This window comes from Empedobacter tilapiae (assembly GCF_004785645.1).
Classification (GTDB): domain Bacteria; phylum Bacteroidota; class Bacteroidia; order Flavobacteriales; family Weeksellaceae; genus Empedobacter; species Empedobacter tilapiae.
In genome coordinates, this window is sequence record NZ_SRPE01000009.1 from 1 (window position 1) to 115,343 (window position 115,343).

At 30.1% G+C, this 115,343-nt stretch carries 96 protein-coding genes; 52 read left to right on the top strand and 44 right to left on the bottom strand.

Annotated features, from left to right (window positions below):
- Positions 1 to 563: 563 nt before the first annotated feature.
- Entirely contained in the window at positions 564 to 1,058 is a 495-nt protein-coding gene (locus tag E4J94_RS12575; protein ID WP_135836152.1) for a hypothetical protein, read from the top strand.
- Positions 1,059 to 1,565: 507 nt separating this feature from the next.
- On the opposite strand, the gene E4J94_RS12580 is transcribed toward E4J94_RS12575, so the two are convergent.
- From E4J94_RS12580 to E4J94_RS12620, 9 genes are all read right to left on the bottom strand, one after another.
- Positions 1,566 to 2,672, bottom strand: coding sequence for an efflux RND transporter periplasmic adaptor subunit (locus tag E4J94_RS12580; protein ID WP_135836153.1), 1,107 nt, complete (start codon positions 2,670 to 2,672; stop codon positions 1,566 to 1,568).
- A 4-nt stretch (positions 2,673 to 2,676) separates the two neighbouring features.
- Positions 2,677 to 5,835, bottom strand: a complete 3,159-nt coding sequence (locus E4J94_RS12585; RefSeq protein ID WP_135836154.1) for an efflux RND transporter permease subunit — start codon at positions 5,833 to 5,835, stop codon at positions 2,677 to 2,679.
- A 19-nt stretch (positions 5,836 to 5,854) separates the two neighbouring features.
- Positions 5,855 to 7,237, bottom strand: coding sequence for a TolC family protein (locus tag E4J94_RS12590; protein WP_135836155.1), 1,383 nt, complete (start codon positions 7,235 to 7,237; stop codon positions 5,855 to 5,857).
- An 88-nt stretch (positions 7,238 to 7,325) separates the two neighbouring features.
- The gene (locus E4J94_RS12595; protein ID WP_135836156.1) at positions 7,326 to 7,754 is read right to left on the bottom strand and encodes an HYC_CC_PP family protein; all 429 of its coding nucleotides are present in this window, start codon (positions 7,752 to 7,754) and stop codon (positions 7,326 to 7,328) included.
- A 153-nt stretch (positions 7,755 to 7,907) separates the two neighbouring features.
- Complete coding sequence (locus tag E4J94_RS12600; protein ID WP_135836157.1) at positions 7,908 to 9,278, bottom strand: tetratricopeptide repeat protein; 1,371 nt, start codon at positions 9,276 to 9,278, stop codon at positions 7,908 to 7,910.
- A gap of 119 nt (positions 9,279 to 9,397) precedes the next feature.
- Complete coding sequence (locus E4J94_RS12605) at positions 9,398 to 10,726, bottom strand: DUF11 domain-containing protein (RefSeq protein ID WP_135836158.1); 1,329 nt, start codon at positions 10,724 to 10,726, stop codon at positions 9,398 to 9,400.
- Positions 10,727 to 10,732: 6 nt separating this feature from the next.
- Entirely contained in the window at positions 10,733 to 11,302 is a 570-nt protein-coding gene (locus E4J94_RS12610; protein WP_135836159.1) for a hypothetical protein, read from the bottom strand.
- Between the two features lie 380 nt (positions 11,303 to 11,682).
- Complete coding sequence (gene murB / locus E4J94_RS12615; RefSeq protein WP_262710484.1) at positions 11,683 to 12,738, bottom strand: UDP-N-acetylmuramate dehydrogenase; 1,056 nt, start codon at positions 12,736 to 12,738, stop codon at positions 11,683 to 11,685.
- Entirely contained in the window at positions 12,716 to 13,918 is a 1,203-nt protein-coding gene (locus E4J94_RS12620) for a pyridoxal phosphate-dependent aminotransferase (RefSeq protein WP_135836161.1), read from the bottom strand. The genes murB and E4J94_RS12620 overlap by 23 nt, the downstream gene beginning before the upstream one ends.
- Positions 13,919 to 14,018: 100 nt before the next feature.
- Between E4J94_RS12620 and E4J94_RS12625 the strand changes: the two genes are divergently transcribed.
- From E4J94_RS12625 to E4J94_RS12635, 3 genes are all read left to right on the top strand, one after another.
- Positions 14,019 to 14,378: a YtxH domain-containing protein gene (locus E4J94_RS12625; RefSeq protein ID WP_019974497.1), complete on the top strand. Its 360-nt coding sequence runs from the start codon at positions 14,019 to 14,021 to the stop codon at positions 14,376 to 14,378.
- Between the two features lie 63 nt (positions 14,379 to 14,441).
- Positions 14,442 to 14,792, top strand: a complete 351-nt coding sequence (locus tag E4J94_RS12630) for a phage holin family protein (RefSeq protein WP_135836162.1) — start codon at positions 14,442 to 14,444, stop codon at positions 14,790 to 14,792.
- A complete protein-coding gene (locus E4J94_RS12635) occupies positions 14,782 to 15,108 on the top strand; it encodes a hypothetical protein (RefSeq protein ID WP_135836163.1) in 327 nt (108 codons plus the stop codon). The genes E4J94_RS12630 and E4J94_RS12635 overlap by 11 nt, the downstream gene beginning before the upstream one ends.
- Positions 15,109 to 15,166: 58 nt before the next feature.
- On the opposite strand, the gene E4J94_RS12640 is transcribed toward E4J94_RS12635, so the two are convergent.
- Genes E4J94_RS12640 through E4J94_RS12650 form a run of 3 tightly spaced genes read right to left on the bottom strand, consistent with a single transcriptional unit; the run spans position 15,167 to position 19,117 of the window.
- Positions 15,167 to 16,729, bottom strand: coding sequence for an efflux MFS transporter permease (locus E4J94_RS12640; RefSeq protein WP_135836164.1), 1,563 nt, complete (start codon positions 16,727 to 16,729; stop codon positions 15,167 to 15,169).
- Between the two features lie 4 nt (positions 16,730 to 16,733).
- The gene (locus E4J94_RS12645) at positions 16,734 to 17,780 is read right to left on the bottom strand and encodes an HlyD family secretion protein (protein WP_135836165.1); all 1,047 of its coding nucleotides are present in this window, start codon (positions 17,778 to 17,780) and stop codon (positions 16,734 to 16,736) included.
- A 2-nt stretch (positions 17,781 to 17,782) separates the two neighbouring features.
- Positions 17,783 to 19,117, bottom strand: a complete 1,335-nt coding sequence (locus E4J94_RS12650; protein ID WP_246034329.1) for a TolC family protein — start codon at positions 19,115 to 19,117, stop codon at positions 17,783 to 17,785.
- Positions 19,118 to 19,236: 119 nt separating this feature from the next.
- Here E4J94_RS12650 and E4J94_RS12655 point away from each other — a divergent pair, with 119 nt between their 5' ends.
- The 3 genes from E4J94_RS12655 to E4J94_RS12665 all read left to right on the top strand — a co-directional run bounded on the left by E4J94_RS12655 (position 19,237) and on the right by E4J94_RS12665 (position 21,269).
- The gene (locus E4J94_RS12655; protein ID WP_246034330.1) at positions 19,237 to 20,091 is read left to right on the top strand and encodes an AraC family transcriptional regulator; all 855 of its coding nucleotides are present in this window, start codon (positions 19,237 to 19,239) and stop codon (positions 20,089 to 20,091) included.
- Between the two features lie 15 nt (positions 20,092 to 20,106).
- Positions 20,107 to 20,634 carry an NADPH-dependent FMN reductase gene (locus tag E4J94_RS12660; protein WP_135836166.1) on the top strand — a complete coding sequence of 176 codons (528 nt, stop codon included), beginning with the start codon at positions 20,107 to 20,109 and terminating at the stop codon, positions 20,632 to 20,634.
- Between the two features lie 89 nt (positions 20,635 to 20,723).
- Positions 20,724 to 21,269 carry an NADPH-dependent FMN reductase gene (locus E4J94_RS12665; RefSeq protein WP_135836167.1) on the top strand — a complete coding sequence of 182 codons (546 nt, stop codon included), beginning with the start codon at positions 20,724 to 20,726 and terminating at the stop codon, positions 21,267 to 21,269.
- Positions 21,270 to 21,326: 57 nt separating this feature from the next.
- On the opposite strand, the gene E4J94_RS12670 is transcribed toward E4J94_RS12665, so the two are convergent.
- Entirely contained in the window at positions 21,327 to 21,743 is a 417-nt protein-coding gene (locus E4J94_RS12670) for an OsmC family protein (protein ID WP_135836168.1), read from the bottom strand.
- A gap of 125 nt (positions 21,744 to 21,868) precedes the next feature.
- Between E4J94_RS12670 and E4J94_RS12675 the strand changes: the two genes are divergently transcribed.
- Both E4J94_RS12675 and E4J94_RS12680 read left to right on the top strand, forming a co-directional pair.
- Entirely contained in the window at positions 21,869 to 22,246 is a 378-nt protein-coding gene (locus tag E4J94_RS12675; protein ID WP_135836169.1) for a VOC family protein, read from the top strand.
- A gap of 11 nt (positions 22,247 to 22,257) precedes the next feature.
- Positions 22,258 to 22,725: a DUF6265 family protein gene (locus E4J94_RS12680; RefSeq protein WP_135836170.1), complete on the top strand. Its 468-nt coding sequence runs from the start codon at positions 22,258 to 22,260 to the stop codon at positions 22,723 to 22,725.
- On the opposite strand, the gene E4J94_RS12685 is transcribed toward E4J94_RS12680, so the two are convergent.
- The gene (locus E4J94_RS12685; protein ID WP_135836171.1) at positions 22,726 to 23,919 is read right to left on the bottom strand and encodes a Pycsar system effector family protein; all 1,194 of its coding nucleotides are present in this window, start codon (positions 23,917 to 23,919) and stop codon (positions 22,726 to 22,728) included. It lies immediately after the preceding gene.
- A gap of 24 nt (positions 23,920 to 23,943) precedes the next feature.
- Here E4J94_RS12685 and E4J94_RS12690 point away from each other — a divergent pair, with 24 nt between their 5' ends.
- Positions 23,944 to 27,666: a metallophosphoesterase gene (locus tag E4J94_RS12690; RefSeq protein WP_135836172.1), complete on the top strand. Its 3,723-nt coding sequence runs from the start codon at positions 23,944 to 23,946 to the stop codon at positions 27,664 to 27,666.
- A gap of 30 nt (positions 27,667 to 27,696) precedes the next feature.
- Here the strand turns inward: E4J94_RS12690 and E4J94_RS12695 are convergent, their stop codons facing one another.
- The 4 genes from E4J94_RS12695 to E4J94_RS12710 all read right to left on the bottom strand — a co-directional run bounded on the left by E4J94_RS12695 (position 27,697) and on the right by E4J94_RS12710 (position 31,893).
- A complete protein-coding gene (locus tag E4J94_RS12695; protein WP_135836173.1) occupies positions 27,697 to 28,107 on the bottom strand; it encodes an SRPBCC domain-containing protein in 411 nt (136 codons plus the stop codon).
- 3 nt (positions 28,108 to 28,110) lie between these two features.
- Positions 28,111 to 30,429 (bottom strand): hypothetical protein, encoded by a 2,319-nt coding sequence (locus E4J94_RS12700; RefSeq protein ID WP_135836174.1) that lies wholly within the window; start codon positions 30,427 to 30,429, stop codon positions 28,111 to 28,113.
- Positions 30,430 to 30,495: 66 nt separating this feature from the next.
- Complete coding sequence (yaaA, locus tag E4J94_RS12705; RefSeq protein WP_135836175.1) at positions 30,496 to 31,251, bottom strand: peroxide stress protein YaaA; 756 nt, start codon at positions 31,249 to 31,251, stop codon at positions 30,496 to 30,498.
- Between the two features lie 21 nt (positions 31,252 to 31,272).
- Positions 31,273 to 31,893 (bottom strand): L-threonylcarbamoyladenylate synthase, encoded by a 621-nt coding sequence (locus tag E4J94_RS12710; protein ID WP_135836176.1) that lies wholly within the window; start codon positions 31,891 to 31,893, stop codon positions 31,273 to 31,275.
- Positions 31,894 to 32,186: 293 nt separating this feature from the next.
- Between E4J94_RS12710 and E4J94_RS12715 the strand changes: the two genes are divergently transcribed.
- On the top strand, positions 32,187 to 33,485 hold the full coding sequence (locus E4J94_RS12715; protein WP_135836177.1) for a T9SS type A sorting domain-containing protein: 1,299 nt from the start codon (positions 32,187 to 32,189) through the stop codon (positions 33,483 to 33,485).
- 75 nt (positions 33,486 to 33,560) lie between these two features.
- On the opposite strand, the gene E4J94_RS12720 is transcribed toward E4J94_RS12715, so the two are convergent.
- Positions 33,561 to 34,532 (bottom strand): N-acetylornithine carbamoyltransferase, encoded by a 972-nt coding sequence (locus tag E4J94_RS12720; protein WP_135836178.1) that lies wholly within the window; start codon positions 34,530 to 34,532, stop codon positions 33,561 to 33,563.
- Between the two features lie 118 nt (positions 34,533 to 34,650).
- On the opposite strand from E4J94_RS12720, the gene E4J94_RS12725 reads away from it, so the two are divergent.
- Positions 34,651 to 35,910, top strand: a complete 1,260-nt coding sequence (locus tag E4J94_RS12725) for a M48 family metalloprotease (protein WP_135836179.1) — start codon at positions 34,651 to 34,653, stop codon at positions 35,908 to 35,910.
- Positions 35,911 to 35,926: 16 nt separating this feature from the next.
- On the opposite strand, the gene E4J94_RS12730 is transcribed toward E4J94_RS12725, so the two are convergent.
- Positions 35,927 to 37,423, bottom strand: coding sequence for a DUF6770 family protein (locus E4J94_RS12730; RefSeq protein ID WP_135836180.1), 1,497 nt, complete (start codon positions 37,421 to 37,423; stop codon positions 35,927 to 35,929).
- Positions 37,424 to 37,460: 37 nt separating this feature from the next.
- The gene (locus E4J94_RS12735; protein ID WP_135836181.1) at positions 37,461 to 38,342 is read right to left on the bottom strand and encodes a DUF72 domain-containing protein; all 882 of its coding nucleotides are present in this window, start codon (positions 38,340 to 38,342) and stop codon (positions 37,461 to 37,463) included.
- A gap of 180 nt (positions 38,343 to 38,522) precedes the next feature.
- Between E4J94_RS12735 and htpG the strand changes: the two genes are divergently transcribed.
- On the top strand, positions 38,523 to 40,400 hold the full coding sequence (htpG, locus tag E4J94_RS12740) for a molecular chaperone HtpG (RefSeq protein ID WP_135836182.1): 1,878 nt from the start codon (positions 38,523 to 38,525) through the stop codon (positions 40,398 to 40,400).
- 641 nt (positions 40,401 to 41,041) lie between these two features.
- Here htpG and E4J94_RS12745 read toward each other — a convergent pair.
- Genes E4J94_RS12745 through E4J94_RS12760 form a run of 4 tightly spaced genes read right to left on the bottom strand, consistent with a single transcriptional unit; the run spans position 41,042 to position 45,146 of the window.
- A complete protein-coding gene (locus tag E4J94_RS12745; RefSeq protein ID WP_038337216.1) occupies positions 41,042 to 41,812 on the bottom strand; it encodes a succinate dehydrogenase/fumarate reductase iron-sulfur subunit in 771 nt (256 codons plus the stop codon).
- Positions 41,813 to 41,832: 20 nt separating this feature from the next.
- Positions 41,833 to 42,411: a hypothetical protein gene (locus tag E4J94_RS12750; RefSeq protein WP_135836183.1), complete on the bottom strand. Its 579-nt coding sequence runs from the start codon at positions 42,409 to 42,411 to the stop codon at positions 41,833 to 41,835.
- Between the two features lie 12 nt (positions 42,412 to 42,423).
- Positions 42,424 to 44,436, bottom strand: coding sequence for a fumarate reductase/succinate dehydrogenase flavoprotein subunit (locus E4J94_RS12755; protein WP_135836184.1), 2,013 nt, complete (start codon positions 44,434 to 44,436; stop codon positions 42,424 to 42,426).
- A gap of 17 nt (positions 44,437 to 44,453) precedes the next feature.
- Entirely contained in the window at positions 44,454 to 45,146 is a 693-nt protein-coding gene (locus tag E4J94_RS12760) for a succinate dehydrogenase cytochrome b subunit (RefSeq protein WP_135836185.1), read from the bottom strand.
- Between the two features lie 322 nt (positions 45,147 to 45,468).
- Here E4J94_RS12760 and E4J94_RS12765 point away from each other — a divergent pair, with 322 nt between their 5' ends.
- The 8 genes from E4J94_RS12765 to E4J94_RS12800 all read left to right on the top strand — a co-directional run bounded on the left by E4J94_RS12765 (position 45,469) and on the right by E4J94_RS12800 (position 51,865).
- Positions 45,469 to 45,969 carry an RNA polymerase sigma factor gene (locus tag E4J94_RS12765; protein WP_135836186.1) on the top strand — a complete coding sequence of 167 codons (501 nt, stop codon included), beginning with the start codon at positions 45,469 to 45,471 and terminating at the stop codon, positions 45,967 to 45,969.
- Positions 45,969 to 46,610 carry a hypothetical protein gene (locus E4J94_RS12770; RefSeq protein ID WP_135836187.1) on the top strand — a complete coding sequence of 214 codons (642 nt, stop codon included), beginning with the start codon at positions 45,969 to 45,971 and terminating at the stop codon, positions 46,608 to 46,610. The genes E4J94_RS12765 and E4J94_RS12770 overlap by 1 nt, the downstream gene beginning before the upstream one ends.
- A gap of 22 nt (positions 46,611 to 46,632) precedes the next feature.
- A complete protein-coding gene (locus tag E4J94_RS12775; protein ID WP_135836188.1) occupies positions 46,633 to 46,944 on the top strand; it encodes a hypothetical protein in 312 nt (103 codons plus the stop codon).
- 50 nt (positions 46,945 to 46,994) lie between these two features.
- Entirely contained in the window at positions 46,995 to 49,373 is a 2,379-nt protein-coding gene (locus E4J94_RS12780; protein WP_135836189.1) for a TonB-dependent receptor, read from the top strand.
- A gap of 13 nt (positions 49,374 to 49,386) precedes the next feature.
- Positions 49,387 to 49,704 (top strand): hypothetical protein, encoded by a 318-nt coding sequence (locus E4J94_RS12785; protein ID WP_135836190.1) that lies wholly within the window; start codon positions 49,387 to 49,389, stop codon positions 49,702 to 49,704.
- Between the two features lie 50 nt (positions 49,705 to 49,754).
- Positions 49,755 to 50,207, top strand: coding sequence for a DUF4625 domain-containing protein (locus E4J94_RS12790; RefSeq protein ID WP_135836191.1), 453 nt, complete (start codon positions 49,755 to 49,757; stop codon positions 50,205 to 50,207).
- Positions 50,208 to 50,306: 99 nt separating this feature from the next.
- The gene (locus tag E4J94_RS12795; RefSeq protein ID WP_135836192.1) at positions 50,307 to 51,161 is read left to right on the top strand and encodes an ATPase; all 855 of its coding nucleotides are present in this window, start codon (positions 50,307 to 50,309) and stop codon (positions 51,159 to 51,161) included.
- Positions 51,161 to 51,865, top strand: a complete 705-nt coding sequence (locus tag E4J94_RS12800) for a formyltransferase family protein (RefSeq protein WP_135836193.1) — start codon at positions 51,161 to 51,163, stop codon at positions 51,863 to 51,865. Before E4J94_RS12795 ends, E4J94_RS12800 begins: the two co-directional genes overlap by 1 nt.
- Before the next feature lie 55 nt (positions 51,866 to 51,920).
- Here E4J94_RS12800 and E4J94_RS12805 read toward each other — a convergent pair whose 3' ends face one another.
- A complete protein-coding gene (locus tag E4J94_RS12805) occupies positions 51,921 to 52,526 on the bottom strand; it encodes a DUF4126 domain-containing protein (RefSeq protein WP_135836194.1) in 606 nt (201 codons plus the stop codon).
- Between the two features lie 340 nt (positions 52,527 to 52,866).
- On the opposite strand from E4J94_RS12805, the gene udk reads away from it, so the two are divergent.
- The 14 genes from udk to E4J94_RS12870 all read left to right on the top strand — a co-directional run bounded on the left by udk (position 52,867) and on the right by E4J94_RS12870 (position 67,909).
- Positions 52,867 to 53,535 carry a uridine kinase gene (udk, locus tag E4J94_RS12810; RefSeq protein WP_135836195.1) on the top strand — a complete coding sequence of 223 codons (669 nt, stop codon included), beginning with the start codon at positions 52,867 to 52,869 and terminating at the stop codon, positions 53,533 to 53,535.
- Complete coding sequence (locus E4J94_RS12815) at positions 53,535 to 53,924, top strand: FtsB family cell division protein (protein WP_135836196.1); 390 nt, start codon at positions 53,535 to 53,537, stop codon at positions 53,922 to 53,924. The genes udk and E4J94_RS12815 overlap by 1 nt, the downstream gene beginning before the upstream one ends.
- A complete protein-coding gene (locus tag E4J94_RS12820) occupies positions 53,917 to 55,191 on the top strand; it encodes a methylmalonyl-CoA mutase family protein (protein WP_135836197.1) in 1,275 nt (424 codons plus the stop codon). Before E4J94_RS12815 ends, E4J94_RS12820 begins: the two co-directional genes overlap by 8 nt.
- 187 nt (positions 55,192 to 55,378) lie before the next feature.
- Positions 55,379 to 55,516, top strand: a complete 138-nt coding sequence (locus tag E4J94_RS17625) for a hypothetical protein (protein ID WP_168801877.1) — start codon at positions 55,379 to 55,381, stop codon at positions 55,514 to 55,516.
- On the top strand, positions 55,506 to 55,919 hold the full coding sequence (locus tag E4J94_RS12825) for an RDD family protein (RefSeq protein ID WP_135836198.1): 414 nt from the start codon (positions 55,506 to 55,508) through the stop codon (positions 55,917 to 55,919). The genes E4J94_RS17625 and E4J94_RS12825 overlap by 11 nt, the downstream gene beginning before the upstream one ends.
- A gap of 4 nt (positions 55,920 to 55,923) precedes the next feature.
- Complete coding sequence (locus E4J94_RS12830) at positions 55,924 to 57,090, top strand: THUMP-like domain-containing protein (protein WP_135836199.1); 1,167 nt, start codon at positions 55,924 to 55,926, stop codon at positions 57,088 to 57,090.
- A gap of 64 nt (positions 57,091 to 57,154) precedes the next feature.
- On the top strand, positions 57,155 to 59,332 hold the full coding sequence (locus tag E4J94_RS12835; RefSeq protein ID WP_135836200.1) for an FUSC family membrane protein: 2,178 nt from the start codon (positions 57,155 to 57,157) through the stop codon (positions 59,330 to 59,332).
- Between the two features lie 4 nt (positions 59,333 to 59,336).
- Positions 59,337 to 61,136 (top strand): ABC transporter ATP-binding protein, encoded by a 1,800-nt coding sequence (locus E4J94_RS12840; protein ID WP_135836201.1) that lies wholly within the window; start codon positions 59,337 to 59,339, stop codon positions 61,134 to 61,136.
- A gap of 59 nt (positions 61,137 to 61,195) precedes the next feature.
- Positions 61,196 to 61,870, top strand: coding sequence for a hypothetical protein (locus tag E4J94_RS12845; RefSeq protein WP_135836202.1), 675 nt, complete (start codon positions 61,196 to 61,198; stop codon positions 61,868 to 61,870).
- 147 nt (positions 61,871 to 62,017) lie between these two features.
- Positions 62,018 to 63,400, top strand: coding sequence for a TolC family protein (locus E4J94_RS12850; protein ID WP_135836203.1), 1,383 nt, complete (start codon positions 62,018 to 62,020; stop codon positions 63,398 to 63,400).
- 4 nt (positions 63,401 to 63,404) lie between these two features.
- Positions 63,405 to 64,397 carry an HlyD family secretion protein gene (locus E4J94_RS12855; protein WP_135836204.1) on the top strand — a complete coding sequence of 331 codons (993 nt, stop codon included), beginning with the start codon at positions 63,405 to 63,407 and terminating at the stop codon, positions 64,395 to 64,397.
- Between the two features lie 6 nt (positions 64,398 to 64,403).
- The gene (locus E4J94_RS12860; RefSeq protein ID WP_135836205.1) at positions 64,404 to 65,585 is read left to right on the top strand and encodes an ABC transporter permease; all 1,182 of its coding nucleotides are present in this window, start codon (positions 64,404 to 64,406) and stop codon (positions 65,583 to 65,585) included.
- Positions 65,586 to 65,619: 34 nt separating this feature from the next.
- Positions 65,620 to 67,509, top strand: a complete 1,890-nt coding sequence (locus E4J94_RS12865; RefSeq protein ID WP_135836206.1) for an ABC-F family ATP-binding cassette domain-containing protein — start codon at positions 65,620 to 65,622, stop codon at positions 67,507 to 67,509.
- A gap of 46 nt (positions 67,510 to 67,555) precedes the next feature.
- Positions 67,556 to 67,909 (top strand): hypothetical protein, encoded by a 354-nt coding sequence (locus E4J94_RS12870; RefSeq protein WP_135836207.1) that lies wholly within the window; start codon positions 67,556 to 67,558, stop codon positions 67,907 to 67,909.
- A gap of 49 nt (positions 67,910 to 67,958) precedes the next feature.
- Here E4J94_RS12870 and E4J94_RS12875 read toward each other — a convergent pair whose 3' ends face one another.
- Complete coding sequence (locus E4J94_RS12875; protein WP_135836208.1) at positions 67,959 to 69,578, bottom strand: glycoside hydrolase family 10 protein; 1,620 nt, start codon at positions 69,576 to 69,578, stop codon at positions 67,959 to 67,961.
- 127 nt (positions 69,579 to 69,705) lie between these two features.
- Entirely contained in the window at positions 69,706 to 70,506 is an 801-nt protein-coding gene (locus tag E4J94_RS12880) for a T9SS-dependent choice-of-anchor J family protein (RefSeq protein ID WP_135836209.1), read from the bottom strand.
- Between the two features lie 160 nt (positions 70,507 to 70,666).
- On the opposite strand from E4J94_RS12880, the gene E4J94_RS12885 reads away from it, so the two are divergent.
- Positions 70,667 to 71,101 (top strand): potassium channel family protein, encoded by a 435-nt coding sequence (locus E4J94_RS12885; protein ID WP_135836210.1) that lies wholly within the window; start codon positions 70,667 to 70,669, stop codon positions 71,099 to 71,101.
- Positions 71,102 to 71,135: 34 nt separating this feature from the next.
- On the opposite strand, the gene E4J94_RS12890 is transcribed toward E4J94_RS12885, so the two are convergent.
- Both E4J94_RS12890 and E4J94_RS17630 read right to left on the bottom strand, forming a co-directional pair.
- The gene (locus E4J94_RS12890; protein WP_135836211.1) at positions 71,136 to 71,870 is read right to left on the bottom strand and encodes a DUF2911 domain-containing protein; all 735 of its coding nucleotides are present in this window, start codon (positions 71,868 to 71,870) and stop codon (positions 71,136 to 71,138) included.
- Between the two features lie 4 nt (positions 71,871 to 71,874).
- Entirely contained in the window at positions 71,875 to 72,036 is a 162-nt protein-coding gene (locus E4J94_RS17630) for a DUF5522 domain-containing protein (RefSeq protein WP_168801878.1), read from the bottom strand.
- Positions 72,037 to 72,198: 162 nt separating this feature from the next.
- Here E4J94_RS17630 and E4J94_RS12895 point away from each other — a divergent pair, with 162 nt between their 5' ends.
- From E4J94_RS12895 to E4J94_RS12905, 3 genes are read left to right on the top strand one after another with little or no spacing between them, the layout of a single operon-like run.
- Positions 72,199 to 72,525 carry a hypothetical protein gene (locus E4J94_RS12895; protein WP_135836212.1) on the top strand — a complete coding sequence of 109 codons (327 nt, stop codon included), beginning with the start codon at positions 72,199 to 72,201 and terminating at the stop codon, positions 72,523 to 72,525.
- The gene (locus tag E4J94_RS12900) at positions 72,526 to 73,443 is read left to right on the top strand and encodes a 1-aminocyclopropane-1-carboxylate deaminase/D-cysteine desulfhydrase (protein WP_135836213.1); all 918 of its coding nucleotides are present in this window, start codon (positions 72,526 to 72,528) and stop codon (positions 73,441 to 73,443) included.
- The gene (locus tag E4J94_RS12905; RefSeq protein ID WP_135836214.1) at positions 73,440 to 74,519 is read left to right on the top strand and encodes a glucosaminidase domain-containing protein; all 1,080 of its coding nucleotides are present in this window, start codon (positions 73,440 to 73,442) and stop codon (positions 74,517 to 74,519) included. The genes E4J94_RS12900 and E4J94_RS12905 overlap by 4 nt, the downstream gene beginning before the upstream one ends.
- Positions 74,520 to 74,932: 413 nt before the next feature.
- Here E4J94_RS12905 and E4J94_RS12910 read toward each other — a convergent pair whose 3' ends face one another.
- Entirely contained in the window at positions 74,933 to 77,755 is a 2,823-nt protein-coding gene (locus tag E4J94_RS12910; protein WP_135836215.1) for a GEVED domain-containing protein, read from the bottom strand.
- 227 nt (positions 77,756 to 77,982) lie between these two features.
- On the bottom strand, positions 77,983 to 78,567 hold the full coding sequence (locus E4J94_RS12915; protein ID WP_135836216.1) for a TlpA family protein disulfide reductase: 585 nt from the start codon (positions 78,565 to 78,567) through the stop codon (positions 77,983 to 77,985).
- A 157-nt stretch (positions 78,568 to 78,724) separates the two neighbouring features.
- Here E4J94_RS12915 and queA point away from each other — a divergent pair, with 157 nt between their 5' ends.
- The 5 genes from queA to E4J94_RS12940 all read left to right on the top strand — a co-directional run bounded on the left by queA (position 78,725) and on the right by E4J94_RS12940 (position 83,157).
- Positions 78,725 to 79,774 carry a tRNA preQ1(34) S-adenosylmethionine ribosyltransferase-isomerase QueA gene (gene queA, locus E4J94_RS12920; RefSeq protein WP_135836295.1) on the top strand — a complete coding sequence of 350 codons (1,050 nt, stop codon included), beginning with the start codon at positions 78,725 to 78,727 and terminating at the stop codon, positions 79,772 to 79,774.
- 7 nt (positions 79,775 to 79,781) lie between these two features.
- Positions 79,782 to 80,831 carry a 23S rRNA (adenine(2503)-C(2))-methyltransferase RlmN gene (gene rlmN / locus E4J94_RS12925; RefSeq protein ID WP_135836217.1) on the top strand — a complete coding sequence of 350 codons (1,050 nt, stop codon included), beginning with the start codon at positions 79,782 to 79,784 and terminating at the stop codon, positions 80,829 to 80,831.
- 11 nt (positions 80,832 to 80,842) lie between these two features.
- Positions 80,843 to 81,796, top strand: coding sequence for a hypothetical protein (locus E4J94_RS12930; protein ID WP_135836218.1), 954 nt, complete (start codon positions 80,843 to 80,845; stop codon positions 81,794 to 81,796).
- A gap of 56 nt (positions 81,797 to 81,852) precedes the next feature.
- Entirely contained in the window at positions 81,853 to 82,785 is a 933-nt protein-coding gene (locus E4J94_RS12935; protein ID WP_135836296.1) for a polyprenyl synthetase family protein, read from the top strand.
- A gap of 165 nt (positions 82,786 to 82,950) precedes the next feature.
- On the top strand, positions 82,951 to 83,157 hold the full coding sequence (locus E4J94_RS12940) for a hypothetical protein (protein ID WP_135836219.1): 207 nt from the start codon (positions 82,951 to 82,953) through the stop codon (positions 83,155 to 83,157).
- Between the two features lie 97 nt (positions 83,158 to 83,254).
- Here E4J94_RS12940 and E4J94_RS12945 read toward each other — a convergent pair whose 3' ends face one another.
- Positions 83,255 to 84,118, bottom strand: coding sequence for a GNAT family N-acetyltransferase (locus tag E4J94_RS12945; RefSeq protein WP_246034331.1), 864 nt, complete (start codon positions 84,116 to 84,118; stop codon positions 83,255 to 83,257).
- Between the two features lie 92 nt (positions 84,119 to 84,210).
- Between E4J94_RS12945 and kbl the strand changes: the two genes are divergently transcribed.
- The 3 genes from kbl to E4J94_RS12960 all read left to right on the top strand — a co-directional run bounded on the left by kbl (position 84,211) and on the right by E4J94_RS12960 (position 89,932).
- Positions 84,211 to 85,410: a glycine C-acetyltransferase gene (kbl, locus tag E4J94_RS12950; RefSeq protein ID WP_135836220.1), complete on the top strand. Its 1,200-nt coding sequence runs from the start codon at positions 84,211 to 84,213 to the stop codon at positions 85,408 to 85,410.
- 146 nt (positions 85,411 to 85,556) lie between these two features.
- Positions 85,557 to 88,244 carry a PD-(D/E)XK nuclease family protein gene (locus E4J94_RS12955; protein ID WP_135836221.1) on the top strand — a complete coding sequence of 896 codons (2,688 nt, stop codon included), beginning with the start codon at positions 85,557 to 85,559 and terminating at the stop codon, positions 88,242 to 88,244.
- Positions 88,245 to 88,381: 137 nt separating this feature from the next.
- Positions 88,382 to 89,932, top strand: coding sequence for a dicarboxylate/amino acid:cation symporter (locus E4J94_RS12960; protein WP_135836222.1), 1,551 nt, complete (start codon positions 88,382 to 88,384; stop codon positions 89,930 to 89,932).
- Between the two features lie 68 nt (positions 89,933 to 90,000).
- Here E4J94_RS12960 and E4J94_RS12965 read toward each other — a convergent pair whose 3' ends face one another.
- Positions 90,001 to 90,318 (bottom strand): GNAT family N-acetyltransferase, encoded by a 318-nt coding sequence (locus E4J94_RS12965; RefSeq protein WP_135836223.1) that lies wholly within the window; start codon positions 90,316 to 90,318, stop codon positions 90,001 to 90,003.
- Positions 90,319 to 90,424: 106 nt separating this feature from the next.
- The gene (locus E4J94_RS12970) at positions 90,425 to 91,657 is read right to left on the bottom strand and encodes a metallophosphoesterase (protein ID WP_135836224.1); all 1,233 of its coding nucleotides are present in this window, start codon (positions 91,655 to 91,657) and stop codon (positions 90,425 to 90,427) included.
- Between the two features lie 155 nt (positions 91,658 to 91,812).
- Here E4J94_RS12970 and E4J94_RS12975 point away from each other — a divergent pair, with 155 nt between their 5' ends.
- Positions 91,813 to 93,057: a GTP-binding protein gene (locus E4J94_RS12975; RefSeq protein WP_135836225.1), complete on the top strand. Its 1,245-nt coding sequence runs from the start codon at positions 91,813 to 91,815 to the stop codon at positions 93,055 to 93,057.
- A 438-nt stretch (positions 93,058 to 93,495) separates the two neighbouring features.
- Here the strand turns inward: E4J94_RS12975 and E4J94_RS12980 are convergent, their stop codons facing one another.
- The 5 genes from E4J94_RS12980 to E4J94_RS13000 all read right to left on the bottom strand — a co-directional run bounded on the left by E4J94_RS12980 (position 93,496) and on the right by E4J94_RS13000 (position 103,337).
- A complete protein-coding gene (locus E4J94_RS12980; RefSeq protein ID WP_135836226.1) occupies positions 93,496 to 94,350 on the bottom strand; it encodes a hypothetical protein in 855 nt (284 codons plus the stop codon).
- 232 nt (positions 94,351 to 94,582) lie between these two features.
- Entirely contained in the window at positions 94,583 to 95,680 is a 1,098-nt protein-coding gene (locus E4J94_RS12985; protein WP_135836227.1) for a hypothetical protein, read from the bottom strand.
- Positions 95,670 to 97,178: a hypothetical protein gene (locus tag E4J94_RS12990; RefSeq protein WP_135836228.1), complete on the bottom strand. Its 1,509-nt coding sequence runs from the start codon at positions 97,176 to 97,178 to the stop codon at positions 95,670 to 95,672. Before E4J94_RS12990 ends, E4J94_RS12985 begins: the two co-directional genes overlap by 11 nt.
- A 2-nt stretch (positions 97,179 to 97,180) precedes the next feature.
- A complete protein-coding gene (locus tag E4J94_RS12995; protein WP_135836229.1) occupies positions 97,181 to 99,109 on the bottom strand; it encodes a type VI secretion system Vgr family protein in 1,929 nt (642 codons plus the stop codon).
- 766 nt (positions 99,110 to 99,875) lie between these two features.
- Positions 99,876 to 103,337, bottom strand: coding sequence for a methylmalonyl-CoA mutase family protein (locus E4J94_RS13000; protein ID WP_246034332.1), 3,462 nt, complete (start codon positions 103,335 to 103,337; stop codon positions 99,876 to 99,878).
- Between the two features lie 184 nt (positions 103,338 to 103,521).
- Here E4J94_RS13000 and E4J94_RS13005 point away from each other — a divergent pair, with 184 nt between their 5' ends.
- Positions 103,522 to 104,424, top strand: a complete 903-nt coding sequence (locus E4J94_RS13005; protein WP_135836230.1) for a hypothetical protein — start codon at positions 103,522 to 103,524, stop codon at positions 104,422 to 104,424.
- A 1-nt stretch (position 104,425) separates the two neighbouring features.
- Here the strand turns inward: E4J94_RS13005 and E4J94_RS13010 are convergent, their stop codons facing one another.
- A complete protein-coding gene (locus E4J94_RS13010; protein ID WP_135836231.1) occupies positions 104,426 to 105,094 on the bottom strand; it encodes a uracil-DNA glycosylase in 669 nt (222 codons plus the stop codon).
- A gap of 46 nt (positions 105,095 to 105,140) precedes the next feature.
- Here E4J94_RS13010 and E4J94_RS13015 point away from each other — a divergent pair, with 46 nt between their 5' ends.
- A complete protein-coding gene (locus E4J94_RS13015; RefSeq protein ID WP_135836232.1) occupies positions 105,141 to 106,211 on the top strand; it encodes a hypothetical protein in 1,071 nt (356 codons plus the stop codon).
- A 66-nt stretch (positions 106,212 to 106,277) separates the two neighbouring features.
- Entirely contained in the window at positions 106,278 to 108,425 is a 2,148-nt protein-coding gene (locus E4J94_RS13020; protein WP_135836233.1) for an endonuclease MutS2, read from the top strand.
- A 35-nt stretch (positions 108,426 to 108,460) separates the two neighbouring features.
- Here E4J94_RS13020 and E4J94_RS13025 read toward each other — a convergent pair whose 3' ends face one another.
- The 3 genes from E4J94_RS13025 to E4J94_RS13035 form a co-directional block, all read right to left on the bottom strand.
- Positions 108,461 to 109,951: a RagB/SusD family nutrient uptake outer membrane protein gene (locus tag E4J94_RS13025; protein ID WP_135836234.1), complete on the bottom strand. Its 1,491-nt coding sequence runs from the start codon at positions 109,949 to 109,951 to the stop codon at positions 108,461 to 108,463.
- A 6-nt stretch (positions 109,952 to 109,957) separates the two neighbouring features.
- Positions 109,958 to 112,987 carry a SusC/RagA family TonB-linked outer membrane protein gene (locus E4J94_RS13030; RefSeq protein ID WP_135836235.1) on the bottom strand — a complete coding sequence of 1,010 codons (3,030 nt, stop codon included), beginning with the start codon at positions 112,985 to 112,987 and terminating at the stop codon, positions 109,958 to 109,960.
- A gap of 606 nt (positions 112,988 to 113,593) precedes the next feature.
- The gene (locus E4J94_RS13035; protein WP_135836236.1) at positions 113,594 to 114,316 is read right to left on the bottom strand and encodes a GLPGLI family protein; all 723 of its coding nucleotides are present in this window, start codon (positions 114,314 to 114,316) and stop codon (positions 113,594 to 113,596) included.
- Between the two features lie 341 nt (positions 114,317 to 114,657).
- Here E4J94_RS13035 and E4J94_RS13040 point away from each other — a divergent pair, with 341 nt between their 5' ends.
- On the top strand, positions 114,658 to 115,284 hold the full coding sequence (locus E4J94_RS13040) for a peroxiredoxin (RefSeq protein ID WP_135836237.1): 627 nt from the start codon (positions 114,658 to 114,660) through the stop codon (positions 115,282 to 115,284).
- Positions 115,285 to 115,343: the final 59 nt, after the last annotated feature.

Here is a 115,343-nt window from a genome sequence, read left to right on the forward strand (position 1 = left end):
TTAACCTGCTCGGGATGTAATTCCGTAGGAAGAATTCCAAAATGCAACGCCATTGCCGCCACATGCCGAGAATAATTCTCGAAAGTACGCTGGCTTCTGCCTAAAATGGAAATATTTCGCTGAAAACGTTGCAGAAGTTCAGAAAAACCCGTAATTTCACTACAAGCGCGATTAATGTATTTGTTCGCTCTTAATTCCTCCGGAGATTTTTTTTAGTTACCATAGTATCAATTGTTTAATATTAATATACTAAGGTACGAAATCATCGCAGCGAAAGCTACCGGAGGTTTAGTTCAACAAAGGTTTGTAAAATGGTAGGGTTTCGTATAACTTGAAATATTGTGCTGTTAACTAACAGGAGAAACTGTTTCACAAATAAAAGATTATATAACAATCCTCATTTATTTTTTTATAATAGTTTTTTGTGTAAAACTATAATTTATTGTGAGATAGTTTTGGATATTTTGAGCATAGCTATACAATAGAGTATTTTATGAAAGTTTTGTATATTAGTTTTTGTAAAATAATGTTAGATATAAGCTTTTAAAAATATTATTACTTATATGTTTGAATTAATTTGGACTTTTATAAATATAGCTATATTTATATACCTCCTGTTTATATGTTTTGAATTATTAAAATTGATCAAAACAAAAATTGGTTTTGTTAAAACAATAGTCTTAACAATAGGCTTCATTTCAATAATATCAAAAAATACCAATAATGAAAATGACTCAATAGAATTGTTAAATGAAACATCCATAAATTCAGAAAAGTATAAAATTGAAGAAACAATTGAAAGTAACATTATATCTAAAATTAAACTTTCATTATTTTATTCAAATAATAAAAATGAAGTAGAATTTACAAGTGCTAAAACTGAGAAATTCGGATTAACAAGTGGTACTGAATTGAAAATTCATTCAATAGCTATAAACAAAGCTGAAATTAATAAAAAATACAATTATAATATTTTAGGTTCTAAAGAATGGAAATTACTTGGAATTGGGATTTATACAGAAAATAAAGAATACGAAGGAGAATTTAAAGTAAAATGATAAAAATCCAACAATTAACATAGGAAACTGTTGTACAACTCTATATTTTGATAGACTCAATAATCGATTTTATAGCGTTTTTTTATTTTTATACAACAAGGTATACCTCTTATTTTGTCTTCTATTTTTTTGAAAGACAAAATAGACTATTTCTTCGAAATTCTTTAGCACTTTCTACTTAGTTACTTCCCTTCGACTCTACTGGAAAATTAATTGCAATAAAATTATTGATATTTATTATTTATTTCATTCGTTTGAAGCAATATTTTATATCATTAGTAAAGAGCAATCCAAACAATAGAAACATTCAATTACACCATTATATTATCATTCATACAATGTTTTATTTTATGAATATGTACTTTCTTTTAAAATGAGTTACCTCATCATAATTTTCGATCTCACTTTTTTAAATAGAAAATATTTTATAGCCTTTTAGTTTTTATAAAAAATTACCGTAGCATTAACTACGGTAATTATATTCTTAAAAAAGAATTTCTTGCTAAATTACTTTTTTGCAACTTTAGTTGAAGTTGGAACTTTTGTTCCTTCAACAATTTCTTCAGAAGCCATTTTCAGAATCTTACTTCCTTCTGTTAATTCTCCAAAAACCTCAATTTTATCATCCATCATACGTCCTTTACTAATTACAATATTTCTTGTTTTACCATTTTCTACAGCAATAACATAAATTCCCATACCACTTTCTACAACGGACATTTTTGGCACAAAAAAAGTAGGTAGTGTATTTTGTAAAGGAATATTTGCTTCTGCTACCATATATGGTTTTAGCATATTGTTTTGATTGATAAAATCTGCTTCAATTTTTTCTGAACGAAGCTTTACATTCAAACTTCCAGACTTTCTACTCACAAGAGCCATATGTTTTACTTGCGGTTGCGAACGTACATAAAAACGGATAGTATCTCCTAACTTTACATAAGGCGTGCTCGCTTCTGGAATAGAAAGATTTAGCCTCAACTTTTGATTATTTTCAATCACCAAAAGTGGCTCTTTACTCATTGGACCAACATAAGCCCCTAAATCAATTGTTCTATTCGTAATTGTTCCACTAAATGGTGCTCTAATCACCAAATAATCATTAATATTTCTGATTTCATTATAGGCTGAATGTGCAGCTGCCAATTGAGATTCGTCTGATAATTTTCTGGCTTTTATCTGATCTATTGCATCTTTTGCTACAGCTCCTTTTGTCTCATCAGCCTTTAGCATTCGGTCATAAGTTGCTTTTGTTGCTAAATAAATAGCTTCTTGCGCTTGAACTTTTGCTTTCGCATTTGCGATTTGCGAAACAATTTCTGGTGCTTCTAATATAACCAAAATTTGTCCTCGAGTTACTTTATCACCAATATCTACACGAATTTGCTTGACATAACTATTCACTTTTGCAAACAAATCTGTCTGTTCATATGGTTTTAACTCACCTGCTAATTTTAAAGGAACCAATGGATTTGATTTCGAAATCTCAATCGTTTCCATCATATTCATCATTTCCATTCCTTTTGCTTCAGGTTTGGCTTCTTTATTTTCGTTTTTGTTACAAGCTGATAAAAGAATCAAAGCCGCAACTGGTATTATATGTTTGAATTGCATTTTTTTATTGATTTGATTGTACAAAATGGGTACTATTTTCGTCTTCAGGATCTAAAGAAGGAGAGATTATACTTGCTTTTTTCTGCATCCATCCAAATACTAATGGAAGAATAATTAGAACAGAAAAAGTTGAGAACAACAAACCTCCAATAACAGCTCTACCTAATGGTGCAATATGATCTCCTCCTTCACCAAAACCAATTGCCATAGGTAACATACCAGCAATCATGGCTAAAGTTGTCATTATAATTGGACGAATACGAAGCTTTGCTGCTTCAATTCCTGATAAAATAGAATCATTATTTAGTTTTCTTAACGTTTCAGCATTACTGATTAACAATACTGCATTTGCAATAGAAACACCAACCGACATAATTAATCCCATATACGATTGAAGATTTAATGTAGATCCAGTTATTTTTAACATTAGTAGAGCTCCAACAACTACAAACGGAACTGTTGATAATATGACAAGAGAGACTCTAAACGACTGAAATGTTGCTGAAAGCATCAAGAAAATTACAATTACAGCGATTAATAACCCTGTGGCTAAACTAGACAATGTTTCTTCTAAAACTGGTGTCATTCCTGCTACTTCAATATTAATTCCTTTCGGAAGTTCTCCTAACGAAGCTATAGCAGCATTAACATCTTGTGAAGCTTGTTCTAAATCTGTTTTATACAAATTTGCTGTAACAGTTGTATAACCCATTGTTCCTAAATTGTAACTTTCTCCCAATTCTTTTGTAGGCGTAATCGTTGCAACATCACCCAAAACAGGTCGATCTGAGTTTTTAGTCAGAGGTAAATTCGCTAGCTCCTCTTTACTATTCAAAATATTTTGTGGTGTTTGAACCTGAACGTCGTAAGCGATTCCCATCATACCTCCTACCCAAAAGTTTTTGTTTGTATAACGAGTAGAAGCAGTTGCTGCAACTAATGATTTCGCAATATCTTGTGCATCTAATCCTAATTGTGCAGCCCTTGTACGGTCTATATTAATCTGCATTGCAGGATAATCCATCGATTGAGGAATTTGTTGATCGCGTAGATAATCAATCTCTTTTAACTTTGCTAAAAGTTTATTTGCATACATACGATTCATCTTCTTCATCATTCCAGAAACACGAATTTCAATCGGCGTATTTGTTCCTTGACTTAAAATTTTCTCTGTTAACTCAATTGGTTCAAATGAAATAGATAATTCAGGCATTTTTTCTTTGAAATAGACTCTTAATTCATCTTTCAATTCATCTGAATTTCCTTTAAATTCTTTCAAAGCAACTTGCATCAAGGCTTCGTGTGGCCCTGCATTATATAAATACACGGGACTTACAGCAAATGTAGATGGATGTTGACCAATAAATACCGAAGAAATTGCGATGTTATCTTCTCCTACATTATTTTTAAGATGAGTTAAAAATTGCTTCACTTTTGCTTCTGTAACCTCTATTCTAGTTCCTTCTATAGCTTTTATGCGAACTTGAAATTGTCTTGAATTAGATGTTGGTAATACATCTTTTCCTGTAATTTGATACAATGCAAAACCACCAATCAAAACCAATAATAAACTTATACTGACAATGATTTTTTTCTGTTTTGTTAGTCGAGTTAAAAAGTTTACAAAACGATTTCTGAACTTAGAAAACCAATCCTCTTTGTGAGCTAGATTTTCACAATGATCCTTCTTGTGTTTCATCATCCAGTTTGCCATAACTGGTACAAAAGTTTGTGATAATAAAAACGAAACAATCATCGAGAAACCAATCGCTAAGGCAAGTGGCATAAACAACGATCCTGGAATTCCAGTCATCATAAATGCTGGTGCAAAAACAGCCAAAATACACAACATAATTAATAATTTAGGGAAGGCTATCTCCTTACACGCATCCCAAATAGCTTGGGCTTTTGATTTTCCCATTGCAAAATGTTGATGAATATTTTCGATTGTAACCGTACTTTCATCAACTAAAATACCAATTGCCAAGGCTAAACCTGAAAGCGACATGATGTTAATTGTTTGTCCAAATAATTTCAAAAACAATACGCCAGAAATAATGGAAATCGGAATCGTCATAATTACAATCAATGCAGCACGACGATCATTTAAGAATAACATTACCATCACCCCAGTTAACAATGCACCTAAGACTCCTTCTATAACTAAACTTTTCAACGCATTAGTAATATAAATAGATTGATCAAATTCATAAGAGATCTGAACATCATCTGGCATATTTCGTTGAATGTTAGGTAATTCTTTTTTCAACGTATTGACAACATCTAATGTAGAAGCATTACCTGCTTTTGCTATATTGATATAAACAGAACGTTTACCATCAATCAGCGCATAACCAGTCGCTATATCAGCACCATCTTTTATCGTTGCTACATCTCGGATATAAACATTATCTACTGATCCTTTGAAAATTGGAATATCTCCTAATTCTTCTACTTCTTTAACCGTATTATTAGTTGGAGTTAAATAGTTTTTATCTCCAATATATATGTTCCCAGAAGGAGATGTTATATTATTTCGGCTTATTGCTTCTACAATTTGCTCAGGTGAAATATTATGTGAACGCAATTTATAAGGATCAATATTTACCTCTATTGTACGTGGGCTTCCTCCAAAAGGTGGTGCAGTCATTAAACCTGGAATTTTAATCAAGAAAGGACGTGCATTAAAATTGGCAATATCTTGTAATTGATTATTCGTTTTTGTATTGCTGCGAAATACCAACTGTCCAACTGGCTGAGATGATGCATCAAATCGAATAATAAATGGAGGTGGCGCGCCGGGAGGTAAAAATACTTGAGAACGATTAGACAAAGCATTTATTGTAGCTATAGCTTCTCCCATTTCTGTACCTTCATAAAAGGTAACTTTCATTAAAGTTAACCCTTGCGTATTTTTAGATTCAATACTTTTTACTCCATTTGTAAAAAGCATCATGTTAACATACATTTTGGTAAAATAACCTTCCATTTGTTGTGGCGTATAACCATTAAATGAATGTGCAATGTAAACTACGGGTAAATCCATTTCTGGAAGAATATCCACTTTAATTTCTTTGGTTGCTTTAATACCAAAGAATAATAACCCCAACACCAAAACCATAATTGCTATAGGTTTTCGAAGTGCAATTTTTATTATATTCATATCTAAATTTCTTGATAAATTATGGCGTAATAACCTTTATATCACCTTCAGCAGATGCTAACAACAACAAGGCTTGCCAAACGTTATTTTGAGCTATTTCATAATCAATCTCTGCTCTATTCAAACTATATAAAGCTTGAGTAAAATCGACTAAAGTTGTTAAACCATTCTGATACAAAGCTGTTTGCTGTTTATATGCCATTTCAGCTGCTTGTAATTGAACTTTTGTTTCTTCGAAATTATCGTATGCATTATCCAATTTTGCATTTGCTTGATGAAACAAGATTTTCAATTCTTTTTGTTGTGAATCAAATACATATTGCAATGAGTGTGAAATGTATTTTTGTTCTTTTACTTTGGTATTGTATTTAAAAAAATTAGTGATATTCCAAGTAAGTGAGAAACCTAACAGATAATTACCACGGTCTATTCCAACACCTTTAAAATAACTTGTAGAATAAGCTGAATTATCTTGAGCATAATTAGCATCAAATCCTGATCCTCTACCTTGAATAACACCAAATGCTGATAGATTGGGCATCTTATTTGATTTCAGTAATTCGATATGTTGCTCATTTTCATCAATTTTACTTTGTTGAAATTGTAAATAAGGATGTTCTTTCAAATTTTCTTCAGTAGGTTTTTCTAATTTATTTGGTAAAGATGTACTATACAAACTATCTAGTTCATACACTTTAAAATCATCATTCATCAAAACTGCCAAATGCCTTGACCATTCTAATTCTTTGTCAAATGCCTTTATTTGTAATGATTTTGCATTAGACCATTCCGCTTTAGCTAATTGCGAATCAACTTCTGGAATTAAGCCACTTTTTGCGCGTGCATTCGTCATTTCGTAAAAAATTTGAGCACGCTCAGCATTTTTCTCTTGAACAAATTTCATTCTCTGGCTAGCTAATAAATTAAGGTAAGCAGCTCCAACTCTTATTTGCTGTTGAAAAATTTCTTGTTGTAAATCTGCTTTTGCTTTAGACTCTTTTTTTATTCCTAATTCTACCTGATTTTTATTTCGACCGAAAGTGAATAAATTCCAATTAACATTGGCAAAATAAAGAGATCCGAAAGCGGCATTCCAGTTTTGATCTGCTAACGGCATAGAAGTTGCCGCAGAAGCTAAACCACCATAAGCATACATTGGTCCATGTTGTACGTTAATCGTTCCAAAACTTTGTTGGGCAGAGACAGTAAAATCTGGTAAATAATGTTGCTTTTGAAAAGCTGTATTTTGTTGAGCAGCATCAACTAATAATTGTTTTGATTTAATTTTATCGTATTGATTTTCTGATCGAAAAAGAGCTTCTTCTAAAGTTAAAACTTGTCCGTAACTACTAATACTACAAACAAATGTAAAGCTTACTAAGGCAATGAATTTTAGTTTCATTGTACTTTATAATTTTAAAAATTAGACATAAAAATGTGTAGCAGTATCATAAAAAAATGAAGCTGCTAAATAAATTTTAGTCTAAAAATCAAATTCTATAAACGCAATGTAAAATATGTAAAGGGTTTCCTTTGAAAGGAATTTTTGAAGAAGTAAATGTATTGTTTTTCTGTATTGCTAATGCTAATACATCAGTATCGTAAACTGTTCCTAAAGTTTTGTTTGAGAAGAAATAATCTGAAAATTTTATAGAAAAATCAAAACTATTTTTCTTTTTTATACTATCATTTACCTTTACAAGCTTAGATAAATGCTTACAACAATTTTTCTTCTGATTTTTTAAATCTTTCTCTTTAGAAGAGCAAATAGGACAAGGTGTATCCTTATTCTGATTCTTTGTATCAGTAAAACTATAGATTATTTTTGTTGATCCTTTACACAAATGTGTGTATTGGGTAAAGCCTGAAGCCAATACCAAATAAAAAAGCGTAAAGAATATGACAAAAAGTTTTTTCATTATTAATTAAACACTTCAAAAGTAAGCTCTAAAAAATGAAGGAAACTTATATTATTCTACTTAATTTTTGTAAAATTTCTAAATAAATCTATAAAAAATCTTCATTAAAAAATGAACAACTTTATACAAAGGAAATTAAAAGTTGTTTATAACCTAAACATTTTGAATCCACTTATAAAAATCAATACTTGAATCTAAATTGAGTTTCTTTCTTAATCTATTTTTTCTAACTTGAATTGCTCTATTTGTTACAAATGTGTATTCTGCTATCTCTTTAGTAGAAAAACCTAAATAAATGTATGCACAAAAAACAAGGTCTTTTAATGTTAAATCAGGAAATTGATTTGTTAGGTTTTGAATAAAATTTGGATATAATTGTTTGAAATGTATGTAGAAGTTAGGATCGTTAGTTGTTGCTAGATTAATTACAAATGAAATATCATCTTGTGAAGTAGTTACAAATTGATTTCTATTTTCTTTTTTAGAATGCTTAAAAAATCTAACAAAAAGAATAATTATTAAAATAAATACAATAATGTATATTATATAATAATAAGTATTAGCAGATTTTTTAACAGAAACGGGAACTTCTTTATTCTTTGTCTCTTTATTAAATTTAGCTGTTTTAAAAAAAGATAGATACTTTTTACCATTTTCCTCATCATTTAGAATAAAATAAACTGCACTTAATTTTTTATATAATTCTAATCGATCATTATCTCCATTCGCATTTACTTGATTTGAATAATTGATGGCTAATTTGTAATTATCGATTGCTAATTGATATTTATTTAAACTAAAATAATAGTCTCCTTTTATTTTATAAAGACTATAAACATATGGATCATCATTACTTTTTAAAAATCGTTCTTCTGATTTATTAATATAATATAACGCTTCATCATAACGTTTTAATTTCAAATACAAAGAAGCATAATCGCTATATAAATAACCATATTCTCTATCTAGAAGTTTATCATCTAGCTTATTTAATTCGATACTTTTCTGATTGATATATTTCCAAATAGAATCTGTTTTGAATTGATAACCATATACAGATATTAAATTATCATAAGCCCAAATTCTTTGAAACTTATCAATATTATCCTTTTTATCAACTCTATATGAATACTTTAATTGATTATAATAGTTTTCTAAGGCTAAATCATATGAATTTATGTTTTCATAAATATTTCCATTAACTCTATACAATTCACAAACAATATAATAATCATCTTTGTCTAAATATTCTTTTTTTAGAGTGTCTATACTTGCTAAAGCTCTTTTATGATATCCTAAACTATTTAGAACTTTAGCCTTGTTTAAATAACTTTTTTGTATTCCATATGTATAATTTATTTTTTTAGAACTTTCTAGGTTTTTATCCATTAATTTTAAAGCCTCTATCCATTCATAATTATTATAATAATGATAAGCAGCTACAAAATTATCATCAATCTCTTTTTGGGTTTGGCCATAAATAAAGGTGGTAGCAAAGCTGAAAAATAATAAAATAAATTTCATTCTTATAATCTAAAAAAATATACAATTAGAAAAAACTTATCAAAAAAGGATTTGATAAGTTTTGCGTGCAAAAGTATATATAAAATGTATATATATACTATAACAGTAAAATAAACATTTTATTTAATGAATATCATTGGATTAGATATCATTCTATTTTTTTTTGCACCTTTTATTTCTGGTAAAACTGTAGCTGTATTATTGCTTAAATCTGGATCGAACTTGCTTGATTTTATAATCGCTGTATTTTTATATTCTCCAGAAGGTAATACTTTTGCTTTTACAATAAGTTCTGGCTCATCTACAGCTACTTTTAGTGTTCCTATTGTCCATTTACCATTTATATAATTTCCAAAATTTGGTGTTATAGTATGAGAAATATACTCATAACCAGAAGGAAGAATATCTTCTACAACTGCATCTGTATTGATATAAGGTCCAAGGTTTTTTGATTTAATTTTAAATTCAATCAAATCTCCAGGAATGTATGCTTTATCTTCTACTAAATTTTTCTCAACTGCTAGATCACTTCCATCAACACCTTGAAGTTTTTCAATAATAACTCCAGATTCCATTGTTGTATCAGAAACATCTGCTATAGCCATTTTAAAAGTATATTTTTCACCTGGAATTAAATTCTTTAAATCATACGTTATTAATTTTGTTAATCCATTCCATTCTATATAAATATCTCGTTTATAATTTTTTAAATCTGCATCATTTATATTTGCCATTAACATATTTGGATAACTATTACTATAAATTTTAGTTGTATGTCCATTGTTAATATATAAATCATTTTGCGACAAATCTGTTGGTTTTAAAGGAGAACTCCAAGCTCCTGAATTTCCTCCGTATTTACCATAATTAATATTATTAATTGTAATTGGTTTATTATTAGAAGGTAATCTTGCCATATTTTTAGTCCCTGAAATACCAGGTCCTTTTACAAAAAAACCAAAAACATCATTATATTGTCCTCCAACATAATCAGGGTATTCTTCTGAACCAAATTGAAAAGCAACTCTCAATGCTGTTAACCCTGGATCCAAAACAACATCAAATTCTAAAACAAACGTATTATAAATAGCTTGGTTGTCAATATTAGTTAAGTCACTATCATTATACCAGCCTGTATTTGGACTTGATTTACTTGGAGATAAATTACGGCTTAATACGTCTTCTTTTGCATTTCCAGTAGAGATTACTAACCCTTTATCAATTTCAAAATTAGCATTATAACCATTTTCAAATGTTAATACTTGTTTATCAATATTACCACTTAACAATCTTGGATTAGATAATTTTACACCTTTTGCTTGAATATGATTTAATATTTGATCTAATGTAGGTTTCTCTTTAACAATATTCACTGGAGTTACTTGAGCAAAAGAAAAGCTATTCAAAAATAGAGCAACTATAAGTGTTAAATATAAAAAAAATCTCATTTTCAACTATTTAACTACGAAAACTACATTCATAAAAGAAACATCTGTAGGACTACCTTTTACAGAATATTTCATTACACCATCCTCACTAATTGTTATATTATCAATGACACTATTATCATAATATGTAATGTAATAATACAATTTTTTAGAATCTGAATAATATGGAATAGATGGTTTAGCATTTATACTTTTTACCATCGGGTTTTCAAACTGATTTTTATAAACATTAAATAAATCAATTTGTTTTTGGCTTCCAATAATATTTGTATCAACAATCATAGAAGGCATATAAAAAGAACGAACAGAAGTTCCTAAACAAACCCATTCTGGTGTTGTTTCATTTCCTATGTTTTGACTTATACAATTATTCTCTTTATCAAAAATTAACAAACCATTGGCTGGTTTATTGATTAAACTTCGCTCTTGAATAGTTAATCTTGGTATTAAAACTCCTTTATCATTTGCTGATACATCTAGTAAAGAACTTGAATGTGGATTTTCAATATTAATTCCTACTTGTGCAAGACTTAAAATACTAGTAAAAGTTAATGCTAATGTAATTCTCTTTTTCATATTTTTTTTAAAATAAAAAATAAAAGCTCTGATTAAAATATCACCAAAGCTTTTATCATTAAAATGCTATAGATTTAAGCTAGTTAAAACTCTGAGCAAAATTATTTAGACAAAATATATAAACAACATTTATCCTATATCACATAAATAACAAAAAAGATATATTATTATTAATCAATACTCAAGTCTTTGTAAAAACAGAATAAATAAAACATAAAACATGATTGAGATAATTTTGTAGTATGTTTTTACTTTATATAAAATTCAATTTTAGTATTGTATATGATTGCTGAATAAAAAAATTAATTTACTTTTCGAAAAAAAATCAGATTCAAACATTTTTGAATCTGATTTTCATAATTAAAAAACAATAGTTTATTCTACTGTATAATATTGACTTCTCTAACCAATGTTACGCCATATTTGACTTTCACATCTTCTATAATTTTTTCAGATAAATCATAAATTTCACGTCCAGTTGCATTTCCATAATTCACTAAAACTAAAGCTTGTTTATCATGAACTCCTGCATCACCAAAACGTTTTCCTTTCCAACCTGCATGTTCTATTAACCAACCTGCGGCTAACTTAACACCTGAATCAGTTTTGTAATGAGAAATTTCTGGATGAAGTTTTTCTATTTCAGCAAATTCTTCATTCGAGATGACAGGATTTTTAAAGAAACTTCCTGAATTTCCAATCTGCGAAGGATCTGGTAATTTACTTTGACGAATTTTGATTACAGCTGCACTAATCTCTTGAATTGTTGGATCAAAAATTTGCTCCTTTTCTAATTCAGATTTTATTGCACCATAGTCCACATGAAGTTTGTGATTTTTCTTCGTCAATTTAAACGTAACCGCAACCAAAACATATTGTCCTCTCAACTCATTTTTGAAAACAGATTCGCGATAACCAAAATGACATTCTTCATTTGTAAAAGTACGCTCATCTCCTGTCTCCAAAACTAATGTTTGAACTTCTTCGATATAATCCTTGACTTCAACGCCATACGCACCAATATTTTGCATCGGCGCAGTACCAACATTTCCAGGAATCAATGAAAGATTTTCTAATCCACCAAAATCATTTTGCAGTGTCCATTCAACAAAATTGTGCCAATTCTCGCTTCCTTGAGCTTTTACATATACAAAATCATCATCTTCATTGATAATTTCGATTCCTTTCAAATTTAATTTTAACACAATTCCTGGAAAATCGTCTACAAAAAGCATATTACTTCCTCCACCAATAAATAAGATCGGTAAATCTTTTTGACGACGAAAAACCAAAACTTTTCGTAAATCTTGGATAGTAGCAACATCTGCAAAATATTTTGCCTTTGCCTCTATTCCAAATGTGTTATATAATTTTAATGAATAATTTTCGATGATTTCCATCTTCGTATTTTTCTTAAGATCTAATTGTTCCTGGATATTGTTCTAAAGCTTCTTTCAAAATTTCGACAGAACGAACCAAATCTTCTTCTTTCAAAACATAAGCCAAACGAACTTCTTGAATTCCTGAATTTGGAGTTGAATAAAATCCTGCTCCTGGCGCCAACATTACTGTTTCTCCGTTTGACGAGAAAGATTCTAATAACCAAATAGCAAATTTCTCTGCGCTATCAACTGGTAACTGAATCATACAATAGAAAGCTCCTTTTGGATTTGGACAAACCACACCCGGAATTTGCTGTAAACCTGCAACTAATGTATTGCGACGTTTTAAATATTCTGTACGACAATCTTCGAAATAAGTTCCAACATTTCTGTGGGCTAAAGTTGCAATGTATTGAGAAATTTCAACAGGACTTAAACGCGCTTGTGCATATAACATTGCAGCTTTTAAGAATTTCTCGTTACGAGTAATCAAAGCTCCAGAACGCGCTCCACATAAAGAAAAACGTTTCGATTCTGAATCAATTACAATTGCATTATCTTTCAGTTCTGGGAAACTTAAAACAGATGTAAATTCTTCTTCAGTATATAAATATTCTGCATAAACCTCATCCGCAATTAAATAGATATCATGCTCTAAAACTAAATCTTTCAATTGATTTAACTCTTCTTTAGAATAAACATATCCAGTTGGATTTCCAGGATTACAAATTAAAATTGCACGTGTTTTATCCGTAATTTTTTTCGCAAATTCTTCTATTGCAGGTAAAGCAAAATTATTTTCTATTGAAGATGGAACAGGAACAATATTTACATCATTTTCACATGTAAATCCATTGTAATTTGCATAAAAAGGTTCTGGAATAATGATTTCGTCACCTGGATTTCCAATAATTCCGAAAATAAATAATAAAGCTTCTGAACCTCCTAAAGTTGCAATAAAATTTTCTGGCGTTAAATCAATTCCACGATTTGTAAAATAATCTGCCAATGCCTGGCGATATTCCAACGTTCCTTCTGAGTGCGTATAAGAAATAATGTTTGAAGGGAAATTTTTCAATCCTTCTAAAACAGCTTTTGGCGACTCAATATCTGGTTGACCAATATTTAAATGATATACTTTAGTTCCTCTTTTTTTCGCTGCATCTGCGTAAGGCACCAACTTTCTAATTGGAGAAGCTGGCATATTTTGGGATTTTTCAGATAATATTAACATTTATTGTAATTTTTTAAATTTGATTTGAATTCTTTGGTATTGTTTTTGTAATTTTAAAGTGTAAATATAAAAAACGTTTAATCTCAAAAAAAACTTTATTATGAGTAAATTAAATAATGCAACTAAATTATTGGCAGGTTTAGCAATCGGAACAGCAATCGGAGCAGTAGTAGGTTTATTATATGCACCAGAATCAGGAAAAGACACGCGTAAAAAATTAAAAAAAGAAGCTGACAAATACAAAAAAGAGTTAGATAAATATGCGAACGATTTTTCTGATAAAGCAAAAAAAACTAAAAAAGAATTAGAAGCTAAATTAGAAGAAGTTAAAGCTAAATTAGCTGAACAAAAAGATGAATTTGTAGCAAAAGCAAAAGAAGCTGGAAAAGATTTAAAATCTAAAGCAAACCAAACTAAAGAAGATTTAAAAGACGAATTTCAAGAAAACGTAGGAGTTTAATTTCTTCAAAACACAATATTCCTTAAAATTTATAATTAACTTTGTCTGAAATAAATCATTTTTATGTTTAATGAACTAAAAGTTTATATTAATAATAGAATAACCTTAGCTAAATACGATCTTGTAGATTCACTGAGTAATATGTTAGCGAGTGGAATTTATGTATTAATTATTGCCGTATTTTCATTATTTCTATTATTATTAGGAAGTTTAGCATTAGGATTTATTTTAGGAGGTTATTTTAATGATACAGGATTAGGGTTTCTTACAGTTACTGGAATTTATTTCTTGGTAATGGTTCTTTGTATATTATTTAGAAAGAAGTTAAAATTACTTCTTGTAAATCTAACAATAGAAAATGCTATGGAAGCTATGTCTAACCATGATGATGACGAAGACGACGATGAAGAATAAAGAACAAATGTCTGCAATAAAAAATTTAGACGATTTGCGAATGGCAAAACGTAAACTAAAACTACAAATGAAAGTTGCTGAAAATAAGCATGAAAATTCATTTGTAAATAAAGCAGTTAATCTTGTAACAAACTTAAAATCTGATACAAGCTTCACTTCTTCTAAAGTTGAAAACGCGTTAAATTGGGTTGGAGATAAAGCCTCTAATAAGTATCCAATGAAAGGAGTTACAAAAATTGTAATTTCTGGATTGATTATGATAGCAGTTCCAATTATTACCAGTAAAATTCAAGAATACATAGAAGAAAAACTATAAAAATACTAATGAAAAGCCTTACATAAGTAAGGCTTTTTTATTTTAACAAATTTTAAACCTAGCGATGTAAAAGTCTATTTTTTACTGGTTGATAAAGAATCACAATTAATGCTGCAACAATTCCTATTACAAATAATGTTCGGAAAATTTCAATATTACTAACCAACAAAGCTTGGTTATACGATTTCGCTTTCAATGCAGTAGCAGTTATACTTTCTGCTTCGTTTGGGAGATGATTTGCAATATTTTTATTGAACAAATTATTCCACTGTTGTTGGAAAATTGGATTCGTTTTATCTAAATTTTTTGTCATCAAAAATTGATGTTTAGTCGTTAAAAATAGTATCGCATTTTGCATAATCGAAAATCCAATTGTCGTAGTCCAAAAACGAATTGCTGTTCCAATTTGTGCCGCACTACCCGTCATTGTTGGATGCACGGAACCTGTAATATACAATACCAAAGGTGTAAAAATAACACCTTGCGCAATTCCTTCTAACATCAGCGTTGGCGCTATTGCTTCGACTTTTGTATCTGGATAAAACAAGTAACTAAACCACAACATACTCATGGCTAAAAGTATAAATCCAAGAAAAAATATTTTTCTAAAATCGACTTTATTTTTAACCATAAAAAACGAAAACACAACACCGATAATAGAACCTGCTACATTAAAATATTGAATTTCTAAAACATATTCCCATTGCCATTTCCAAACTGTTGACATGACTTGGTAAATATTACTCATTCCGGCACGTAAAACATAGAAAATAAAAAACATTAATATTCCTAAAACAACTCGTTCTGATTTGAAAATATCAAAATGAAACAAAGGTCGTTTTGCTGTTTTTTGGTGCAATAAAAATAAACCACTAAAAATAAGCGTCGATGCAAATGCTATGACAATAATTGGAGATTCGAACCAATAATATTTTTTTCCATAAATCAAGAAAAATGCACCAGAAATTAAAGAAATAATCATCAAGAAAATCCCTCCTAAATTTAATTGATACAATGGTTTTTTAGGAAACATTCTGTTATGATTAAAGAAAAACACATAAATGATTAATGCAACAACGTGAAAACTCATTATCGTATACACCATCATATTGTGGTTATAGTTCTCTATCGCAAACTTAACAATAGAAGTCGTGAATTTATCACCTGTTAACATTACGCCGTACAAAAATGAATAAGCAATCAATTTTGAATGTTCACTTTTAATATTCGACATAATGATTGGCAACAAAATACAACCTTCGAAAAGCGATAAAGGTCCTTGAATAAAACGCAGAATCAAAATCAATTCTGTATTTGTTGTCAATGTCATTCCAAACAATACCAAAATGTTAAGCATGGTCATTGTTAGTAAATAACTTCTGATATTGAAAAAGTGAAAAAATCGAACGTGAATAAATAAACCACAAACAATAGTGGCATACGCCATCGAAAAAAGGAACTGCAAATCGTCGACTTCCAAATCCAAAAATGATGCTGTAAACGTACTATTCATGTTGAATATCGTCAAAATCATCAAGTGTGGAAATAGCGCAAGTATAAAAATTGGCACAACCAATTTTTGCGGAACCCATTTATTGAATATTGAATTTTGTTGTGACATTTATTTAATTTACTTTTTCTGCAGAAACATTTACATTCATTCCGGTACGCAATTTTTCGATATTTTTAGACTCTTTCAGAATTATTTTCACAGGAAAACGTTGTTCAATTTTCACAAAATTCCCTGTTGCATTATCAGGTTTTATCAAAGCAAACTCAGACCCCGAAGCTGGCGAAAGTGATTCAATTTTTCCTTCAAACTCAATATTTTTATAGGCATCAGCTTTTATAATAACTGGCTGATCCAAATCGATTTCTCCAATTTGCGTTTCTTTAAAATTCGCAACAATCCATTTCTCTTTCGAAACCACTTGCACCAAGGCTTGTCCTTCTTTTATTAACTGACCTTCTTGTATATTTTTTGTTCCAATCCAACCATCGTAAGGTGCTACAACATAAGTATATGAGAGAGTAAGTTTGGCATCGTTCAATTGGGCTTTTCGTTGTAAAATTTGAGTTTTTGCAGGTGCAACTTTTGTTTGTTCAGCAGACGCACTAACATTCACTGCATTACGTTGTTGTTCCAAAGCGCTCAAACTTGCTTTTGCTTGTTTATACTTTGCTTCAACTTCTTCAAATTGCTGTACGGTTGCTGCATCTTCTTGAACTAAATTTTTGAAACGATTATAATCTTTTTCCGTTCTCCAAACCTCTATTTTAGCAGCTTCTATATTTGCATTAACAATATTAACATCACTCGATTTTGTATCTACTGCTTTTTCATACGTTAAAACAGATTGCGAAGTCGATTCTAAATTAGCTTCTGCAATATCAATCTGATTCTGAAACTCTCTATTGTCAATCACAACAAGCGTATCACCTTTGTGTACAAATTGATTTTCTTCGAAATTTACTTTTTTGATAAAACCAGAAACTTTACTCGAAACTGGCGTAATATATTGTCGCACTTGCGCGTCATTTGTATTGACATGTGAACTCGAAAAGAAATAAAACCAAGCCACTGCAGAGATTCCTATGATAATAAAAATCCAAGCAATAGCCGAAAGTATTCTATTCATTCGTTTTTCTCCTTTTGTCTGTTGTTTTCCCATTTTTATAAGTTTCCTAAAACGTATTGTAATTGATAGTATTTTAATTGTTTGTTGATTTGTAATGAAATCAAATTCGATTGAGCCTCTAAATAAGCGTTATCCGCATCGATAAGTTCTGTAATCAAACTCAATTTATTGACATATTTTGTTCTCACAATTCGATAATTTTCTTTGGCTTGGCCAATTGCTTCTTCCGCTATTTTTATTTTTTCGATCGATTCTTCTAATCGTTTATTCGCAGCAAAAACATCGTGTCGAATTTGTTCTTCCTCCTCTTCTATTTCTAATTTTGCAATCGAAATGTTACGATCTGCGATTTGCATTTTTTGTTTATTCTTAAAAAAATTACTCAACGGAATCGAAACATTGACACCAATCATTCCGTTTCTGTTCAAATATTCTTCTGGCGGAAAAAACATAAAATTTGGATAATTGTACCCATATTCCGCTCCAGCAGTTATTTTTGGTAATGTATTGGCTCTGGTATTTTTCTTATCAATTTCTTTTAAATTCAAATCATCTTTCGCAATTTTCAAACTTTCATTTTGATCCATTGCTTCCAAAATCATTTCATCAACCAATCCTAAATATTCTTCATTTGTAAACAAATCATTGGTGTCAATATGCATTTCTTGATTTTCTGGTAATGCCAAAATTGTTTTGATTTGATGTTCTATAATTGAAATCTCGTTTTCCAATTCAGTAAAAGACATTTTATGATTTGACAATTGCAATTCTGTTCTCAAAACTTCGTTATACGTAACCAAACCATTTTTTTTCAAGGATTCTGTTTGTTTTATTACAACCGAATCTTCTCTCATTTTATCTGAAATCAACATTTGTTGTTCCTGTAAATGCAACGCTTGCAAATAAGCTGTGATAATTTGCATTCTCAATTCTCGCTCATCTTTTCGAACTTGTAGTTTCGAAATATTGGTTTCTATTTCAGATTTTTTCTCATCATTTTTTAATTTACCTCCTAAATAAATTGGAATTTCAGCCGAAAGTGTAAAATCGTATTTCATACGAGGAACAACATATTTAGTTGAAGGTTTTAGAAAACCACCATCTTCGTATTGGCGTAAATTACTCAAAACATGAAAACCAGTGTGGAAATCTACATCTGGCAATTTTTCATTTTTAAGATCTTTCTCTTTTAATTCTGCAATATTAGTTTTTAAAGCACTAATTTGTAATTTTTTATTATTTTGAAATCCAATTTCAATTGCTTTGCTTAATTTCAGTTGGTTATAGTCTATTTTATTTTGAGCATAACTCAACCCACTCAGCATTAACAACAATGTAAGCAACTGATATTTAACGAATTTAAATATCATTTTGTATTATTTATAAGTCTGTTATTGATTTTTAGTGCTGCAAATTTACGTTCAAAACACCTCTACCCTCTTGATAAAAAAAGAAAATAATTTGCTCATTTACGCCAAAATAAAGTAATTTGCAAAAGCAAAACATTTTACCTTTAAAAAAGCATAAAACAATGTTGTTTGACCAGTTTTTTTTTGACGAAGTTGATAAATCTAAAGTTCATTTTTATATACAACATGCTCATTTAGATACGATAGGAACGCGCATACATCAGCACAAAAAAGCACAATTATTGTATGCTGAAGGTGGAATTGTACATGTTTTTGTTAACGACAAACATTGGTATTTACCTGCGCGATGTTTTATGTGGATTCCTGCAAATACACCACATTCTATCTTAACTAACAGTAAAACAGGCGATTTATATAACTTTTATTTTAAGACCGAAAAAGAAGAAAACGATTTTTATTCGATTACAAATATTTATTACACGAATGAATTGTTAAGGGAAATGATTCTATACACCAAAAATTGGAGCGGATCTATTTCAGAAAAAGATCCTGCTAAATATGATTTTGTAAAAGCCATACGATCTATTTTACCTGAAATGGAATCGAACAAATTACCAGCTTTCATTCAACATCCATTTCCAAAAGATCAGAAATTAATTGATATTGCCCAATTTCTGATGAAAAATATCGAAAAAAATTATTCTATAGATGAAATTGCCCAACAATTTGGGTTGAGTACTCGAACATTATCTCGAAAATTTAAAGATAATATGGGAATGAATTATGTAAGATTTTTGCGTTCACTTCGTATTACAAAATCATTGGAATTGATTGCTGAAAATAAATATAATATGTACGAAATCGCAATGTTAGTTGGTTATAATTCGTTGTCATCTTTCAGTAATATTTTTCAGAAAGTTTCAGGAATTCGACCTACAGAATATGCACAATTATTACATACAAAAAAACAATAACTAAAAATAAAAACTATGATTATTAAAGCTTTTGCCGGAAGTAATAGTTCTACTTCTATCAATAAACAACTCGTAACTTATGCCTCTTCTTTATTAAACAAAGATCAAATTGAGATTTTAGATTTAGATGACTTTGATATCCCTACTTTTGATATTGATATAGAAAAAGAACAAGGTTTTTCTGATGACGTAAAACGATTTTATCAAAAACTTGTTGATTCTGATATTTTACTTATTTCATTAGCAGAACATAATGCTTGCATTACAGCAGTTTTTAAAAGCTATATGGATTGGTGCTCAAGAATTAATTATAAATTTCTTGAAGGAAAAAAGGTTTTCGTTATGAGTACATCTCCTGGTGGTTATGGAGCAAAAAACTCTTTAGAAATAGGTTCTAAATTAATTACAAAATTAGGAGGTGACATTTTAGTCGATTTCTCTTTGCCTAAATTCAACGAAAATTTTGCTGAAGGTAAAATTACTAATGAAGAATTAAACAGAGAATTGATTCTCAAAATAGATGAATTTAGAAAAAAAATCTAATTTTTTCGCATTTCATATCATATGTCAATATATTTTACCTGATGCTGCAATAAATTTGCTTCATCAAAATAAAATAACTCAATAAGAATATGAAAATTCTAGCTTTCGCTGGTAGTAACAGCAAAAATTCAATTAATAAACAATTATTAAATTATACTTTAGATCAAATCGAAAATGTAGAAATCGATTTAGTTGATATCAATGACTATGAAATGCATATATATTCTATTGATCGTCAATTAGAAAATGGATTTCCACAAGAAGCACAAGATTTTTACAATAAAATCAAAGATGCAGAAGGTATTGTAATTTCTTTGGCTGAACACAATGGAAACTTTTCTGTTGCTTTGAAAAATATTTTGGATTGGGTTTCTCGCATCGAAATGCCTTATTTGAAAGATAAAAAAGTGCTGTTATTAAGTACATCTCCAGGTGCCTATGGTGGAGGAAATGTAATGGAAGTTGCGACAAAATATTTTGGAATGTTTGCAAGTGGAGAAATTGTAGCAAGTACAACTTTCCCTTCGTTCAATGATAATTTCCAAAATAACGAAATTGTAAATGAAGAATTAAAAAATAAAGTATTAACACAAATTAATATCTTTCAAGATGCTTTAGTTACTGTTGAAGCTTAATTAAAAGCATATGTATAAAAAAGGTCTTTCGAATGAAAGACCTTTTTTATTATCAATTTAATTTACGTTTATCTCGTAGGTGATATCAATCCCTCCATTTGCAAGCATATCATGTACACTACAATACTTCTTAACCGCTAATTCAGCAGCTTTATTTGCTTTATCTAAATCAATATTTCCTTTTAAGAAAAATTTGATATGAATATTCGTGAAAATATTTGGAATCTCATCCCTACGTTGACCTTCAACCTCAACTTTAATATCATCAATTTCTTGGCGTTGTTTCTTCAAAATCTCATTCAAATCAAAAACACTACAACTTCCCAAAGCTATTAATACCAATTCCATTGGACGAACACCTTTTCCTTCTCCTCCTATCGATTCTGGCCCATCAATATTTACTTTTACTGATGAACTTGGCGCTGTCGCTTCATAGTGAGAAGCCTTGTTTACTCTATTTAATTCAATTTTCATCTTATTCCTTTTAATGTATAAAAATAATGATTCTCAAAAGATTTCTTCCAAAAATTAATTGAATAATCAGTTATGAACCAATTTTTATCTTAAATTTAAATACTAAAATATAAATATAACGGAAAATGAATAGTATTGTATATTTTGAAATTCAGGCAAATGATCCGAAAAAGTGTATCAAGTTTTATGAAAATATTTTCGGATGGAATTTTGTAAAACAAGAAGGTCTACCGATTGAATATTTTCGTATCAATACTTCTGGTATGGAAGGTGGAATGTTTAAACGTCCTGCTGAAATACCTCCTCTAAATTGTGGCACAAATGCATTTACATGTACAATTCAAGTAGAAAATTTTGATAAAATTGAGCAAAAAATAATTGAAAATGGAGGAATTGTAGCTATGCCTAAGTTTGCAATTCCTGGTATGTCTTGGCAAGGTTATTTTTTGGATACAGATAATAATGTATTCGGAATCTTCGAAGTTGATCGAAATGCAAAATAAAACATACCAATATGAAACTATTTACTTTTCTTCTTTTATTTAGTTTTTCACTGAATTCTTGTCAAACAAATAAAACTTCGCCAAACAAAACAAGTTTTGATTTTTTGGTTGGAGAATGGATTCGAACAAATGAAAAATCGGATCGGAAGACTTATGAAAATTGGAAAAAAGTTGATAAAAACACTTTTTTAGGTTGTGGTTTTACAATCAAAAATAACGATACAATTTCACAAAAACATCTTACTATATCTAAGATTGATGATAAATGGATACTGAAAGTCAACTTGGATAAAACTAAAAACGAAACAACTGATTTTAAACTTATAAATTCTGATAAAAATTCTTTTATACTAGAAAACCAAGAAAATGATTTTCCAAAAATTATTAAATATTGGAAGGTTGGTAATCAATTAAAAGCAGAAATTAGTAATGATGAATCAAGTAAAATTGATTTTGTTTTTGAAAAAATAAAGAAATAATTAAGCAACATTTGTTATCATCGCATAAGCAAAAGTAAGAACTGATAATATAGTTCCAATCATAAAAATGGTATATGTAATGCTTAATAATCGATATTTTCTTTCAAGAACTTTTCCTAAATAATACAAATCTCTTGTCATAGAATTATATAAATAATCTCTATCTTTCATTAATTCTTGCATAGCTTCTTCATAAGCATCAAGCGACATTTGATAAAAATTTCCAAAGAAAAGTAGATTTACTTTTTTGTTCTTGACATCTTCTTCATTAAAACTTTCGTATGTTACATTTGGTTTTGTTGCTAGAATTGCAAAAACAATAGAAACAACACTAGATAAAAGCATTACGATAGAAGGAAGTAATAAATATTCGTTCTTTGGGCTTCCTAATTTTGGAACCAAAGTAGAAAGCGCAATAGAAATTACAATTGCATTTACAGATAGTAAAATATTTGCTTTACTATCTGCAATATCGCTTAAACGAGTATGATTATTCAATGTTACACGAAAAAGAGTATCCACTCCTCGTTCTGGTTGTTGAATTTTATCATTTTTCTTTTTCTTTAATTCATATTTATTTGGGATATCACCAATAAGTTCAATTTCTTTAATCTTATTTTGAGTATAAATTAAATTCTCTTCTTTTCCTTTTTGCCAAAGCTTTTTAGCTGAATCAGTATAAAAATGATGAACTTTCAAGAAGAAATTTCTATTTTCTAAATGCCATTCATAATCGGAAAATTCTTTCTTACATATTTTAGAAATCTCATCTCGTAATAATTCGGAAATTTTCGGATATTCAACTTGTCCTAAATGATAATTGTCTGCATCCTTTACAATTGCCTCTCCAATATTTTTAGGAGCTCTATTTATTGTTGTAATTAAAATATAATCTTGAATCTCATTAATATAATTTTCATCAAAACTATGTTCAGTTAAATATTGTTTCGCAATATTCGCACTTTCGTTTTCATGACCTTGCACGATTTTTGTGTATCCTGTATCATGAAACCAACCAGCAATTAGTAATTTTTCTTGTAAATCTGTAGAAATTTCCTCTTCTGCACACAAAGTTTTTATAGCTTCCACAACTTTTACTGTATGCATAAAATTATGATACGTAAAATCTAAAGAAAGATTATCTTTGAACAGATTGAAAACATAGTTTTCTATATTTAATAACAATTGGTTCATTACAAGTTTTTAACGCTTAAATGTATGAAATTATTACCAACACTGAACAACAAAAAATTGAATTATCCATTTTTGGCTTTAGTAGGTTCGTGTCTTTATATGACATCTTGCGCCACGCAACATCCTCAATATGGAAAAAATATTAAGACAGAAAAAGTACAAGAAGTTGAAGGAAAAAAAATTCAATCTATTTATTTAATTGGTGATGCTGGAGATTTAGATCAACCAAAAAATAAGCAAAATTTAGAGATTCTTAAAAATCAGTTAGCAAAGGCTGATTCTTCATCTTTTCTTTTCTTTTTAGGTGATAATGTTTATGAAAACGGAATTGTAGTTGATTCTACAAAAAAGGAATATGCCTTAAGTCGAGAAAAACTTCAATTTCAGATTGATTTAGCGAAAGAATTTAAAGGAAAATCTCTTTTTATTCCTGGTAATCATGATTGGAGAAATGGTGTAAAAGGACTAAAAGAACAAGAGAAATTAGTAAAAAAACAATTAGGTAATAAAAAAGCATTCTTACCTAAAGATGCTTGTCCAATTGATAAAATAAATGTAAATGATAGCATTGGAATTATTGCAATAGATTCTGAATGGTATTTACAAGATTGGGACAAACATCCTGGTTTGAACGAGAAATGTGATATAAAATCTCGTGAAGCTTTCTTCGAAGAATTAGAATCACAATTAAATAAATACCAAAACAGAACAACTGTTATCACAATGCATCATCCGTTGTATTCTAATGGAACACATGGCGGACAATTTGATTTCAAAAAACAATTTTATCCTTTTGGAGAGGATTTCAAAATTCCTTTACCTGTTATTGGATCTTTTATTAATTTATTGAGAAGTACAACAGGTTTGAGCCCTCAAGATGTTAATAATTTCAAATATAGAGAAATGGCTTCTCGTATTGCAACTCTTATCGAAAATAGAAATAATGTAATTGTTGTTTCTGGGCATGATCACAACTTGCAATATATTCAACAAAATAATGTAAAACAGATTATCAGTGGTTCCGGTTCAAAAAAAGAATCCGCTAAAGCTGTGGGTAAAAACGATTTCTCTTACGGAGATAATGGTTTTGTTATCTTAGATTTATATGATAATGGAGCTTCTAAGGCAAACTTCTACGGTTTTAAAAATAATGGTGTCGAATTATTATTAGCAAAGCAAATAACAGAAAAGAAAAAGCAATATTTGGCACAAGTTTATGATGACAAAAAAATGCCAAAAACAAAAGAAACAAGTGTATATGAATTAGATGTTACAAGAAAATCTGATCCATATAAATTCTTTTTCGGTCGTCATTATCGCCGAACTTATGGACAAACAATCACTGCAAACACAGTCAATTTAAATCAACTAAATGGAGGTTTAACTCCTATCCGAATGGGTGGCGGACATCAAACTCAAAGTTTGCGATTGGTTAATAATAAAGGTGAAGAATACAATATGCGTTCTGTTAAGAAAAGCGCAACTCAATTCATTCAGCAAGTGGCATTCAAAAATAAATATGTAGCAGATGAGTTTGAAGATTCTTTTACAGAAAAATTTTTAATGGATTTCTACACAACAAATCATCCTTATTATCCTTTGGCTGTTGCTAATTTGATGAAACCAATCAACATTATGCATGCAACTCCAAAATTATATTATGTTCCGAAACAAGAAGCCTTAAAGGAATATAACGAAAATTTTGGTGATGAACTATATATGATAGAAGAACGTCCTATGTCTGGATATCAAGATGGTGTTTTTGGAAAACCAACAGATATTGTAAGTACAGATGATATGTTAGCAGCAATCCATAAAAATAAAGATATTGTTGTAGATAAACAAGCTTATATTCGTGCTCGACTTTTTGATATGTTAGTTGGTGATTGGGATAGACACTCTGATCAATGGCGTTGGGGAATTTACAAAGAAAATAATCAAACTATCTACAAACCAATTCCACGCGATAGAGATCAAGCATTTCCTCGCTACGATGGGCTTTTCTTTCATTTAATTATGAAAATTCCTCCTTTAAGACATATGCAAGATTATAAAGATGATATTAAAAATGTAAAATGGTTTAATAAAGAACCTTATCCATTAGATTTAGCTATTTTACAATCTTCTGATATTGAATTATGGAAAAAAGAAGCAAAATATATTCAAGATAATTTAAGTGATGATTATATTAAAGAATCATTTGAATTAATTCCTCAAGAAACAAAACAAGATTATGATCAAGAAGTTATTAATAAACTAATTACTCGTAAAGCTAAATTAGAAAAGTTTGCGGAAGAATATGATAAAGTACTTCGTAGATTAATAATTTTAAAAGGAACTGACGAAAATGATGAATTTGTTGTAACTCGTTTACCGAAGGGAAAAACAAATATTAAAATTTATTCTGGAAAGGATCATACATTAATACTTGATGAAAATTTTGATAAAAAAGAAACAAAAGAAATTCGTTTATATGGATTAAACGGAAAAGATAAATTTAAAGTTGAAGGAAAACCTAATAATGCTATTTTAGTTCGTGTCATAGGAGGAATTGACGACGATATGTACGAAGTTAAACGTTCTGCAAAAGTAAAAGTATATGATTATGCAAACGGAAGCGATGCATCTGAATCCACTTTCTTAACATCGAAAAACTTTGTAAATGATTATGACGTTAATACATACGATTATAAACAACCAATGTATAACTTCTTTACAATGTTGCCTAACATTGGCTATAATCCTGATGATGGAGTAAAAATTGGTCTTTCCCCAACTTATACTGTAAATGGATTTGATCGCAAACCTTATTCTCAACGTCATAATTTGCAATTAAGTTATTATTTTGCAACAAATGGTTGGGATGCAAAATATAAAGGTACATTTACAAAAGCTATAGGTAAATGGAATTTAGATTTGAATGCTGCTTATACAAGTCCGACCTATAGTACAAACTTTTTTGGATTAGGAAACGAAACAGTTAATAATCAGAAAGAAATTGGGATGGACTATAACCGTGTTCGATTAGAGAGTTACAGTATTGGTCCATCTATTTTCAAAATAATGAATAATAATGGACGTCTAGATTTTTCTACAATATACAGTTACAAAAAAATCGAAGAGAACAAAGATCGTATTGTTGAAGATTTACCATTCATCAATAGAGATGTATTTAAAGGACAACATTTTGGAGAAATTGGAGCTAAATATTTATTCAAAAATTATGATAACGAATCGCTGCCAAAATTAGGAATGACATTTTTAGCAAATGCAAAATGGATTTCTAATTTAACAGACTTCGAAAGAAATCATTTTTATACAGAACTTAATCTAGGTTTTACACATAAAATTTCTGCTAATGGACGACTAACAATTGCATCAATGTTAAAAGGAAAAGCTGTTTGGGGAAATTTTATAGAATTCTATCAAATGGCTAATTTAGGTGGAGATCAAGATTTAAGAGGATACCGCTTAGGACGTTTTACAGGAGACAAAGTTTTCTTACAAACTTCAGATCTACGATTTGATGCTTTACGTTTTAAAGCAGTTGTTCCATTGCGTTTAGGTCTATTTATAGGCGCCGATTATGGACGAGTTTGGTTAAATGGAGAAGATTCTAACAAATGGCATTCGTCAATGGGAGGTGGACTTTGGATAAATGGAGCGCAATCTATTACAGCAACTGTGTCTTATTTTAAAGGAGAGGATCCTGGTCGAATTGTTTTCGGTTTGAACTTCGGATTTTAAATAAAAAAATAACCTTCAATAAATTGAAGGTTATTTTTTTTGAACATATTTTTTAATCGCTTGCATCATATTTATCCAAGTATTTTCTGAATGAAAACGTTCAAATTCATTTATAAACCCCTTTCCTTCAACTGTCAAATAAGTAAAATTTCCTGAAGGTTTCAAACTAAATGTAACCTCTATTTCGTGATTTGTATTCTCTTTTTTATAGCTATATCGTAATCTTTCGTTATTATATATAGATGTTATAATAGCTTCATCAATCAATATTTGATTATTCTTATCAGATTCAAATTTTATAACCTCTCCTACTTTCCATTCATTGCAAGTCATTTTTACATTTTCAAAACATTCATTAAAAGCTTGCTCATCAACCAAAATTTGCCAAATATTTTCTACAGAACTATCTATTGATATATTCAGCGATACATTATTCTCCATAATTTAATCTTCTAATTTATTATATTTTTCAAGTTTTTTTCTATAATTAACGGAAACTCTAATAGCAAACAAGCCACTTATCCCTTGTAAATCATCTATTTCTAAAAACTCAATATCATTTTTTAAAAATTTATTATTAATCAATAAATTAATATAATTTGTATATTCTTCCCTTAAAATATCTTCTGTATAAACTATACATATTTTTTTAGGTTGATTTATCCTTTCATTTGTTCCTTTTACAAAAGCTTTACTCAACCTTTTCTTTATAATTTCATATTTCGCATTGTTATAACCATTTACATCAAAACGTTTTTCGTCTAATTTAAACAGAATATCTAATGTTGTATTTGTTGCAAAAAGAAGAGATGCTATTTCTAGTTTTAAAGGAGTTTTTTTCTGAATTTCTTTATAAGATTGTTCCAATGTTATCATTGACTGCAATTGCCAATATCTAATCTCTCTAATATTTTGATAAGAGAACTTCTTAAAAGGAGCTATACTTCTTCCTACAAAAAGATTATAATCTATTCCATCTGTTTTGAAACGCTCGTAATAATGTGGAAATATTTCTTGCGCATCTTTCTGAAAAGCATCCAATTCACTTGATAACAATGAATTAGTCATTACAATCGATTGATCGAATTTTTTACGTTCTACATAAAACAATCCTGTTGTTGAATCTAATTTTTTCAGATATTCTTCTATTATCGACTTTTCATTATCTTTTACATACTTAGGAATCTCAGGATGAATATGAAGTGCTATATAATCAAATAATTCACTCTCAAAATAAATTTTATCAACATTATCAATTCTATATAAGAAGTCATTCAAATCATCAATATAATTTAAAAATTTATCTTTTTTTGTTCTATTATACAATTCATTACAAATCAATATTAGGTAATCGATTTGACTACTATAATCTTTTTTAAGACATTCATTACGTATAACTGATGAATTCCTAACATCTAATTCTCCATAAATTGGATAAACATTTTGAAAAGAAATCTGAGATTTTTGTTTTGTATTTCCTGGATGTAACAAATGTTCGCGAGCTTTTTCTCTGAATTTCCAATCTACACTTGGATGCAACGAAGTATATTCTGTTTGAATATAAGCATTAATTTGATTCTCAAATTCTACCGTATATCGATAAATGGATTCTTCTAGAAGTGGTGTTATTTCGCGTAAAAGATTTGCATTAATACGATTGAAAACTCCTGCTTCCTTCGAACCAATTTCCAAAATTCCAAGACAAGAGTTCCCATTTTTTAATGGATAAAGAATTAAACTTTTTATTCCAGAATTATTCACTACTCTCAGCATTTTATCTTCTGGAAATTTCAACAAAGCTGATTCGACATTAGAAACAACATAATAATCTGACTTTGCTATCTTATTTTGTAAATCTGCACAAGCAATATCAATCAATTTTAAACTCTTACTATCTTCTACCAATAAACTATCATTTAATTGTAAAAGATGATTAACTTCTAATTGATTCTTATTCGAATTATAAGCAGAAAAACCAACCTCTAAATTATTAATTCTAAAAATAGATTTTAAAGCAGAAATAATATCATTTCTAACGATATTGAATGGCTCTCCATACGATAAAAGTTTAGATTTTAAGTTTGATAGCGCAATTTCAGTTGTGTTATCAAAAAATGAGACAAGATTAAATCCTTTTGCAATCCATGAACCAACAGGAATTTTTTTAAACCATAATTCCGTATTTTCATAATTATTCAATAAATCCTCAATCTCATCTTCTCTTAATTCAAACTTTTTATCAGAAGGAAAAATCTTAAAATAATCATGATTAATATCTGTTCCTAAATAAGTTTTATAACCATTTTTATTTTCTATCACCAATTGATTTGATAGATTAAAATCTAAATTTTTATGGTAATATTTTGATAAAATAAAACAACAACAAATTTTATAAAGTGTGACATAATCAAAATTTTCATAATTAAATTTTAATCGAGATTCCTTCTCACCAATTAGCTCTTTAAGTCTATCTGTTGCAAAAATAAATTTATTAGAAAAAGGGAATGTTATTGCTTTTAAATTATATTTTACCAAAGGTTTTGGAATAATTTTTTCAATTATTGGCTCAACATTTTTAATTAATTTCTCAAAATCCTCAAATGTTTCTACTCCTTCTATCAATTCTGGTCGTGTAACTTTTAAATATTCTAAAAAAGCATTAAATTCTCCAAAATTATATTCAGAATGTTCTAACTCTTGTATTAAAGATTCAAATGAATAAATAATTTTAATTGGCAATATATCGATAAATTGTTCTTCCATATTTATAATTAAAATAACGAAAGACTACTTATAAAGCAGTCTTTATGTTATTGATTTAATTTTTTACTATCTTGTAAAAACTAATGTCTTTTCTGAAGAAAGAGTTTCATCAAAACGATAACCATCTACATCAAATGATTTTACTTGATCTAATGTTTCTACATTATTTTCTGCACAATAACGTGCCATTGCACCACGAGCATGTTTAAAATACATCATTATTTTCTTCAGCTCTCCATTTTTATAGTCCTGAAATTCGACATCAATCATTGGAGCTTTCAATATTTTCTTATCTAACACTTTTGCGTATTCGTTACTCGCTAGGTTCAAGATAAATTCTCCTTTTTTTAATTTAGAATTTAGATAAGGAGTCAAAATATCTTTCCAGAAACCATATAGATTTTTAGAGCCATTTACATCCAATTTTGAACCCATTTCTAAACGATACAACATCACCTTATCCGAAGGACGTAAAATTCCGTACAAACCAGATAACAAAAAAGTATGTTTATTAAAATAATCTAACGCTTTTTCATCTAAAGTTTCAGCATTCAAACCTCTATAAACTTCACCTTTGAAAGCTAAAGCTGCTGAAATAGCTTGTTTCGTAGTAGGTTTAACATTCCAAACCTGATTACGCTCTACATTCATTTCAGCTATATCTTTCGAAATTTTCATTAATTTTTCAAGATCTGTTGTACTCATTTCTTTCATAACATTCATAATATCTTGTGAATGTTCTAAGAATTGAGGTGTCGTTGCTCTCCATTTTGCATTTGTATCAAGACTCATCATTTTAGCTGGAGATAATAATATTTTCATGTATTCTTTTCTTAAAATAATTTATAAATAATCTTCAATATCTCCTTTACCCTCACGTAACACCTCTACTCCATCTGTCATATCAACTACTGTAGATGCAATATTATCTCCATAACCACTATCAATCACAGCATCTACAAGCTTCTCCCATTTTTCAAAAATTAATTCAGGGTCAGTTGTATATTCTACAATTTCATCTTCATCATAAATAGAAGTTGACGCAATAGGATTTCCTAGTTTTTCAACAATCATTTGCGGAACAGCATGATCAGGTACACGAATACCTACTGTTTTTTTCCCTTTATATGCTATAGGTAAACTTCTAGAAGCATTCATAACAAAAGTAAATGGTCCTGGTAAAGCTCTTTTCAAGATTTTAAAAGTGCTATTATCAATTGGCAAAGTGTATTGAGATAAATGGCTTAAATCATTACATACAATAGAAAATTGGGATTTCTCGAGTTTAACACCTTTTATTCTCGCCAATTTCTCCATTGCTTTGATATTTGTAATATCACATCCTAATCCATACACTGTATCAGAAGGATAAATAATCAAACCTCCATTTTTTAAAATTTTAACCACTTGATCAATTGCTTTCTCTTGTGGATTTTCAGGGTGAATTCTGATATAATCTGCCATTTGTAAATCTTTATTCAAAGATACAAAATTGATAGTAGATTTCTCCTTCTAAAAATCTTAGTTTTTTATAATGCAATTGATATAACTTATTGGATTTAGATAAAAATCTTAAGCATTTCTGATAAAAACATATTCAATTTTCTTGAATTCAAAATCAGATTAAAACTTAATCAAAACATTCATTTAAAATAAATTAATCTTTAATATTTAAGAAAAAACAATAAGTAATTTACAAAATGTCTCTTCATATAAACAATTAGCTAATTTTAAAACAAAAATTAATACTAAAAATTATGAAGAAATTTTATTTCAATTTATTAAAGGTATCTTTTGCTTTTTCTCTATTATTATTCTCATCAAACTCGAAAGCACAAGTATATTTAATAGGAAATGGAGAAATAGCTAAAAATGTTTCAAATGAAGGTAAAGTCGTTGTATTAAATTCTAGTACAGCTAATTTCTTTTGGACACCTGAAAATGGATTACAATTATTAGGAGATATGCCTGATAACGTTACTCATGCAGGAAACCCTTCTGTTTCTGCTGATGGAAAAACTATTGCTACTACTACAACTAATCCTAGTACAAATATCACTGAAATGGGTATTTATGATATTGATAGTAAAAAGTGGACTTATTTAGGAAATTTAGGAGTCTCTGAAGATGGAAAATCAAGTTCTGTTTGGAATATGACACCAGATGCAAATATTGTTGTTGGGTCCGCAAATGCTGAAAATAAAGAAGTTCATGCTATTTATTGGGAAAAAGAAAAAGGATTAATCGATTTAGGTACCTCATTTCCTAATAGATACGCAAGAATAAATGACGTTAGTAATAATGGTGATGTTTTTGTAGGATGGCAAGATGATAATTTTGGAACTCGTACTGGATGCTTTTGGGAAAATGGTGTTCAAACTTTGATAACTAATCCTGATGGAACTTTGGTTAATGAAATATCAAGAATTTCTGGTGATGGAAAATGGATGATCGGTGCAAGTGGTTTCTACGCAACAAGATGGAGTAAAGAAACTGGATTAATTAAAATTGAACACCCATACGCAAGTAGCTTTTTTTCAGGAGCAGCTACAATTATCAACAATGATGGAAGTGTAATTTTAGGATATTACAGAGGTCCGGGTCCAGCAATATATGGTGAAGGATTTATATGGACAGAGGATACTGGATTAGTAAATCTTAATACATATGTAAAAGATGTATTAAAATATGATGATTTAGGAATTACATTTGCACTTCCTCTAGGAATGTCTGCAGACGGAAAACAAATTGTTGGTTATGGAAAATCAAGTAGCAACAATGCTGTTTCTTTTTTAATTAGTCTACCAAAAGATGATTTATCTACAAATGAAGTAAACAAGGTTAACTTTGACATTTTTCCAAATCCAACAACAGAGATCATAACAATTAATTCAAATGGAAAAATATCTTCATCTATTCTTTATAATACAAATGGAGAAGTAGTTTTGAGATCAAACAACAAACAAATAAATATATCTTCTCTACCAAAAGGTATTTATATCATAAAAACAATAATCGACGGAAAAGATTACACAAAAAAGGTTATTAAAAAATAATCAATAAACCTCTACTTACCAACAAAAAATGCTGAATAAATATTCAGCATTTTTTTTATTACCTTGAAAACAATTTTATTTATTTTTTAAGATTTCATGAAATACTGTTTGTGCTGAGTAAATACGATTTGTAGCCTCATCAATTACAATAGAACGATCAGAATCTAACACTTCATCTGAAACAACTACGTTACGACGAACTGGTAAACAGTGCATAAATTTTCCATTATTTGTCAAATTCATTTTGTCCATTGTTACTTCCCAATCTTTATCACCATCATTTGCTTGACCATAATTTTCATAAGAAGACCAGTTTTTTGCATAGACAAAATCAGCATCTTTCAACGCTTCATCTTGATCATAAGAAATTGTTGCTCCATCAGTAAATTTTGGATCTAATTCCAAACCTTTAGGCTGAACAACGGTAAAATCAACCCAATCAACTTTAGAAAACCATTGCGCGAAAGAATTCGGAACAGCTTGTGGCAAACGACGTGGATGCGGCGCCCAAGTCATCACAACTTTCACTTTCTTTTCAGGTTTTGTCCCAGGCGTATAACCCGTTTTTTCTGCAATTGTAATTAAATCCGCAAAAGATTGTAAAGGATGTAATGTTGCACTTTCTAAAGACACAACAGGAACAGAAGATAACTCTTTTACTTTATTGAACATGATTTCGTTATAATCCTCATCACGATCTACTAATTTCGGAAAAGTACGAACCCCTAAAACATCACAATACGCACTCATTACCTGAATTGCTTCTTTGATATGTTCTTGCGAATCTCCGTTCATCACAGTTCCATCAGCCATTTCTAATGTCCAAGAATCTGCACCCGCATTCAAAACCCAAGCATTAGCCCCAAGATTATAGGCCGCTTTAATAGAGCTTAGACGTGTGCGTAAACTTGGATTAAAAAAAATTAAACCAACTGTTTTATTTTTACCAACTTCTTGTTGAGCAAAAGGATTTGCTTTAATTTCTAAGGCTGTTTTTAGTAATTCGTCGATGTTTTCTACATCATAAACCGAAGTAAATTGTTTCATAATTGAGAAGAATCTTTTGTTTTATTTGTTTTGCAAAATTAGTGGAAACAATCGAGGTTTAAAGAATTATTTGTATATTTTTGCGAGAATTATATACTAATCTTTTTCAAAAAATAGAATGAAATACTTTATACTTTTCGTCTCTTATTTATTATTAATACAATCTGTTTATCCACAAACAAAAGAATTAGATTCTAAGTATATTAAAAATATAAAATCAACTCTTAGTAATTTCAAATCAAAAGAAGAGAGGAAGGAATATGACAATTATTTTGAATTTTTAGAGCATCAAATTTCTCTTAATTATACCAAAAATAATTACGTCCTAGATAGCGATTATCAAAAAATAATTCAGAATACATTTCAGTTAATAAACTCTAAAAACACTGATTTACAAATAAACAAAAATAAATTTTATATCATAAAATCTAATATTCCAAATGCTTCTTCACTTGGTTTTAATGTATATTTTATAGAATCTGGTTTGTTTAATTTGTTAGATAATCAATTTCAATTTGCAGCAGTAATCTGTCATGAGATTGCTCACAATCAGTTAAATCACACAAGATTAGCAATAGAACAAGATGCTGAATTTGAGAAAGATTTTAAACGTAAAATTAAGTCAATCAAGCGACAAGATTTTTTAAAATTGATTAAATCTCAAAATGAAGTTATTCAAAAAAAATATGATTTAGCAGTACAATCACGCAAGAAAGAGATTTCTGCTGATAGTTTGGGATACATTTTATATAAAAATCTTAATTATCCTAAAAGCGAATATTTTCATCTTTTAAAGAAAATTGAAGAATTTGATCAAAGCGATAAATTTATACTTGATGATTCTATCTACGCTTATTTATTTGATTTGCCTGAACAAAAATTCAATCCTAAATCGATTAAAATAGAAAAAAACTCATTGTTCGAAGGATTAAATTTTACTGAATATATTGATAAAGATTCTATTCGTACACATCCTAATTTGAATGATCGATTAAATTGGATTCAGAAAAATTTTCAAGAAGATTTTACGAAACAAAATGTAACTCTTTCGGCAGAATTTGAAAATGTTAAAGCAAAAGAAATCAAAAATTATTACGATAATTATATTCACAATGAAGAATATACAACAGCGCTTTTGGAGTTGATGTATGAGAAGCAAAATCATTCGAACAGAACAGATTTAGATAAGTATATTGGAATGATTTTTAGTAAACTATATGAAAGTCGAAAATCCTTAAAATTTAATAAATATGTTGCTCAAGTTGATGCAAATGACAAAAATATTAATCAGCAAAAGTTACTGAGTTTCTTATGGAGTTTAACAAATGACGAATTAAAAAATATTGGTGAACATTATACAAAAAAAGCAACTAATTAGTTGCTTTTTTTACTTTTTATAAATTTAATTTTTCTATTCGAACTGAGCTTTCTTTCTCGTCTTTATTATATTCGCTAATAAAAATATAACCATATTTAGCTTTACCAAAACGCATACTTGTTTCCTTTGTTTTGAAAGGCATTTTATCTTGAGTTAATACTCCATTTTTAAGTTTATTGATAATTAAATTCCAACTTTTTTTATCGTCTTTATCTTGTTCAGCATAGAAAAATAACACTTCATTTTCATCTTTATTTTCCTGAGAAAAAAGATAACTATCAAACATTTTTTGTTTCGATTTTTCTAAAACAATATGATTTTTAAAGATTCCATTACTATCAAAATTAGCGATAATATAATCAGTAGATCTAACAACAGTAAGGCTGTTATCTCCTTTTTGCTTTTCTAATAAAACCGTAAACGAATTATCATTATAATTAAAAAATTCTTTCAAAGCATAACGATAACCATCTTTATCTCTTAATGTTTTAAAACCGATATCAGAAAATATTTCGTTATAATTAATTCTTTTTTCTAACAATTGCTTTCCTACACTATCATAAATTGTTCGCATCAACCCAATACTTGGTCCAAATCTAGAAAATGGAATTGCATATTCAGAAGATTCTTTTATTTCACCTATTACAAATAGTTTATCATTTTGTATTTCCAACTCAGGGAAAACATAAATTCCATCTCTATTAATTCTTGAGCTATATACAATATTTGATGTATTTTTCCCGTCAGCCAAATCATACGTTAACAATCTTTCCACTCCTATTTTATTAAATCCAGAAGATTCGTCATTCTTTTTTTGCAATAAAACTAATTGATCATTTTTAAAAGTTCCTAACTCAAATTTATATCCATCTTTTCTCATCTTTTTATCAATTACATAAGAAAAAGTATTCTCAAATTTTTCATTATACGCATATATACTTTCCAATAAATTACCATTCCCAACTTTAAAATCGACATAATATAATTTATTTTGGTTTCGATAACTCGTCAAAACATTTGCAGAATATATTGAATTCAAAACTTTCATTTTATCAAATCCATCAATTTCAGAAAATGGAGTAAAAATACCATTTCTAAAAAATTCTACATTTTCAGTGTTGTTGGATTTCAAATCAAGTTTAACTAAAACATTTCCATATTCACCAAAATTTTTAACATGATATAGTTTTGAATTAATATATAATTTTTGTTTTAAAAACTCAATCCCTATAAATCTGTAGCTCAATTTTAAAATGTTACGTAATTCAAAATCACCATTTGTAATTTTGTTTAAATTGTTATCTAACAATATGTATTCATATTGAACAAATTTATCTTCTTTTATTAATCCTTTGTTGAAAATAAACGCGTATCCAATCACATTTCCGTCGGTATCATTAAGTCGAGAAGATTGCTCTAAAACTCCAGTAGACAATTCTTTCAAATTCTGAACTTGAGCAAAAGAAAAAGCTAGATTAATAAATGTAAGTAGTACAAATAAAAGTTTTTTCATATAGTTTTTAAAATAATTTCTAATAATATTAAAACGTCTAAAACAACGTCAATTCATCTTGCGGACCACGAATGTCTAAATCTAAATCATCGTTTAATTTTTTGATGAAATATTTGGCTAACATTGGCGATTCTAACTCTAAATTTTGATGAATAAAAAAGTACAATTTATGTAAACCTTCTGCTTTCCAAAGTTTAATTGTTTCAATCCATTCATCTAAACGTTCATAATCGGATGGAATATTTGCTCCAACAAAACGCACAAAAGCTTCATTCGAAGTCAATCGCATATGCACCATATCTCTCCTACCCGCTGTATCTACAATAATATTCGAAATGTTATGCTTTTCTAATAACGAAACTAATTGATTAAAATTTTCTTCATTCGAAAACCAATCTTCATGACGAAGTTCTACAGCTAACGGATAACCTTTCGGAAAATTTTGAATGAAATTTTCTAATTTTTCAAAATCTTTTGGCGCAAAATTTTCGTGCATTTGCAAGAAAATCATTCCTAATTTTTCTTCAAACAACGCAACTGCATCCAAATATTGATTCAATTTATCTGTCACATTTTGCAATCGACCATAATGACTAATACTTTGTGGAATTTTTGGGAAAAATTTAAAATCTTTTGGCGTTTTATTCGCCCAAGTTTCTACATTTTCTTTACTTGGCGAACGATAATATGTCGCATTTAACTCGATACTATTAAATTGTGTTGAATAATAACTCAGTTCATCTTTTGTTTTAGGCGGATAAAAATTCTTTAAATCTTGTTTATTCCACTTTGCACAACCTACATATACTTCGAAGTTATCTGATTTATCAGCTTTATTCAACAAATCAATCGTTTCTTTTGGCGTTTTTGGCAATGTAAAATCAACCAATTCTGGGTTTTCTACTTTTCCGAATTTCATCTTTCTAAATTTGAACGAAAATTAAGCAATTATAAGCAGTTCTCATGATCTATTTTACGACAAAATGTCAGAAAAATTTCATTTGGAATATCTTTTGAAATTTAGAATTCATCAATAAATCTCATGATTTAGACTATTTATAAGAAAAACTAATTATTAAATAATAAAAATACAATAACGATGAATAAAGGAAATATTAATGTTTCGGTAGAGAATATCTTTCCATTAATTAAGAAGTTTTTATACAGCGATCACGAAATCTTTTTACGTGAATTAATTTCGAATGCTTCTGATGCAACATTAAAATTAAAGCATTTAACGAGTATTGGAGATGCAAAAGTAGAATACGGAAATCCAAAAATTGAGGTAAAAATCAATAAAGACGATAATACTTTACACATTATTGATCAAGGTTTGGGAATGACAGCTGATGAAGTTGAAAAATACATCAATCAAGTGGCGTTTTCTGGAGCCGAAGAATTTATCAATCAGCACCAAGATGCGGACGGAATTATCGGACATTTTGGTTTAGGTTTTTATTCTGCGTTTATGGTTGCGGATAAAGTAGAAATCATTACAAAATCATATAAAGACGAGCCTGCAGTTCATTGGACATGTGATGGTTCACCTGAATTTACATTAGAAAATTCGGATAAAACTGAGCGTGGAACTGAAATCATTTTACATATTGCTGAAGATTCGAAAGAGTTTTTAGACGAATGGAAAATCCGTGAATTATTGAATAAATACAATAAATTCATGCCAATTCCGATCAAATTTGGAACGAAAAAAGAAACACTTCCATTACCAGAAGGTGCTGCTGAAGATGCAAAACCAGAGGAAATCGAAGTTGATGATATTATCAATAATACAAATCCGGCTTGGACAAAAGTGCCATCTGAATTATCTGACGAAGATTATCTAAATTTCTACAGAGAATTGTATCCAATGCAATTCGAAGAGCCTTTATTTCACATTCACTTAAATGTTGATTATCCATTTAATTTGACTGGAATTTTGTTCTTTCCAAAATTAGGAAACAACATCAATATTGATAAAGATCGTATTCAATTGTACCAAAATCAAGTGTTTGTAACAGACGAAGTAAAAGGAATTGTACCTGATTTCTTGATGTTATTACGCGGTGTGATTGATTCTCCAGATATTCCATTGAATGTTTCGCGTTCGTACTTACAAGCTGATGGAGCAGTGAAGAAAATTTCTGCACATATTACGAAAAAAGTGGCGGATAAAATGTCTTCATTAATGAATCAAAATCGTGAAGATTACGAGCAAAAATGGAACGATATTAAAGTTGTAATTGAATACGGAATGATTTCGGAAGATAAATTCTTCGAAAAATCTGACAAATTTGCATTGTATCCAACAGTTGATGGTAAATATTTTACGTGGGACGAATTGAATGCTTCAATCAAAGACAATCAAACCAACAAAGACGGAAAATTAGTTATTCTTTATGCTTCTGATGTTGATGGACAAGATCAATACATTCAAATTGCGAAAGGGAAAGGTTACGAAGTTATTTTATTAGATTCTCCTATTTCTTCTCACTTGATTCAGAAATTAGAATCTACGAAAGAAAATGTAACATTTGTTCGTGTTGATGCAGATCATATCAATAATTTGATTGAAAAAGATGAAGTTAAAATTTCTAAATTATCTGATGATGATAAAGAAAAATTGAAAACTGAAATTACAGAATCAATCAACAACAAATCATATACAATTCAATTAGAAGATTTATCTGGAACAGACGCGCCTTTCATTATTACACAATCAGAATTTATGCGTCGTATGAAAGATATGCAGGCTTCTGGCGGAGCAGGAATGTTTGGAATGGGTAATTTCCCTGAAATATATAATGTTGTTGTGAATACGAACTCGGATTTAGCAACAGAAATTTTAGCTAAAGATTCGAAAGAAGAAAAAGAAGCGTTGATTAATCAAGCATTAGATTTAGCAAAATTATCACAAGGTTTGTTAAAAGGTAAAGAGTTAACGAATTTTATCAATAGAAGTTTTAAGAACATTAAATAATCTCAGAACACTATATTTTAGTAGTCTTAAACTTAAAATCCAGCACATAATGTGCTGGATTTTTTATTTCTCAATAGATTTATTGATGTGTTAAACTTTTAAAGTTAGTTTGAAACAATTTGCATGACATGATTTTTATCATTAATTTTACATCAAGGAATTAATAATTATTCGTTCAGGACTTCAAAATACTTTAGTTGTTTTGAAACAGAACATTAAATTAATAGTTGTTTTTCCACAAAATAACGAAATTTTTAAGCCGACAGAGAATTTTCATAATAAGGTGAAAATTAATTCAAATCATTATCAAAAATTTCGGGAAGGATTTCAAGAAATTGAAATCCTTTTTTATCCAGACGTTCTTTTTAAATCGATTTTGCTCATAGTTTTTGCATTTTTACATATGATTAATAATCAAACATGAGTACATTTCATTTATTATTTACAATAGATATTTGTTCTATTTATAAAAATTCTTTTTTTATAATCATTTAAAAAGAACAAGTTACAATGGACTTATTCAGAAGAAAGAATTTGACATTGGGAAGGATTTCAAGAGATTGAAATCCTTTTTTTATGCAATTATTATAACAAAAAAGAGCGACAAATATGTCGCTCTTTCAATATATATCAGAATGTGATTATTCTTGTGATACAATTTTTGCAGATAAATACTCACGGTTCATACGTGCGATGTTATCTAAAGAAATTCCTTTTGGACATTCGATTTCACAAGCCCCTGTATTTGTACAGTTACCAAAACCTTCTAAATCCATTTGTGCAACCATTTTTTGAGCACGACGAGCAGCTTCTACTTGTCCTTGTGGTAACAATGCGAATTGAGAAACTTTAGCTCCTACGAATAACATTGCAGATCCATTTTTACAAGTTGCAACACAAGCTCCACAACCAATACATGTTGCAGCGTCAAACGCTTCATCTGCATGCATTTTGTTTACTGGAATGTTGTTTGCATCTACTGTACGTCCAGATGTGTTTACAGAAATGTAACCACCAGCTTGTTGGATACGGTCGAAAGATGAACGGTCTACAATTAAATCTTTGATTACTGGGAACGCAGCTGATCTCCATGGCTCGATGTAAATCGTTTCACCATCTTTGAACATACGCATATGTAATTGACAAGTTGTAACACCTCTATCTGGTCCGTGTGCTTCACCATTGATGAATAAAGAACACATACCACAAATACCTTCACGACAGTCGTGGTCGAATGCAACTGGCTCTTTTCCTTCCTCTATTAATTGCTCGTTTAATAAATCAAGCATTTCTAAGAAAGAAGAATCAGTAGAAACATCTTTTAAGGAATATGTTTCCATTTTTCCTTGAGCATTAGCGTTTTTTTGACGCCAAATTTTCAGCGTGATGCTGATTGTTTTTGATGATGCCATTTCTAATTTTTTTAAATTATTTATTTCTGCGGCTTATTTGCATTCTCAAAATTTTGACTTGCTGATAATGTTTTAATTTTACTGCTATTTTTCGCCGCTAATTCATTATATTTAGACATAGCTTTTGCAACATTTTCTGCTTTCTCTTCACTATCAACTGAATTTGATTCGTAAGCCAATTCTGAGTTATTTTTTATTGCTCTATAAAACTTCGTTTGATCTTTCTTATTCGTTGGATCTAATGGATTTAAATTAACCGCAGCTAATACTAATCCCATTTTTCCTTCAATATCAATTACATATGTTTTTCCTGCTTCAAGATTAGCTTTTACATAATCTCTATTTTCTGAAGCAGCCCAGAAGATATGTTCTCCAGGTTCTGTTTCATAAATAACATAATTTCCTGATGGAATTTTAGAAATAAACTTTTCACCATCATAAACTCTGAAATTTAATAAAACACCAGCTCCTGATCTAGTTATGTAAACATTCGATTTACCTTCACTTGGCATCTTAATCTCCTGATTAATCACTTTTTGACCAAATGCTGTAGATGATATTGTTATAAGAATAACAATCAAATAATTTAGTAGTTTCATAAAGCTTATATGTTATTTATAACTACGAGTTTTAAGCTCGATATATTTGTAATTTAATTCCTCTTTGTGTAAAACCTCAGTGTTGATGTCATCACCTTTATATTCCCAAGCGGCAACATAAGTATAGTTTGCATCATCACGCATTGCTTCACCTTCTTCTGTTTGGTATTCCTCACGGAAGTGACCACCACAAGACTCATTACGGTTAAGTGCATCAATTGCCATTAACTGTCCTAATTCTAAGAAGTCAGCTACACGTCCAGCTTTTTCTAACTCAGTATTCATTTCGTTAGCATCACCAGGAACTTTTACATCGCGGTAGAATTCTTCACGTAAAGCAGCAATTTCAGCAATCGCTTCTTTTAAACCTTCAGCGTTACGAGCCATACCTACTTTATTCCACATGATGATTCCTAAACGTTTGTGGAAACTATCTACAGTTTTAGTTCCTTTGTTGCTTAAGAAATGTTGAATTTGATCTTTAACAGCTTTTTCAGCTTCGTCAAATTCTGGCGTATTTGTAGGAATTTTACCTGTACGAATATCTGCTGATAAATAATCTGCAATTGTATAAGGTAATACGAAATAACCATCAGCTAAACCTTGCATTAATGCAGAAGCTCCTAAACGGTTAGCTCCGTGATCAGAGAAGTTAGCTTCTCCAGCTACGAAACATCCAGGAATTGTTGATTGTAAGTTGTAATCAACCCAAACACCACCCATTGTATAGTGAATTGCAGGATAAATACGCATTGGATTTTCGTACGGATTCTCATCTGTAATTTTCCAATACATTTGGAACAAGTTTCCATATTTCTCCTCAATCCATTTTTTACCTAATTTCTCGATTTCAGCATCTGATGGATTTTGATCTCCATTTGCGAAAGCAACCTCACGACCTTTTTTCTTGATCTCATCTGTAAAATCTAAGTATACTCCTTCTCCAGTTTCGTTAGCTTCGATACCATAACCAGCATCACAACGCTCTTTTGCAGCACGAGATGCAACGTCACGAGGAACTAAGTTACCGAATGCAGGATAACGTCTTTCTAAGTAGTAATCTCTGTCTTCTTCTTTGATATCAACTGCTTTTTTCTTACCTGCACGGATTGCTTCAGCGTCTTCTTTCTTTTTAGGAACCCAGATACGACCAGAGTTACGTAAAGATTCAGACATTAAAGTCAATTTAGATTGATTTGTTCCGTGGATTGGAATACAAGTTGGGTGAATTTGTACATAACAAGGGTTAGCAAAATAAGCACCTTTTTTGTGAATTTTCCATGCAGAAGTTACGTTAGAACCCATTGCATTAGAAGATAAGAAATATACGTTTCCGTAACCTCCAGTAGCAATAACTACTGCGTGAGCAGAATGTCTTTCAATTTCACCTGTAATTAAATTACGAGCGATAATACCACGAGCTTTACCATCTACAAGTACAATGTCTAACATTTCGTGACGATTGTACATTTGGATGTGCCCTAAGTGGATTTGCTGATTCATTGCTGAATAAGCTCCTAATAATAATTGTTGTCCTGTTTGACCTTTCGCATAGAAAGTACGAGATACTTGTACCCCACCAAAAGAACGGTTATCTAATAACCCACCGTAGTCACGTGCAAAAGGAACCCCTTGCATTACACATTGGTCGATAATATTACCTGAAACCTCAGCTAAACGATAAACGTTAGACTCACGAGCGCGGTAATCACCACCTTTGATTGTATCGTAAAATAAACGGTAGATAGAGTCGTTATCTCCTTTATAATTTTTAGCAGCATTAATCCCCCCTTGTGCAGCAATAGAGTGCGCACGACGTGGAGAGTCTTGGTAACAGAAAGCTTTTACTTTGTATCCTAACTCTGCTAAAGTAGCAGCTGCAGAACCACCAGCTAAACCTGTACCTACAACAATAACATCAATTTTATCACGGTTATTTGGAGCCACTAAGTTTAAGTGTGCTTTGTGTTCGCTCCATTGTTGTGCGATATCTCCTTGTGGAGATTTTGAATCTAATATACTCATTTCTTGATATTATTTAATTATTTAACAAAAAAATGGTAAACAGCAATGATTATGAAACCTGCTGGAATTAAAATTGAATACCATTTCCCGAAAGCAACAATTACTGGTGTGTATTTGTTGTGTCTTGCACCAATAGATTGGAATGCAGATGCAAATCCATGTTGTAAGTGTAATGATAAAAATACAAATGCAACAATGTAAATTACTAATCTTATAAATCCTAAAGCACCTTCTAATGAGAAAATGTGATTTAAATGATCCATAAAGTAATTACCTTGAGCAAACTCTGGATTTGGAGAAATGTAATGATCTGTGATTGTTGGAACCCAAAAATCATATAAGTGTAATAATAAGAAAACTAAAATTACAGATCCAGAAATAATCATATTTCTTGACATCCAAGAAGCATTTGCAGCACCATTATACTTTTGATAAGCAACTGGCCCACGTGCTTTTTTGTTTTGAGCTTCTAACACAAACCCCATTACAAAGTGGTAAACTACACCAATTAGTAAGATAGGTTGCATTAAGTACTGAATAAAAGGGTTATCACTCATGAAAGCCGAAACTTCATTGAACCCATTCGGATTAATAACAGATAATGCATTAATCACGAAATGCTGTAACAAGAACACGATCAAAAATAACGCTGAAAGCGCCATCGCGAACTTCCTACCAATCGACGATTTTAGTAATGATTCATTTGCCATAAAGCAATTCGTTTAATTTTTTAGATATTTCCACAAATTTAATCATCCCTATACTCTAAACACAATGAATTATATCATTTCATTAACATAATTAGGTAGTTTAGAATCATTCTTAGTTAATTGGGAAAATTTTAACAATTTTGAAAAAAATTAATTGTTTTATAAAAATTAATTACTATACTTGCATACGAAAAGTAGAACAACTTTTCATAGGTTTAAGTTAGTTAGGTTAATCCTCTTATAGAGATATAAGAGGGTTTTTTTTATTTTTGTTGTAACATTTTTCTATTTAATACTACATATAAATCAACAAAATAATAATTTGGATACTAAAGCAAAAATATTTACTGAATTAGTCGAAAAAAATCAGGGGATAATACATAAAGTTTGTCGTATATATACAGACGAAAAGGAATCTCACGATGATTTATTTCAGGAAATTGTATTACAGCTCTGGCGTTCTTATGATTCTTTTAAAGGAGATTCTAAATTTAGCACTTGGATGTATCGAGTAAGTCTTAATACAGCTATTACTTTAATTAGGAAAAAGACTAAATCAAAAGAAACTGATTTTAATGAAGCACAATTTATAAATTTAAAATCTGAAGATAAAGATGAATTTTTAGAAGAACGTATTACACTTTTATATGCTGCTATCAGGTTATTAAATGATGTAGAACGAGCCTTAGTATTACTTTTTTTAGAAGACTTACCTTATAAAGATATTGCTGAAACATTAGGAATTTCAGAAGTAAATGCTCGAGTGAAAATGAACAGAGTGAAAATTAAGTTAAAAGAAATAATGTCTAAAATGGAACAATAATGGAGTTAGATGACTTAAAATCAATTTGGAGTTCCATAAAGGAAGAAGAAAAATTTGATCAAAATCAAATTTTTCAAATGTTAAAAAAGAAATCGTCAACAACAATTAAATGGTTATTCATATTTACTTTTTGTGAATTTATCCTTTTTCTTGTCTATAATATATATATACTAATCTCTGGTAAAAACTTCTTTAACAATCAAGTTAAAACATTAGTTGAACAAAAAACCATCAACAATTACGAAATCACCTCAGTGTTTAGTATTGTCATTACATTTGGTTTTCTTGTTATGGCATACCGTTATTTTAAGAAAATAGATCTTAATCAATCTGTCGTAGATTTGATGAAAAACATTATTTCTTTTCGTCGTTTAGTTAATTTATTTATTCTCTTTACAGTATTAAGTTTAATTGTTTCTTCTGCCCCATTTTATTACGAATTAGGACAATCAATCTATTTAGCAAAACATGCTAATGATATAGAACCTTTTGCTAATAATGCTGCTGTTTATGGTTGGATTGCTATCATCACAGCTGTTGCATTTATCATAATTATTGGAACAGTCTATTATGGAATTATCTATTTCTTATTTTTAAGAAAACTTCAACAAAATCTAAAAGAGTTGAAAGAAATGAAATAAAAATATTATTTTTGCAGTTGAAATGAAAAGATTTATCCAATATATTATGCTTACGATATCGCTGTTTATGACAGTCTATCAATCTGCGCATATATTGGATCATGCTCTAAATAAAGAACATAAAGAATCAAAAGACAAATTTTCTAATGTACACGATCATAGTTGTACAATTTGTCATTTCAATCAACATTTTATTGAAAATGATCCAAAAATCGAATTATTCGAATGGACACAATCATTTATTCAAAAAGATAAAACACTTTACACTACACGTGTAAAACAATCTGTATTACTTACTCAGAAAAGTCTTCGAGCACCTCCTTATACAATTTAATTTCAGTAAAAAAACCACCTATTTTTTAACGTTATTAAATTATTGTATTTATGTCAATCAACATAAAATGTAGTATTGTTGCTACATTATTGTGCGGAACTATGTTTGCGCAAAATATTTTCGAAGGCCAAGTTATTGGTAAAAATCAAAAACCAATTCCTTTTGCAACCATATACTTCAATAACGAAGAATATCATTCGAATGCGGAAGGAAAATTTAGAATAGAAAATTTAAAAAAAGGAGATTATCAAGTTCAGATTGATGAACAAGGCTATGAACCTTTTTATCAAACTATTACTTTTGATACGCAACAAAATTTTGTTTTTACACTTATATTTCACAATGCCTACAATTTAGATGAAGTAACTGTTTTAGGACATCATCACGATTTTTCTACTGCAAATATAGAGCGCGTAGATCAATCTTATATTCAAGAAAACTATGCTGGCTCATTTGCTAAATCTTTAGAAAATATTGCAGGAGTTAATGCATCAGGAATTGGATCTTCGGCTTCAAAACCTATTATTCGTGGACTTGGTTTTAACAGATTAATCGTTGCTGAAAATGGTGTAAAACAAGAAGGACAACAATGGGGAGCTGATCATGGTCTAGAAATTGATGCACTTAATGTAGAAGATATCGAAATTATAAAAGGACCAGCAGCTTTAGAATATGGTAATGAAGCTATAGCAGGTGTCATCAAAATAAATAATAATAATTTACCTGCAAAAAATTCTTTATCTGGAGAAGCAAAAGCTTTATACCAATCGATAAATGATAATTACGGAATTGGATTTAATTTAAAATCTCGTAACAATCATTTTTTCTATAAAATAAAGGGTTCATATTCTGATTATGCAGATTATAGAACAACTACCGATCGCATTTATTACTTGAATCGCTATTTACCAATTTACAATAAACGTGTAAAAAATACGGCTGGACAAGATATTAATGCAGAGGTACAAACAGGTTATATTGGCGAAAAATTTCGATCAATTTTAACCATTTCTAATGTTAACCAAAAGATTGGTTTCTTTCCTGGCTCGCACGGAATACCTTCTGTAGATCGTTTACAACATGATGGAAACTACAGAAACATTGATTTTCCGTATCAAAAAGTAAATCATTTTAAAGTAATTTCTGAAAATGAATTTCGTTTAAACTCAAAAGATGTTTTAAAATTTTTAGCTAGTTATCAAAATAATCGTCGACAAGAAGTTAGTTCATTCCATACACATTATGCAAACCAACCTGCACCGACAAAAAATCCTGATTTAGAATTAGATTTTAATCTTTCTACTTACGATTCTCAATTAAAATTTGAACATAATCACAGTAAAAATTTCAAAACAATAATTGGTACACAAGCTCAATTGCAAACAAATAATATTTCAGGTTTCAATTACTTGTTACCAAAATATGATCGAAATATTTTTAGTGGATTTTTGATTGAAGAATTCAAAAAAGGAAATCATTTAAAAATAACAGCTGGTTTACGATACGATTATTCAACTTTCAAATCTGAAGGATATTTTGATGAATTATTGTATAATTATTTAATAGAAAAAGGGAATTCGACAGGTATTGCTGATTATTATGCAAATCGAAGCAAATCTATTAATCGTAACTTTAGTAATTTGAATGGTATGATTGGTGCAACTTTTCAACCAAACGATTTATGGGATTTCAATTTGAATGTTGGAACTAATTTCCGTTTACCAACAGCTATAGAGCTAGGTTCGAATGGAATACATCACGGAAGTTTTAGACACGAACGTGGTGACGAAAATTTAGATACCGAAAAGGGAATTGCTGTTGATTTAAAATCTGTTTTTCATAAAAATGATTGGAATATTTCGTTTAGTCCTTATTTATATTATTTCAGTAATTATATTTTCTTAAAACCTTCTGGTCAATTTTCTATTCTTCCTCATGGTGGACAGATTTATCAATACACACAAAGTAAAGCTCTATTAACTGGTTTTGAGTTTGAAATTCGTAAAAAAATTAACGAAAATTTTGATGCAAATATCATTTATGAATACTTGTATAACCGACAAATTACAGAAAATAATAAGTTAGGAAACTATCTTCCCTTTACTCCTGCTAACAATTTGTTTATGCAAGTTAATTACAAAGTAAACAAAAGCTTAGTTTTTTTTGATGGACTGAACTTTTTTGCAAATGGAAAATATACATTTGAACAAGATAAAATTGCACAAAACGAAGATATCACACCAAATTATTTTCTAGTTGGTATTGGAGGTAAAACTAAATTAAAAATCAATAATTTTCGTGCCGATTTAAGTATTCAAGTTTCAAATTTACTTAATAAAAATTATTATAATCATACCAGTTTTTACCGTGCTTTGCAGTTACCTGAACAAGCTCGTAACATACAAATTATGTTAGGAATTCCTTTCTGAAAATAGTGAATGTATGAAAAAGATTCATCCAATAATTGGACTATTCTTTAGCATTATTCTTTTTTCAATTCCAATTTTTAATCAATTACATTTCTCTTTAATAGATCATTCACAAGAAATTTCTACTCAAAAGAAAGAAGTAATTCATCATCAATGTCAGCATTTTATTTATTATACAATTTTTCTTGACACACATGATGATCCAAAAATAAAATTAGAAATTAATGAAGAATTTCTTAAAGAAATTAGTTCTAAACAGCTAGAAAAAAATAGTTTTTCTACAATTGAATATCATTTAACTCGTGGACCACCATTATTAATTTTTTCTTAGAAAAAATCGGCCAAAACAAAAAAATATTCAATTAAAAAAAATTAAAAACAATGAAAAAATCAATTTTAAAATATACATTTATTTCAATCGCTAGTTTATTATTTACAACTTCTTGTTCAGATGATGATACATCATTAGATACTACAAAACCTGAAATCAACTTAATTTCACCAAAAGATGATGCTCATATTCATTTGGGAGATGTTATAGATATTGAAGCTATTTTGAAAGATAATGTTGAACTTGGATCTGTAAAAGTTGACATACATTATGCAGGAGATGGACATCAACATAAATCAGCTAATGTAAATTGGGAATACAATAAAGAGGAAGTTATTCCTTCTGGACAAAAGGAATATGCTTATACACATAAAGTACAAGTTCCATCAGAAGGGATTACCGATGGTCATTACCATTTAGGTCTTTACTTAATTGATAAAGCAGGTAATCAATCACAAACCTTTATAGAAATCGATATTGTAGATCACGATCATCAACATTAATCTTAATTTATTATAAATGCCTGAAATTTCAGGCATTTTTTTATGTCCATTGTTAAAAGAATGTTATTTTAGCACTCCTCAATTATATCAAAATAAAAAATGATTGCAATAGCTGATAGCGGTTCTACTAAAACAGATTGGGTAATTTTAGATAGTAACCTTAATGAAGTGTTTAGAACAAATACAATAGGATTTAATCCATATTTCGTAACAGCAAACGATATTACAGCTGAATTACAAAAAAATAAAGATTTTGTGCCAATTGCCAATAAATTTACTAAAGTTTTTTTTTACGGAGCGGGAACTTCAAGTCAAGCAATGCACGAAATAGTAAAAAATGGTCTAAACAAATTTTTCATAAATGCAGAATTTACAATTGATCATGATTTATTAGCTGCTTGTTATGCAACTTATATGGGAAAACCAGCTATGGTTTGCATTTTAGGAACTGGTTCTAACTCATGTTATTTCGATGGAGTTAATATGAGAGAAGAAACAAAATCTTTGGCTTATATTTTAGGTGATGAAGGTTCTGGAAATGATTTGGGTAAACGCGTATTACGAGCATTTTACACAAAAAAAATGCCTTTTCATCTAGCAAAAGCTTTTGATAATTGTTACAACTTATCTGTAGAAGAATTAAATAAAAATGTTTATTTAAAACAGTTTGCAAATACTTATCTAGCTTCATTTAATACATTTGTTGTAGAACATAAAAATGATCCATTCATTCAGAAAATTATTTATGATGCAATGTCTTCATTTATCGAGTATCAAATTTTACCATATGAGGAAGCTCGACATTCAGAGCTAAACTTTATTGGTTCTATAGCTCATATTTACGAAGATATAATTAGAGCAGTTGCAGCTGAATACCACTTAACAGTTGGCCATATTATCAGAAAACCAATTGATAATGTAGTAGATTACCACAAAAAATATTTGATAAAATAATGATACGTCAACCAAAGATTGCAGTAATTTCTTACAATACTCCTCATAGAAAAACACAAGATGTTTTACATGGATTAAAAGCAAAAGGTTATCAAAATGTAAAGATATTTGCATTGCCTTTTGTACAGAGAGAAAATCCATTCACACCAATTTATCAACATCGACCTAGTAAAGCGATTCAAATTGTACCAATTATTTTCTGTGAAAACTTTAATTATGATTTTGAATTAACAACAGCAGAAACCTTGAATAACCAATTAATCAATTATAAAGCTGATTTTGTTATTATTGCAGGTGCAGGGTTATTACCAGACGAATTAGTAGAAAATCATAAAATAATCAATACACACCCAGGATTTTTACCTTTGACTCGTGGATTAGACTCTTTGAAATGGGCAATTACAAAAGGGGTAGAAATTGGCGTAACAACTCATTTTGTTGACACTGAAGCTGATGCAGGTTTTTTGATAGAACAACAATATGTTCCTGTTTATACAAACGATACATTTCATTCTCTCGCTTATCGTCAATATGAAATTGAGATTGAAATGTTAGTAAATTCAATTGAATTAATTCCAACATTCTCAGAATTCAAATCGCTTTCATCAAACGAATTTGAGGCTAGCCGTAGAATGCCAAAAACCATCGAAGAAAATCTAATGCAAGCTTTTGAAGTTTATAAAGAGAAATACAAAACAGTATAATAATAATTTTCATTAATAAACACGAAGGTACCTTCGTGTTTATTTTATACGTTTATTATAATTCTTCTGCTAATAATTCGTCTCCTTTTTTCCTTACACTCTTATACGCTCTATAACAGAAATACAAAATAATCAATACAAAAATAAAAGCCAAAGGTGCTAACACAATTGCTGTAATACTTAGCACAATAGAACTAAAAGTCTCTCCTGTATTCACAAGAAAATTTCCTGCTCCTGCAGTTGTTGTTGTTGACACAGCTCTCGCTGCCGCAGTTGTACCACTAATTGCTGCCGCAGTACCACCTCCAGCAATAATCGCTAAAGCCCAAGTTGCAACTTCGTTCATTTCAGGCATAGTAATTGCCACAGCTATTGTTCCCGCAATTCCAGCTAAAGGTACTGCTATTGTGTCTAAAAGATTGTCAATAATAGGTATATAATAAGCTCCAATTTCTACCAACATCGCTACACCAAGTGTAATAAGAGCCGGTGTACTCCCAACCCACATCCAACTTTCGTCAAGATTAATAAAACTTCCTCCAAATTTGACAGCTAAGCTCAGGACAAATAGGGGAAGAAAAATCCGAAAACCTGTAGCAGCCGCTAATCCAATTCCGAGAAATAGAGAGAAAATTGTCGTCATTGATAATAAATCGTTCATAGTTTTAGTATTTTATATTAGTTCTGATTATATAAATATAATGATAAAAAAGATAAAGTTTTTATTATTTTTTCTTTCCTTTGCATCCGATTAAGAGAAACCAAGTACTGCAAAGTACTTTTTTTGTGTAAATAAACCTAAATGCTTGAGCTACATCCAAATAATCGAGTAATAATTCAATCCCATTTGAAATGGATTGATGGTTATTTCTTTTCTCAAAATCAATCAACCAAAACTTCTTCACGACAACATTTAAAATTTTGCAAGAATCAATTTCTTTTTATTTTAATTTCTAACAAGAAAATTTTATCTTTAAGGAAATTTTATGAGAACTCTTGCAATGGAAACATCAAAAGAAATTAAAAAAAATAATAAAACAAAAATGCTAGTAATAGGAATTGCAGGAGGAACAGGTTCAGGTAAGACTACTGTTGTAAATAATATTTTGAGAGATCTTAACGCTGAAAGTGTCATCGTTATTTCGCAAGATAATTATTATAAAGATCATCCAGAATTATCATTTGACGAACGTTCCAAAATCAACTTTGATCATCCAAGATCAATTGATTTCGAATTATTAAAAGAGCATGTTGCTTTATTAAAAAATGGCGTTTCTATCGAACAGCCTGTTTATTCATTTATTACGCATAGTCGCAAAGAGGAAACAATCTTAACACATCCTCAATCTGTTATTATCGTAGAAGGAATTTTAGTCCTTACAGATGCGGATTTACGCGACTTATTTGATGTAAAAATATTTGTTCATGCCGATTCTGACGAACGTTTAATTCGTCGTGTTCGCCGTGATATACAAGAGCGTGGACGTGATTTAGACGAGGTTTTAACACGTTATCAAAAAACATTAAAACCCATGCATCAACAATTTATAGAACCATCTAAAAACTTTGCAGACATTATTATTCCGAATATGAAAAAGAAAAATTCTGTTGCAATCAAAGTTTTATCAACTGTAATTAAAGAAAAACTCAACTCGAAAACTATTGTATAATGAAAGAAAAATCGGAAGAAATCTTTGACGAAGAACTGACACCAGAAGTACCGAAAAGAAAAATTAAGGATACATTCGTATTCAGATTTGTTTGGAATCGTTACTTTATACTAACGGTCGCGTTTGCAGTTTGGATGATTTTTTTCGACCAAAATTCTTTTTTTGTGCATCGAGAGTTGGATAAACAAATCAAATTATTAGAAGTTGATGAACAGTATTATCAAGAACATTTGGATACTGAGTCTGAAAAATTAAATCAACTAAATAGTAATCCTGCCGAAATAGAAAGAATTGCAAGAGAAAAGCATTTTTTGAAAAAAGATGATGAAGATATCTTTATCATTCAAGAGGAAAAAGTTACTAAACCACAAAAAAAAGAAAATGAGTAAGTTATTTGAAGATTTTGATACAATTTCTGAAAAAGAATGGAAAAATAAAGTTCAAGTTGAATTAAAAGGTTTAGAATATAATGAAACTTTAGTTTGGGGAACGAATGATCAAATAAATGTAAAACCATTATACACAAAGGATGATGTTGATTATTCGGCTATCCAGCCTTTACCAAAATCATCAAAAGATTGGAAAATTATTTCGAAATATACAGGAAATAAAAACCAAGATTATAGTTTTTTGTATGGATATTTGATTCATCAGAATAAGATTAATTCATCGTTAGAGCTTCCTAATTATTTGGATTTATTTATCAAATATGATAGAGCCTCTGATTTACAACCACTTGAAAACCTTCCTAATCTAAAATATTTAGATTTAGATATTTATGGGTATTTAGCTCAGAATGGACTTTGGCAAAATGATTCTGAAAAAGCATCAAAAGAATTGGTGAAAGAAGCTTTAGCATTAAAAAATTTCGAAAAAGTAATTTCAATTCAAGGAGATGTTTATCAAAATGCTGGCGCAAATCATGTTCAACAAATTGCAATTACACTTGCACATGCTGTAGAATATTTAGAAAATTTTGGAGCTGATATTGCGGACAAAATCTATTTTAAATTCGCTGTTGGAAGTAATTATTTCTTCGAAGTTGCAAAATTAAGAGCATTTCGCTTTTTATGGAAAATGATTTTGGAGCAATATAACAAAGAAAGTGAAGCATTTATTTTCACTTCAACATCAGATCGAAATAAATCTAAATTAGATATTTACAACAATGTTATTCGCTCTACAATAGAAGCTTCTTCGGCTATCTTTGGATCAAGCGATGCTGTCTTTGCTGGATCTTATGATGAAGTAAATAAAGAGTCTGATTTTGGTTTAGAATTAGCCGCAAAACAACAATTATTGTTACAAAAAGAATCTTATTTAAATCAATTTGCTGATCCTGCTGCTGGTTCTTTCTACATCGAAAGTTTGACAAATCAAATGGCTGAAAATGCGTTAGAATTGTTTAAAACAATACAAAATGTTGGTGGATTTGTGAATGCTTTACAAAATGAAACTATTCAAGATTTTGTTTACACAAGCGCGAAAAAAGAGCAAAAAGATTTTGATGAGCAAACCATTAAATTAATTGGTGTTAACAAATTTAGAAATCCTGCGGATGTGATTGAGAAATCGCCAAAAGAAAAAGTGGTAAAACAAGCACTTTTTGTTCCAATTGTTCCAACTCGTTTGGCAGAAAAAGAGGAAAAAAAATAGTTTTTACATGAATTGGATGCCAATTTCATTAAAAGAACTCAACAATATAATCGAAACTTCAGTAGCTGTGATGGATACTGAAGTTTTGTGTTTTTGAAATTCTATAAAAATAGTTCCAGAAAAAAGACAAGTTCCTTATTATATCAATGAAGATTATTTTTGGATAGTAGGTAAAATCAAGAATTATATGATTTATTACAACGATATTGAAGAAGGTTTTAATATTTCCTTAGAAAATAATTTATCGTATATCGAAATGAGTTCTGCCGAACAAGATGAACTTCATTTTGCTTTGATAAAACTTCTTAAAAACTATGAAATTTAATAAATACATTTTTCAACGACTTATAGCCGGATTTATTGATTACGCAGTATTTATAATCATTGCAGCGCTCTATATTTATAAGTTTGGAACTTTAGCAAATGACGGAAGTTATAATGTAAACGGAATAAATACTTTACCTATTTTTATCTTTTGGTTTATTTATTTTATTGTGATTGAAGTTATTTTACATGGAACTTTAGGTCATTTAATCCTAAATTTGCAACCTGTAAATGCTAAAACAGAAAAACCAATTAGTTTTTCGCAATCTTTTATTCGTCATCTTTTCGATCCTATAGATTATTTTATTTTCGGTGGATTAATTGGAATTTTAATTATAAACAATTCCAAAGAAAGTCAACGTTTAGGTGATATTGTAGCAAATACTAAAATGATTAAAAAATAACAATTTGAATCCAACTATTTTAACAAAAGAATTTCAAGATTATCTAAAAACGATCGAACATGAAGACATCAAATCTATAGGTTTGAAAAAATCGTTGTTTGATGAAATTTCTTCTGCTGAAATTGCACAACAATTAAAAGGAATTCAAGTTTCAAAACATAAATTTCCAACATTTTATTCGACAGAAAATATTTATTTCCCACCTTCAATTAATTTGGAACAAGCAAGTTCGGAAGCTACAGCAAATTATAAATCAACTTTAGTTAAAGGAAAAAATTTGATTGATTTAACCGCAGGTTTTGGGATTGATACTATTGCTTTTGCAAAGAATTTTGAAAAAGTATATCACATCGAACAAAATCCTGAATTAAGTGAGATTGTACAACATAATGCTAAAATTTTAGCATCAAATTTAGAAACCTACACAGGTACTTTTCAATCTTTTTTTGAAGAAAATCCTACTTTAAAATTTGATGTGATTTATCTTGATCCAGCAAGAAGAAATTCGAGCGGAAGAAAATTTATTTTGGAAGATTTAGAACCAAATATTTTAGAATGGATTCCAACTTTTTTCGAAAAAACGGAGAAAATTATCATCAAGCTTTCGCCTTTATTGGACATCACTTCTACCCTACAACAAATTGATTCGATTTCCGAAATACACATTGTTGCATTAAAAAATGAAGTGAAAGATTTTCTAATTATTTTAGATAAAAATTCTTCAACGAAAAATCCTTTGATAAAAGCTGTTAATTTAGAAAATAATCAATCTGAATTTTCTTTTCGTTTTGAAGATGAATATATTGCGAATGCAAGTTTTGGAGAAATTCAACATTACATTTACGAACCAAATGTTGCAATTCTCAAAACTGGGGCTTTCAAATTATTAAGCGAAAAATTCAATCTTCATAAACTACATCAGAATACTCATTTATATACTTCGAATGAACTTTTGGAAGATTTTCCTGGAAAAATTTACTTGATTGAAGAACAAATCAATCATCCAAAAAAAGAAATATTAAAAATGAAAGCTAATTTATTGGTCAAAAATTATAATCAACCAATAGATGTTATCAAGAAAAAATTTAAAATTATTGATGGCGGTACAACTACTTTAATTTTTACACAAAGTATAGATGGTTTTCATATCTTAAAAACTTCACGGGTTTAGTTGGGATTCGAAAAAAGTTGTGCTAATTTTATACAACAATTTTTTCAACCCTAAAATTTAACATTTGGAACTCAAAAATAAAATTGAAAACTTTATCTATGGAGAAGCTCTTGCTGATGGAATTAAAACATCTTTAGCTATCATTATTCCTCCTTTAGTTGCAAGTTTTTTTGGCGATTTATATGCTGGTGTCACAATAAGTCTAGGAGCTGTTTTAGCTCATATGACAGATACTCCTGGTCCATTTAAAGAGCGCCGAAACCTAATGTGGCTTTCTGTCATTATGATTTTTATTGTTTCATATTTCACCAAAACGATTAATAGTTACCCAATATTTCTAGGTATTTGTTTAACAGTTATCGTTTTCTTCTCTAACATGTTAACCGTTTGGGGACAACGTACAAGTGCTCTTGGGATGGTTATAATGATGTCGATGGTGATGAATATGAATGATTTACGACATGAGTTAAGTCCTCTTCATATTGCGCTTTTTGTAACGGCTGGAGCAGCTTGGTATACTATTTTTAGTCTAGCTATTAGTACCTTTCGTCCTTATCGTATGGCGCAGCAAAACTTAGCTGATACAATGATTCATATTTCTGAGTATATAAGAATCAAAGCATCTATGTTTGATAAAGATTCTAATTATGATGATATTATCAAGAAATTGATTGATGAGCATGTTGTAATTAATGAAAAACAAAACTTAGTTCGCGAACTAGTTTTTTCTAACAAAAGATTAGTAAAAGATCAGACACCAATTGGTCGTTCTATTGTTTTCATTTTTTCTGATTTAATTGATATTTTCGAAAATATTACGGCTACTCAATATGATTACGAAAAAATAAGAGAAATTTATGGCGATTCAAAAGCGATGCGCAAAATTTACAATTTAATGAATAAGTTGGCGCACGAATTAAAAATGATTGCTTATCATATTAACTCTAATAAACGTCCAAAACAACCGACTTTTGACTTTGATGTTGAATTAAAAAAGATTGATGATGCAATCAAAGAATTATATGCAGAAGGTAAAAAACCAATCGTTTTAACCAAAATTTATATTAATCTAAAACAAGTTGTCTATAAAATAGAATTTATTCATAAATTTTTCTATGATGATTCTTTTACAGAAAAAAAGAAAAATCCATTGGATCATGCAGAACATTTTGAACCAACTGTAGATTACTCTTTCGGTAAATTAAAAGATCATTTAAATCTAAAATCTTCTATTTTTAGACATGCAATCAGAGCTTCAATTGTTATGTTGTTAGCTTATGGTGTTACTTTTATTATACCAATGACATATCATAGTTATTGGATTTTAATGACAGTTTTAGTCATTTTGAAACCAGGTTTCAGTGTTACAAAAAAACGAAATTTTCAACGTTTAAAAGGTACAATTGCAGGAGGTTTAATAGGAGTTTTGATTCTTCTTATTTTCCCGCAACATGTAATAAGATTCTCTTTGATGTTGTTTTTTATGTTGATGGCTTATACATTTATACGTCACAAATACGCTGTTGGAACATTATATTTAACAGCATATATTCTAATTTCGTTTAGTTTCTATTCACAGAAAGATTCATTATATATTATCCAAGAACGATTAATCGATACGTTGGTTGGAGGATTTATGGCTTTTATTTCTTGTTATTTAATTTTACCTACTTGGGAAAAAAATAATATGAATGAATATATTCAGAAAGCACTTATTGCAAATTACGAATTTATTTATCTGATATTTAAAAAATTAGCAGATAATGAAGTTTCTACAACCGATTATAAATTAGCTCGAAAAGATGTTTTTATTGCAATGGCAAATATAAATTCGGTTTTTCAACGTGTAATTTCCGAGCCAAAAGGAAAACAAGAAAATGCTAATGAATTAAATAAATTTACTATTTTCAATCAATCTTTCGTTTCATATTCAGTTGGTTTGGTTAAAATTTTAAAAAAGAATAATTCTGTTATTTTAACTTCTGAACACATCCGTTTAATGAAAAAAACTTTACAATTATTACTTCAGAATATTAGACTTTATGGAGAATATGAAACAGAACATTTGCCTAAAACAATAGAATTCAAAGAAAAAACTATTATTTATACTGAAATAGAGACTGAAGCTTTACAAAATGATTCTGAATTAGTCGAGGATTTATTAGAGTACTTATATGAGATTGCTTATGATTTCACAAAAGTTGGACATGTTTTTGTAAAAGACAAAACTTTAAAAGAGTAAATAAATGACAATTATTCAGCTTTTCAAAAATTTACAACCATTTGTAAAACCTTATCGCTCTTTGGTTATTGCAACTTTGCTCCTTACCTTAATTGGTTCTTTTACCTCACAAGTAAATGCATTGATTTTACAATATACTGTAGATTCTATAAATGGTTTAGTTGAAGTTGGAAAAGGATTAAAAGAAGGTTTAAAAATCATTTCATTCATCACGATTGTTTTGATAACAAAAGAAATATTGAATGCTTTCATCACCTTTGGTCAAAAATATTATGGGGAAAAACTTCGAATTTTAGTTTCCCAAGATTTAGCACAAGCGATTATCGAAAAGATTTTAACGTATAAAATGGCATTTTACACAAATCAAGATAATCAAGCAGGAAAACTTCAAACTCGTATTGATAGAGGAATTGAAAGCTTGACACGTTTAGTTCAAAACTTTTTCATCGATATTCTACCACTTTTTGCTAATTCAATTGTTGCTTTAATTTTGATGTTCAATGCTAATTTTTATGTTGGATTGGTTGGGCTTTGTATCGTTCCAATTTATTTCATTATTACGCAGCAACAAGCAAAAAAATTAAGTGGTTGGCGTAGAAATCTGAGAGGTTATCGCGAACAAAAATCACAAGGAATTATCAGTATAATTGATTCAATTACAGTAATTAAATCATTTAATCGAGAAGATATCGAAGGGAAAAAACAACTTGCTTTACAAAAAGAGTTGACGAATAATCAAATGCAAACACGTAAAACAAGTTTCTTTTTTGATGGTTTAAAATCTTTCATAGAACAATTTGGAGTAGTAATAATTATTATTCTAACAGCTTATTTAGTTCTTGATGGACAAATGACAATTGGCGCAATTATGTTTCATATTTTGTTGTTTAACAACGTTTCGGCTCCAATTCGCCAACTGCATCGTATTTATGATGAAATGAATGATGCTATGATTTATTCGGAAAGTTTCTTTGGTATTTTGAAAGCAGACAACGAAAAAGAATCATCTGGAAATTATATTCCAACAAATTTAAAAGGCAAATTCGAAATTCAAAATGTTGATTTTTCTTATCCAAATGGTTACAAAGCATTGAAAAACATCAATATGACAATTCAACCCAATAAAATTACAGCTTTAGTTGGTTTGTCTGGTGCTGGAAAAAGTACTGTCATTAATTTATTAGATAAATTTTATCAACCTGATGTTGGAAAAATTCTATTGGACGGAATTGATTTAGAAGAATATGACACACAATTTTTACGAGACAATATTGGTTTGGTTTTACAAAAAAATCACATTTTTAATGGAACTATTGAAGAAAATATACGATACGGAAATGTAAATGCAACCTTCGAAGAAATAGAAGATGCTGCAAAACGTGCTTATATTCACGAACAAATTTTGGATTTACCAGAAGCTTATCTATCCAAAGCTCTGTTACTTTCTGGTGGACAACAACAACGTATCGCTATTGCACGCATGTTTCTAAAAAACCCACCAATTATTTTCTTAGACGAACCTACTGCAAGCTTGGATGCAATAGCAACGGAACAAATCAAAAACAGTTTGGATGCAATTAAGAAAGACCGAACAGTAATTATCATTTCGCATAGTATATCTCAAATTATAGATGCAGATTATACATATGTAATGAAACAAGGTGAAGTTGTAGAAAATGGTATTCATGAAGATGTGTACAAAATGAATGGTACTTATAAAGAGATTTTTGATGCTATGGCAAAAAGCTTAAACATTGAAAAAATAGCTAAAACATTTGATGAAGATGAAGAAGAAAATTATTAGAAAAAAAGTATTATAAAACATTATTAATCACTATCTTTAATGAGGTAATAGTATATTGTATGAAAAGTTTAGTTTATTTTATAATTGGGGGAATGCTTTTTACCCAATCATGTGAGCAAAAAAAAGACGCTCCTAAAGAATTGGCTCTTAATACAGAAATGTACGAAAGTGCTTTGGATGTACCTGTAAATAAAGTTGGTGTTTTAATTAACATAGATTCAGTAGGGTTTTTCGAACATAATTCCCAAAATTTGGATAATAAGATAGATTCTAAGCCAATCGAAAACCAAATTAAACAACTAAATTCTAAATTTAATGCTATAAAAATAATTCGTGATAAATCAGTAAAAATATTAGATGAAAATCAATATAAATATCAAATGATTGAAACATATGATAAAAATTTCGTTCCAAATGAATTAATTACTAAAGAGAATATTGATCAAGTCAAATTTAATGATTTAAAAAAAACAATTAAACTAGATGATTTAGTTATTATAAATGTAAAACCTGGACTTGATTATGATCCAACTAACAAACAAAAATATATTGCTAAAACATATGTTTATATTAATATTTTAGATCTTAAAAATAACACTTTAAAATACAGTGAAACAATTGGAGGAACTAAATATATAAACGAAACAATCAATAAAACAACAACTAATTATTTAGAACAAATGATGAAAGAATCATTGAATGAAACATTAAGTATTATTGATAAAAAGTATTAAATACATTGAACTATGCGCCATTTTATTGGCAATTTTTGGAAGTCCTGATACTATAAACGGTTTCAGGATTTTTATTTTTAATCACATTCTAATGCTAGCCTTTTATTCATGGTATATTTTTTGTTAAATTTATCCTAAAATACAATAATGCGAACTATACATTATTTTTCTTTTGCCACTTTACTTTTCTCTTTTTCAAGTTTTGGACAACAAATTATTGATCCTCAGCTTAGAATACCTATTGAGAAAGCTATTGAAACGAATTATGAATTGAAAAATAAACAACTCGAAGTTGAAAAAAATAACTATCAATACAACGAAGTAAAAGGTAAATTACAACCTAATATATCAGCAATTGCTTTAGGAAGTTATTTAAACTCAAATGGAATTATAGATATTCCTACAAAATCAATTGATTTATTGTCAACAGAAATTTTTTCTGGAAATCAAAAATTTAATACATCAGCAGGATTATTTACTGTTGGAGTTAACGCTACTCAAATTATATTTTCGGGATTACAAATTCCAAATGCATTAAGTGCTATTCAGGAAAAAAGTACTGCTTTAAATTATTTGAAAGAAGCCGAAAAAGAAATTATCACAAAAGATATCTTACAAACCTATGATCAATTGATGTTATTGGTCAAAGTAGAAGAATTAATTTCAAATTCTACAAAACGACTAGACAAAGAACATCTGAAAGTTCAAAAAGCAATTCAAAATGGTTTAGCGATTCCTTATGATCGTGAAAAAATAAAATTAGCAATGCTAGAGTTAGAAGCTCGACAAGTTGAGTTGAACGGTAATCGACAATTGTTGTACAAAAAACTGGAAACATTGACACATCTATCGGAACAAGATCTTCAACAAATTCAATATGACCTTACACCTATCGATATTCTTTCATCAAGCTATACTTTAGAAAACAGAAAAGAACTAAAAGCTCTTGAACATTCTGTAAAAGCTTACGAATTTTTGTATCAAAAAGAAAAAGGCTCACATTTACCTCAAGTTTTTGCCTTTGCAAATACAAATTACACATCTATTTTGGGAAGTCGATTAAAACTAAAAGACTCTGATATTTTGGGAGATGTTAATCTAAAAATGAATCAATTTACGTTGTTTCCGAATATATTAATTGGTATTGGTGCAAAGTGGGAATTATTGGATGGTGGACAACATAAAAATAAATTGGCACAAGCAAAAACTGACATTTTAATAAATGAAAATAAGTTGAAAGATTCACAAGAAAAACTCAATCTATTGTTAAGCAAAAACAAAATTGATTACGAAACTTCTACTGAAAAGCTGAAAGTAAATAATCAACAAAATACCATTGCAACGAATAATTTAGAAATTGCATCAAAACGATTTCAAGAAGGCTTGATTGATGTAACCGAACGTTTGGCTGCCGAAAATGATTATTACAAAGCCAATTTAGGCTATTATGCTCAAATCTTGGATCAACGCTCTAAAACCTACGAATTACTCCAAACTTCTGGAGAATTATTTAATCAATTATCAAATTAAAATCATGAAAAATACATTATCCTATATTTTTGCTTTAAGCGGATTATTTTTTATTACAAATTGTAAATCATCTGACAAGGAAAATAAAAAAGATGAGCAAACTATTTTTCAAGGTAAAATTGAGCGCGATCAAATTAACGTTGTAACAAAAATCCCAGGAAAAATAGATCAAATATTAGTTCACGAAGGTGATGAAGTAAAAAAAGGACAAACGCTTTTTGTCTTACAATTACCAGAAGTTGACGCGAAGAAAAGTCAAGCAGAAGGTGCAGTAAATTCTGCCGAAGCTCAATACGAAATGGCGAAAAAAGGAGCGACAGATAATCAATTGAAACAATTACGTGCAAAAGTTGCTGGCTTGAAAGAACAATTAGATTATGCAGAAAAATCAAATCATAGACTAAAAAATATGCTTCGAGATAGTCTTGTTCCGCAACAAAGTTATGATGAAGTTTATGCTAAATATCAAGGCGCTAAAAACCAATATTTAGCTGCAAAAGCTGAATTAGCCGATGCCGAAAATGGCGCGCGAGTTGAACAACAACAAATGGCTTTGGGACAAAAAGAACGTGCTTTGGGAGCTTTGCAAGAAGTAGATGTTGCAGAAGCTGAAAGACACATCAAAGCACCGCAAGATATGACGGTTGAAACAATTAATCTAAAAGTTGGAGAATTAGCTTTGGCTGGATATTCTATTGCAAACGGAATTTTGGAAGAAACTACATTTTTTAGATTTACAATTCCTGAGAATAAAATCGGACAATTGCAAAAAAATCAAATCGTCAATTTAAAAGTTCCTTATAAAAATAATATGGTTTTGAAAGGTAAAATTGTTTCGATAAAAGTACTTAATTCGTATGCTAATATTTCGACTGCTTATCCTGATATCGATCAACAACAATCGCAATATGAAGTAAAAGTTGTCCCTGTTGACTATAAACAAGCTACTCAACTATTGACAAAAGCAAATGTAATTTTGGATCTTAACGCTAAATAAATTCTCATGAAAACGATTTTTCATTTAATTATACGAGAATTCAAACTTTTCTTCAAGAATCCTGTTTTACCAATTTTATTCTTGGGAGCACCTATTATGTATGGTGTTCTGATCGGAAATGTTTATAAAAAAGGAAATGTAACCAATTTACCAATTATTATTGTAGACGAAGATCATACGACGACAAGTCAGAAAATTATTCAGATGTTAGATGAAAATGAATCGGTGAAAGTTGCTGAAGTTTTACCTTCAACATTTGATTCTAAGAATAAAGCTTTAGCAATCGGAGCTGAAGTTGTGGTTGTTATTCCTCGAAACTTTCAGTCTGATGTACAACAAAAAAAATTACCTGAAATCGCTTATTTTGTAGATGCTTCAAATACGTTAACTTCTAATACAGCGGCAATCGCAATTACTACAGTTTTAACAACAATGAAAGCTGGTATTTCAATAGAAACAGCTCGAAAACAAGGTGTTCCAGAATATATTGCAACACAAAGCTACGAACCATTCAAATCAACGATGATTCGTCAAAATATCAGAAGTGGAAACTACTTATATTTTATGCTTCCAGGTGTTTTATTAACCGTTTTACAACAAGTTTTATTATTAGGTTTAGCACTTTCATTTGCTTCAGAATTTGAGAATAGAACATTTAATGAATTAATCTCAAAATCATCTAATCCGTTTACCATTTTATTCGTCAAAACTTTCCCTTATTTATTTATGTCAGTATTTATATATATGCTGTATTATTGGTTCGGAATGTTTTATGACATGAAATTAGAAACCGAATTCTGGCCATTCTTCACTTCTTCTCTTGCATTTATTTTAGCCGTTTGCTTTTTAGGATTTTTAGTCAGCATTCTCCTTCCAAGCCAATTAAAAGCAACCGAAGTTTTGATGGTTGTAGCAACACCAAGTTTCATCTTAAGTGGATTTACATGGCCTTTAAGTCAAATGCCAAAATGGATTCAAGCAATTGCAGATTGCATTCCATTAACACATTATTTGAAAATATTCCGAATACTTTTCATCGAAAAAGGCGAGCCTGCGTTAATTCAACCACATTTAAATAATCTAATTGTAATAGGAAGTATTTGCTTTGTCTTATCTTTGGCTATTCTAATCGTTAAAATAAGAAAAGCTAAACAATCGATGAAACAAATCGAAACAGAAAAGATTTAGCGTCTTTTTTAACTTACAAAACAGATAATAAACCATGAATTTTCTTACAGTTGAAAATCTAACCAAATCATACGGAATCAGAACTTTATTTGAAGATGTTAATTTTCATGTAAACGAAGGAGACCAAATCGCATTCGTAGCAAAAAATGGAAGTGGAAAATCTACTTTACTTAAAATTTTAGCTGGATTAGAAACGGCCGATTCTGGCGAAGTTCGTCCAAATAAAGGTGTTAAAATCTTAATGTTAGATCAAAGTGATGACTTTGACGAAAATTTAAAAAGTGAAGAATATATTTTCAATCATTCGAATGAAGTTTTAGATGTTGTTCGTCAATATGATAATATGATCGAAAATGATCCAACAAATCCTGATTTAATTGATTTAATGGGAAAAATGGATGTTTTAGATGCATGGAAAGTTGAACCAACAATCAAGGAAATTTTATCAAAATTGAAGATTGATTTCTTGGATCAAAAAATTGGAAAACTTTCTGGAGGTCAGCGTAAACGTATTTCTTTAGCAAAATTTTTGATTGATTTAAGTTTCGAAACTGGATATGTTCTTTTGATTTTAGATGAGCCTACCAACCATTTGGATATTGAAATGGTGGAATGGCTTGAATATTTCTTGAACAAAGAAAACAAAACATTGATTTTGGTTACGCACGATCGTTATTTCTTAGATGCAATTTGTACCAAAATTCTCGAAATGGAGGACAAAACATTGTATGTACATTCAGGAAATTACGAAACTTATATTACGAATAAAGCATTGCGTATCGAGAATCAAAATGCGACAATTGACAAAGCGAAAAACCTTTATCGTAAAGAGATTGAATGGATGCGTCGTCAACCACAAGCCCGTACAACAAAATCTAAATCTCGTATTGACGCGTTTTATGATACTGAAAAAGTTGCTAAATATAAAATTGTCGATCAACAAGTTAAATTAGAGATGGTAATGACGCGCTTAGGTCAAAAAATCATCGAAATGGAACATGTTTCGAAAGCATTTGGTCAAAAGAAAATTTTAGATGATTTCTCATATATTTTCGCTCGTGGTGGAAAAATTGGTTTAGTCGGAAAAAATGGAGTTGGTAAAACCACTTTCTTAAAAATGTTAGAAGGAATCGAACCTGCTGATAATGGAATTATTGAACGTGGAGAAACTTTAAATATAGGACATTTCAAACAAGATGGAATTGAATTTAAAGGCGACGAACGTGTCATTGAGTTTGTGAAAGATATCGCAGATTTTTTCCCTCTTTCTAATGGAAAAGAAATGCGTGCAGAGCAATTCTTAGAAATGTTTTTATTTACACCAGAACAACAACATACTTTTATCTCAAAGTTGAGTGGTGGAGAGAAAAAACGTCTGCAATTATTAGCAATTTTGTACAAAAATCCTAACTTTTTGATTCTTGATGAACCAACAAACGATTTAGATTTACCTACTTTGACGGTTCTTGAAAGTTTCTTAGAAGAATATCAAGGCTGTTTATTAGTTGTTTCCCACGATAGATATTTTATGGATAAAGTGGTCGATGAATTGATGATTTTTGAAGGAGAAGGAAAAATTTCTCGTTATATGGGAACGTATACAGAATATCATATCGAGAATAAAAACAAGCCCGTAACTGAGGATAAAAAGATTGAAAAAGAAATCGTTATTCAAGAAAAAGTAGAATCAAAAGAAAAAATAAAAGAAGCGAAACCAAAAAAATTATCGTTTAAAGAACAGCGAGAATTAGAGGAAATTAATAAATCTTTACCAATTCTTGAAGCCAAGAAAGAAGAGTTAACGAATTTGCTTTCTGATCCAAATTTAGGTTACGACAAAATTGCAACTATTGGAGATAAACTACAAAAAATTGTAGACGAATTAGAAGAAAAAGAATTTCGTTGGTTAGAATTGAGCGAATAATATTTATTTTATTTAACTTTAAATTAAATACTCAATTTTTAAAACGATGAAAAAATTAGCACTTGTTTTGGGATTATTCTTCGGAAGTTTTGCATTTGCACAAACAGTAAATGATATTCCTATTAAAGATATTGACGTAGATTATGTCCAAGTTATTGGAACTAGCCGAGGTTTGAGTACAAAAATGAATATCCGATTGGATTTTGGGCAAGAAACAAAATCTATTTCTTTCAAAAATGGTTTGAAAATTAAAGATGAAAAAGGTACGACCATAAAATTCAATTCGATGATTGATGCGTTGAATTTTATGTCTGCAAATGGATATGAATTTCAGTTTGCCTACACATCGAAAGAAAATGACGACGATGCGATTTATTATATTTTAAAGAGAAAAAAATAACAAAATCCTCAACTTATGTTGAGGATTTATTTTAAGAAAAATTCAATTCTTAATTAATTTTTTGAGCAACATAATCACTTTCGTTTCCTAAACGATCTACAGCTTTTAATGCAACTGCCGTTAAGCTTTTACCATCTTTATGTTTCAAAATTGTTTGATTTGTTTTGGTTTTATCCAAAATAGATGTTTCCCAATCGTTGTTGTAACGTGTATACAAAATCCATTTTGAAACCTTCGAATTCATTTTATAATCATTCCAATTCATCACAACTTCTGATGTTTTGGCATTCACAGACAAACTTGGTTTTGCCAAAAGATCTGCTTTTATCCAATTCATAGTTGGCACCAAAGCTTTAGCTTTGTATGGACCTTCTTTCAGATAACTCAACATCGAAGGATTTTTCGTTAATCCAGCAATACTCCAGTGAATAACTCCTACATTGTTTTGCAAAATCTCTCCAGCCATTTTTACCTGATTTGTAATCTCTGTTGTTCTATCCGAAACTTTTACTTCTACAGTATTCAAACCTGGCCAAAGATGGCGATTATGTGTATTTTCTGATTTCCACCACTCTAATAATTTAGGAAAACTTTGTCCTGTCGAATTAATTGGCCAATACAATTGAGGCGAAAAATAATCAACCCAACCTTTATTCAGCCATAATTTTGCATCAGCATACAATTCATCATATTGCGAAGAACCTGTAATTCCAGCAGGATATCCTGGTTTCCAAATTCCAAAAGGACTAATTCCAAATTTCACAAAAGGCTTTTCTGCTTTTATTTCTTTGTAAATTCTTTCGATAATTGTATTCACATTTTGACGACGCCAATCTGCTCTCGACAATGTTCCTCCATTATTTTTGTAGACATTCCAAGTTGAATTATCTGGAAAATCTGCTCCACCGTTGTATGATGCATACGGATAGAAATAATCATCAAAATGAACACCATCAATATCATAACGCGAAACGATATCACGAACAACTTCAGAAACGTGATCTTGCGTTTTTTTGTCTGCAGGATCAAACCAATACATTCCATTTTTCAATCTCAACACATTACTTGGCGATTTTTTCACCATCGATTCACTTGTAACAGGACCTCCACTACTGTGATGCGCTCTGTAAGGATTTAACCAAACATGCAACTCAATTCCACGTTTATGCGCTTCTTCTACCCAAAATTCCAACGGATCATAATATGGTGAAGGAGCTTTTCCTTCTTCTCCAGTTAAAAAGTAAGACCAAGGCTCGAAATTACTTTTGTACAAAGCATCTGCGGCTGGACGAACCTGAAAAATGACTGCATTAAAATTATTAGCCTCTAACATATCCAACAACTTTATTGCCTCATCTTTTTGTTGCGTTGTCGTTAAGTCTTTTTTAGAAGGCCAGTTAATATTTGCAACAGAAGCTACCCAAGCTGCACGGAATTCACGATTTACTTCTGGTAATTTCACTGTAAAAACTTCATCTTTCTTATTAGGAATTTCAGTTTTTGGTGTAGTAATAATAGTTGTTTGCGTAGATTCTACAGGTTTTGTAGGTTGTTTTGATTCTACTTTCTTATAGACTATTTTTTTTGAACTTTTATTTGATGCACAAGAAGTTAAGCCAACAGAAGCCACCCCAAGACACATCAAAATATATTTAAAATTAATTTTCATTTATAGAAAGATATATTAAGTATTACAAAATTAAGAAATAAGCCGATAGGAAACCTCCTTTTATAAGTTAAAATAAATAAAAGCCTTCTTTTGAAAGGCTTTTATTTATGAGAAATTGAAGATGTAATTAGTCTTTAATTACTTTTATTGTTCGAGTACTATTTTCACTTCCAACTCTAACCATATAAACTCCTTTTGGTAAATTTGAAACATCAATATGCACATTATTAGCGTTAAATTCTTTTCTAACGAGCTCTTTACCTGTTAAATCATAAATTTTAACGGCTGTAATCTTTCGATCATTTTGAATATTTAAAATATCTTTTACAGGATTAGGAAAAAAAGCTAATTTGGTTTTAAGTTCTTCTTGCGTTGCCAATGATTCTTTTGTAATTTGAATATTATCTAAACTTAAATAAAATTGATCTGGATCTGAAAAAGCTCTAAATGCAATATAGTAAACACCATCTGTTGGAACTTTAAAAGTTACTGATGCCGTTTCATAAGGATAATTGATTATTTCTTCATCGATCCAAAGTTGTTGCGTCATTGATTCTACATCTGGATTCTGACCTATAAGTACTTCCATTTTTTCTGGGAACCAAGCATCAATTCCCATATAATCAAATTTTAAATTAATATTTTCACTCGCTTTTAAATTAATTCCTCTCGAAAATAAATATGAATTTGCAGCATTTTCATGGAAAAAATACAGCATATATTTTTCCCCTTCTGAAGGATCAGGAGTTTCTGAAGAGGCTTGTGCAACTTCCCAATTATTTCCGCTTCCCGCATTAATAACTGTCCAACCATCAAGGTCTTCTGTTTCAAAACCATACGAATATGGTAAATCTGTTGCACTCTTATTTTGTGCATTTAATGTGTATGTACTTAATAGTAAAGTACTCAATAGTAAAATTTTTTTCATTTTTTAGTGTTTATTAATTCAGAATTAGAAGATACAAAAACTATTGTCAAATCAGCTAAAACTTCAAAAAAATAGCTGATTACTAATTATATCTTAACTAATTCTTTTATTTCTTTGTAAAACTTTACGAAAAGGATACATTTACATCAAGTTTCTAACTATGTTTTTAATTATATGTTTTGGAGTAATTATAATTTGTGTGAATGTTATTTTACAATCAACTGTTACTGTTTATTCACTAAAATATCTGCATAAATTTAATCTCAAAAAACAACGTTTAACGTTTAGTCAGGTAATTTGGCAAATGGCATTATCTGTTTCTTTGCTTACTTTGTTACACGGTGCACAATGTACAATTTGGGCGGCAACTTTTTATTTCAATCCAAATATTGACAATTTGTATAGTTTTCAGGAAGCAATCTATTTTTCATTAATTACATTTACTACTGTTGGTTATGGTGATGTGGTGATTGATAGCGAATGGAAAATTATGGCTGGATTAGAAGCGATAAACGGAATTATGATGGTTGGTTGGTCTACTGCGTTGATGTTTTCTTACCTACAAATTATCTTAAAGAAGAATATTTCTGAATAAAAAAATCCCTTCAAAAAATTGAAGGGATTTTTATTTAATAGTTATTTTTTTCCAAATTAGTTTTCAATTCTTTGTAATAATCTGGCGCATTTGCATCTTTTTCTAAGGCTGTATTAACCCATTTCAACGCTTGATTTCGATCCAATTTATTCGAATAATAAAAATTTGCCGCATTGTAAAAATCTCTTGCAGAAGAATTTTCGTTCAATTGATCTCCAATCATTTTTAAAACTTCGTTAATTGTATTCGTTTCAATATCCAAAACAACTGTTGTGTTATCCCAAGCTAAAACCAAATTCGCTGATTTTTGCGTCACATTTGTAAAACGAATCTCAAACGTTTCTGTCTTATTGTTCATCGATTTTGTTGACTTAGCTTTCACTTTCAACGCGATATTCGACTCTTTCCATTCTTTCGGATTTCCCCAGTTTTTCGTATCTTTGTAAAAAATTACCTCCCACTCTTCTTTGTTCGGAATACTATACAACGCATATTCACCAGCAGCCAATTCTTGCCCATTAACTTTGATTGGTTTATCAAATTTTATAACTGTATTTTCATTCGCGCCAGTTCGCCAAACTTCTCCATTTGGAACCAATTTTCCAAACACTTCTCTTCCATTTACATTTGGCCTATTGTATTCAATTTCAAATTTTGTTAAACCTACTTTTTGTTCAACTTCGGAATGAGAGCTTACCGCAGGAAATTTCATTTGCGCTAAAGCACAACTCCCTATTAACAAAGCTAAAATCGTTGATGTTATTTTCATATAATTATTTTTTATTCTTTATTTTATCTGTTTTTTTATCGTATCCATACGGACAATGTTTGCATCCACTTTTGCAACAATATCCTCTTCTTTTTAGATATTGTTCAGTAAATATTCTGAAACCTTCTGGAGATAAATAATAATCTCCTTTTTCAAACTTTTTCATTTCTAATGCTGTGAAATTACAACTTTTATCTATAAAATATCATTAATTTTGGCATGATAATTATTTGTGAAACTTTATCTAAATTTACGATTTTTAATGCTTTTTTAAATCAATATCTTTTCAGATTGATTAATTTTGCAACAAAATCGAATTAGCTAAATCATGTTTGTAGTTGTTTTGAGTCATTTATTCCGAAAGAATTTTATTGGAATTACTATTTTTCCTTTCATTTTTTTGAGAGATAAAAAACTGAAAAATGATGAAGTTTTAATCAATCACGAAACCATTCATATCATTCAGCAACTCGAACTTTTGATTGTTTTTTTCTATCCTTTTTACTTGATTGAATATGTGATTCGATTGATTCAATATCGCGATCAACATAAAGCATATCGCAATATTAGTTTTGAGCGTGAAGCTTATGCAAATGAACACAATTTGAATTATTTGAAAAAGCGAAAATTTTATAGTTTTCTAAAATATATCTAAATGATTTGGAACGATTTTAAAGCTCAAATCCAACCTATTAATATCAAGAATTTAACTTCTCAAAATATTGAAATTTCTATATTAAGAGAAGATTTGATTCATCCCGAAATTTCTGGAAATAAATACCGAAAACTCAAATATAATTTTATTGAAGCTGAAAAACTTGGTTACGAAAAATTGATAACATTTGGTGGTGCTTTTTCCAATCACATTGCAGCAACAGCGGCAGCTGGACTATTACATCATTTCGAAACTATTGGTATTATTCGTGGTGAAGAATTGAAGGATAAAATCGATGAAAATCCTACATTACGTTTTGCAAAAAAATGTGGAATGCAATTGCATTTTATTTCAAGGGAAGAATACCGAAAAAAGGATGAAGTAGAATTTACAAATCATTTAAATACTAAATACCCAAATACTTACGTTATTCCAGAAGGAGGCACAAATGATTTTGCGATAAGAGGTTGCGAAGAAATTTTGTACCATGATTGTTTCGAATATGATTTTATTGCTTCTGCAATCGGCACTTGTGGAACAATTGCTGGATTGATTGAAAGCTCGAAACCTCATCAAAAAGTTTTAGGTTTTCCGAGTTTAAAGGGAGATTTTATACAAAATGAAGTCGAAAAATTGACAAATAAAACGAATTTTACTATTTTTAATGATTATCATTTTGGCGGATATGGGAAAGTTTCGGATGAATTAATTACTTTTGTAAATGATTTCAAGCGAATTAGCCATATTCAATTGGATCCTATTTACACTGGAAAAATGGTTTTTGGAATTTTTCAATTAATTAAAAATCATTATTTTAGTGATAATTCTAAAATTCTTTTGGTTCATACAGGCGGATTGCAAGGAATTGAAGGAATGAACAAACTTTTAAAGAAGAAGAACAAAAATATTATAGAATGAAAAAATTGTTATACGTTTTTAGCTTAGTGTTGACGATTTCGGCGCAAGCACAAGAAAGTAGAGACATAACTTACATTCGAAAACACGCTATTTTAGCTGTTGAAGAAATGAAACTTTACAAAGTTCCGGCAAGTATTACGCTAGCACAAGGTTTATTAGAAACTGGCGGCGGACAAAGTAAATTAGCTGATCAAGCAAATAATCATTTCGGAATAAAATGTAAAGGTCCAGAAGAATGGTCGTTAGATAAACCTAGAATTTATCACGATGATGATGCAAAAGGTGAATGTTTCAGAAAATATTCTTCAGTTGAAGAAAGTTATAGAGATCATTCTAAATTTTTGGCTTTAAGACCTTATTACAAAGCTTTATTTTTCTTGGATCCGACAGATTATAGTGCATGGGCGAATGGTCTGAAAAAATCTGGTTATGCAACTGATCCAAAATATGCTTCAAAATTAATTTCGAGAATTGAGAAATATAATTTAGATCAATTTGATAAGATTTCTCCAGAAGAAGTTTATGCAAAATTATACACGTTATACAACAATCAGGACGATATGATGTTGGCAAATAATTTGTCAAAATCTAAAACAAAAAAAGAATCTAAAACTATCAAGGAAGAAGTTATCTTAGCTTCTTATCAACCAAAAGAAAATGTTGTAGAAAGTGAATCAACTGTAAATAATAAAACTATTACCTACGAAACTCGCCCGCAGAGCCCGACAACACGTATCAAAAATCACAAAAATAATATTCCTTATATCGTTGCTCAAGCGGGAGAAACAATTGCCACGATTTCTAAAACGTATAACAAAATTCCTTCGGATATTGCTAATTTCAATGAAATACAAATGGGTTCTAAATTAAAAGATGGACAAATTGTATTCTTCGGAAAAAAGAAAACAAAAGGATCTGATTATTCGTACAAAGTGCAAGAAGGTGATGATATGTACACGATCTCGCAACGTTTTGGCGTGAAGGTTAACAATTTATATAAACTAAATCGTATGGAGCCTGGTGAACAACCAAAAGTTGGACAACGAATTAATCTGAAAACAAAAATTAGAGCATAATAACCCTAAAAAGCTTCCTTTCGGAAGCTTTTTTTTATTTCATTATTAAAATATATTTATTATTAAACTAATCAAATCTCTCAGTTAATATCTATAATTTTTCAACTACATCAAATCAAAATTTAACAAAGTTTCATTATCTCATTTATAAATTTTCACATTAACTATACAATTAATAATAATTCTACTAAAATTAAATAAAATTGAGATACTTTTTCCTTTAAAAGTTTAGATTCTAACTTTAATTATATTTCTGAAAATTTCTGTTTATGTATTTTTAGCTTTACAATTAGGTTTATTATTAAATAAAATTTCAGCTTCAGGGTTTAATTAATTTATAAACGATTAGAATTATATCAAAAAAACGCCACCCAAATTGGGTGGCGTTTGTTATTAAGATTAATATCTAAAAGTTAGTTCTTGACAACTTTTGTTGTCTTAGTACTTCCATCAGCATATTTAATTGTTACAATATAAACACCTTTGCTAAGTGTTGATAAATTAAGCTCTGTAGCTGGTTTCATATTTACTAATGTTCTTCCAGAAAGATCAGTAACAACAATAGAAACAGCATCTTTAACATCAGAGATTCTTAACACATCTTTGAATGGATTAGGATATATTGATATCGCAGTTTTACTCATGTCTGACACGCCTAATTTTCCTACATTAACAGTATAATCTTCCATCTCACCATATGCCTCGTTTGCATTATTTGGTCCACAAGCGAAATGATGACCAAAAGCATCTGCTTTTGATGCAGCTAATACAACTCTCATTCTTGTAGGTCCCATTTTTGCATCAGAAGGAATAACAATGTTTTTAGTTAAAACTTGTGCAAGTCCTGTTCCTACATAAGTATACTCACTTTCTTCAAAAGAACCATTTTGATTAAAATCAATCCATACACCTACAGACTCATATAACCAACCATCACCTGAAGGGCCTACTTTTACAGAAATAGGATAAGTTTCTCCAGCAGAAACCTCTGCTACCAATGATGTGAAATCAGAATAACCTGTTGTCCCACTACAGCTAGAATCTTTATTAATTCCTGCAAATGTTACATTTTCAATAACATCACCATCACTACAAATCATATTAATTCCGTTGTTACAATAAGTGTAATTAGAAGCTGTTGTGAATGAAATTTCTTCACATCCTGATGCATCACCTGTATCATTAGAAGCTACCACTTTTACAAAATATTTTGTACTGGCAGATAAAGAAACATTATAATTTGTTTCTGTAACTTCTTTTCCATCTTCTATATCATAAGTTCCTGAAGCAGTTCCTATATATATTTTATATTTATTTGCATCACTAACTACATTCCAAGTAATTTTTGAAGACGTTGCTACATCAACTGCTCCATTTGACGGCACAGTGATTGTTGTACAATCAGGAACAGATGCAACTCCTTCTTGAATATCAATTGTATAATCCTCTACTTGACCAAAAGTATTATTCCCACATGGCTGAGGATCTGTAAGAAATGCCGTTCTAACTCTCATACGAGTTTTTCCTAATTTTGCATTAGAAGGTATTTTAACAAGCCCTGTTGATGTAGCTGCATTTACAGTCATATTTGTTTTTTCGTCATCTGTAAATACTCCATCTTGGTTATAATCAATCCAAATACTTGTTTTATCACCAGAAAAATTAGCAATCTTAACTTCAATTGGATATCCTTTATTTGTTTGAACATTACCTACTATATTAGTAAAATCTTCGTATCCATTATTATCATATAAAGGTGTCGATGCATTATCTATGTCTGCAAATTTAACATTAACTATTCTTTCATAATCATTATTAGTAGAAGTCGCTTGAGCATCACAATAAGTAAGTGCAGTAGATTTTACTTTAATTGTATACTCTTCCACCTGACCATTTCCAACATCTGAACAAGCTGTAGAAAGAGAATTATGAATAGCTGTAGCCCCTGTGAAATTATATTTCACTCTCATTCTCTTCTCTCCTGCTTTAACATCCGCTGGAATCGATAAATCCCCTTTTAAATTAATTAAACCACCTGTTACAACATTTGATACCAACATTGTACCAGCTGTATTGAAATAAGCTTCTCCTGCATCATCAAAATCACCATCTTCATTCCAGTCGATGTATATCACAGTAGCAAAATTATTACTTCCCGATCCTATTCCAGATAAAGTAAATGGCACCGACGTTACATCATCATTGATTTCGAATTTTGTTGCTGTAAAATTTTGATGAGCTTCATACGTTCCAAAAGTAGTAGCCGCTTCATCAGATATTTTTTCAACATCTCCAAATTTGAATGATTTAATTGGAAACATCTGAGCAGGAATCGTACTAATAATCGGTCCACAATAAGGAGCAAACGAATTTTCACCTGTTGTAAATGTAGTTTCCACACAACCTACAGCATCTCCTAAATTATTCGTTGCAACAATTTTAGCAAAATATTTCGTATTAGCCGCCAATGCTTGAGCTGCTGGTAACATATAACCTGAAGATTGTTCTTCTCCATTTATTGCATTATAAGTTGCTGACACACTTCCTAAATACAATTTGTAAGCATGTGCATTTGTAGCAGTTCCCCATGTAAAAGTTGGTCTTACAAAAACATCTGTCGCACCATCTGCTGGAGCAGAAAGAGTAGTACAACTTGGAATAGCATCAACGTTTTGTACAATTGAAATATTATCTAAGAATACTAATGCTCCGTTAGTATTATTCGCACTTGTACTTGTCACTGAAACTCTAAATTTAAAATTAGATCCATTAATTAGTCCATCAGGTATAGACGCTGTAACATGCACACATTCACCCGTTGTTCCACTATATGGAATTGTAGAAACTGTTGTAAAAGTAGTCCCTGCAGCATCAGTAGAATATTGCACAAGAATATTTCCTTTAAGCTCACCTACATTATTTTGTAAGAAATCCTCTATGATATAATCAAAATTAATGTCAATTTGCTTTCCATTCGCAACCATTGCCGCAGGCTTGGTATAAGTAAGAGTAGCCGTTTTTCCAGAAGCTGCGGTTCCCACTAAAGCAGCCCCCCAAGCTCTATCAACTCCAGTACACCCCGCATTATTATACACTCCTGTATAATTGGCTGGCGTAAAACCTCCAGTTCCAACCCAAGTCGTCGGAAGTGTTGTTTCAAATCCCTCTTTAACTGAGATTTGTGCATTGGCACCAATTCCTAGCGCCATACTACATAATAGTAAAATTTTCTTCATGTATTAATTCATTATATATTAGTTATACAAACATACACTTTTATTAATAATATGAAAATAAAAACTTAATTTATTTAAAATATAATCAATTTAACAGTTAAAAAACATATTATTTGACAAATTAAAAGAAATGATACTGATTTTATCTAAAAATGCACACACAATTATTTAGATCAATCAGAGTATTTAGTTTAATAATAAAAAAAGCTTCCTTTCGGAAGCTTTTTTTATTTCATCATTTTGAAAATATCTATCAATTGTTTATTGATTTCTCCTGTTTGATAATCCATCGGTGCAGGCGCGCGATCAATCATAATATTTCCTTCTTTGTCTAAAATAATAAAAGTCGGGATATATTCTATCTTATAATCAAAGCCAAAGTTATCTTCTCTTCCTGCAAATAACTGTACACCAGACATCTGATTTTCTCTGACCATTTTTTCCCAAATTGGCTTATCTTCTAATTTATCCAAAGAAACACTTACAAAATGAATTGGTTCTTCATGAAATTGTTTTTCCAACTCTTTCATAAATGGAATTTGCACTTTACAAGGTCCACACCAAGTAGCCCAAATATCCATGTACACATATTTTCCTTTGAAATCTGATAAATCAAATCGTTTTCCATTGATATCAGCCAAAGAAAAATCAGGAGCTTTTACCAATTCTTTTGGAATTTCAGATTCTGGAGATTCTTTTTTCGCAACAGAATCAATCTTTTCTATTTCAGTAGATTCTTCAATTTTTTGTTCGGATTTATTACAACTAAAAAATGTAAAAAACATTGATAGTAATAGTAGTTTCGTTTTCATTTATCGATTTAAACTAAGTTATATTATATGCTTTATAAAATAGGTTAGCTGTCAAAAATAAACATTTAAACGTTATCAATTTCATAAAATACCTCAATTAACTTGACAAAGGGGTATCTGAGGTCGTATATTTGCAAAAAATTGTACAATTATGAAAATGAAAACCTCCGATTTCGACTTTACTTTACCTGAAGAACTTTTAGCAGATCGTCCTTCTGAAAACAGAGACGAAGCTCGCTTAATGGTTGTTCACCGTGACACCGGAGAAATTGAACATAGACAATTTAAAGATCTTATCGAATATTTCGACGAAGGAGATGTAATGATTCGTAACAATACGAAAGTTTTCCCTGCTCGTTTAATGGGTAACAAAGAGAAAACTGGTGCTCAAATCGAAGTTTTCTTGTTGAGAGAATTAGATGCTGAGACTCGTTTATGGGATGTATTGGTTGATCCAGCACGTAAAATTCGTATCGGAAATAAATTATTCTTTGATAATGATGATACATTAGTTGCAGAGGTAGTTGACAATACGACTTCTCGTGGACGTACATTACGCTTCTTATTTGATGGTTCTTACGAAGAATTCCGTGCAAAATTAAAAGAATTAGGAGAAACTCCACTTCCAAAATATATTTTACGTGACGTTGAACCTGAAGATGCAGAGCGTTACCAAACAATTTATGCTAAACATGAAGGAGCTGTTGCTGCGCCTACAGCTGGTTTACACTTTTCTAAACACTTATTAAAACGTTTAGAAATTAAAGGTGTCGATTTTGCTGAATTAACTTTACATATTGGTTTAGGAACTTTTCAAGCTGTTGAAGTTGAAGATTTATCTAAACACAAAATGGAATCTGAGCAAGTAATTATTCCTCAAGCTACAGCAGATTTAGTAAACAGAGCAATCGACGACAAGAAAAAAGTTTGTGCTATTGGTACAACTTCTATGCGTTCTATCGAATCTTCAGTTTCTGCTGATGGACATTTAAATGCTTATGATGGTTGGACAAATAAATTTATTCACCCACCATACGATTTCTCTATTGCAAATTGTATGATTACAAACTTCCACACACCAAAATCTACATTAATCATGATGATTTCTGCGTTTGCTGGACACGATTTAACAATGAAAGCATACAACGAAGCTGTAAAAGAAGGATACAAATTCTACTCTTACGGAGATGCAATGTTAATCTTATAAGACAAGTTTGAATACAACAAAAAAAGACATACGAAAGCTTTCACAAGCTGAGATTGAAGATTATTTCAAAGAGATTGGAGAAAAATCATTTCGTGCAAAACAAGTATACGAATGGTTATGGAAAAAGAATGCACATCAGTTTGATGACATGACGAATATCTCAAAAGCTTTACGTGAGCAATTGGGAGAATCTTTCCAAATTCAACCTGTTGAAGTTGATCTTCTACAAAAATCTAACGACGGAACCATCAAGAATGCGGTTAAGCTTCATGATGGTAACGTTGTGGAATCTGTTTTAATTCCGACTGATTCTCGTACAACTGCCTGCGTTTCTTCGCAAGTTGGTTGTAGCTTGGATTGTACCTTTTGTGCAACAGCACAGTTAAAACGTATGCGTAACTTAACAGCTGCAGAAATCGTTGATCAAGTTGTGATTATCGATGAAGAAAGTAAACGTTATTTCAATCGTCCATTAAGCAATATCGTATTTATGGGAATGGGAGAACCTTTGTTAAATTATAACGAAGTAATTTCTGCCATCAAAAAAATTACGTTGCCAGAAGGATTAGGAATGGCTCCAAGAAGAATTACAGTTTCCACTTCGGGAATTCCTAAAATGATTGAAAAACTAGCTGACGAAGATTTACGCGTTAATCTTGCGGTGTCTTTACATTCGGCTCGAGAAGAAGTTCGTAATGTAATTATGCCTTTTTCTGTTAAATTTCCGTTGACAGATTTAATGGATAGTCTTCAGTATTGGTATCAACAAACGGGTTTACGAATTACATTCGAATACATTGTTTGGGGTGGTGTTAATGACAGAAAAGAAGACATTGATGCGTTGGTAAAATTCTGTCGAAAAATACCTTCAAAAGTGAATATTATCGAATATAATTCGATTGATGATGGAATCTACAAACAAGCATCAGAAGAAGCTGTTAACAATTATATCAAAGCTTTAGAATCCAACAATATTGTGGTAAATGTACGTCGTAGTCGCGGAAAAGATATTGATGCAGCTTGTGGACAATTAGCCAATAAAACTGGAAATGATTAAAAAATAATCAAATGAAATATTTAGCCATATTTTTATTTTTGATTCTAACTAAATTCTCTTTCGCGCAAATAATAGAAAACATTGATACAATTTCTATTGATGATTATAAAATGGAAAGTGTTAACTTACCTCCTACTTTGAACGAAATTTCGACTTTAGAATATGAAAAAGAAGATAAAAATGTGGCTTCTTTTTGGGGTTTAAACGATTCTGATTCCAAACCAGAATTGTATCGTTTTGATGCAAAAACAAGTGAAATTATCAATACAATTTTCATCACAAATACTCCAAATATTGATTGGGAAGAAATGTCTTCGGATGATAATCGAATTTATTTTGCTGATTTTGGAAATAATTTGGGCAAACGAAAAGATTTAGCCATTTATTTTATCGAGAAATCAAACATCGATTATTCAAAATCTTATCAGCAACTAAAAGCTGAAAAAATAGAATTTTATTATCCGGAACAAGAAACTTTTCAATTCAAAAATATGACAACAAATTGGGATGCAGAAGCATTTTTTGTCCACCAAAATCAGTTGCATATATTTACAAAAGAATGGTCAAATATGGCAACTTCTCATTACGTCGTCCCTATTGATTCTTCTAAAAAACACGCAGCCAAAAAGTTAGAAACTTTTCCTACAAATTATGCTGTGACTGCTGCATATATCGATGCTGATGTAAATAGTCCGACAAAAGGAATTTATTTATTGGGTTACACAAAAGAAGCATTAACTTTTATCAATTGGTTTGATTTGCCAAAAGATAACAATCAGTTATTCTTCACTTCTCAAGTTAAAAAAATAAGTTTACCTTTGGGCTTCACGACACAGTTGGGACAATTGGAAGGGATTTCAGTTTTGCCAACCGAAAACAAAATTTGTTTTAGCGGAGAGGAATTTAACTATAAAGGATTCTATGCAAAACAGGTTGTACATTGCATCAATAATTTTACGAATTAAAAAACTAAATTTTGGGTAACACGGTAGATTTGATTAAAGCTCCAATCGCGGAGGAAATGAAATTGTTTGAACAGAAATTCTTCGAATCGATGAAGAGTAATGTTTCACTTCTTGACCGTATTACCAATTATATTGTGCGCAGAAAAGGAAAACAAATGCGCCCGATGTTTGTCTTTTTGACTGCAAAATTGAATGGAGAAGTACAAGAACGTACTTATCGTGCGGCTTCTTTTATCGAACTTATTCATACAGCTACTTTAGTACACGATGATGTTGTAGATGATAGTACATTGCGTCGTGGTTTCTTTTCACTTAATGCCATCTGGAAAAATAAAGTTGCGGTTTTAGTTGGTGATTATTTCTTATCTAAAACCTTAATTATTTCGACTAAAAACAAAGATTTTGATTTGTTAGAAGTTGTTTCTGTTGCGATACAAGAAATTTCGGAAGGTGAATTATTGCAAATCGAAAAAGCGCGTAAACTTGATATTACAGAAGATGTTTATTTCGAGATTATCCGAATGAAAACTGCAACGCTTATTGCCGCTTGTTGTGAAGCTGGAGCGCGTTCTGTTGGTTGTTCGGAAGAAATTGCAAAGAAAATGCATCGCTTTGGTGAATTGGTTGGAATTGCTTTTCAGATTAAAGATGATTTGTTTGATTATACCACTTCTAATGCTATCGGGAAACCTGTCGGAATTGATATTAAGGAACAAAAAATGACGTTACCGTTGATTTATTCGATTAATACAGCGAATGAAAAAAACAAAAAATGGTTGATTAATTCGGTAAAACGTTATAACAATGACAAAAAACGTGTACGAGAAATTATTCAGTATGTGAAAGATCACGGAGGAATTGAGTACACGCAAAAAATGATGAAACAATATAGCCAAGAGGCTTTAGATATACTATACGAGTTTCCCGAAAATGAATTTCGAAATTCATTAGAAACAATGGTGAAATACGTAATCGAAAGAGAAAAATAACAAAAAAGGACTTCTAATTGAAGTCCTTTTTTGTATAGTACAATATTGTAAAGCTTCTAAATGAAAAAAGATAATATCATACTTACTGTTTCTTTATTTTCTCCTCTTTTGTTTTTAGGTTGTATTGTTACTTATTTTTTTCGTTCTCCAAAACTTATTCTCCTTATGAATATTATAAAACAATTCATTAAAAAAATATATACAAAAGATGAAAGTAGAGGAAATCGATTAATGGTTAGAGTTAAACATTCAGATTATTATTTACCTTATGAAAATGCAAATCAATTTATCGAAATAGGTGATGCTGTTGTCAAGAATAAAGGTGAAACATCTTTACATATTTTTAGAAATAAAAGTTTAATTATAGAATAATTATATTACAATTAAAAATCTCATCAAAATCTTCTTAAATTACTCACAAAAAAAGCTGCTACAAATTGTAACAGCTTCCATATATTATTCTAAATATTTATTTATTTAAATTCTTTTGATAAATATAATCATCCATGATGTATCCATTTCCGATGTCAAATGTTTTTGATTCCATATTCTTGAAACCATTTTTCTCGTAAAAACGAATTGCTTTTGCATTGTGTTTGTTCACCGTTAAATGAACTGCTTTTGCACTTTTTTCTTTGGCGAAATCTACAACTCTATTCAACATCAATTGTCCAATTCCTTTGGTTTGATTAGACTCTTTCAAGTAAATTTTTGACAAGAAAACAGTATTGTTTTCATCTAATTTGTAATGTAAATAACCTGACGGAACATTATCAATTTTTAGAATCTCCCAAATTTCACTATTCTCAATTCCTTCATTTACTTTATCATTGTTATACATCATATCAATCATATAATTGATTTGATCTTGTGATAATAAATCCTTGTAACATTCATTCCAAATCTCCTTAGCTAAAGGTTGAACCAAATGAATATTTTTCTCATTCACAGTATGAAAATGAGGATAAACATCTAATTTCACTGGGTTAATTTTTTGATTAACTTCTATATTTTGAAGAATTTCATTTTTGCGTTTATCAATTTCTCCTTCCCACATTTCCATTGTCCATTTACGCTTTAAATAGTTATAATAGACAAACGATAGAAGAATAAATAACACCAAATCTGGGATCATCATCCATTTTGATTCCATCAATTCAGGAAGTGTAGATTTTATAACACCCATTGACATTAAAATTGCGATATTAATTGCAATAACAAAAACTCCCAAAAAGTATAAACCAACAACTTTTAAAATAAGTCGTAATTTATCTTTATTAAACAATTTTCCTAGAAAATAATACTGAAATATTAAGATAAGTATAGTAATCACTTTTATTCATTTTATATCATACAAAAATACAAAAAATATAAGCGAATCCTTTATATTTGTATGAAACATATCAAAACAAAAAGTGATTTATTATGTATAGCGATAAATTTCAAAACTACTTACAAACGCAATTGAATGATTTAGAAGAACAAGGATTGTTTAAAAAAGAACGAATTATTGCTTCTCCTCAAAGTGCAGAAATTACATTAGAAAATGGTAAAACATTACTTAATTTTTGTGCAAATAACTATTTAGGATTATCAGATAATAAAGACGTTATTTCAGCTTCACAAAAAATGTTAAATGATCGTGGATATGGAATGTCTTCGGTTCGTTTTATCTGTGGAACACAAGATGTACACAAACAATTAGAGAAAAAGATCGCTGATTTCTTAGGAATGGAAGACACGATTTTATACGCTGCTGCTTTTGATGCAAATGGTGGTGTTTTCGAGCCTTTGTTTACAGAAGAAGATGCTATTATTTCTGATGAATTAAACCATGCATCTATTATTGATGGTGTTCGTTTATGTAAAGCTGCTCGTTACCGTTACAAAAATAATAACATGGCAGATTTGGAGGCACAATTAATTGCTGCTTCAGAAAAGAATCATCGTTTCAAAATTATTGTAACAGACGGCGTTTTCTCTATGGATGGTATTGTTGCTGACTTAAAAGGTGTTTGTGATTTAGCTGATAAATATGACGCTTTAGTAATGGTTGATGATTCTCATGCAACAGGTTTCATTGGAAAAACAGGTCGTGGAACACACGAACATAACGAAGTTATGGGACGTGTAGATATCATTACTTCTACTTTAGGTAAAGCTTTAGGTGGAGCAATGGGAGGATTTACTTCTGGTAAAAAAGAAGTCATCGAAATGTTACGTCAAAAATCTCGTCCATATTTATTTTCTAACTCTTTGGCTCCTGGAATTGTTGGTGCTGCTTTACAAGTGTTAGAAATGTTAGAAAAAGACACTTCTTTACGCGATAAAGTAATGTGGAATGCTGAATATTTTCGCAAAGAAATGGTTGCTGCTGGTTTTGATATTCCAGAAGGTGATGCTGCAATAGTACCAGTTATGCTATACGATGCAAAATTATCTCAAGTAATGGCAGACAAATTACTAGATGAAGGTGTTTATGTCATCGGATTCTTTTTCCCTGTTGTTCCTCGTGATAAAGCACGTATTCGTGTTCAATTATCAGCTGCACATACAAAAGAACAATTAGATCATACAATTACTGCTTTTACAAAAGTTGGTAAAGAATTAGGAGTGATTAAGTAAGAATACTGAATTTCTATATACAAGCCGTTTCATATTTCTGAAACGGCTTTTTTGTTCTAAAATAATTTTTCAATTAATAATTAACGCCATCTTTTGTCTCTCAAAATCCTTACTTTTACAACAACTCAACGTAAGAAAATTTCAAAATGGCTCAATTCATAGAAAATGTTGTCAAAGATTTAGTTCAAAATAAAAAAAACTTTATCAACACAATTTTAGTTTTACCAGGAAAACGTCCAATGCTTTTCTTTAGAGAAGAATTTCAACGTCAATCGCAAAATATCATTCTTCCACAAATGAAAAGTATAGAAGAACTGATGAGTGAACTTTCTGGTTTAGAAATTATTTCTGGAATTAATCTATGGTTCAAAGCTTATCAAGCGTATAAAAAAATAGTTGACAAACCTGATTCTTTTGAAGATTTCATAAAATGGGGACCAACTATTTTAAAAGATTTTGATGATATTGATGCTTCATTGCAACCTGCCAATAAAGTTTTGGATTATCTAGTTTCGGTTGAACGAATTAATCAATGGGGAGATGGAAAAATTGAGATTGGAAAAAATGAAATCATTCAAAATCACTTAACGTTTTGGGGAATTGTTTCGAAATTATATTTTCAATTGCAACAAGATTTACTAGATTCGAAGGAAGGTTATGCTGGAATGGTTTTTAGAATCGCAAGCGAAAAAGTAGATGAAATTGTTGAAAATAGAACTTCACATTATGTTTTTGCAGGTTTTAATGCCTTAACAAAAGCGGAGCAAGCATTGATTTTCAGATTGGAAAAAGAAAATTTAGCAACTTTATATTTTGATGCCGATAAATATTATTATGAAAACCCAAATCAAGAAGCTGGAGCTTTTTTAAGAAAGTATAAAGAGAAAATAAAACCTATCAATTGGATTGTAGATGAATTTTCAAAACCAAAAAACTTACATACAATTGGTGTTGCAAAACAAGTTGGACAAGCAAAATATATTGCAGACATTTTAAAAAATCTCAACGAAAATGAGATAAAAAACACAGCGTTGATTTTAGCTGACGAAGCTATTTTACCTGCGATTCTTAATTCATTACCCGAGAATATTACACATCTTAATATTTCGATGGGAATTCCATTACGTTCAGTGCCTTTGGCACAATTTTTCAAATCGATTTTTGAATTACAAATGAATAGAGAAAAACTTGGGAAAAGTAAAATGTTTTATTTTAAAAATATTTTACAAATTCTAGAAAATAAAACTTTATCGCATTACAGTTCTGAGAGTAGCCGTGATTTAGCACACGATATTCGAATACAAAATCGAATTTTTAATTCTCAAAATTCAATTCAAAAAGCTCTGAATGATTCAATTTTCAAAAGCATATTTCAAGTACCTAAAAGTATAACTGAGTTTATTCATCATTTAAAAAATTGGACTGATGAACTATTGCATGATCCTTCTATGATTGATTTATTAACCAAAGAATATTTATTCTTTTTTAAGAAAGTTTTCAATCAACTATATGAAAATCTATTGAGTGTTGATGATATTAAAGATTATAGAACTTTGTTTTTATTGTACAACAAAATTGTTTCTTCTGAAACTATTTCTTTTATTGGAGAACCTTTAAAAGGGTTACAGTTAATGGGATTATTGGAAACACGTTTGTTAAATTTTGACAATATTATCATGACATCAGTAAACGATGAAATTTTACCTTTAGGAAGACAAAATAATACTTTTATTCCTTACGATATTCGTAAACAAATGAAATTGAATACTTTTACAGAAAATGATTCAATTTATGCATATCACTTCTATCGTTTAATTCAGCGTGCAAAGAATGCGTATTTCGTATATGATACTGAAGCTGATGGAATGGGTTCTGGAGAAAAATCTCGATTTTTAGCACAAATTAAATTTGAGAGTAATCACAAAGTAAAAGAAACTTTTGCTGCACCAAGTTTTATAACTAAACCATTGAAAGAAATCATTATTCCAAAAACAGATGAAACAATGGCTAAACTTCAAAATTGGGCTAATTATGGAATTTCGCCTTCTTCACTTTCTACTTATTTACGTAATCCCTTAGATTTTTATGAACAGCGTATTTTTAATGTTAACGAAGTAGAAGAAGCAGAAGAAACAGTTAGCGCAAAAACCTTGGGAAATATTGTACATGGAGCTTTGGAAGATTTGTACAAACCTTATTTAAATAGAGTTTTGCATGAAAACGATTTCAAATCTATTGAAAAAGAAAAAGATAAAACACTACAAGAGCATTTTAGCAAAGAATACAAAGATGGACATTTGGATAAAGGTCCAAATTATTTGATTTATAAAATTGCTGAACGAATTGTAGATGGTGTTTTATCAAAAGATGTAAAAACGGCAAAGGAAAATGAATTTATCATAATATCTTTAGAAAGTAAACATGAAGTTGATTTTGAATTAACAAATGGGAATCGCGTAAAACTAAAAGGTGTTATTGATAGAATTGATTCTGTAGATAATCAGATCAGAATTATAGATTATAAAACAGGTTATGCAAAAGATATATCGGTTAAAACTGAAGATATAGAAACCGTTTATCAAAAAGAGGATAAAGCAAAACAATTACAATTGATTTTCTATGCACATTTATTTTATGCTAATAAAGAAAATCTAGATAAGGAAATTGAATTATGTATTTATCCAATCAAATTTCCTAATAAAGAATTAATAAAACTTTCTGTGAATGGAAATAAGATCACAGATTATTCGATTGTAAAAAACTCAAGCCAACCAATGTCAAAATTAATTGAAGAAATATTAGATCAAAAAACTCCTTTTAAACAACCAGAATAGTACTTTATACACTATAAGAAATATCTTTATAAGTACTAGATATAAAGGAGTTTAAATTTAAATGACGTATAATTTTATTTATATTCTTAATAATTTATTAAAAAAATAGTAGTTTTGGCAAAGTTTAAAATCGCATAATGAAAAACAATAAACTTTTTATCGCTATCATCGTTGCATTGCTAATTGGTGTTGCATTGGGAGGATATGTCAATCTATTTGGTCGAGGACAAGGGATTCGTATAGACACAAAAACAATAGAGAATACTAATTTTATAGATGAAGTAAGCTATATTTCTACTGATAATGTAAAAAGAGTACAAAAAGTATTTATCTTCAAAGATTATAAAGATCCTAAAAAATTAGACTCAATACAAAAAGTATATAAAAATCAAGATATTGTTTTTGTTCCTAATGATGATGATAAAGCTCATTTTTATCCAAATAAGATCAAAGATTTAGATGTTAGCATCAAAAAAACTGAAAAATCTAAGGAAGGAAGGATTACAGGAATTAAAAATATCACTTCATTTTCAGAAAATATAAAACTTTTAGGTACTATCTTCATCCGTTTAATTCAAATGATTATCGCTCCTTTAGTTTTTTCTACGTTAGTTGTAGGAATTGCTAAGATGGGAGATATGAAAATGGTAGGACGTGTTGGAGGGCGTGCTATGGGTTGGTTTATTACAGCTTCGCTTACTTCTTTGGTTATTGGAGCTATTGTTGTAAATCTTATTAAACCAGGAGAAGGTGTAAATATCGAAATGGATGCTAGTTCTGCCCAAGACTTATTAAAAGGTCAAGCTTCACTTACATTAGAACATTTCATTACACATATGATTCCTAAATCTGTTTTTGAAGCATTTGCTACAAACGAGATCTTACAAATTGTTGTTTTCTCTATTTTCTTTGGTGTTGCTCTAGCTGCATTTGGTAAAGAAGGAGAAATAATAACAAAAGCCTTAGATAAAATTTCGCATGTAGTTTTAATCATGGTTGGATACGTAATGTGGACAGCTCCGTTGGGTGTTCTAGGAACAATTGCTGCTGCAATTGCTACTTATGGATTCGGAATTTTTGCTTTATATGTAAAATATTTAATCGCTTTCGTTATAGGTATAGCTCTTTTATGGTTAGTATTATGTATCGTTGGATACTTCATTTTAGGTAATCGTCTATTCGATTTATTACGACATATAAAAGCTCCTTTATTGATTGCTTTCTCTACAACTTCTTCAGAAGCTGTATTTCCTAAATTAGTAGAAGAATTAGAAAAATTTGGAGCTCAAAAGAAAATTATTTCATTCACATTACCACTCGGATATTCCTTCAATTTAGATGGATCAATGATGTATATGACATTTGCATCGCTTTTCATCGCACAAGTTTATGGAATTCATATGCCAATCGAAAAACAAATTTTGATGCTACTTGTTTTAATGCTAACTTCTAAAGGTGTTGCAGGTGTACCAAGAGCCTCATTAATTGTAGTGGTTGCTACTTGCTCTATGTTTGGAATTCCACCAGAAGGAATTGCGTTGATTTTACCTATCGACCATTTTTGTGATATGGCTCGTTCAATGACAAATGTACTTGGGAACGCTTTATCTACAGTTGCTGTAGACAAATGGGAAGGCCATATTGCGATAGAACAAGAATATATTCACAACGAAGATAAAAATGTATAAATTATATTTAAAAATAAAAAAAGCGGCTTAAAAGCCGCTTTTTTTATTTTCTCTCTAATATTATTCGCTTATAATTTATCGTAATTAGGAAATTTTGAATTGACAATTCTTTTCCATTCAGGATGCTTCTTAATATATGCGAAAACATATGGACAATAAGGAAATAACGAATTTTTATTTTCTTCTAAATAAGTCAATGTCTTTTCTACTAAAGCAGAAGCAACTCCTCTTCCTCCTAATTCTTCTGGAACTTCTGTATGTATCAATTTAATAATATCACCCTCTTGCTTATAATCAATAAATGCAATATAATTATCAACTTCTAACTCAAATCTAGAAGTTTTTTCATTCTTAACAACTTGTAATGGAATTAATTCTTCATTCATATTTATCTAGTTTTTTATAATACAAAAATCTTTCATTATTTAAAGAAATTAATTGATATACATCAAAAAAGCAACCAAAATTTGATTGCTTTCTTTATTTTATATTTTATACAGATTTCAACTCTATTAATGTTATTTCGGGCCAAACGCCTACTCTTCCAGGATAAAAGTGATAACCAAATCCTCGATTTACATTGATAATCTTTCCTTCAAAATCATAAAATCCCGCCCATTGCGGATACACATATTGCGCAGGACTCCAACGCAAACCAATCTTCGGAACTTCAATTCCCAACTGCATTCCATGCGTATGTCCAGATAAAGTCAAGTCAAAATGTTTCGGATGATTTTTCAATATCTCATTCCAATGTGATGGATCATGAGACATTACAATCTTAAAATCATCAAAATTGACATAATTAGCTGCCAAATCAATATCACCTAATTTCTTAAATCGTGTTCCCCAATTCTGAACGCCAATCAACGCAATTTTTTCATTGTTTTTAACAATAAATCTATTCTCATTAAGCAATAATTTCATTCCAATCTTAGGGAAAATCGCTTTGATTTTCTCAAAATTATCTTGCTTTTCTTCCTCCGTTTTCCAATCCGAATATTCTCCATAATCATGATTTCCTAATACAGCAAAATTACCATGCGGAGCTTGTTTTATTTTCGAAAAAACATCGTACCATTTATCCATTTCCCAATGAAAATTATTTACAATATCTCCCGTAAATAATAAAATATCAAAATCTTGTTGATTGATTAAATCGATTGCATATTCTATCTTTTCACGATTATCCAAACTTCCCGAATGAATATCTGTAATGTGTAAGATTTTGAAACCATCAAACGATTTTGGTAAACGTTGATACGCCAATTTTTTCTTGATTACTTTGAAATTATATTTTCCTAAAGTCATTCCATATATCAAACTAAAAAAAGGTATTGAAGCTACTGTTAATCCAGAAATCATTACAAATTTTCGGCGAGAAGGTAAATAAGAATCTTCTTTTGTTTGATGATTTGTTGCACGATTAAATAACCAACCAAAGCCTCTAAAAATATCTTGAACCAAGAAAAATAGAACCAGAATAATTCGAGGAAAGCCAAACAACATAAACAAACCTGTTGCCCACATTGTTGTTTGTGTTTGACCAACATTACGATCAAAAAAGATTAGATTATATCCAAAATTACCCAAAACAAGTAACCACAAAAGCACATTTCCTAAAAGAATATACTTATTTTGAATGAATTTTTTAAAATTATAATACAGGTAAATTTCAAGTACGATTGAAATAATTATTGACGTGATAACACTATAAACAAACATTATTTTATTTGATTTTGAACAAAAATAAAAGAAATCTTTCTAACAGTAATTCATTATTAAATTCTTAACAGAACATTATAAAATTTATAGATGATTCTGCACAAAAATTTGCGTGATAAAAACGTAACTTTGTAGCATATTTTTAAGCATAAATTATGAAAAATAGACTACCTGTAACGGTACTTTCTGGATTTCTTGGAAGCGGAAAAACAACACTTCTTAATCATATATTACACAACAAAAAAGGACTAAAAGTAGCAGTTATCGTAAACGATATGGGCGCGGTAAATATTGATGCGCAAATGGTTTCACGTGAAAATGATTTAATTCAAACGGATGAAAAATTGGTTGAATTGAGCAATGGTTGCGTTTGTTGTGAATTACGAGAGGATTTGATTGTAGAAATCGAGAAGTTAGCACAATCAGTGAAATATGATTATTTGGTTATCGAAAGTTCTGGTATTTCTGATCCAGGCCCTATTGCGCAATCATTGGATTTTGTTTCGCCAGATGGTAAAATTGATTTGCCAAAAGTTGCACGTTTAGACACGTTGGTAACAGTAGTTGACGCTTATAATTTCTTCAAAAATTTAGGAACTGATGAAGATGTTTTTGATCGTGGTTTTACAGAAAATAGAGAAGATAATCGTCCGATTGTGAATCTTTTAATCGATCAAATTGAATTTTCGAATGTGATTATTCTAAATAAAATGGATTTGGTTGAAGAAGAAACGTTGATGAATATTGAAGCGTTTGTCACAAAACTAAACCCAACAGCTAAAATAATTCCTGCAAGTTTTTCTCATGTTGAATTAACTGAAATTTTGAATACCAATTTATTTGATTTTGAGAAAATTCAAGATATGGATGCTTGGGTAAAATTATTAGAAGAGCAAGAAAAAGAGAAACATCACCATCATCATCACAACCATGATCACGAATGTGGCGAACATTGTACGCACGAACACCACGATCATTTGGAAGAAAAATATGGAATGACTTCTTTTGTTTACAGACAAAAAATTCCATTTCATGCAGAACGTTTTTTAACGTATTTGAATGATAATTTTCCTCCAACTATTTACCGTTCAAAAGGTTTATTTTGGTTAGCGAATCGTCCTGATGAAGCTATTTTCTTGAGTCAAGCTGGTGGTAGTATCCGAATTGATCCTGCGGGAGCTTGGTGGTGCTCAATGCCATATGACGAAAGAATTCAGTTTGCAGCTTATCAATTTAATCAAAAAACGATTGACGCAAAATGGTCGAAAGAATGGGGAGATCGAATGATAGAACTTGTTTTTATTGGACAAGATCTGGATAAAGAAAAAGTTACACAAGAATTAAATTCTTGTTTACTGAATGAGCAAGAAATTGCAGAATGGCAAGCAAAACATAATTAAAATAAAAGAGCCTTATTTTGAATTGAAATAACGCTCTTTTTCTTATCATCCTTGTTCTAAAGATTTAAACAGATTATTTCATTTAACAAATTCACTTGTCCTTTCCTAAAGGCTCAGTTAATTACAAACAGGTATGTTTATCCTTATCCGAGGATGCAGTTGATTACAAACAGGTGTGTTTGTAATAAAATTCTCTTGAAAATACTTGTAAATAATTTTTATTTCTTATACAACTATTGATTATTAACGTCTTGTATAAATGCTATTTCTACTTCTGAAAAGAAAATTTCTGATTCCTTTTTCCAATTCTATAAATGATTTAGTATTTTCTAAAATTATCATATTGTTATCTGTTTTTTATTGAGAACAAGCTATGATAGAACAAATTCCAAAAAACAGAATACAACCAATTTTTATTTATGATCGATCTTTTCTCATTTACTTCTCAAATTCGCCAACCATAATTCGTCCGCCACTTTCTGGTGAATCAAAATCCCAAAAAATACCTTCTGTTACCAAAAATTGATCTTTATAAAAGCCAAATAAATTCTGAAGAATTATAAATCCTTGTACATGGTGGGTTGTCCATGTTTTACCATAATCGTACGAATATCGTATTTCTGGCTTAGAGCCTATCTTTCTATAATCACATATAAAGTTTTTGTAACGATAGAAAGATTTATTATCATTTGTTTCTTCATATAACTTATTTTCATAAATATCATATATTTCTGACTCATAATTAACGCCATCATCTATTCTTACTTTTTTGAGAATTAATTGATTATCTATATAGAAGAAATAATCATATTTATTTTTTAATTGACTTAAAACTTTCTGCTCTTTTGTTCTGAGATTAATTTCTATTATTTCTTGGTTTTTTTTATAAACAATTCTTGTATCTCCAATATGAAAAAAAGATTTACCTATTTCATTAGTAGGAATAGAATATTCTTCTTTTAAATTTAATAAATTAATTATTTTAGGGATAGATTCATTTCTTTGCAGAATATATTTTCCATCAAAATAGCTATAAAAGATACTTTTATCAGAGTACTCTAAAACTTTTGTCAATTCAAACGTTTTGTTATTCAATAACTGAAGTTGATGTATTTTGACAGCTTCATTATTCATTGTATATGATTTTATCAAAGTATAATCTCCTTTAGAATCTATATCTTCAAAATCTTCATCATTCAATAAGATTTCTTTATAGGTTTTTCCTTTGTCATTACTCGCAAATAAAACCGCTACTGAACCTCCCTTTTTTTCTTCGTTAAACTTCCATACCATTTTAGACCCTGCTAATAATATTGTATTTTCATTTGGTATAGCTATTTTTTTTTAAACTAACAGCGCTCCCTGGATTAAATCCATTAGGTCTAACTTTATATAAATCAAAAAAATCGAATTTACTTATCCACTTCATATTGTTATCTGTTTTTTGTTGAGAACAAGCTATGATAGAACAAATTCCTAACAACAGAATACAACCAATTTTTATGTATGATGGAACTTTTCTCATTTACTTCTCAAATTCGCCAACCATAATTCGTCCGCCACTTTCTGGTGAATCAAAATGCCAAAAAATACCTTCTGTTACCAAAAATTGATCTTTATAAAAACCAAACAAATTCTGAAGAATGGTAAATCCTTGTACATGGTGGGTTGTCCATGTTTTTCCATAATCGTACGAATATCGTATTTCTGGCTTAGGACCTATATTACTATAATCGCACATAAAGTTTTTGTAACGATAGAAATCCAAGTTTTCATTTGTTAAATCACACAACTTCTCTTCATTTGCATTATATACACTTGTTGAAAAAGAACCATCAGCTTCTACTTTATCATCTATTCCAAAAGAATAATCATTCCCATCAAACCAAAAGTAATTATATACTCTCTTAAGATTCTTAATTACATTCTTAGTATTTGTTTTTATATCATATTCTTCGATTGTTTGATTTATCAGATAAATAAACTTTCCATCTCCTTTATTATACAAAACTTTTTTAGAAAGCAATTGTTCTGGAACATCATATTCTTCTTTCTTGTCAAACAGATTGATTAATTTTGAACCTAATTTATTTTTTTTGATAATGTATTTCCCATCAAAACGATTATATGAAATATCTTTATCTAAATACTCTTCAACTTTTATCAATTCGAATGTTTTGTTATTCAATAACTGAAGTTTTTGAACTTTTATAGCATCTTTATTTAATGTATATGATTTTATCATTGTATAATCTCCTTTTGCTTCCATATATAAAAAACTAACATCATTTAATAAGATTTCTTTATAGGTTTTTCCTTTGTCATTGGATGCAAATAAAACTGCTACATCACTTTTTTTATTTTCATCAAAAGAATTTTCATCTTTAGCTCCTGCTAATAGTATTGTGTTTTCATTTGGTATAGCAATTTTTTCTAATCTAATGGCACTACCAGGGTTAAAATATCCTCCATTTACTCTTACTTTATATAAATCAAAAAAATCGAATTTACTTATCCATTTCATATTGTTATCTGTTTTTTGTTGAGAACAAGCCATGATAGATAAAAAACATACTATGCGCCATGTTCCTTGTTTTAAAATATTGATTAATCTACTTCCCATTCTTGATACTGTTTTCGTTCACAAACTCTGTTACATCCTCTTGCATCACAATGTTCCATACTTCATTTACAATTTTTTCAGCTGCTTCTTTTATCACTTTCCAAGCATCCCTTAGTATCGAGTTTTCTTCTTGGCGGTAATGTTCGATATTGCTAAACAACAAAGTGTCGTAATCCATATTAGCAGCTACAATAGCAGCTTGCAACCATGTACCATATGCGCCATCGCCCATCCATTCTTTAAAATCGGGCGATAAACCTACCAACGCCAAATCTTTAATCGGTAATTCTGACATAGCTTTTGGATTATATGCATCGGGATGCGTTGCAAAAGCAAACTCTTGAAAGCGATGATTAATCAATTCGATGTTTTTATAATATCTTACTTTTTTTTCTGTTCTTATTTCTTCTAGTTTTTCAGGTTCATTTTCATATTCTTTTTTTTCTAATTCAGTCGATTCAAAATTTTTATTAAACGTACTTTCCATACTTTTTATAATTTTATCATAAACCGCTTCATATTTGTAATCAATTAATCCAACTTCCATTAACTTTTGTAAATCATGTCTTGCTTTAGACAACCATTTCTTACCTTGCGGAGATAGTTTTGGGTTCAGTACATGAGTAAAACGTACGCAGTATTTAAAACCATAACTATGCGACAAAAGTGGTTTTGCTTCTACACCATTACGTGTTTCTGCTTTTATTTGCGCTGTAGACATTCCTACAGCTTCTTTCATTTCTTTTGTTAAGGCATAAATTTCAAAGAACTTAGTTGTTGCTTCATTCATCTTTAACATTGGTCCATAATAATAGTTAGGAGGCACATGTCCACAATCCTTATGTCTACGCATAAAATCATTATAGCGAAACTGGTAAAACTCGCAACGTCCATAACCAATGTCTTTGTAACTTTTTACAACTTTTTTGTCGCAAGTATGCACCGTAAGATAGTTTTCTACCGCTTGAGGTAGCTTTATTAAAGAGTCACTTTCATAAGAGTTTTCAAAATAAAGTTCTATTTCGTCGTTCTCTTCATTCTGCGCAAAATTTTCTATCCCTTGCGACAAGGTTAGTGGTAAACTTGCTCTAGTTCCATTTAAAGTCACTGAGGTTATTTCACTTTTAGTTCCATCAGGATTGGGTCTAACGATTTCTATTTCATCAGGAAAAAAGTTAGCTCCATCATAATCATACAACTTTATGAAAATCTTTTTCTCCTCCGTTACATGTTGCATTTCCAAATTAAAATAAACAGTTTCCCCTACTTTTGCTTCGGTTATTCTATTATTACCTTCAGCATCACTGCTCCACCAGCCTTCTTTAAAGTACTGTAATTTTTCGTCTTTATCTTTCTCTGGCGTTCCAAACACGGTCCCATTCTTCGCTGTAAAATGGCTAAACTGTCCTGCATAAGCCTCAAACTCGTTGGTAAACACTGTCCAACCTTTTTCTATTTCGGTTATATGTTCTTCTCCTGTAATCCTTATTATTGACATAATTACTGCATTTTAGAGTTTTCTCCACTATTATTGTTGAAAACCGATTGCGAATGAATGTCATTGTTATCTTGAGAAATAATTTGACGCTTCTTTGAATTTTCTTTTACTTCTGTGGCTTTAGATTCTCGTTTACCTTTTACAAATTCTTGTAAACTTCCTGTCACATTTGTCATAAAGTTAGCCCCAACAGAAAGATTATTCAATAAGCCAACTGTTGTTGTTTTATTCTGAGAAACGGATTCAAATGAATTTCCTCCGATATTCAAATTTGAATTCATACCTACATTGGTATTCATATTCTCTTCAACAATAAAATTCATATTCTTTGCGGTAAATGTCATTGTCTCTGGTGCTGTAATATTAATATTACTTCCTGTTGTATCTAAGTGAATTTCATTACCCGATTTATCGGTAATGACAATGCTTTCGTCTTCTGTAAAAACAATGCGATGTCCACTTCTGGTTTGAATAGATTTTACGCTGTTATTCACTCCGCCTCCCAAGCCTACTTTTCCGTGGAACATACCGCCCATTACAAAAGGTCTGTCAGGATGATTGTGTACAAAACCTACCATTACTTGATCGCCCACTTCGGGAATTGCAACATAACCACGGTTTTGTGCCACTTGATCTGTACCACCTGCATCGGGTGACATCATTCGAATAAAGTTAGTAGTATCGTGCATTTGCCATCCAAATTTCACCTTCACTCTGCCTTGTCCTTTGGGATCAGTATTCGAAACAACGGTTGCAATTTGTGGTTCTGCTTTTGGTGTTGTAAAAAAGGGTTTAGGAAGAAATCCTGTATCCGAAGCGATCGCTTTAAAACGACCTGTGTAATGTCCCAATGTGTCAAAATCATGCTCTACGTCGGTAATCATTATTCGAGTAAAATAAGTGGTTTTGTTACTATCTTGTTTGCGCATTTCTAAGTCGGCAACACAACCTGGATATAAAAAAGGAATCGTTGTAGAACCGCTTACCGTAAAGACTTCCACTCCTTTCAAGCCTGCTTCACTTCTTTGAGAATTCACCACATCTAGATCGGTATTGGCTCTAATTGGTGCGATTTGTAAAGCTTTTGTTTTGAAGATATTTTCGGTGTTTTTGTAAGCTGTTTTGGCTAAATCGCCACGATGTTTAATTGGTGTTTCTCCTGAAGTTAATTTAGAATCTTGACTACTATTATAACCGTAAAAATCTGGTTTAGTGTGTACAGCATTCAATTCAACACTTATATCATTTACATTGCGCCCATAAACCAGCTTCAAAGTTTTGTTGGGAGGAGGTAGTTCGCCAAAATGCAACACCTCGCCATCATAATAAAACTGCTCCCCATAAGCTGTTGCCATTCGACACAAATAATTGTAATGTGTTTCGTTGTATTGCCCACTATATAAGATATCCGAAGCATTTTTACCTGAAACTCGAACATCAAATTTAGTCTCTCCTAAACCTTCTTTTATCAATTGAGTTGCGATAATACTCATGTTGACAGATTGATCTCCTCCAAAACTCTGTGTATGAGGTGCCCCATCTAATAAAATAGTGGGACTAAATCCTGATAAAACGATATTTCCAAGACTTGTATGTTCCTGTAAATATCCCACTTTTGTAATCACACCAACAAAAATTCGTTCAGGACCATCTTCTATGTCTTTGTAGCGAATAACAACCGTTAAACGATTACCTAAAAATTTATTTGACGTTTCAAGCTGATGATTCTCGTACATTCCAAAGGTATCATGATCCAATATTAACTCGAATTTATGATGCGTTTGACTGTGTTGTTCCAAAGAAAAATGTTTGTAATGCGGAACTATTTTACCATCTATTACAAGTAATAATTTAGCTAAGCGGTTGATTCCTGATACTTGACTATCAGCAATAGATTGTGATTCATCGTAGCTGCGGAAAGGTAGTTGCATAGGTAAGCAGTTAGTTTTTAATAAGATATTAAAAACTAAAGTAATGTAAAATAATTACATAAAAAAGGTTCGAGAATTAATTCTTGAACCTTTTAATTTCTTCTGAACATAAAATAGAGGTTTTGTAAACCTGTGCGGCTTTTTGTTTAAACCTAGCTAAGTTTCGGTCAAAAGCTGCGCGGCTTTCTGCTTAAACCTGCTTACCTTTTACCCAAAACCTGCGCAGGTTTTATTTGATTATTACCTAGGTTTGTAAACACTTTTAATTACCTTTAAGTATATTAATACCAAAAGCCTCGTAGTCACGAAACTTTTGGTTGTATAAAATGATAGTAAGTTTGTCATTCTGACAAAGGAAGAATCTTTTAAAACCACCTTATTAAGATTCATCATTCCGTTTTGCTACATTCTGAATGACACCTATTTATTAATAGAAATAATAGCAAGTTTGTCATTCTGACGAAGGAAGAATCTTTTAAAATCACCTTATTAAGATTCATCATTCCACTTTGCTACATTCTGAATGACACCTATTTGTTAATAGAAATTATAGCAATTTTGTCATTCTGACGAAGGAAGAATCTTTTAAAATCACCTTATTAAGATTCATCATTCCACTTTGCTACATTCTGAATGACAACTATTTATTAAATAAGTTACTACTTAGATTTACAAACACAGCTAATTATCTTTAAGTGTATTAATGACAAAAACCTCCCGAATGGGAGGTTTCTTATATCTAAATTTTAAAGTCTTAATACTAAAACTACATGTTACGTCTGTACTGCCCACCCACTTTAAATAAAGCGTCGGTTATCTGTCCAAGTGAACAAACCTTAGTAGCATCCATTAAAGCTTCGAAGATGTTTTGGTTCTGAATTGCTACATCTTGAATGTGTGTAAGCTGAACTTTCTCTTCTTCTGCCTTTGCATTATGCAAGTTTTCTTTCGTTCTAATCTGGAATTGTTTCTCTTCTTCCGTTGCACGAATAACCTCTGCCGGAACAACTGTCTTCGATCCAGTAGAACTTAAGAACGTATTAACACCAATAATAGGGAACTCTCCGTTGTGCTTTAACGTCTCGTAATACAACGATTCTTCCTGTATTTTAGATCGTTGGTACATTGTTTCCATTGCACCTAACACGCCTCCACGCTCTGTAATACGGTCAAACTCTGCTAACACTGCCTCTTCAACCAAGTCAGTCAACTCCTCGATAATGAACGAACCTTGTATCGGGTTCTCATTTTTCGCAAGTCCTAACTCTTTATTAATAATCAACTGAATAGCCATTGCTCTGCGCACCGACTCTTCCGTAGGTGTTGTAATTGCTTCGTCATACGCGTTGGTATGTAGCGAATTACAGTTATCGTAGATTGCATACAACGCTTGTAATGTTGTACGAATATCGTTGAAATCGATCTCTTGTGCGTGTAAAGAACGACCAGATGTTTGGATGTGATACTTCAACATTTGGGCACGTTCGTTTGCTCCGTACTTTTGTTTCAAGGCTTTTGCCCAGATACGACGAGCCACACGACCTATTACAGAGTACTCTGGATCGATACCGTTTGAGAAGAAGAACGACAAGTTTGGACCAAAAGCATTGATGTCCATACCGCGCGACAAGTAATATTCTACATACGTAAAGCCGTTTGCTAACGTAAATGCTAACTGCGTTACAGGGTTTGCTCCCGCTTCGGCAATGTGATACCCAGAAATAGACACCGAGTAGAAGTTGCGCACGTTTTCTTTAATAAAGTATTCTTGCACGTCACCCATAAGGCGTAACGCGAACTCTGTAGAGAAGATACATGTATTTTGCGCTTGATCTTCTTTCAAGATATCAGCCTGAACCGTACCGCGAACTTGTGCTAAAGTATTCTTTTTAATGTCGGCATACACATCGGCAGGCAGTACCTGATCTCCAGTTACACCTAATAACATCAATCCTAATCCGTCGTTTCCTTCTGGTAAATCGCCGTTATATCGTGGTCTTTCTAAGCCTTTGTCTTCGTAAATCGCTTTGATTTTCGTTTCAACTTCCGCTTCTAATTCATTCTCTTTTATGTACTTTTCACAGTTTTGATCGATAGCCGCATTCATAAAGAATCCTAACAACATAGGTGCAGGTCCGTTAATCGTCATCGAAACCGACGTCATTGCGTGTGATAAATCGAAGCCTGAATATAGTTTTTTCGCATCGTCTAAACAACAAATCGAAACCCCTGCATTACCAATTTTACCGTAGATATCTGGTCGATGCCCCGGATCGTTACCATATAAAGTTACCGAGTCGAAAGCTGTTGACAAACGTTTAGCAGGCATTCCTTTTGATACATAATGGAAACGACGATTGGTACGTTCTGGTCCACCTTCGCCGGCAAACATACGTGTTGGATCCTCTCCTTCGCGCTTAAATGGGTACAATCCCGACGTAAAAGGGAACTCGCCCGGTACGTTTTCTTGCAACACCCAACGTAAAACATCGCCCCAAGCTTCGTACTTTGGTAACGCTACTTTAGGTATTTGTAAGTGTGATAAAGACTCGGAATGCGTTTGAATTTTGATTTCTTTATCGCGTACTTTGAACGAATAAACAGGATTTTTGTACTTGTTCACCTTGTCGTCCCAAGTTGTGATTACTTCCCAGTTGTAAGGATCTAAGTTACGTTTTAACTTATCGAACTCTGCTAATAATATCTTAGAAAGCTCTTCGTTTTCTGTTCCTGTAACTTCAATTCCGTGCTGTGTTAACACTGGTAGTTTACCCGAAATAGTTTCGATTGTTTTAAACATTCCGTACAATTTCTGCGCAACATCCTTTTGTGCAAGCGCTTTGTTGTCGTATCCGCGATTGTTTTCTGCAATCTCAGAAAGGTAACGCGTGCGAGAAGGCGGAATAACGAAAATCTTCTCTGACATCTCTTTTGTGATTTCGAAAGACGAAGCTAAGTCTGCTCCTGTTTTCTCTACCACTTTATCGATGATTGATTTGTACAATTGATTAGTCCCCGGATCGTTAAATTGCGAAGCAATCGTACCGAATACCGGCATCTCATCTGGGTTAACGTCCCATAAATTATGGTTACGTTGATATTGTTTTTTCACATCGCGCAAAGCATCTAATGCGCCACGTTTATCGAATTTGTTGATTGCAACGATATCAGCAAAGTCTAACATATCGATTTTTTCTAACTGTGTTGCAGCACCAAACTCAGGTGTCATGATGTATAATGACGCGTCTGAATGGTCTAAAATCTCGGTATCTGACTGACCAATACCTGATGTTTCAAGGATAATTAGGTCATATTTTGCAGCTTTCAACACCTGAATTGCCTCTTCTACATAGCGAGACAACGCCAAGTTTGACTGACGAGTTGCCAATGAACGCATGTAAACACGAGGATTATTGATCGAGTTCATACGGATACGGTCACCCAATAAAGCTCCGCCCGTCTTCTTCTTCGATGGATCTACAGACACTAAAGCAATCGATTTCTCAGGGAAATCAATCAAGAAGCGGCGCACGATTTCATCAACCATCGACGACTTTCCTGCTCCTCCTGTTCCTGTAATTCCTAAAACCGGTGCTGATTTATCTTCAACTTTAGCAAAGTCGAAAACCTTTAAGAAGTCTTCTTCACGGTTTTCTGCCAAAGAGATTAATCGAGAAATAGTGGTGATATCTTTGTCTTGCAACGATTGATAAACGTCTTTCCCAGCAGGAAGCTCTAAATCCATCGTTGGGAAATCGGCTTTCGCTACCATATCGTTGATCATTCCTTGCAGTCCCAATTCACGACCATCGTCTGGCGAATAGATACGCGTGATACCATAATCCATTAAATCCTTGATCTCTGTTGGAAGGATTACTCCTCCGCCTCCGCCTACAATCTTTATATGACCTGCGCCTTTTTCTTGCAACAAGTCGTACATATATTTAAAGTATTCGTTGTGTCCTCCTTGATATGATGTCATCGCAATTGCGTTCGCATCTTCCTGAATTGCTGTATTTACAACATCCTCGACCGACTTATCATGACCTAAGTGAATTACCTCACAACCCGTTGATTGTATAATTCGACGCATGATGTTAATCGCCGCATCGTGCCCATCAAACAAAGCAGCAGCAGTTACAATGCGTACTTTGTTTTGTGGTTGATATGCTTCTTGTATAGGATGTACAAACTTTTCTTTCTTTTCTTCTTGAGTAATTTGTGACATTATATTTGTGATTTTGATATTTAATGACTCTTGCTAAGATAATATATTTTTAAACTAAAATTCAATCACCAAATTATCATATTAAATAAAATACCATCTATTTACTAATAACTCATTAAAGTTTCTTTTAATTTAATTACAATAATTCATTAACTTTAGGATTAACTTTACAAAACTCTGTTACATGAATACTTATACATTGAAAAACCTTTCAGAATTTTCAGAATTAGATGAACAAATGATTATTTTATGGAACAAAAAGTACAAGATATTTTACGAAGAAAAGATTGATAACAAATCTTTATTTAATGCAAAAAATCTTAAAAAATTAATCTTAGTATCATTTCTTATAGAAGCAAATAAACGACATACTGTTGAGAGTTTAAGTCCTAAACAATTGGTAGAATTACAAGTTTTAGCTGAGTTTGAGACACAAAATTACATTAATAAAAACAAAGATTATCAAATACTTATACAACTATTGATTTGCTCATGTTTTTCTTATGATGCAAAATCTTTTGATTCTATTCTTTCTGTTTGTTTTAATAAAATAGGGATTGAGAAATGTTGTATAGAAGTTGTTTTTCCTTTTTTGAGCAAGATGTCTGTTATTCTAGAAAAATATACTATTCAAGAGTCTGTAATCTCTTTTTCGACAAATTTAATCCGAAAGCATCTTTTTTACTTAATAAAATCTATTCCATATGGTGAAAACTGTAAACGAAAATGGTTGTTATTCTTACCAGAAAATGAAACACATGATTTAGAACTTCTTTATTCTTATCTATTTCTAAAAATGAATAATGAAAAAAGCATTTACTTAGGTGAAAACCAAAGTTTAAAATCTGTTACTGAGTGTCTAGAAAATGTATCTATCACTCATACTGTTATTTATATAAGTAAAGGCTTTGACTGTACAAGCGTTTCTAACTATCTTATTTTATTAAAAAAATTGAATCCAACAATGACAATTTTTGTCACAAGTTATAATCCTTTGAAGGATAAAATTACTGAAGATATTGAATACATTAATATAAACAATCCTCAAACATTTAATACTTATTTACAAAAAATCATTTCAATGTAGATTATACTTTCCAATCAATTTCTTTCAAATTTTTACTCTTCAAAAATGAATTTGTTTTAGAGAAAGGTTTACTACCAAAAAAACCTCTATGAGCTGCGAATGGAGAAGGATGAGCAGATTCTATAACAAAATGTTTTGAACGATTTATTTTTGCTCCTTTTTTCTGCGCATAAGCTCCCCATAAAATAAAAACAAGGTTCTCTTTTTGATTAGAAAGCGCTTCTATAACTGCATCTGTAAATTCTTCCCAGCCTTTATTCTGATGTGATCCTGCGTTAGAAGCTTCTACTGTTAAAGTAGCATTTAACATCAAAACGCCTTGTTTTGCCCAAGGCTCGAGATTACCTGAAGTAGAAATTTCTATTCCTAAATCTTCATTTAATTCTTTATAAATATTACGTAAACTTGGAGGTAATTTCATTCCATCGGCAACCGAAAAAGATAATCCATTCGCCTGTCCTACTCCATGATAAGGATCTTGACCAATTAAAACAATTTTTACATCATCAAAAGATGTATTATCAAAAGCAGAAAATATTTTGGATGCTGGAGGATAAATTGTTTTTGTTTTGTACTCATTTCGTACAAAATCAGTCAAGGTTTTAAAATAATCTTTTTCAAATTCATTTTTCAAAACTTCTTTCCAAGAAGTATCTAATTTCACATCCATTTTTTATCAAAAATAGTTATATTTATTGTAGATTAAAAATACTTTTATGAAAAAAATATTACTATTGTTACCACTTCTAATCCTTATGATAAGTTGTGAAAATCAAAATGAATTAGATGAAGAATCTATTAATCAAAAAACAAATACAAATTTAAGAACTAATAATATAGATAACAACTTATTATGGAATGATAATGGTATTACAAAACGTTCCTACATACATGTTAATCATTTAAATATGTTAACTCATGAAAAGCCACTACAACAACTTAGTGATTTATCAGAAGGAGATAATTTGGGAATGCCTACACATATTTGGCCTTTCAAATATGAGTGCTCTAATGGGAATTATATTTCTTCTTTAAATGAAAGTTCTCCATCATTTATTCTTATAACTGAAGGATACGACAATATTAATTATGGTAAATATCCTGGTTTTGATATATGGGTACAAGGAGGATGGAGTCAAAATCCTATTGATTTTAAAATTTTTAATAATGCTAAAGCATTAGGAAATAAAAATCAACTTAGAGAAGTAGGTTTAGTATTCTCTCATTGGCCAAACAATGAAAAAAAAGGAAATCATTCATTTAAAGAACAATTTTATTTAGGAAATTTCAATTCTGTTTTTACATCTTTTAAAGTGAAGTTAGACGATTACTACCCTAAATCAAATATAGAAATTAGGCCAACTTATATTACAGCTGACTTCAGATTTACTTATTATAATTCAGAAGGAGTAGCAGTTAGAAGTGATGTAATTGGAGTTTTATTCTCAAATCCTTATAACTATGATTTTTATAAGAATCCTAATGATGTCAATCATGATAAAATATTTTGGAAAGATTTCGATTCAGTAATAGATAATGTACCTTTAAAAAGAATATTATTAGATGGCAAAATGTTAAACATTAACTTACCCAATAACTCTATTGTTTCATCTATTTTTAACAATGTTAATTTTGATTATATGCCACTTATTAAAAAATTTTTACCATCCCCTCCAAATGGTTTAACATACAATGATGCAGTTATTATTGGGTTTGATATTTACTCTTCTACAAGAGATGGAGATGTTACTTTCAGTATTAAAGATATTAGATTGTTAGGAAATTAGTTTTATTAATATACTTTTACAATTAGAATTATCAAAACTATATTTAATATTTTTTTTGTAAAAAAAATGCAAATATCAGAACAAACTTTAAAAGATTTAGAATTTAATGCGGTTCAAAAAGAAATCGCAGAATTTGCTTATACAGAAAAGGTTGAGGCGTTTATTTTCAACTTAAAACCTTACCAAGATCACCAACTTTTGGTACAAGATCTACAAACTACAAACGAATATTTAACAAGTTTCGAGACGGGAAATCGTTTTCCTTTTTCGGAATATTATATTTTAGATGAAAATCTAAGCCGATTAGAAATCGAGAATTATTATTTGCCTGCTGAAGAATTCTTCAAAATCAAAGCAAATACACTTCAGGTGAAAGAAATCTTGAAATATTTGACAGCTTTCAACGAATATGCACCTGTATTGTTTGAGAAAGCTTCAACGATTACTTACGAAAAAAATATCGTAAAATTAATCGATCAAGTGTTCAATAAATTTGGAGAAATCAAAGACGAGGCAAGTCCAGAACTGAAAATTGTACGTGATCGTTTACGTCATTTAAATGGTCGAATTACTGAATTATTCAATAAATCAATGTCTTATCATTCTGATTATTTGGATGATATTCGAGAATCTGTGGTTGGAAATCGTCGCGTTTTAGCTGTTAAATCGGCTTTGAGAAAACGTGTGAAAGGACAATTTTTAGGAACTTCTAAAACTGGATCGATTACGTTTATTGAGCCAGAAAGTGTTCAAAATCCTCGTCGTGAATGGGAAGAATTAAAAGAAGAGGAAAAACATTTGGTTATTCAGATTTTATTAGATCTAACTGCTCAAATTGCAGAATATAAACCAAATCTTGAAGAATATCAAACGTTTTTAGAATACATCGATTTTACACAAGCGAAAGCAAATTATGCTTTTTTGATTAATGGAATTTTACCTCAACTTTCTGAAAATCGAATTATCAAATTAGTCGATGCTTATCATCCTGTTTTATTTTTAAACAACAAAAGAAAAGCACAAAAAACGATTCCTCAAAGTTTAGAAATTAACGAAGATTGTCGCATCATCATTATTTCTGGTCCTAATGCTGGAGGAAAATCAATTACGTTAAAAACAATTGGTTTACTTCAAATTATGATTCAGAGTGGCGTTTTAGTTCCTGTAAAAGATGAAAGTCAATTTGGATTCTTTAATCAAATTTTTACAGATATTGGAGATAATCAATCAATTGAAAACCATTTATCAACCTACAGTTATCGTCTAAAACAAATGTCGTATTTCTTGAAAAATGCAGACGATAAAACATTATTATTGGTTGATGAATTTGGAACTGGTTCTGATCCTGAATTAGGTGGAGCTTTGGCGGAAGTTTTCTTTGAAGAGTTTTATGAACGAAATTCTTTCGGTGTTTTTACAACACATTATACGAATATCAAATTGAGTGCGGAAAGTTTGCCAGAAGCGATTAACGCATGTATGTTGTTTGATAAAAAAAGTTTGGAACCGCTTTATCGTTTAGAAATTGGACAAGCTGGAAGTTCATTTACGTTTGAGGTTGCAGAGAAAAATAAAATTCCGTTTCGTTTGATTAATCGTGCAAAGAAAAAGGTTGAAAGTGAAAAAGTGAGTTTGGATAAAACGATTTTAAAGCTTCAACAAGAAAAATTTGAAATTCAGAAAACGAAAGATCATGTTGAAGAATTGCGCGAAACTAATATTGAACATAATGAAAAATTAGAGCAAACAAACGAAAAAATTCAACAAAAACTATACGATTTTCAACAGTTATATGATCGTGAGCAAAAACGTTTGAAGCTTGGTGAACGTATTTCGGATATGGCTGATTCTTATTTGAAAACGAAAAATAAGAAGCAAATGATTTCGAATTTCTTGAAATTAATTGAAATGGAAAATTCGAAAAAAACGAAAGAAGTTCAACAATTGAAGAAAATTGAAAAGATTGTAGAGAAAGAAGTTAAACGCGAATTAAAAGAAAATTCAGAAACAATTTCTCAACAAAAAGAAGTCATCGAAAAGAAAGAAAAAGCAGCTACTCAGAAAAAAATTGATGCTTTAAAAGTTGGTGATCGAGTAAAAATTCATGGTTCGTCAAGTGTTGGAACAATTGATAAGATAAAAAAAGATATCGTTTTTGTAAACTATGGTTTATTCACTACACAAATCAATGTAAACGAAGTATATAAAATTTAAAAAAAAGAACTTCTTAATTGAAGTTCTTTTTTTTGTTAATATCCTTTATTTTGAGTTAAGTTTTCATTTCTATTTATCGCTTCTTTCGGAATTGGTAATTGCCATCTATAATCTGATTCTTTCAATTCTAATTGGACAGGAGCCGTTCCACTTCCATCTGCTCTATAGCCATTTCCAGAACGTTTGATTCCTTTACTATATTTTAATGGAATGTTTTTTACTCCTAAAAGTCTTTTTAAAGTAAACCATCGATCTCCATTCTCAAAAGCTAGTTCTTTTCTTCTTTCTGTAATGATTGCTTCAAATAGTTCTTCTCCTTTTTCCTCTCCTTCAAAATTAGTATATCGTTGTGCTCTTTCTATATTTAATATTTGAAGGGATTGAGATGGATTTCCTTTCAAATAATAAGCTTCTGCTAAATTAAAAATCACTTCCTCTACTCTCAAATATCTTGCATGATTAATGTAATTTTTAATTTGACCTGGAAAATATTTATTCACAATAATATTTTCATTGTTTGCATCTCCTGCTAAATTATAAATCTTAAAATAAGTATTTTTTCTTTCTGATTCTGTAGCTGAATCATACAAATCATATAATTCTTTATCTACCGAAAATTCCATAACCATATTATTTGCATTTGTTCCATAACCAAAGTTAGAACCTATTGATGGATCATTAGCTTGTAAATAAGGTATTTCAAATAAACTTCCTTTGCTTGTTTTTGAAGTCCAAAAATTCGCAATTTCATTTTTAGAAGTTGGCTGAATTTCATTTACAACTTTTTGTCCATACTTAATAACTTTATCATAGTTACCATTATACAAATAAACACGACTTAAGAAAGCACTTGCTGAATATTGATTCAAACGATTAATATCCTGATAATTATCTGGCAAATAATTGATAACACTTTCTATATCTTGAGTAATATTATCATAAACTTCTTTTATTGTTTTTGTACGACTTGCTTTAAATTCAGGATTATATTCTGTCAAATAAGGAATACCTATAGAAGAAATTGATGTTGAATTTTGAGTTGGAATTTCTGAATAATGTCGAGCTACTTCAAAATGTGCAATTGCTCTAATCAATACTACTTCTGCTTTTATTCTATTTTTGAATTCTCCTTCTTTTAAATTATTAATTTTAGAAAGGATAAAATTAGCATCTGAAATCATTCGATATGCTGCTCCGTAAATATCGGTAGGTGTTTGGCTTGAATCGTATGTCCAGTTATTTGCTGCACGATTAGAACCTCTTCCTCCATAATTTGACAATAAATTATCTGATAAAATATCTCCAACAACAACTAAATCTCTAGAATAACCGCTTCCTCCATAAAAACCAATTTGTTTAAAATCTTGGTACAAACCATAAATCGCTTTCGTAAAATCTTCTTCTGTTTTATAAAATTCATCAACTAATATAGCGTTTGGAGATTCTTTATATATGTCATCGTCTGAGCAAGAACTAAATGTTGTAAGTAGTCCTAAAACTGTAAGTAAAATTATATTTTTTTTCATGATTTCTTAAAATGTTATGTTAAAACCTAATGAATAAGTACGAACTTGAGGATAGGTAAACAACGAATATGATCCAGATACATATCCTGCGTCACCAACACTCATCATACTTTGAGATCCTGTTGCTGAAACTGGATCACCATGATATTTTGTCCACAATGCTAAGTTCTGGACTTGCGCATAAAGCCTCAAGTTTTTGATAAACGTATTCTTTAGCAATTCAGTAAATGTGTAGCCAATAGAAAGATTTCTGAACATAACATAATTTGATTTTTCCAAATACTTTGTAGATTCTTGTTCACCAAGAGTTGTTGGTCTACCAAACTTTGTATGATCTCCAGGATTTCTCCAATAATCATTTGCTTCTACAACTTGATTGAAGTTCATTGGTGCATTTGTTAAATCTCTATAAGTGTAATTATACATATAAGCACCTAAAGAATAAGTAAAATCTGCACTAATATCAAAACCATAAATACTAGTATTTAGCCCAAATCCCCCATATAATTTTGGAAGAGGAGTTTTACCTGTTGCTACTGCATCTTCAGCTTTATAGTCTTCCGTTACATTACCATCTTTATCTAAATACCAATTCTTTCCGTTTTCAGGATTAACTCCTACATAACGTACCAGACGAAATTGATAAGGAGATTGATCTTTTACATGAACCATACTAGGAGAAATTTCATCTCCAGTACCGATTAATAATTGATCATTTCCATTTAAATCATTGATTTTGTAGCTTATTGATGTTAAATTTCCATAAAAGGATAATTTAAAATTTTTCTGAGAAACCGCTATTATATTAAGATCGAGCTCTATTCCTTTAGATGTTATTTCTCCTGCATTTACAGTTTTACTTAAATCTCCTGATTCTATAGGTAACAACGTCTTGAAAATAAAATTCTTTCTATTATCATTGAAATACGCAAATGATCCTGTGATAATATGTTTGAAGAAATCAAATTCAGTTCCTATATTTAATTTTCGATTAGTTTCCCAAGTCATTTTAGAATCAACTGCATACCTCGGTGGAATTGCAATTGTATTTCCTCCATAATTTCCATTTAAACTAATGTATGGCTGATTAATGTATCTCGGAATTGACGAATCATCTCCTACTTCACCATAGGATGCTTTTAACTTAAGACCTGTTAGATATTGATTCTCTTTTAAAAAATTTTCTCTTCCAACATCCCATGTTAGAGAAGTTCCCCAGAAATTACCATACTGTTCTTCTAATCCTGCTAAAGAAGATCCATCTCTTCTAAAATAAACATCTAAAAAATATTTTTTATTATAATCGTAAGAAATAGCACCTAAATAACCAAATCTAGCTTCATCCCATCGGTCTGTATAAGAAGAATTCAAAATTCTATTTGCCAAAGATTGGACACTTTTATCCCCATTTGGATAACCTTCACTACGCAAAGTAATGTTATAGTTTTTTTCACTTGAATATTCAGAAGCTAACGTAATTCGTAATGTATGTAAATCAAACTTATTGATATAGTTCAACTCATTTCTCCAATTGTAAGCAAAACGATCATCACCTATGTCTACTTTACTTCCTCCTGTACCACGATTTTTTGAAACAAAAGCCAAGGGTGAAACAAAACTTTCAAACTGATTTCTGTTATATTTCGCTCCAAAAGTAGTTCTCAAGGTTAATTTATCGGTTAAATCTGCCTCTAAAAATCCAGAACCAAAAAGTCTAAAATTTCGATATTCTGCATTGGTATATTTCATTTGATCTAAAACTGGATTTTGTAAAATATTTACATTTGAATTATATATAGGTAAACCTGTTTCATCCAATTTCACATTTCCAGCTTCATCCAACTCATAGACAGATGCATAAGGATAATTTAAATAGATATTGGTAAAAGGACTAGAAAAATTATAAACGTCTGATGGTAAATCTCTTTTTGTATAAGCTCCGTTTATATCAATACCATATCGTAACCAATCTTTCATTTTTGATGAAATGTTAATAGAAGAAGTTATACGTTCAAAACCTTTATAAAACTCTACAGTACCATTGTCCTGGTCATAACCCAATGAAAAAGATTGAGCTGTCTCTCCGTCATTTTTATTGAAAGTCAAATAATGCGAACTAACCACACTTCTTTTAAAAATATCATCTTTCCAATCATGAGCGTATTGAGATAATCTATTTATCTCATCTACACTTCTAGCTACACCTAAACCTAAGTTACGTCCTGTTTCCTGATCTTTTAATTGACTTATTTCATTCTGAAAATTTAAAAACTGACGCCCATTCATTAGGTTTATATTTTTAAATCCTAAATTTTCTCCAAATCCGATACGTGAAGAATAAGAGATTACTCCTTCATTTTTTTTAGCACGTTTTGTTGTAATCAGAATCACTCCATTTGCTCCTCGAGAACCATAAATAGCTACTTGTGAAGCATCTTTTAATACTTTTACTTCTTCTACATCATTAGGGTTTAATGCTACAATATCTGCAGCAGACAAATAAGTTCCATCAACCACATAAAGCGGGTTTTTCACTCCTCCATTTAAACCAATAGCACCTCTTATCACAACATTTGCGTTACTTCCTGGTGCACCATTTTGTGCTTGAGAAGATAGTCCTGAGACTTTACCCGACAACAATTGATCTATCGAAGTTGAAGGATTTAAGTTTTTGAAGTCATCACCTTTTAAGGTTGTTGTACCTGCTGATTGAGGAGCTTCGAAAATACTTTTTACAACAACTATATCCAAATCAATATTTTCTGATTTTTGTTTCAAGTCGATTACACCCAAATCATATTGATCAACTTTATACTCTAAACCATTAATAATTAATACAGTTCCTAAAGGAAGATCTATTGAAAAATGACCATTTTCATCTGTATAGAATATTTGATCTTGATTTTTCACTTTTATTTCTGCATCTTGTAATGGAAATCCTAATTCATCATTCACTTGTCCCTTAATCTGAGAAAACGTGAGAGAACTTAATAACAGCAGACCTATGAGACTTAAATTTCTTTGAGTTTTTTTCATTCATTAATTTTATACTACAAATCTCTGTATTTAAAGAATATTATACTAAAAATATTATTTAAAATAATAGTATTTAGAAATAGTTTCTATTTAATGAATATAAAAACATTCTAGTATAAACGTTACAAATAATAACTAATCATTAAATTTTTAACAAAAAAAATAGAATATGTGGAAAATTATAATAATTTGACTAATCAAATGAAATCCATATAAAGAAAAGTAAATAGAATAAAAATCTAAAAATAAAATACTCTATAGAATTAATATAGATTTAAAAGTATGGTTTATAGAAATTTATTAAAACAAGTTATTAAACATGTTAATTACTAATAATCAGTTATATAAAATGAAAATATGAAAACATAAAAAAATAAACAATAATATTTAAAAGCAAATATTTTAGCATATTTTAACGATTAAAAAAAAAATATTAATCACTCTCTTAATCAGAGAATATAAATCTAATACATTTTTTTTAACACAAAGATCTCTTACTATTTTGTATAATTTTTATACAAATAGTAGAAAATAAAAAAAACTTTAGTTTCTAATTATCCTGACAAAAAAAGGTTCGTGAACTCACAAACCTCCGATTTTAATATCTTAATCTTTCCCTACTCCTTGATTAATCATTCCTTCCGATTTTCTCATTGATTTTTCAATTTCTTTATCATATTCTTCTTTGGTTACTTTCTTCGATTTATTTGGTATTTCTATTTTCCCTGCGTATGGTTTTACATCAATTGCTGTAAAACTAACATTTGTATCCATATCACTTGTAAATGGTAATTTGAATTTAATTTTTAAAATTAAACCTGGTAATCCATTAAAACGAGAAGGTCCATCACGAAAAATTAGATCTGGAGCGTACCACGCTTCTACTATCTGTGTTGGATTTGTATATGTTGCTTTTCTGACTTTATAACCTAAAATTGTTGATTCTTCTTTACTCAACACCCAAGTGAAAGTCTGAATGGAATCTTTGATGAATAATTTAGGTTTCATTTTACTATTCTCATATAATTCTTTCGTATTAAATTCCTTATAAATATTAGAACTAACATTACTGCTTAAACCAACAGTAATTCCTGTACTTTTCTGTTCATTATTAATTCGTTCAATTTCTGTAAAATTAGAATTCGTAGCATTTACAATCAGCTCATAATAATATCTTTTATTCTCTGAATTGATTAGCATTTCTTCCAATCTAGCTGATGTTTGATTTAAATTATTTCTATCAAATTCTTGACGAACTTCATATTCTACACGAACAGCATCTTGAGAAAATCCAATTATGGGAAGAATTAAAAATAAGTATTTTAACATTTTATAGTGTTTTATGATTCTACTAATATAGAAATAAAATTTAATTAATTTTAAATAATCATCAACATAAGGAATATCATTCTTTAAGGTAAATAATCTTTGTAAATTAGCTTAGAGATAAGATAAAATGCTTGTTTCATAAATTTCAATAAAATATTAACTCAATAATTATTATTAATCATATATCATAAATATAATTTATAGTTTAATCTATATTTGAAATTGAAAATGTATGGACAATTTAAAATATCAGTCTAAATTTGCATCAGTAAAAGAGTTAAAAACTATAATAAGTTTTATCAAATTGAGAAATAAAAAATAAAATATAAAAAATTAAAATTATGTCATTAGTAGGAAAAAAAGCGCCTTTATTCACAGCGCCAGCAGTAATTGATGGAGACGAAATCGTAGAAAATTTTTCATTACCAATCGGAGAAAAAAACATCGTTTTATTCTTCTATCCAAAAGATTTCACATTTGTTTGTCCAACAGAATTACACGCATTCCAAGCTAAATTAGCTGAATTCGAAAAAAGAGATGCTGTTGTAATCGCTGCTTCTTGTGATTCAGAAGAAACTCACTTAGCGTGGTTAAACACTGCTAAAGATAACGGAGGTATCGAAGGTGTTACTTATCCAATCGTTGCTGATTTAGCAAAAACTATCGCTATGGATTATGGAGTTTTAGCTGGAGAGTATGTTTACAATGAAGAAAATGATTCTTTGAAATTTGAAGGAGCTCCAGTTGCTTACCGTGGAACATTCATCATCGACAAAAACGGTGTTGTTCGTCACGAAACAATCAACGATTTACCATTAGGACGTAACATTGATGAGTATGTACGTTTATTAGACGCTATTTTACACGTTGAGAAATATGGTGAAGTTTGTCCAGCAAACTGGGAAGAAGGAAAAGATGCAATGAACGCTACTAAAGATGGTGTAGCTTCTTACTTAGCTTCTCACTAAAAATAACTTGAAAATCTTTTGATTTTCAAAATTCACAAAGAGGCTGTCTAAAAAATTTG

Excerpts from the sequence above, each read along its gene's own strand:
- E4J94_RS13015 (WP_135836232.1), top strand. The coding sequence starts at position 105,141 with ATGAAAAAAATATTACTATTGTTACCACTTCTAATCCTTATGATAAGT.
- E4J94_RS12750 (WP_135836183.1), bottom strand. The coding sequence starts at position 42,411 with ATGAAACTACTAAATTATTTGATTGTTATTCTTATAACAATATCATCT.
- E4J94_RS12760 (WP_135836185.1), bottom strand. The coding sequence starts at position 45,146 with ATGGCAAATGAATCATTACTAAAATCGTCGATTGGTAGGAAGTTCGCG.
- E4J94_RS12935 (WP_135836296.1), top strand. The coding sequence starts at position 81,853 with ATGAAATTGTTTGAACAGAAATTCTTCGAATCGATGAAGAGTAATGTT.
- E4J94_RS12895 (WP_135836212.1), top strand. The coding sequence starts at position 72,199 with ATGTTTGTAGTTGTTTTGAGTCATTTATTCCGAAAGAATTTTATTGGA.
- E4J94_RS12955 (WP_135836221.1), top strand. The coding sequence starts at position 85,557 with ATGGCTCAATTCATAGAAAATGTTGTCAAAGATTTAGTTCAAAATAAA.
- E4J94_RS12745 (WP_038337216.1), bottom strand. The coding sequence starts at position 41,812 with ATGGCATCATCAAAAACAATCAGCATCACGCTGAAAATTTGGCGTCAA.
- E4J94_RS12985 (WP_135836227.1), bottom strand. The coding sequence starts at position 95,680 with ATGGGAAGTAGATTAATCAATATTTTAAAACAAGGAACATGGCGCATA.
- E4J94_RS12805 (WP_135836194.1), bottom strand. The coding sequence starts at position 52,526 with ATGAACGATTTATTATCAATGACGACAATTTTCTCTCTATTTCTCGGA.
- E4J94_RS12730 (WP_135836180.1), bottom strand. The coding sequence starts at position 37,423 with ATGAAAAAACTTTTATTTGTACTACTTACATTTATTAATCTAGCTTTT.
- E4J94_RS13030 (WP_135836235.1), bottom strand. The coding sequence starts at position 112,987 with ATGAAAAAAACTCAAAGAAATTTAAGTCTCATAGGTCTGCTGTTATTA.
- E4J94_RS13000 (WP_246034332.1), bottom strand. The coding sequence starts at position 103,337 with ATGTCACAAATTACTCAAGAAGAAAAGAAAGAAAAGTTTGTACATCCT.
- E4J94_RS13025 (WP_135836234.1), bottom strand. The coding sequence starts at position 109,951 with ATGAAAAAAAATATAATTTTACTTACAGTTTTAGGACTACTTACAACA.
- E4J94_RS12930 (WP_135836218.1), top strand. The coding sequence starts at position 80,843 with ATGAAATATTTAGCCATATTTTTATTTTTGATTCTAACTAAATTCTCT.
- E4J94_RS12795 (WP_135836192.1), top strand. The coding sequence starts at position 50,307 with ATGATTGCAATAGCTGATAGCGGTTCTACTAAAACAGATTGGGTAATT.
- E4J94_RS12610 (WP_135836159.1), bottom strand. The coding sequence starts at position 11,302 with ATGAAAAAGAGAATTACATTAGCATTAACTTTTACTAGTATTTTAAGT.
- E4J94_RS12635 (WP_135836163.1), top strand. The coding sequence starts at position 14,782 with ATGAAGAATAAAGAACAAATGTCTGCAATAAAAAATTTAGACGATTTG.
- E4J94_RS12970 (WP_135836224.1), bottom strand. The coding sequence starts at position 91,657 with ATGTTTGTTTATAGTGTTATCACGTCAATAATTATTTCAATCGTACTT.
- E4J94_RS12845 (WP_135836202.1), top strand. The coding sequence starts at position 61,196 with ATGAAAAGTTTAGTTTATTTTATAATTGGGGGAATGCTTTTTACCCAA.
- E4J94_RS12960 (WP_135836222.1), top strand. The coding sequence starts at position 88,382 with ATGAAAAACAATAAACTTTTTATCGCTATCATCGTTGCATTGCTAATT.
- E4J94_RS12575 (WP_135836152.1), top strand. The coding sequence starts at position 564 with ATGTTTGAATTAATTTGGACTTTTATAAATATAGCTATATTTATATAC.
- E4J94_RS12875 (WP_135836208.1), bottom strand. The coding sequence starts at position 69,578 with ATGAAAATTAATTTTAAATATATTTTGATGTGTCTTGGGGTGGCTTCT.
- E4J94_RS12965 (WP_135836223.1), bottom strand. The coding sequence starts at position 90,318 with ATGAATGAAGAATTAATTCCATTACAAGTTGTTAAGAATGAAAAAACT.
- E4J94_RS12720 (WP_135836178.1), bottom strand. The coding sequence starts at position 34,532 with ATGAAACAATTTACTTCGGTTTATGATGTAGAAAACATCGACGAATTA.
- E4J94_RS17625 (WP_168801877.1), top strand. The coding sequence starts at position 55,379 with ATGATTTATTACAACGATATTGAAGAAGGTTTTAATATTTCCTTAGAA.
- E4J94_RS12710 (WP_135836176.1), bottom strand. The coding sequence starts at position 31,893 with ATGGCAGATTATATCAGAATTCACCCTGAAAATCCACAAGAGAAAGCA.
- E4J94_RS12825 (WP_135836198.1), top strand. The coding sequence starts at position 55,506 with ATGAAATTTAATAAATACATTTTTCAACGACTTATAGCCGGATTTATT.
- E4J94_RS12595 (WP_135836156.1), bottom strand. The coding sequence starts at position 7,754 with ATGAAAAAACTTTTTGTCATATTCTTTACGCTTTTTTATTTGGTATTG.
- kbl (WP_135836220.1), top strand. The coding sequence starts at position 84,211 with ATGTATAGCGATAAATTTCAAAACTACTTACAAACGCAATTGAATGAT.
- E4J94_RS12715 (WP_135836177.1), top strand. The coding sequence starts at position 32,187 with ATGAAGAAATTTTATTTCAATTTATTAAAGGTATCTTTTGCTTTTTCT.
- htpG (WP_135836182.1), top strand. The coding sequence starts at position 38,523 with ATGAATAAAGGAAATATTAATGTTTCGGTAGAGAATATCTTTCCATTA.
- E4J94_RS12940 (WP_135836219.1), top strand. The coding sequence starts at position 82,951 with ATGAATATTATAAAACAATTCATTAAAAAAATATATACAAAAGATGAA.
- E4J94_RS12675 (WP_135836169.1), top strand. The coding sequence starts at position 21,869 with ATGAATAGTATTGTATATTTTGAAATTCAGGCAAATGATCCGAAAAAG.
- E4J94_RS12780 (WP_135836189.1), top strand. The coding sequence starts at position 46,995 with ATGTCAATCAACATAAAATGTAGTATTGTTGCTACATTATTGTGCGGA.
- E4J94_RS12755 (WP_135836184.1), bottom strand. The coding sequence starts at position 44,436 with ATGAGTATATTAGATTCAAAATCTCCACAAGGAGATATCGCACAACAA.
- E4J94_RS12910 (WP_135836215.1), bottom strand. The coding sequence starts at position 77,755 with ATGAAGAAAATTTTACTATTATGTAGTATGGCGCTAGGAATTGGTGCC.
- E4J94_RS12590 (WP_135836155.1), bottom strand. The coding sequence starts at position 7,237 with ATGAAACTAAAATTCATTGCCTTAGTAAGCTTTACATTTGTTTGTAGT.
- E4J94_RS12815 (WP_135836196.1), top strand. The coding sequence starts at position 53,535 with ATGAAAGAAAAATCGGAAGAAATCTTTGACGAAGAACTGACACCAGAA.
- E4J94_RS12885 (WP_135836210.1), top strand. The coding sequence starts at position 70,667 with ATGTTTTTAATTATATGTTTTGGAGTAATTATAATTTGTGTGAATGTT.
- E4J94_RS12905 (WP_135836214.1), top strand. The coding sequence starts at position 73,440 with ATGAAAAAATTGTTATACGTTTTTAGCTTAGTGTTGACGATTTCGGCG.
- E4J94_RS12820 (WP_135836197.1), top strand. The coding sequence starts at position 53,917 with ATGAGTAAGTTATTTGAAGATTTTGATACAATTTCTGAAAAAGAATGG.
- E4J94_RS12900 (WP_135836213.1), top strand. The coding sequence starts at position 72,526 with ATGATTTGGAACGATTTTAAAGCTCAAATCCAACCTATTAATATCAAG.
- E4J94_RS12770 (WP_135836187.1), top strand. The coding sequence starts at position 45,969 with ATGGAGTTAGATGACTTAAAATCAATTTGGAGTTCCATAAAGGAAGAA.
- udk (WP_135836195.1), top strand. The coding sequence starts at position 52,867 with ATGGAAACATCAAAAGAAATTAAAAAAAATAATAAAACAAAAATGCTA.
- E4J94_RS12600 (WP_135836157.1), bottom strand. The coding sequence starts at position 9,278 with ATGAAATTTATTTTATTATTTTTCAGCTTTGCTACCACCTTTATTTAT.
- E4J94_RS12605 (WP_135836158.1), bottom strand. The coding sequence starts at position 10,726 with ATGAGATTTTTTTTATATTTAACACTTATAGTTGCTCTATTTTTGAAT.
- E4J94_RS12870 (WP_135836207.1), top strand. The coding sequence starts at position 67,556 with ATGAAAAAATTAGCACTTGTTTTGGGATTATTCTTCGGAAGTTTTGCA.
- E4J94_RS12915 (WP_135836216.1), bottom strand. The coding sequence starts at position 78,567 with ATGAAAACGAAACTACTATTACTATCAATGTTTTTTACATTTTTTAGT.
- E4J94_RS17630 (WP_168801878.1), bottom strand. The coding sequence starts at position 72,036 with ATGAAAAAGTTTGAAAAAGGAGATTATTATTTATCTCCAGAAGGTTTC.
- E4J94_RS12625 (WP_019974497.1), top strand. The coding sequence starts at position 14,019 with ATGAGTAAATTAAATAATGCAACTAAATTATTGGCAGGTTTAGCAATC.
- E4J94_RS12800 (WP_135836193.1), top strand. The coding sequence starts at position 51,161 with ATGATACGTCAACCAAAGATTGCAGTAATTTCTTACAATACTCCTCAT.
- E4J94_RS12990 (WP_135836228.1), bottom strand. The coding sequence starts at position 97,178 with ATGTCAATAATAAGGATTACAGGAGAAGAACATATAACCGAAATAGAA.
- E4J94_RS12735 (WP_135836181.1), bottom strand. The coding sequence starts at position 38,342 with ATGAAATTCGGAAAAGTAGAAAACCCAGAATTGGTTGATTTTACATTG.
- E4J94_RS12690 (WP_135836172.1), top strand. The coding sequence starts at position 23,944 with ATGAAATTATTACCAACACTGAACAACAAAAAATTGAATTATCCATTT.
- E4J94_RS12585 (WP_135836154.1), bottom strand. The coding sequence starts at position 5,835 with ATGAATATAATAAAAATTGCACTTCGAAAACCTATAGCAATTATGGTT.
- E4J94_RS12840 (WP_135836201.1), top strand. The coding sequence starts at position 59,337 with ATGACAATTATTCAGCTTTTCAAAAATTTACAACCATTTGTAAAACCT.
- E4J94_RS12785 (WP_135836190.1), top strand. The coding sequence starts at position 49,387 with ATGAAAAAGATTCATCCAATAATTGGACTATTCTTTAGCATTATTCTT.
- E4J94_RS13010 (WP_135836231.1), bottom strand. The coding sequence starts at position 105,094 with ATGGATGTGAAATTAGATACTTCTTGGAAAGAAGTTTTGAAAAATGAA.
- E4J94_RS12980 (WP_135836226.1), bottom strand. The coding sequence starts at position 94,350 with ATGGTATGGAAGTTTAACGAAGAAAAAAAGGGAGGTTCAGTAGCGGTT.
- queA (WP_135836295.1), top strand. The coding sequence starts at position 78,725 with ATGAAAACCTCCGATTTCGACTTTACTTTACCTGAAGAACTTTTAGCA.
- E4J94_RS13020 (WP_135836233.1), top strand. The coding sequence starts at position 106,278 with ATGCAAATATCAGAACAAACTTTAAAAGATTTAGAATTTAATGCGGTT.
- E4J94_RS12660 (WP_135836166.1), top strand. The coding sequence starts at position 20,107 with ATGATTATTAAAGCTTTTGCCGGAAGTAATAGTTCTACTTCTATCAAT.
- E4J94_RS12685 (WP_135836171.1), bottom strand. The coding sequence starts at position 23,919 with ATGAACCAATTGTTATTAAATATAGAAAACTATGTTTTCAATCTGTTC.
- E4J94_RS12665 (WP_135836167.1), top strand. The coding sequence starts at position 20,724 with ATGAAAATTCTAGCTTTCGCTGGTAGTAACAGCAAAAATTCAATTAAT.
- E4J94_RS12640 (WP_135836164.1), bottom strand. The coding sequence starts at position 16,729 with ATGTCACAACAAAATTCAATATTCAATAAATGGGTTCCGCAAAAATTG.
- E4J94_RS12650 (WP_246034329.1), bottom strand. The coding sequence starts at position 19,117 with ATGATATTTAAATTCGTTAAATATCAGTTGCTTACATTGTTGTTAATG.
- E4J94_RS13040 (WP_135836237.1), top strand. The coding sequence starts at position 114,658 with ATGTCATTAGTAGGAAAAAAAGCGCCTTTATTCACAGCGCCAGCAGTA.
- E4J94_RS12670 (WP_135836168.1), bottom strand. The coding sequence starts at position 21,743 with ATGAAAATTGAATTAAATAGAGTAAACAAGGCTTCTCACTATGAAGCG.
- E4J94_RS12975 (WP_135836225.1), top strand. The coding sequence starts at position 91,813 with ATGAAAAATAGACTACCTGTAACGGTACTTTCTGGATTTCTTGGAAGC.
- E4J94_RS12580 (WP_135836153.1), bottom strand. The coding sequence starts at position 2,672 with ATGCAATTCAAACATATAATACCAGTTGCGGCTTTGATTCTTTTATCA.
- E4J94_RS13035 (WP_135836236.1), bottom strand. The coding sequence starts at position 114,316 with ATGTTAAAATACTTATTTTTAATTCTTCCCATAATTGGATTTTCTCAA.
- E4J94_RS12620 (WP_135836161.1), bottom strand. The coding sequence starts at position 13,918 with ATGTTAATATTATCTGAAAAATCCCAAAATATGCCAGCTTCTCCAATT.
- E4J94_RS12865 (WP_135836206.1), top strand. The coding sequence starts at position 65,620 with ATGAATTTTCTTACAGTTGAAAATCTAACCAAATCATACGGAATCAGA.
- E4J94_RS12775 (WP_135836188.1), top strand. The coding sequence starts at position 46,633 with ATGAAAAGATTTATCCAATATATTATGCTTACGATATCGCTGTTTATG.
- E4J94_RS12680 (WP_135836170.1), top strand. The coding sequence starts at position 22,258 with ATGAAACTATTTACTTTTCTTCTTTTATTTAGTTTTTCACTGAATTCT.
- E4J94_RS12645 (WP_135836165.1), bottom strand. The coding sequence starts at position 17,780 with ATGGGAAAACAACAGACAAAAGGAGAAAAACGAATGAATAGAATACTT.
- E4J94_RS12630 (WP_135836162.1), top strand. The coding sequence starts at position 14,442 with ATGTTTAATGAACTAAAAGTTTATATTAATAATAGAATAACCTTAGCT.
- E4J94_RS12700 (WP_135836174.1), bottom strand. The coding sequence starts at position 30,429 with ATGGAAGAACAATTTATCGATATATTGCCAATTAAAATTATTTATTCA.
- E4J94_RS12725 (WP_135836179.1), top strand. The coding sequence starts at position 34,651 with ATGAAATACTTTATACTTTTCGTCTCTTATTTATTATTAATACAATCT.
- E4J94_RS12855 (WP_135836204.1), top strand. The coding sequence starts at position 63,405 with ATGAAAAATACATTATCCTATATTTTTGCTTTAAGCGGATTATTTTTT.
- E4J94_RS12880 (WP_135836209.1), bottom strand. The coding sequence starts at position 70,506 with ATGAAAAAAATTTTACTATTGAGTACTTTACTATTAAGTACATACACA.
- E4J94_RS12695 (WP_135836173.1), bottom strand. The coding sequence starts at position 28,107 with ATGGAGAATAATGTATCGCTGAATATATCAATAGATAGTTCTGTAGAA.
- E4J94_RS12995 (WP_135836229.1), bottom strand. The coding sequence starts at position 99,109 with ATGCAACTACCTTTCCGCAGCTACGATGAATCACAATCTATTGCTGAT.
- E4J94_RS12860 (WP_135836205.1), top strand. The coding sequence starts at position 64,404 with ATGAAAACGATTTTTCATTTAATTATACGAGAATTCAAACTTTTCTTC.
- E4J94_RS12850 (WP_135836203.1), top strand. The coding sequence starts at position 62,018 with ATGCGAACTATACATTATTTTTCTTTTGCCACTTTACTTTTCTCTTTT.
- E4J94_RS13005 (WP_135836230.1), top strand. The coding sequence starts at position 103,522 with ATGAATACTTATACATTGAAAAACCTTTCAGAATTTTCAGAATTAGAT.
- yaaA (WP_135836175.1), bottom strand. The coding sequence starts at position 31,251 with ATGAAAATATTATTATCTCCAGCTAAAATGATGAGTCTTGATACAAAT.
- E4J94_RS12890 (WP_135836211.1), bottom strand. The coding sequence starts at position 71,870 with ATGAAAATAACATCAACGATTTTAGCTTTGTTAATAGGGAGTTGTGCT.
- E4J94_RS12790 (WP_135836191.1), top strand. The coding sequence starts at position 49,755 with ATGAAAAAATCAATTTTAAAATATACATTTATTTCAATCGCTAGTTTA.